128 protein-coding genes, 5 tRNA genes, 1 other RNA gene and 1 CRISPR repeat array (2 of these 135 cut by a window edge) are annotated in these 111,504 nt (G+C 45.9%); of the genes, 61 read left to right on the top strand and 73 right to left on the bottom strand.

The features are described 5' to 3' along the window. From E4V70_RS06620 to panD, 11 genes are all read right to left on the bottom strand, one after another. Positions 1-546 carry the 5' portion of a hypothetical protein gene (locus tag E4V70_RS06620; protein WP_122862350.1) on the bottom strand. 333 nt of this gene lie to the left of the window's left edge, so only the first 546 of its 879 coding nucleotides appear in the window; it begins with the start codon at positions 544-546; its stop codon lies off the left edge, out of view. A gap of 49 nt (positions 547-595) precedes the next feature. After that, positions 596-739, bottom strand: coding sequence for a hypothetical protein (locus E4V70_RS10760; RefSeq protein WP_163026445.1), 144 nt, complete (start codon positions 737-739; stop codon positions 596-598). 97 nt (positions 740-836) lie between these two features. Continuing rightward, a complete protein-coding gene (locus tag E4V70_RS06615; protein ID WP_122862349.1) occupies positions 837-1,076 on the bottom strand; it encodes a hypothetical protein in 240 nt (79 codons plus the stop codon). A 15-nt stretch (positions 1,077-1,091) separates the two neighbouring features. Then, positions 1,092-1,382, bottom strand: a complete 291-nt coding sequence (locus E4V70_RS06610) for a hypothetical protein (protein ID WP_122862348.1) — start codon at positions 1,380-1,382, stop codon at positions 1,092-1,094. Positions 1,383-1,557: 175 nt separating this feature from the next. Continuing rightward, positions 1,558-2,817, bottom strand: coding sequence for a hypothetical protein (locus tag E4V70_RS06605; RefSeq protein WP_122862347.1), 1,260 nt, complete (start codon positions 2,815-2,817; stop codon positions 1,558-1,560). Positions 2,818-2,975: 158 nt separating this feature from the next. Further along, complete coding sequence (locus tag E4V70_RS06600; RefSeq protein WP_122862346.1) at positions 2,976-4,226, bottom strand: hypothetical protein; 1,251 nt, start codon at positions 4,224-4,226, stop codon at positions 2,976-2,978. Positions 4,227-4,423: 197 nt separating this feature from the next. Further along, on the bottom strand, positions 4,424-5,263 hold the full coding sequence (locus E4V70_RS06595) for a polyprenyl synthetase family protein (protein ID WP_414973868.1): 840 nt from the start codon (positions 5,261-5,263) through the stop codon (positions 4,424-4,426). A 420-nt stretch (positions 5,264-5,683) separates the two neighbouring features. After that, positions 5,684-6,907 (bottom strand): DUF7488 domain-containing protein, encoded by a 1,224-nt coding sequence (locus E4V70_RS06590; protein WP_122862344.1) that lies wholly within the window; start codon positions 6,905-6,907, stop codon positions 5,684-5,686. Beyond that, entirely contained in the window at positions 6,904-7,221 is a 318-nt protein-coding gene (locus E4V70_RS06585; RefSeq protein ID WP_002947064.1) for a YbaB/EbfC family nucleoid-associated protein, read from the bottom strand. Before E4V70_RS06585 ends, E4V70_RS06590 begins: the two co-directional genes overlap by 4 nt. A 392-nt stretch (positions 7,222-7,613) precedes the next feature. Then, positions 7,614-8,390, bottom strand: coding sequence for an EFR1 family ferrodoxin (locus tag E4V70_RS06580; RefSeq protein ID WP_122863128.1), 777 nt, complete (start codon positions 8,388-8,390; stop codon positions 7,614-7,616). 244 nt (positions 8,391-8,634) lie between these two features. After that, positions 8,635-8,982: an aspartate 1-decarboxylase gene (gene panD, locus E4V70_RS06575; protein ID WP_122862343.1), complete on the bottom strand. Its 348-nt coding sequence runs from the start codon at positions 8,980-8,982 to the stop codon at positions 8,635-8,637. A gap of 19 nt (positions 8,983-9,001) precedes the next feature. On the opposite strand from panD, the gene E4V70_RS10755 reads away from it, so the two are divergent. Next, entirely contained in the window at positions 9,002-9,178 is a 177-nt protein-coding gene (locus tag E4V70_RS10755) for a hypothetical protein (RefSeq protein WP_163026444.1), read from the top strand. Between the two features lie 76 nt (positions 9,179-9,254). Here the strand turns inward: E4V70_RS10755 and E4V70_RS06570 are convergent, their stop codons facing one another. The 32 genes from E4V70_RS06570 to rpsJ all read right to left on the bottom strand — a co-directional run bounded on the left by E4V70_RS06570 (position 9,255) and on the right by rpsJ (position 26,078). Further along, positions 9,255-10,547 (bottom strand): UDP-N-acetylmuramoyl-L-alanyl-D-glutamate--2,6-diaminopimelate ligase, encoded by a 1,293-nt coding sequence (locus E4V70_RS06570; RefSeq protein ID WP_122862341.1) that lies wholly within the window; start codon positions 10,545-10,547, stop codon positions 9,255-9,257. Then, a complete protein-coding gene (locus E4V70_RS06565) occupies positions 10,531-11,076 on the bottom strand; it encodes a hypothetical protein (protein ID WP_002947079.1) in 546 nt (181 codons plus the stop codon). The genes E4V70_RS06570 and E4V70_RS06565 overlap by 17 nt, the downstream gene beginning before the upstream one ends. Continuing rightward, positions 11,069-11,338: a NifU family protein gene (locus tag E4V70_RS06560; RefSeq protein ID WP_002947081.1), complete on the bottom strand. Its 270-nt coding sequence runs from the start codon at positions 11,336-11,338 to the stop codon at positions 11,069-11,071. The genes E4V70_RS06565 and E4V70_RS06560 overlap by 8 nt, the downstream gene beginning before the upstream one ends. Positions 11,339-11,843: 505 nt before the next feature. Next, the gene (gene rplQ, locus E4V70_RS06555) at positions 11,844-12,200 is read right to left on the bottom strand and encodes a 50S ribosomal protein L17 (RefSeq protein ID WP_002943070.1); all 357 of its coding nucleotides are present in this window, start codon (positions 12,198-12,200) and stop codon (positions 11,844-11,846) included. A gap of 11 nt (positions 12,201-12,211) precedes the next feature. Next, positions 12,212-13,225: a DNA-directed RNA polymerase subunit alpha gene (locus tag E4V70_RS06550; RefSeq protein ID WP_122862340.1), complete on the bottom strand. Its 1,014-nt coding sequence runs from the start codon at positions 13,223-13,225 to the stop codon at positions 12,212-12,214. A gap of 14 nt (positions 13,226-13,239) precedes the next feature. Further along, entirely contained in the window at positions 13,240-13,866 is a 627-nt protein-coding gene (gene rpsD, locus E4V70_RS06545) for a 30S ribosomal protein S4 (RefSeq protein ID WP_002943554.1), read from the bottom strand. A gap of 22 nt (positions 13,867-13,888) precedes the next feature. Further along, the gene (rpsK, locus tag E4V70_RS06540; protein ID WP_002947090.1) at positions 13,889-14,281 is read right to left on the bottom strand and encodes a 30S ribosomal protein S11; all 393 of its coding nucleotides are present in this window, start codon (positions 14,279-14,281) and stop codon (positions 13,889-13,891) included. A gap of 9 nt (positions 14,282-14,290) precedes the next feature. Beyond that, positions 14,291-14,659, bottom strand: coding sequence for a 30S ribosomal protein S13 (gene rpsM / locus E4V70_RS06535; protein ID WP_122862339.1), 369 nt, complete (start codon positions 14,657-14,659; stop codon positions 14,291-14,293). Positions 14,660-14,662: 3 nt separating this feature from the next. Then, positions 14,663-14,776: a 50S ribosomal protein L36 gene (gene rpmJ, locus E4V70_RS06530; protein ID WP_002947091.1), complete on the bottom strand. Its 114-nt coding sequence runs from the start codon at positions 14,774-14,776 to the stop codon at positions 14,663-14,665. A gap of 156 nt (positions 14,777-14,932) precedes the next feature. Then, on the bottom strand, positions 14,933-15,151 hold the full coding sequence (gene infA, locus E4V70_RS06525; protein ID WP_002943098.1) for a translation initiation factor IF-1: 219 nt from the start codon (positions 15,149-15,151) through the stop codon (positions 14,933-14,935). A 125-nt stretch (positions 15,152-15,276) separates the two neighbouring features. After that, the gene (map, locus tag E4V70_RS06520; RefSeq protein ID WP_122862338.1) at positions 15,277-16,035 is read right to left on the bottom strand and encodes a type I methionyl aminopeptidase; all 759 of its coding nucleotides are present in this window, start codon (positions 16,033-16,035) and stop codon (positions 15,277-15,279) included. Further along, positions 16,035-17,297, bottom strand: a complete 1,263-nt coding sequence (secY, locus tag E4V70_RS06515; RefSeq protein ID WP_002953674.1) for a preprotein translocase subunit SecY — start codon at positions 17,295-17,297, stop codon at positions 16,035-16,037. The genes map and secY overlap by 1 nt, the downstream gene beginning before the upstream one ends. Further along, positions 17,297-17,698: a 50S ribosomal protein L15 gene (gene rplO, locus E4V70_RS06510; RefSeq protein ID WP_122862337.1), complete on the bottom strand. Its 402-nt coding sequence runs from the start codon at positions 17,696-17,698 to the stop codon at positions 17,297-17,299. Before rplO ends, secY begins: the two co-directional genes overlap by 1 nt. A gap of 9 nt (positions 17,699-17,707) precedes the next feature. Continuing rightward, complete coding sequence (gene rpsE / locus E4V70_RS06505) at positions 17,708-18,151, bottom strand: 30S ribosomal protein S5 (RefSeq protein ID WP_002943402.1); 444 nt, start codon at positions 18,149-18,151, stop codon at positions 17,708-17,710. Positions 18,152-18,162: 11 nt separating this feature from the next. Beyond that, on the bottom strand, positions 18,163-18,519 hold the full coding sequence (gene rplR / locus E4V70_RS06500; RefSeq protein WP_122862336.1) for a 50S ribosomal protein L18: 357 nt from the start codon (positions 18,517-18,519) through the stop codon (positions 18,163-18,165). A gap of 10 nt (positions 18,520-18,529) precedes the next feature. Then, entirely contained in the window at positions 18,530-19,066 is a 537-nt protein-coding gene (gene rplF / locus E4V70_RS06495) for a 50S ribosomal protein L6 (protein ID WP_122862335.1), read from the bottom strand. Positions 19,067-19,512: 446 nt separating this feature from the next. Continuing rightward, on the bottom strand, positions 19,513-19,908 hold the full coding sequence (gene rpsH, locus E4V70_RS06490; protein WP_002943159.1) for a 30S ribosomal protein S8: 396 nt from the start codon (positions 19,906-19,908) through the stop codon (positions 19,513-19,515). A gap of 9 nt (positions 19,909-19,917) precedes the next feature. Next, positions 19,918-20,103, bottom strand: coding sequence for a type Z 30S ribosomal protein S14 (locus E4V70_RS06485; protein ID WP_002941532.1), 186 nt, complete (start codon positions 20,101-20,103; stop codon positions 19,918-19,920). Position 20,104: 1 nt separating this feature from the next. Beyond that, positions 20,105-20,650 (bottom strand): 50S ribosomal protein L5, encoded by a 546-nt coding sequence (gene rplE / locus E4V70_RS06480; protein WP_002953670.1) that lies wholly within the window; start codon positions 20,648-20,650, stop codon positions 20,105-20,107. A 2-nt stretch (positions 20,651-20,652) separates the two neighbouring features. Next, positions 20,653-20,889, bottom strand: coding sequence for a 50S ribosomal protein L24 (gene rplX, locus E4V70_RS06475; protein ID WP_002943173.1), 237 nt, complete (start codon positions 20,887-20,889; stop codon positions 20,653-20,655). Further along, a complete protein-coding gene (gene rplN / locus E4V70_RS06470) occupies positions 20,889-21,257 on the bottom strand; it encodes a 50S ribosomal protein L14 (RefSeq protein ID WP_002947105.1) in 369 nt (122 codons plus the stop codon). The genes rplX and rplN overlap by 1 nt, the downstream gene beginning before the upstream one ends. Then, the gene (gene rpsQ, locus E4V70_RS06465; protein ID WP_009494830.1) at positions 21,257-21,508 is read right to left on the bottom strand and encodes a 30S ribosomal protein S17; all 252 of its coding nucleotides are present in this window, start codon (positions 21,506-21,508) and stop codon (positions 21,257-21,259) included. The genes rplN and rpsQ overlap by 1 nt, the downstream gene beginning before the upstream one ends. A 10-nt stretch (positions 21,509-21,518) precedes the next feature. Beyond that, positions 21,519-21,704, bottom strand: a complete 186-nt coding sequence (gene rpmC / locus E4V70_RS06460; protein ID WP_002953667.1) for a 50S ribosomal protein L29 — start codon at positions 21,702-21,704, stop codon at positions 21,519-21,521. After that, positions 21,691-22,116: a 50S ribosomal protein L16 gene (rplP, locus tag E4V70_RS06455; protein ID WP_002947109.1), complete on the bottom strand. Its 426-nt coding sequence runs from the start codon at positions 22,114-22,116 to the stop codon at positions 21,691-21,693. The genes rpmC and rplP overlap by 14 nt, the downstream gene beginning before the upstream one ends. Positions 22,117-22,118: 2 nt before the next feature. Then, complete coding sequence (gene rpsC / locus E4V70_RS06450) at positions 22,119-22,820, bottom strand: 30S ribosomal protein S3 (RefSeq protein WP_009494829.1); 702 nt, start codon at positions 22,818-22,820, stop codon at positions 22,119-22,121. A 1-nt stretch (position 22,821) separates the two neighbouring features. Continuing rightward, the gene (gene rplV, locus E4V70_RS06445; RefSeq protein WP_002947114.1) at positions 22,822-23,154 is read right to left on the bottom strand and encodes a 50S ribosomal protein L22; all 333 of its coding nucleotides are present in this window, start codon (positions 23,152-23,154) and stop codon (positions 22,822-22,824) included. A 9-nt stretch (positions 23,155-23,163) separates the two neighbouring features. Beyond that, a complete protein-coding gene (rpsS, locus tag E4V70_RS06440; protein WP_002947116.1) occupies positions 23,164-23,445 on the bottom strand; it encodes a 30S ribosomal protein S19 in 282 nt (93 codons plus the stop codon). Between the two features lie 2 nt (positions 23,446-23,447). Next, positions 23,448-24,278: a 50S ribosomal protein L2 gene (gene rplB / locus E4V70_RS06435; protein WP_122862334.1), complete on the bottom strand. Its 831-nt coding sequence runs from the start codon at positions 24,276-24,278 to the stop codon at positions 23,448-23,450. Between the two features lies 1 nt (position 24,279). Further along, entirely contained in the window at positions 24,280-24,561 is a 282-nt protein-coding gene (locus E4V70_RS06430) for a 50S ribosomal protein L23 (protein ID WP_122862333.1), read from the bottom strand. A gap of 1 nt (position 24,562) precedes the next feature. Continuing rightward, entirely contained in the window at positions 24,563-25,177 is a 615-nt protein-coding gene (gene rplD / locus E4V70_RS06425; RefSeq protein ID WP_122862332.1) for a 50S ribosomal protein L4, read from the bottom strand. Continuing rightward, entirely contained in the window at positions 25,174-25,752 is a 579-nt protein-coding gene (gene rplC, locus E4V70_RS06420) for a 50S ribosomal protein L3 (RefSeq protein ID WP_122862331.1), read from the bottom strand. The genes rplD and rplC overlap by 4 nt, the downstream gene beginning before the upstream one ends. A gap of 14 nt (positions 25,753-25,766) precedes the next feature. Continuing rightward, positions 25,767-26,078, bottom strand: coding sequence for a 30S ribosomal protein S10 (gene rpsJ, locus E4V70_RS06415; protein WP_002947121.1), 312 nt, complete (start codon positions 26,076-26,078; stop codon positions 25,767-25,769). A 393-nt stretch (positions 26,079-26,471) separates the two neighbouring features. Here rpsJ and E4V70_RS06410 point away from each other — a divergent pair, with 393 nt between their 5' ends. Genes E4V70_RS06410 through E4V70_RS06395 form a run of 4 tightly spaced genes read left to right on the top strand, consistent with a single transcriptional unit; the run spans position 26,472 to position 29,303 of the window. Beyond that, positions 26,472-27,566, top strand: coding sequence for an ATP-binding protein (locus tag E4V70_RS06410; protein ID WP_122862330.1), 1,095 nt, complete (start codon positions 26,472-26,474; stop codon positions 27,564-27,566). A gap of 9 nt (positions 27,567-27,575) precedes the next feature. Next, positions 27,576-28,457, top strand: a complete 882-nt coding sequence (locus tag E4V70_RS06405) for an S-adenosylmethionine tRNA ribosyltransferase (RefSeq protein ID WP_122862329.1) — start codon at positions 27,576-27,578, stop codon at positions 28,455-28,457. Between the two features lie 47 nt (positions 28,458-28,504). Then, entirely contained in the window at positions 28,505-28,690 is a 186-nt protein-coding gene (locus tag E4V70_RS06400; protein ID WP_122862328.1) for a hypothetical protein, read from the top strand. 43 nt (positions 28,691-28,733) lie between these two features. Further along, on the top strand, positions 28,734-29,303 hold the full coding sequence (locus tag E4V70_RS06395; RefSeq protein ID WP_122862327.1) for a ribonuclease HII: 570 nt from the start codon (positions 28,734-28,736) through the stop codon (positions 29,301-29,303). A gap of 126 nt (positions 29,304-29,429) precedes the next feature. Here the strand turns inward: E4V70_RS06395 and E4V70_RS06390 are convergent, their stop codons facing one another. The 3 genes from E4V70_RS06390 to dnaG all read right to left on the bottom strand — a co-directional run bounded on the left by E4V70_RS06390 (position 29,430) and on the right by dnaG (position 32,928). Beyond that, positions 29,430-29,987, bottom strand: coding sequence for a restriction endonuclease (locus tag E4V70_RS06390; protein WP_232037835.1), 558 nt, complete (start codon positions 29,985-29,987; stop codon positions 29,430-29,432). Between the two features lie 296 nt (positions 29,988-30,283). Further along, on the bottom strand, positions 30,284-31,270 hold the full coding sequence (locus tag E4V70_RS06385; protein ID WP_122862326.1) for an argininosuccinate synthase domain-containing protein: 987 nt from the start codon (positions 31,268-31,270) through the stop codon (positions 30,284-30,286). After that, positions 31,267-32,928, bottom strand: a complete 1,662-nt coding sequence (gene dnaG, locus E4V70_RS06380; RefSeq protein ID WP_122862325.1) for a DNA primase — start codon at positions 32,926-32,928, stop codon at positions 31,267-31,269. The genes E4V70_RS06385 and dnaG overlap by 4 nt, the downstream gene beginning before the upstream one ends. A gap of 63 nt (positions 32,929-32,991) precedes the next feature. Between dnaG and E4V70_RS06375 the strand changes: the two genes are divergently transcribed. The 7 genes from E4V70_RS06375 (at position 32,992) to E4V70_RS06345 (ending at position 39,490) form a co-directional block, all read left to right on the top strand. After that, on the top strand, positions 32,992-34,017 hold the full coding sequence (locus tag E4V70_RS06375) for a hypothetical protein (protein WP_232037834.1): 1,026 nt from the start codon (positions 32,992-32,994) through the stop codon (positions 34,015-34,017). Further along, entirely contained in the window at positions 33,995-34,432 is a 438-nt protein-coding gene (gene rnhA / locus E4V70_RS06370; RefSeq protein ID WP_122862323.1) for a ribonuclease HI, read from the top strand. The genes E4V70_RS06375 and rnhA overlap by 23 nt, the downstream gene beginning before the upstream one ends. Then, on the top strand, positions 34,432-35,100 hold the full coding sequence (gene rnc, locus E4V70_RS06365; RefSeq protein WP_002946070.1) for a ribonuclease III: 669 nt from the start codon (positions 34,432-34,434) through the stop codon (positions 35,098-35,100). The genes rnhA and rnc overlap by 1 nt, the downstream gene beginning before the upstream one ends. After that, complete coding sequence (aroC, locus tag E4V70_RS06360; protein WP_122862322.1) at positions 35,097-36,269, top strand: chorismate synthase; 1,173 nt, start codon at positions 35,097-35,099, stop codon at positions 36,267-36,269. The genes rnc and aroC overlap by 4 nt, the downstream gene beginning before the upstream one ends. A gap of 629 nt (positions 36,270-36,898) precedes the next feature. Beyond that, positions 36,899-37,453, top strand: a complete 555-nt coding sequence (locus tag E4V70_RS06355; protein WP_002944192.1) for a LemA family protein — start codon at positions 36,899-36,901, stop codon at positions 37,451-37,453. Between the two features lie 268 nt (positions 37,454-37,721). After that, the gene (locus E4V70_RS06350) at positions 37,722-38,588 is read left to right on the top strand and encodes a DUF3137 domain-containing protein (RefSeq protein WP_122862320.1); all 867 of its coding nucleotides are present in this window, start codon (positions 37,722-37,724) and stop codon (positions 38,586-38,588) included. Positions 38,589-38,698: 110 nt separating this feature from the next. Next, entirely contained in the window at positions 38,699-39,490 is a 792-nt protein-coding gene (locus E4V70_RS06345; protein WP_122862319.1) for a hypothetical protein, read from the top strand. Between the two features lie 234 nt (positions 39,491-39,724). Here the strand turns inward: E4V70_RS06345 and E4V70_RS06340 are convergent, their stop codons facing one another. Then, positions 39,725-40,324 (bottom strand): tetratricopeptide repeat protein, encoded by a 600-nt coding sequence (locus E4V70_RS06340; RefSeq protein WP_122862318.1) that lies wholly within the window; start codon positions 40,322-40,324, stop codon positions 39,725-39,727. Between the two features lies 1 nt (position 40,325). Continuing rightward, a complete protein-coding gene (locus E4V70_RS06335; protein WP_172603253.1) occupies positions 40,326-40,727 on the bottom strand; it encodes a hypothetical protein in 402 nt (133 codons plus the stop codon). Between the two features lie 62 nt (positions 40,728-40,789). Here E4V70_RS06335 and E4V70_RS11110 point away from each other — a divergent pair, with 62 nt between their 5' ends. Continuing rightward, positions 40,790-40,915 carry a hypothetical protein gene (locus tag E4V70_RS11110; RefSeq protein ID WP_269472421.1) on the top strand — a complete coding sequence of 42 codons (126 nt, stop codon included), beginning with the start codon at positions 40,790-40,792 and terminating at the stop codon, positions 40,913-40,915. 55 nt (positions 40,916-40,970) lie between these two features. Here the strand turns inward: E4V70_RS11110 and E4V70_RS06330 are convergent, their stop codons facing one another. The 5 genes from E4V70_RS06330 to E4V70_RS06310 all read right to left on the bottom strand — a co-directional run bounded on the left by E4V70_RS06330 (position 40,971) and on the right by E4V70_RS06310 (position 45,457). Beyond that, positions 40,971-41,912: a DUF4299 family protein gene (locus E4V70_RS06330; RefSeq protein WP_122862316.1), complete on the bottom strand. Its 942-nt coding sequence runs from the start codon at positions 41,910-41,912 to the stop codon at positions 40,971-40,973. 157 nt (positions 41,913-42,069) lie between these two features. After that, the gene (locus E4V70_RS06325) at positions 42,070-43,350 is read right to left on the bottom strand and encodes a hypothetical protein (protein WP_122862315.1); all 1,281 of its coding nucleotides are present in this window, start codon (positions 43,348-43,350) and stop codon (positions 42,070-42,072) included. 8 nt (positions 43,351-43,358) lie between these two features. Further along, positions 43,359-43,622, bottom strand: coding sequence for an HP0495 family protein (locus tag E4V70_RS06320; protein WP_122862314.1), 264 nt, complete (start codon positions 43,620-43,622; stop codon positions 43,359-43,361). Next, positions 43,597-44,070, bottom strand: coding sequence for a cyclic pyranopterin monophosphate synthase MoaC (moaC, locus tag E4V70_RS06315; protein WP_122863126.1), 474 nt, complete (start codon positions 44,068-44,070; stop codon positions 43,597-43,599). Before moaC ends, E4V70_RS06320 begins: the two co-directional genes overlap by 26 nt. A gap of 214 nt (positions 44,071-44,284) precedes the next feature. Beyond that, positions 44,285-45,457, bottom strand: a complete 1,173-nt coding sequence (locus E4V70_RS06310; RefSeq protein WP_122862313.1) for a MalY/PatB family protein — start codon at positions 45,455-45,457, stop codon at positions 44,285-44,287. Between the two features lie 146 nt (positions 45,458-45,603). On the opposite strand from E4V70_RS06310, the gene E4V70_RS06305 reads away from it, so the two are divergent. The 9 genes from E4V70_RS06305 to cas1 all read left to right on the top strand — a co-directional run bounded on the left by E4V70_RS06305 (position 45,604) and on the right by cas1 (position 53,830). After that, a complete protein-coding gene (locus E4V70_RS06305) occupies positions 45,604-46,281 on the top strand; it encodes a CRISPR-associated endoribonuclease Cas6 (protein ID WP_122862312.1) in 678 nt (225 codons plus the stop codon). 70 nt (positions 46,282-46,351) lie between these two features. After that, complete coding sequence (locus E4V70_RS06300) at positions 46,352-47,743, top strand: TM1802 family CRISPR-associated protein (RefSeq protein ID WP_122862311.1); 1,392 nt, start codon at positions 46,352-46,354, stop codon at positions 47,741-47,743. Positions 47,744-47,745: 2 nt separating this feature from the next. After that, entirely contained in the window at positions 47,746-48,162 is a 417-nt protein-coding gene (locus E4V70_RS06295) for a hypothetical protein (RefSeq protein ID WP_122862310.1), read from the top strand. After that, on the top strand, positions 48,155-49,030 hold the full coding sequence (gene cas7b, locus E4V70_RS06290) for a type I-B CRISPR-associated protein Cas7/Csh2 (protein ID WP_122862309.1): 876 nt from the start codon (positions 48,155-48,157) through the stop codon (positions 49,028-49,030). The genes E4V70_RS06295 and cas7b overlap by 8 nt, the downstream gene beginning before the upstream one ends. Continuing rightward, positions 49,030-49,770 (top strand): CRISPR-associated protein Cas5, encoded by a 741-nt coding sequence (gene cas5, locus E4V70_RS06285; RefSeq protein ID WP_122862308.1) that lies wholly within the window; start codon positions 49,030-49,032, stop codon positions 49,768-49,770. Before cas7b ends, cas5 begins: the two co-directional genes overlap by 1 nt. Beyond that, on the top strand, positions 49,734-51,980 hold the full coding sequence (gene cas3, locus E4V70_RS06280; RefSeq protein WP_172603252.1) for a CRISPR-associated helicase Cas3': 2,247 nt from the start codon (positions 49,734-49,736) through the stop codon (positions 51,978-51,980). Before cas5 ends, cas3 begins: the two co-directional genes overlap by 37 nt. Beyond that, on the top strand, positions 51,980-52,480 hold the full coding sequence (locus tag E4V70_RS06275; protein WP_122862307.1) for a Dna2/Cas4 domain-containing protein: 501 nt from the start codon (positions 51,980-51,982) through the stop codon (positions 52,478-52,480). Before cas3 ends, E4V70_RS06275 begins: the two co-directional genes overlap by 1 nt. A gap of 6 nt (positions 52,481-52,486) precedes the next feature. Continuing rightward, positions 52,487-52,765, top strand: coding sequence for a CRISPR-associated endonuclease Cas2 (gene cas2, locus E4V70_RS06270; RefSeq protein WP_122862306.1), 279 nt, complete (start codon positions 52,487-52,489; stop codon positions 52,763-52,765). A gap of 66 nt (positions 52,766-52,831) precedes the next feature. Then, on the top strand, positions 52,832-53,830 hold the full coding sequence (gene cas1, locus E4V70_RS06265) for a CRISPR-associated endonuclease Cas1 (RefSeq protein WP_122862305.1): 999 nt from the start codon (positions 52,832-52,834) through the stop codon (positions 53,828-53,830). 388 nt (positions 53,831-54,218) lie between these two features. After that, positions 54,219-54,835: a CRISPR direct-repeat array (repeat unit 30 nt; unit sequence GTTAAAATTTACTCCGTTGGAGTTTGAAAC). A gap of 172 nt (positions 54,836-55,007) precedes the next feature. On the opposite strand, the gene E4V70_RS06260 is transcribed toward cas1, so the two are convergent. The 3 genes from E4V70_RS06260 to typA all read right to left on the bottom strand — a co-directional run bounded on the left by E4V70_RS06260 (position 55,008) and on the right by typA (position 57,573). Next, positions 55,008-55,274 (bottom strand): heavy-metal-associated domain-containing protein, encoded by a 267-nt coding sequence (locus E4V70_RS06260; RefSeq protein ID WP_009494797.1) that lies wholly within the window; start codon positions 55,272-55,274, stop codon positions 55,008-55,010. Continuing rightward, positions 55,271-55,531, bottom strand: a complete 261-nt coding sequence (locus E4V70_RS06255) for a heavy-metal-associated domain-containing protein (protein WP_122862304.1) — start codon at positions 55,529-55,531, stop codon at positions 55,271-55,273. Before E4V70_RS06255 ends, E4V70_RS06260 begins: the two co-directional genes overlap by 4 nt. 233 nt (positions 55,532-55,764) lie before the next feature. Next, positions 55,765-57,573 (bottom strand): translational GTPase TypA, encoded by a 1,809-nt coding sequence (gene typA, locus E4V70_RS06250; protein WP_122862303.1) that lies wholly within the window; start codon positions 57,571-57,573, stop codon positions 55,765-55,767. A 118-nt stretch (positions 57,574-57,691) separates the two neighbouring features. Between typA and fliK the strand changes: the two genes are divergently transcribed. The 7 genes from fliK to E4V70_RS06215 all read left to right on the top strand — a co-directional run bounded on the left by fliK (position 57,692) and on the right by E4V70_RS06215 (position 64,381). Next, on the top strand, positions 57,692-59,080 hold the full coding sequence (fliK, locus tag E4V70_RS06245; RefSeq protein WP_122862302.1) for a flagellar hook-length control protein FliK: 1,389 nt from the start codon (positions 57,692-57,694) through the stop codon (positions 59,078-59,080). A 47-nt stretch (positions 59,081-59,127) separates the two neighbouring features. Further along, the gene (locus tag E4V70_RS06240) at positions 59,128-59,832 is read left to right on the top strand and encodes a flagellar basal body rod modification protein (RefSeq protein WP_122862301.1); all 705 of its coding nucleotides are present in this window, start codon (positions 59,128-59,130) and stop codon (positions 59,830-59,832) included. Positions 59,833-59,836: 4 nt separating this feature from the next. Then, complete coding sequence (locus tag E4V70_RS06235) at positions 59,837-61,468, top strand: flagellar hook protein FlgE (protein WP_122862300.1); 1,632 nt, start codon at positions 59,837-59,839, stop codon at positions 61,466-61,468. A 143-nt stretch (positions 61,469-61,611) separates the two neighbouring features. After that, positions 61,612-62,634, top strand: coding sequence for a ribonucleotide-diphosphate reductase subunit beta (locus E4V70_RS06230; protein WP_122862299.1), 1,023 nt, complete (start codon positions 61,612-61,614; stop codon positions 62,632-62,634). Then, positions 62,621-63,391, top strand: coding sequence for a carbon-nitrogen hydrolase family protein (locus E4V70_RS06225; RefSeq protein ID WP_122862298.1), 771 nt, complete (start codon positions 62,621-62,623; stop codon positions 63,389-63,391). Before E4V70_RS06230 ends, E4V70_RS06225 begins: the two co-directional genes overlap by 14 nt. Then, positions 63,388-64,020 (top strand): protein-L-isoaspartate(D-aspartate) O-methyltransferase, encoded by a 633-nt coding sequence (locus tag E4V70_RS06220; RefSeq protein WP_122862297.1) that lies wholly within the window; start codon positions 63,388-63,390, stop codon positions 64,018-64,020. The genes E4V70_RS06225 and E4V70_RS06220 overlap by 4 nt, the downstream gene beginning before the upstream one ends. A gap of 142 nt (positions 64,021-64,162) precedes the next feature. Next, complete coding sequence (locus tag E4V70_RS06215) at positions 64,163-64,381, top strand: hypothetical protein (protein ID WP_122862296.1); 219 nt, start codon at positions 64,163-64,165, stop codon at positions 64,379-64,381. Positions 64,382-64,645: 264 nt separating this feature from the next. On the opposite strand, the gene E4V70_RS06210 is transcribed toward E4V70_RS06215, so the two are convergent. From E4V70_RS06210 to E4V70_RS06200, 4 genes are all read right to left on the bottom strand, one after another. Next, on the bottom strand, positions 64,646-66,643 hold the full coding sequence (locus E4V70_RS06210) for a TonB-dependent receptor domain-containing protein (RefSeq protein WP_122862295.1): 1,998 nt from the start codon (positions 66,641-66,643) through the stop codon (positions 64,646-64,648). A 230-nt stretch (positions 66,644-66,873) separates the two neighbouring features. After that, on the bottom strand, positions 66,874-68,445 hold the full coding sequence (gene recJ / locus E4V70_RS06205) for a single-stranded-DNA-specific exonuclease RecJ (protein WP_122862294.1): 1,572 nt from the start codon (positions 68,443-68,445) through the stop codon (positions 66,874-66,876). After that, a complete protein-coding gene (locus E4V70_RS10750) occupies positions 68,435-68,587 on the bottom strand; it encodes a hypothetical protein (protein WP_163026443.1) in 153 nt (50 codons plus the stop codon). Before E4V70_RS10750 ends, recJ begins: the two co-directional genes overlap by 11 nt. Positions 68,588-68,823: 236 nt before the next feature. Next, positions 68,824-70,488 carry a CTP synthase gene (locus E4V70_RS06200; RefSeq protein ID WP_122862293.1) on the bottom strand — a complete coding sequence of 555 codons (1,665 nt, stop codon included), beginning with the start codon at positions 70,486-70,488 and terminating at the stop codon, positions 68,824-68,826. A gap of 132 nt (positions 70,489-70,620) precedes the next feature. Between E4V70_RS06200 and E4V70_RS06195 the strand changes: the two genes are divergently transcribed. The 5 genes from E4V70_RS06195 to E4V70_RS06180 all read left to right on the top strand — a co-directional run bounded on the left by E4V70_RS06195 (position 70,621) and on the right by E4V70_RS06180 (position 74,840). Beyond that, complete coding sequence (locus E4V70_RS06195; protein ID WP_122862292.1) at positions 70,621-70,836, top strand: DUF4492 domain-containing protein; 216 nt, start codon at positions 70,621-70,623, stop codon at positions 70,834-70,836. Between the two features lies 1 nt (position 70,837). Then, positions 70,838-72,367, top strand: a complete 1,530-nt coding sequence (locus E4V70_RS06190) for a cytochrome ubiquinol oxidase subunit I (protein ID WP_122862291.1) — start codon at positions 70,838-70,840, stop codon at positions 72,365-72,367. After that, positions 72,360-73,478, top strand: a complete 1,119-nt coding sequence (locus E4V70_RS06185) for a cytochrome d ubiquinol oxidase subunit II (protein ID WP_122862290.1) — start codon at positions 72,360-72,362, stop codon at positions 73,476-73,478. Before E4V70_RS06190 ends, E4V70_RS06185 begins: the two co-directional genes overlap by 8 nt. A gap of 8 nt (positions 73,479-73,486) precedes the next feature. After that, on the top strand, positions 73,487-73,615 hold the full coding sequence (locus E4V70_RS11105) for a hypothetical protein (RefSeq protein WP_002943393.1): 129 nt from the start codon (positions 73,487-73,489) through the stop codon (positions 73,613-73,615). A 79-nt stretch (positions 73,616-73,694) separates the two neighbouring features. Next, a complete protein-coding gene (locus tag E4V70_RS06180) occupies positions 73,695-74,840 on the top strand; it encodes an iron-containing alcohol dehydrogenase (protein ID WP_122862289.1) in 1,146 nt (381 codons plus the stop codon). Positions 74,841-75,117: 277 nt separating this feature from the next. On the opposite strand, the gene ilvD is transcribed toward E4V70_RS06180, so the two are convergent. Both ilvD and E4V70_RS06170 read right to left on the bottom strand, forming a co-directional pair. Next, on the bottom strand, positions 75,118-76,791 hold the full coding sequence (gene ilvD / locus E4V70_RS06175) for a dihydroxy-acid dehydratase (RefSeq protein WP_122862287.1): 1,674 nt from the start codon (positions 76,789-76,791) through the stop codon (positions 75,118-75,120). 233 nt (positions 76,792-77,024) lie between these two features. Further along, complete coding sequence (locus E4V70_RS06170; protein ID WP_122862286.1) at positions 77,025-77,843, bottom strand: CsgG/HfaB family protein; 819 nt, start codon at positions 77,841-77,843, stop codon at positions 77,025-77,027. A 113-nt stretch (positions 77,844-77,956) separates the two neighbouring features. Between E4V70_RS06170 and E4V70_RS06165 the strand changes: the two genes are divergently transcribed. The 5 genes from E4V70_RS06165 to E4V70_RS06145 all read left to right on the top strand — a co-directional run bounded on the left by E4V70_RS06165 (position 77,957) and on the right by E4V70_RS06145 (position 84,227). Next, positions 77,957-78,367: a hypothetical protein gene (locus E4V70_RS06165; protein WP_122862285.1), complete on the top strand. Its 411-nt coding sequence runs from the start codon at positions 77,957-77,959 to the stop codon at positions 78,365-78,367. An 84-nt stretch (positions 78,368-78,451) separates the two neighbouring features. Further along, the gene (locus tag E4V70_RS06160; RefSeq protein ID WP_122862284.1) at positions 78,452-79,792 is read left to right on the top strand and encodes a Na+/H+ antiporter family protein; all 1,341 of its coding nucleotides are present in this window, start codon (positions 78,452-78,454) and stop codon (positions 79,790-79,792) included. Positions 79,793-80,070: 278 nt separating this feature from the next. Next, a complete protein-coding gene (gene flgE, locus E4V70_RS06155) occupies positions 80,071-82,422 on the top strand; it encodes a flagellar hook protein FlgE (protein ID WP_122862283.1) in 2,352 nt (783 codons plus the stop codon). A gap of 88 nt (positions 82,423-82,510) precedes the next feature. Continuing rightward, complete coding sequence (thyX, locus tag E4V70_RS06150; RefSeq protein WP_122862282.1) at positions 82,511-83,131, top strand: FAD-dependent thymidylate synthase; 621 nt, start codon at positions 82,511-82,513, stop codon at positions 83,129-83,131. Positions 83,132-83,210: 79 nt separating this feature from the next. Next, on the top strand, positions 83,211-84,227 hold the full coding sequence (locus tag E4V70_RS06145; protein ID WP_122862281.1) for a DUF6892 domain-containing protein: 1,017 nt from the start codon (positions 83,211-83,213) through the stop codon (positions 84,225-84,227). Between the two features lie 58 nt (positions 84,228-84,285). Here E4V70_RS06145 and ruvC read toward each other — a convergent pair whose 3' ends face one another. Beyond that, a complete protein-coding gene (gene ruvC / locus E4V70_RS06140; protein ID WP_004321710.1) occupies positions 84,286-84,759 on the bottom strand; it encodes a crossover junction endodeoxyribonuclease RuvC in 474 nt (157 codons plus the stop codon). 113 nt (positions 84,760-84,872) lie between these two features. Between ruvC and dnaA the strand changes: the two genes are divergently transcribed. The 6 genes from dnaA to E4V70_RS06110 all read left to right on the top strand — a co-directional run bounded on the left by dnaA (position 84,873) and on the right by E4V70_RS06110 (position 93,051). Then, on the top strand, positions 84,873-86,183 hold the full coding sequence (dnaA, locus tag E4V70_RS06135) for a chromosomal replication initiator protein DnaA (RefSeq protein ID WP_122862280.1): 1,311 nt from the start codon (positions 84,873-84,875) through the stop codon (positions 86,181-86,183). 137 nt (positions 86,184-86,320) lie between these two features. Beyond that, on the top strand, positions 86,321-87,388 hold the full coding sequence (gene dnaN / locus E4V70_RS06130; protein ID WP_122862279.1) for a DNA polymerase III subunit beta: 1,068 nt from the start codon (positions 86,321-86,323) through the stop codon (positions 87,386-87,388). Positions 87,389-87,405: 17 nt separating this feature from the next. Further along, a complete protein-coding gene (gene gyrB, locus E4V70_RS06125) occupies positions 87,406-89,715 on the top strand; it encodes a DNA topoisomerase (ATP-hydrolyzing) subunit B (RefSeq protein WP_122862278.1) in 2,310 nt (769 codons plus the stop codon). 1 nt (position 89,716) lies between these two features. Continuing rightward, complete coding sequence (locus tag E4V70_RS06120; protein WP_122863661.1) at positions 89,717-91,108, top strand: EAL domain-containing protein; 1,392 nt, start codon at positions 89,717-89,719, stop codon at positions 91,106-91,108. A gap of 9 nt (positions 91,109-91,117) precedes the next feature. Then, positions 91,118-91,825 carry a preQ(1) synthase gene (queF, locus tag E4V70_RS06115; protein WP_122862276.1) on the top strand — a complete coding sequence of 236 codons (708 nt, stop codon included), beginning with the start codon at positions 91,118-91,120 and terminating at the stop codon, positions 91,823-91,825. Continuing rightward, on the top strand, positions 91,822-93,051 hold the full coding sequence (locus E4V70_RS06110; protein ID WP_122862275.1) for an HD domain-containing protein: 1,230 nt from the start codon (positions 91,822-91,824) through the stop codon (positions 93,049-93,051). The genes queF and E4V70_RS06110 overlap by 4 nt, the downstream gene beginning before the upstream one ends. A gap of 4 nt (positions 93,052-93,055) precedes the next feature. Here E4V70_RS06110 and ffs read toward each other — a convergent pair. After that, an RNA gene (gene ffs, locus E4V70_RS06105) (signal recognition particle sRNA small type) lies at positions 93,056-93,153 on the bottom strand. A 53-nt stretch (positions 93,154-93,206) separates the two neighbouring features. Here ffs and E4V70_RS06100 point away from each other — a divergent pair. Both E4V70_RS06100 and E4V70_RS06095 read left to right on the top strand, forming a co-directional pair. Further along, the gene (locus tag E4V70_RS06100; RefSeq protein ID WP_122863124.1) at positions 93,207-93,641 is read left to right on the top strand and encodes a hypothetical protein; all 435 of its coding nucleotides are present in this window, start codon (positions 93,207-93,209) and stop codon (positions 93,639-93,641) included. 10 nt (positions 93,642-93,651) lie between these two features. After that, positions 93,652-94,359 carry a DUF5625 family protein gene (locus tag E4V70_RS06095; protein WP_122862274.1) on the top strand — a complete coding sequence of 236 codons (708 nt, stop codon included), beginning with the start codon at positions 93,652-93,654 and terminating at the stop codon, positions 94,357-94,359. Positions 94,360-94,420: 61 nt separating this feature from the next. Here E4V70_RS06095 and E4V70_RS06090 read toward each other — a convergent pair whose 3' ends face one another. After that, entirely contained in the window at positions 94,421-95,107 is a 687-nt protein-coding gene (locus E4V70_RS06090; RefSeq protein ID WP_122862273.1) for an anaerobic ribonucleoside-triphosphate reductase activating protein, read from the bottom strand. Between the two features lie 17 nt (positions 95,108-95,124). Continuing rightward, on the bottom strand, positions 95,125-95,286 hold the full coding sequence (nrdD, locus tag E4V70_RS06085) for an anaerobic ribonucleoside-triphosphate reductase (protein ID WP_004321737.1): 162 nt from the start codon (positions 95,284-95,286) through the stop codon (positions 95,125-95,127). Between the two features lie 148 nt (positions 95,287-95,434). On the opposite strand from nrdD, the gene tpx reads away from it, so the two are divergent. Beyond that, positions 95,435-95,959, top strand: a complete 525-nt coding sequence (gene tpx / locus E4V70_RS06080; RefSeq protein WP_122862272.1) for a thiol peroxidase — start codon at positions 95,435-95,437, stop codon at positions 95,957-95,959. Between the two features lie 269 nt (positions 95,960-96,228). Here tpx and E4V70_RS06075 read toward each other — a convergent pair whose 3' ends face one another. Next, complete coding sequence (locus E4V70_RS06075; RefSeq protein ID WP_122862271.1) at positions 96,229-98,604, bottom strand: ribonucleoside-diphosphate reductase subunit alpha; 2,376 nt, start codon at positions 98,602-98,604, stop codon at positions 96,229-96,231. After that, the gene (purB, locus tag E4V70_RS06070) at positions 98,604-99,947 is read right to left on the bottom strand and encodes an adenylosuccinate lyase (protein ID WP_122862270.1); all 1,344 of its coding nucleotides are present in this window, start codon (positions 99,945-99,947) and stop codon (positions 98,604-98,606) included. Before purB ends, E4V70_RS06075 begins: the two co-directional genes overlap by 1 nt. Before the next feature lie 126 nt (positions 99,948-100,073). On the opposite strand from purB, the gene E4V70_RS06065 reads away from it, so the two are divergent. Together E4V70_RS06065 and E4V70_RS06060 are read left to right on the top strand one after the other, a co-directional pair. Then, complete coding sequence (locus E4V70_RS06065) at positions 100,074-100,982, top strand: pseudouridine synthase family protein (protein ID WP_122862269.1); 909 nt, start codon at positions 100,074-100,076, stop codon at positions 100,980-100,982. Positions 100,983-100,992: 10 nt separating this feature from the next. Further along, a complete protein-coding gene (locus E4V70_RS06060; RefSeq protein WP_122862268.1) occupies positions 100,993-101,586 on the top strand; it encodes a hypothetical protein in 594 nt (197 codons plus the stop codon). Between the two features lie 69 nt (positions 101,587-101,655). Here the strand turns inward: E4V70_RS06060 and E4V70_RS06055 are convergent, their stop codons facing one another. From E4V70_RS06055 to hisF, 4 genes are all read right to left on the bottom strand, one after another. Beyond that, positions 101,656-101,967, bottom strand: a complete 312-nt coding sequence (locus tag E4V70_RS06055) for a hypothetical protein (protein WP_232037832.1) — start codon at positions 101,965-101,967, stop codon at positions 101,656-101,658. 81 nt (positions 101,968-102,048) lie between these two features. Continuing rightward, entirely contained in the window at positions 102,049-103,140 is a 1,092-nt protein-coding gene (gene rlmN, locus E4V70_RS06045) for a dual-specificity RNA methyltransferase RlmN (protein WP_122862266.1), read from the bottom strand. Beyond that, positions 103,137-103,802: a purine-nucleoside phosphorylase gene (locus E4V70_RS06040; protein WP_122862265.1), complete on the bottom strand. Its 666-nt coding sequence runs from the start codon at positions 103,800-103,802 to the stop codon at positions 103,137-103,139. Before E4V70_RS06040 ends, rlmN begins: the two co-directional genes overlap by 4 nt. Before the next feature lie 37 nt (positions 103,803-103,839). Beyond that, a complete protein-coding gene (gene hisF / locus E4V70_RS06035) occupies positions 103,840-104,595 on the bottom strand; it encodes an imidazole glycerol phosphate synthase subunit HisF (protein ID WP_122862264.1) in 756 nt (251 codons plus the stop codon). Between the two features lie 103 nt (positions 104,596-104,698). Here hisF and rsmA point away from each other — a divergent pair, with 103 nt between their 5' ends. From rsmA to E4V70_RS06015, 4 genes are read left to right on the top strand one after another with little or no spacing between them, the layout of a single operon-like run. Then, positions 104,699-105,562 (top strand): 16S rRNA (adenine(1518)-N(6)/adenine(1519)-N(6))-dimethyltransferase RsmA, encoded by an 864-nt coding sequence (gene rsmA, locus E4V70_RS06030; RefSeq protein ID WP_122862263.1) that lies wholly within the window; start codon positions 104,699-104,701, stop codon positions 105,560-105,562. Then, on the top strand, positions 105,510-107,660 hold the full coding sequence (locus E4V70_RS06025) for a ribonuclease J (RefSeq protein WP_172603251.1): 2,151 nt from the start codon (positions 105,510-105,512) through the stop codon (positions 107,658-107,660). Before rsmA ends, E4V70_RS06025 begins: the two co-directional genes overlap by 53 nt. Before the next feature lie 9 nt (positions 107,661-107,669). Then, positions 107,670-108,629 (top strand): KpsF/GutQ family sugar-phosphate isomerase, encoded by a 960-nt coding sequence (locus E4V70_RS06020; protein ID WP_122862262.1) that lies wholly within the window; start codon positions 107,670-107,672, stop codon positions 108,627-108,629. Between the two features lies 1 nt (position 108,630). Then, a complete protein-coding gene (locus E4V70_RS06015; RefSeq protein ID WP_122862261.1) occupies positions 108,631-109,404 on the top strand; it encodes a pseudouridine synthase in 774 nt (257 codons plus the stop codon). A gap of 2 nt (positions 109,405-109,406) precedes the next feature. Here E4V70_RS06015 and E4V70_RS06010 read toward each other — a convergent pair. Next, positions 109,407-109,482 (bottom strand) — tRNA-Ala (locus tag E4V70_RS06010). Between the two features lie 118 nt (positions 109,483-109,600). Here E4V70_RS06010 and E4V70_RS06005 point away from each other — a divergent pair. The 7 genes from E4V70_RS06005 to E4V70_RS05980 form a co-directional block, all read left to right on the top strand. Further along, positions 109,601-109,675: transfer RNA gene (locus E4V70_RS06005), tRNA-Gly, on the top strand. Positions 109,676-109,700: 25 nt separating this feature from the next. Next, a tRNA-Leu gene (locus tag E4V70_RS06000) sits at positions 109,701-109,787 on the top strand. 10 nt (positions 109,788-109,797) lie between these two features. Continuing rightward, positions 109,798-109,871, top strand: a tRNA-Cys gene (locus E4V70_RS05995). A 19-nt stretch (positions 109,872-109,890) separates the two neighbouring features. Further along, the gene (locus tag E4V70_RS10745; RefSeq protein WP_163026442.1) at positions 109,891-110,046 is read left to right on the top strand and encodes a hypothetical protein; all 156 of its coding nucleotides are present in this window, start codon (positions 109,891-109,893) and stop codon (positions 110,044-110,046) included. Positions 110,047-110,076: 30 nt separating this feature from the next. Next, a tRNA-Ser gene (locus E4V70_RS05990) sits at positions 110,077-110,166 on the top strand. Positions 110,167-110,323: 157 nt separating this feature from the next. Further along, complete coding sequence (locus E4V70_RS05985; protein ID WP_122862260.1) at positions 110,324-111,055, top strand: phage integrase SAM-like domain-containing protein; 732 nt, start codon at positions 110,324-110,326, stop codon at positions 111,053-111,055. 386 nt (positions 111,056-111,441) lie between these two features. Next, positions 111,442-111,504, top strand: partial view of a hypothetical protein gene (locus tag E4V70_RS05980; RefSeq protein ID WP_122862259.1) — the 5' portion only. It continues 480 nt past the right edge of the window; the window shows 63 of its 543 coding nt (coding positions 1-63); it begins with the start codon at positions 111,442-111,444; its stop codon lies off the right edge, out of view.

Genomic DNA, 111,504 nt, shown 5'->3' with positions numbered 1-111,504 from the left:
TTTTAGCGCTTCGCCAAGGCCGAGCTCTAAAAGTTTATCGGAAATTTTAGCCTCGTCGCTTTGGACGCCTTCCTCAAAAATAGCGTTTAAAACCGCTTTTAGCGCTCTTTTCATCGCCGCTTTCATCTCGTCCTCGATTTCAAATTCGCATTTTTCCAGCTCTTGCCACGCGAGATTTTCCAGCTCGTTTTGCAGATACTTGTCTAGCCTAAACGCCGCCGCTACCTCATCGGCATTTGTAGCCGACGCGTCAAATTTAACCAAAAGATGCCGCTGCGTGAGCAAAAACCCTATGCTTTTTCGCCCGATCATCTGCGCATGCACGCCGATAAACGCGACCGGCTGGGCGCCGTAAAATTTAGGCGTTTTGCTATAGTCCACGCCCTTTTGCAGCCCTAGGCTTTTATCTAAAATTTGCTCTACCGCCTTTGCGAAAACCTCCTGCGCATCGTCCCAGACCGGGTGTTTAGCGCCCTTGCCGTTTAGAAATAAAACATTTTGCGTATTTTCGTCGAAAGAGAGTAAAATTTCGTCCAAACTTTTCACGTTTTCTCCTAAATTTTATTTAAAAACCATCCTCCGCCGCGCGTCAAATTTAAACGCCAAAGTCCGCTCGCATCCTATCTTTGCCCTTAGGCGTAAAATAGCAAACGACGTAGTAGAGCATTTGATCTTTACGGCCGTATTTGGTTTCGAGGCTTTCGGTAATGCTCGCAAACTCCTGCGGAGACTTGTCCAAAAAGGCGTTTTGCAGCTTCTCTGCGGCGATGTGTCGCGGGCTAAGGAGTAGATACGCCGCACCGCCCTCCTCGTTCTAGCTCGCCGCGCGTAAAATTTCATCGCCCGCGCAAATACCTCTTGCCGTCCCGCTCGCGCAGGCTCAAAAACGTCTCGTCGTCCTCGCTCGCAGCCTCGATAAAAACGTCGGTGCCCAGCAAATAGCAGACCCGCTCAAACTCGCTTTCGTACTCCAGGCCGTCAAATTTGGCCGCGAATGCGTGCACCCGCTCGTCCGCTTCGCAGCCGAACATCATTGCGTCGCTATCTGAAATTTTAACGATATAAGGCTCGTTCATGAGCTTCCTTTAAATTTAGCGCTCAAAGCCGTATTTATCGCCGTTTTTACGCGCCGCATCTTGAAGCATCGCCAGGTGCTTTATATCTTTTTTATTCTTCGGCGCGATCTTAGCAAAGTGCTCCGCCGCCCGCCGCCATAGACACAAGTCAGCGTATATTTGTGACAGCAACCTGTGTTTTTGCTCGCCGTCCTCCAGCGCGCTCGCCTCGTCTGCGAGCTCCCAAAGCGGCGCTACAAAACTTAGCCCATTGCAACTCGTCTTTGTCCGCACATAGCATTCGCTTAGCTTTTTGATATCTTGCATCTTGTTCCTTTTTGTATAAATTTGCTAGCGGCGGCGCTAAATTTGACGCCGTTTTGCGGTTATCGGCGCTAAATTTAGCGTAAATTTGACGGCGAAAAGCCGCAAATTTGAGCGGCGCGGCGCACAGAGTCAAAGGCGCGCATGGTCAAATTTGACCGCCCCAAGCTTAGTCCGCTTAGTCGCACTTGCCGTAAAACCACTCGAGCGTCTCGCTTAACTTAAACTCGTCGCCGTCTAAAAAGTACTGCTTGCTGCTTTTGATCGCGTTTTCGCCCGCGGCTACGTAGTCGCCGATGAATCCGCGATCCATGACGTCGCGCGCCAAGATGTCTGGCTCAAAGACGTTTACCGTCTTTTGCGTTTCGCGCCATTTGCCGCTCTCATCTGGCTCACGAAGCGCTGAGGATACGTTATTTCCCGCTTCGTCGTAGACGTAGACGTACTCGCGCCGTTCGCCGTCCGACGTCTCGCGATTTTTTATCAAGTTACCGCGCGCGTCGTAGCTAAGCTCGTTTTCAAACACTATCTCCCAGCGCTGCGACTCCCCCTGCCAAAACGACGATGCGGAGTATTTTTGCCGACCTTGCTCGGTCTCCTCGCGCACGTTTTTATAGCAACCGTTCCACTCGCTCTTTGCGGCGTCCCAGCGACATCTAAGATCGGTAAAACGCCTAAATTCGGGCTCTATTTTTTGCACCGTCCTCTCCTGCGGCTGCCACGCGTCCTTGCTCCACGTAAAATTTATCTCGGTGCGCGTTCCGTCTGCGGCCGTAAAGGCCGCGTGCTTTGTCTGCGGCACCCATTTGCCGCGCCATTTATAACCCTCGGAGCTCGCGTAAACGTCGCCGTTATAGCGGTATATAGATTTTTCGTACGGAGTCCATTTTTTAGCTTTGGCGCTCCACTCAAAGGTCGCTATAAGCGCGGTTTTGTGGTTTTCGTCATAAAGTCTTTTGGTTAGATAATTTGGCGTCCATTTGCCGTTTTTTAGGGTGAAATTTTGAGAGATTTCCGTCGCACCCGTTCGCTTTTCGACGGTTTTTTGACCTTGATTTAGCTTGCCGTTTTGACCGCGGGTATCAATAAAAACAAACGCGCCGTCCTTTGTCCTCTCTGTTTTTGAAAACCCTGCTTTGCGCCATTTGCCGGCTCTAAAGTCCCAATCATACTCGGTGCTGCCTATCTCGCGCTCGCCTCTTTCGTCAAATTTGACAATACTTTTCGTCCTGCGCCTGCCGTCGTCATTGATTTCGTCGTAGATTTTTTCTAGCACGCGAGTCTTCGCGTCGTAAATTTGACTCGATTCGTACTCGTAGCGCGGCACGGCGCCGTCCTGCGTTTTATAGCTCGTCTTTTTTAGGCAAATTTCGCCCGCCGCAGATAACGGCACCGTCCAAATCGTCGCAAAAATCGCTATCGTCCAAAAACGCCTCATAGCCGCTCCTTTTAAATTTGACTGCGACCGATGCGTCAAATTTGACGCGAAAGCAAAATTTGACGAGCTAAATTGACGCTCGGGCGCTCGTTAAATTTGACCAAATCCAAAGCGCCAAATTTACCGCAGTTGGGCCGCTCGCGGTCGCTAACAAAATATCATTTGACTCTTTTATACTTCCACGTCTGCTCTGAGGCGAGTTTAAATTTACCGTCCGCCGCGACGAACTGTTTAAAGCTCTTTACCGCGTATCTGCTAGGCATCTCAAAGGACATCAGCGAGCCGCCGTGTCCGACGTCGTCGGCTAATATGCGCGGATCAAAGGTCGTCTCCAGGCGCTTATTTTGCACCCATCTTTTGCCGTTTTCGTCGCTAACTAGCTCGTAGATATCCACGCTCACGTTATCGCCGCGCTCGTTGTATCCGTAGACGAACTTCTCACTGCCGTCCATCGTGTCGTATCGCTGCGTTAGCAGACGTTCGCCGCTCTTGTCATAGATGCTGCGGTTGGAGTACTCCTGCGTCCACTCTTTGCGCTCTTTATCCCACAAAAACGCCGCCGTCTCGAAGCCCGCGCCCTCTACGACCGAGACGCTTTTGCTGTTGTTTTCCCATGCGTTTTGCTCGGCGTTCCAGATGAGATTTATCGTCACGTCTTTGCCGCTAGAGGCGTCGTAGTCGTGCTTTGACATCTCGTCATAGCGCCACGCGCCGCCTTCAAATACGCTTCTTACCTGCTCGTATTTGCCCTTCACGTCGCCTGCAACCATGCCTCTTTCGCGGTTTTGCCATGCGCCGTTTTCGTAGTCCCAGCTCTCATAGCCGCGTGTCTGACCGTCCGCGCCGTAGAGTAGCTGCGTTTTTGATTTAGGCTGCCATCTTTTGCCGTCCCAGACGCTAAGCACGATGAGTTCGTTCTCGCCGTATGCGTTCTCGACGGTTTTGGTTAGCGCGGTTTTTCGCCATTTGCCTTTTACTAGCTCGTATCTGATCTCCTCGCTAGAGTTTTTTAGGTACTTTATGATGGTTTTGCTAGCATTTTCCGGCATACCGCGGATAAACGAGCTAGACTCCTGCGTGAGGACGCCTTTTTTATAATCGGCTTTGTATTCGGTCACTTTGATCCATTTTTTCGCGGTAAAATCATAGCTAAAGGCTTCATATTTCGTCATCTTGCCGTCTTTGTTATAGTAGCTGATCTCTTTGTGTTTGCCCTTTAGCCCGTCTGCGAGCTCGGAGCTGCTAACTAGCTCTAGGCGGCGAGCCTTGGCGTCGTAGCTTTGTTTGGTCTCGTAGCTAGAAGTCGGCTCCTCAAAAGTCTTTTGTGCGGTGCTAGCTAGCATGTAGTCGTACTCTTTGGCAAACGCTGCCGCACACAAAAGCGCAAGCGATAAGGCTAATTTTTTCATTATCTCTCCTTTTGATAAATTTAAAAGATTATAGCATAAAAAGGACGCCGAATTTTGCCGATTTTGCGGCGGGATCGGCACGGTTTGCGCGATAGTTTATTTATAACGCGAAGATAGCGTTTTGTAGTTAAATATAAATTTGCCGTCAAATTTAGCAACTTAAATTTGACCGTCATAAACGCAAATTTAAGCGGAATTTACCGCAAATGCTTGTCGATGAGACCCGTCACGATAGCGCGGATGCCCGCATGCACGCTGCCTAGCTCGCGCTCTATCTTTGCGATGAGTTCGTTTTTGGCCTGCACTGCGCCCTCTACGCCAAGAAGGTTGGTAAAGGAGTTTTTCGCGCCGTCGTTATGCGTCGGTTTGCCAGCCGTTTCGGCGCTTTGCGTCGCGTCGATGATGTCGTCTGCGATCTGAAACGCCAGCCCCAGATCAAGCCCGATGTCGTAGATACGCGCAGCCTCCGCCTCGTCTAGCCCCGCCACGACGCAGCCTGCTTGCAAGCTCGCCGCGATGAGGCGCGCGGTCTTGTGGATATGCAGAAATTTTAGCTCTTCAAGCCCTAGTTTTTGATTCTCGAAATAGCAATCCACCGCCTGCCCAAGCGCCATGCCGTAGATGCCCGCGTTGCGGCTTAGGATCTCGACGCATTTTATGCGCGCGTCCGCGTCCAGCGGAGCTTTTGCTATCTGATAAAAGGCGTGGGTGTTTAGCGCGTCGCCCGCTAAAATCGCCGTCACTTCGTCAAATTTGACGTGCAAGCTAGGCTGTCCGCGGCGCAGATCCGAGTCGTCCATCGCGGGCAAATCGTCGTGGATAAGCGAGTAGCTGTGCATCGTCTCAAAAGCTAGCGCGACGTGAAACGCCGCCTCTTTGCGCTCGGGACGCACCGCGGCTACGACACCTGCGACCAGCATCGCGCGAAAGTGCTTGCCGCCCGATTTTAGCGTGTATGAAAGCGCCTCGTCAAAGCACGGATGAAAGCTAGGGTTGCTTGGCAAATGTGCGCTCAAAAACGCCTTAAACTCGGCCAAAAGCGCGTCCTGATCGGCGGCGCTCGGCGCTGTTTGCCGTAAATTTGAGCCGGAAGTAAACGATGAGCTCTTGGCCGCGTTTAGCGAGATCAAATTTGCCAGGTTTTTCGGGCTTTGAGCCGGGTTTTCGGAGTTTACTTTAGATTTGGCCGCGTTTAAAATTTGAGGCTGATTTTGAGACGAGCTCGCACGCGAACTCTGCGCCGAATTTTGCACTTTGGATATCGCCCGCGACTCGCTCAAATTTAACCCTCTCGCCGTGTTTTGAACGCAAATTTGACCGTTACCCGTAGGTTTTAATTTCATCGCTAAATTTTTTTGATCTTGCATCTATTCTCCGTTTTATTTTGTCGGCTCCAAGCATAGGCTAAATTTGACGCTTCGTTTACCCGCCAAAAACGTCAAATTTACCGCCCGAACCTACCGCGCGTTGTAAAAAAAGTCAAAGCCGTTGCGTCTAAAGAGCAAATTTTGACCGCCGCCTTTAGCGAGCAGGCCCAGCGCTTCTTTACGGCTTGAGACCGTTTTTTGCCCAACTTGTATCAGCTTGTCGCCGACTCTGACGCCGAATTTCGCCGCGCCCGAGCTTGCGTCGACGCTTTTTACCGTTAGTTTCTCGTCAAATGTCATGCCGTAGAGCTTTTGCACGCTCGTGGCATCGCTGCTTTGCGGTATGGACTGAGGTTTTGCGTCGCTAGAGGCGGCCTTTTTATCCGTTTTCGTCGGCGCTTTTTGTTCTTTTTGGGCCGCGTCGTCCGAAACCGCCATGCCAAATCTCAAAACCTCGTCGCCGCGCTTGATCTCAAATTTGAGCCGCTCGCCCTTTTTAGCGAACAAAATCCTCTCGTTTAGCTCGCGCAAGCTCTCAAATTTCTCGCCGTTTACGCTCAAAATTTCGTCCCCTACCATCAGCGCCGCGCCGCGTCCGAGCGGATCGACGCTTTTTACGTAGAGTTTGCCGTCTCGCTCCTCAAAAACTGCGCCCACGTCGCCGTAGTACACGTCCTTATACGCCGCAAAGTGCCTTAGATATCGGCTAGGGACGAACTTATCCCCGCCCACGGCGATACCGCGCAGCTTGCAGCATGGATTTAGCACGGCGCCCGTGCCGTTTACGTCAAACGTGAGCACGTCCAGTTCGCCTAGCGCCTGCGCCTGCGCCTTTACGTGGCCATAGACGGTCGCGTTTAGATCGTGCGTGACGCTGACCCAGTCGCTTTTTTTCGCCGCGTTATCATCGGCCATCTTTATAGGCTCGAGTTTGGCGTCCGAAGCGACCAGATAGAGGCCCAGATACGGGTCAAATTTGACGTAGTTTTTCACGGGGATTTCGCCTTTAGGAACGGCTATTAAATTTGGCGTGATCGCGATTCCGCCGCTACCTGCGACGTTTACTATGGCGGGAAGATTTTTCTCAAAACAAGCGTTAAAATCATCCTGCGTCGGGCGCGGCGCGGCTCTAAGCGACGCGGCAAGAGCACAAATCATAAAAACCGCAAAAACCAGAGAGTAAATTTTGCGGGCTAAATTTGAGCTCAAATTTGCGCTTAAATTTACCACCGTATCGCCCCGCACGCCGCTAAAATTTAACCGTGCGAGCCCCAAAACCGCGTCCAAACGACGCGAGAAAGCTGCGCGTTTCATTGCCCTAGTCCCATGCCGGCAAACCCGCCCAGCATCCTTGACGCGGCGTTTTTGCGGTCGTCCTCGATCATCTTTAGCACGTCGTTTACGGCGCTGATGAGTAAAATCTGCAAGCTCTCCTTGTCCTCCAGCAAGCTGTCGTCGATGCTGATATCGAGCACCTCGCCCTTGCCGTTTGCCCTGACGCTAATGAGCCCGCCGCCGCTTTTTACGCTAAATTCGCGTTTTTGGCTCTCCTGCTCGATTTCTTGCGCCTTTTTTTGCGCCTCCTCGAGCATCTGTCCCATTTTTGAAAAATCGATCCCCTCAAACATAAACATCCTTTCAAATTTCGCGTTATTTTAGCCAATTTAAGCTAAATTTACTTTTTTAAGCTCTGCAATGCAAGTTTCGTTCCCGCCTTTAAAACTCGCGGCGGATACGAGCACGGATGAGTAAATTTAAGCCCGAAAAGCCGTCAAATTTGAGGATAAAGTTTTATTTTAAATAGCCTGCGCGCATTTTGATCTATTTTAGTTTAACACATACGTGCTTGCGGGGTTTTTGGCGCTGATTTTTGCAAATTTAAGAAATTTGCCCGAGATAATAGGCGAAGTAAAGCGGAACTGAAAGAGTATTTAAGGTAGTGCTAGCTAAATTTGAAGTCTTTTGACGAGTTAAAAAGCAATAAAATAAGCCAAATCAAGACCGCGCAAACGAACGCGCGTCAGATATCTTTGAGCTCCGCCGCGACCGATTTTTCCAGATTTTTCGCCTTGCCTAGGATCGTTATCGCCTTTTGCCTGCACTTGTTCACGCATCTGTAGCAAAGCGTGCAGCGCTCGCCAAATCTCGCCTTGCCGTGCGTGATTTTTATATTTTGCATCGGACAGGATCTCGCGCACTCGCCGCACCCGTTGCAGCGCGCCGGATCAAGGCTCGGTTTGCGCCTAGCGAACGGCGTTTTGTCCCAAATTTTCATCCATAACCGCTGTCCCAAAAGCCCCGCGATACGGCATAGCATGCCTAGCCCCTCTTGCGGCGGTTTACCCGCGGCAAATGCCTCCGAGGCGTGCTCTAGCTTGGCGTTTGCCTCTTTGATCAGGCGCTCGTTTTTCTGCGCCGAATAGCTAAAAATCGCCACGTCGAGGATAAACGCGGGCATTCTAATATGCGCGCCACCCGTTATCTTCGCGCCCGCCCACCTTAATATCCTAGCCGCGCAGCCCGCTCCGTCGCCGCTAAAAATCTCCATCGTAGCGATGATAAAGACGTTTTTGCCGCGGAAATTCGCGCTGTTTTCGCAAATAAACTCGCGCACGATCTGCGGCAGGTCGCTAAAGTAAACTGGATAGGCGAGGATGATGTCGTCGTGAGATTTTAACAGCTCAGCACAGGCCTCATCCTCGATCGAAACCGCAGGGATATCGCCGCCCAGACGCTCTATAAATCTCTTTACGCAATGCTTCGTGTTGCCAGTGGAGCTAAAATAAATCGCTATCATTTTGCGAATCCTTTTAAATTCAGGCGCAAAATTTTGTCCATTTTCGCCAAATTTTACCGCCCGCGGCAAATTTAACGCCAAACGGCGGCAAATTTAAATAAATTAATATTTGGCGCGTTCGCCTTCGTCCGTTTGCAAATGATCGTCGCGCCGCACTAGCCAAAATTTTACCGCAAATTTGACTCAGCGACATAAAACGTAAATTTAAACGCTCCGCCGCAAAAACGGCAAATTTGGGCGTAAATTATTTTACGATCTCGTTTTGCTCGTTTACCTGCACGATTTTTGGTTCGAAATCTCTTGCTTTTTTGGCGTTAAGAAGCGCGTAGGCCACTATAATGACGACGTCGCCGACGCAGACTTTGCGCGCGGCCGCGCCGTTTAGGCAGATCTCGCCCTTTTTGTCGCCGCGGATCACGTAGGTAGCGAAGCGCTCGCCGTTATTGACGTTTAGGATCTCGACTTTTTGGTACTCGCAAAGCCCCGCAGCCTCGATGAGCTCAGGTCCGATCGTGACCGAGCCCACGTAGTTTAGGTTGGCGTCCGTCACGCGCGCGCGGTGGATTTTGCTTGATAAAATTTCGATTTTCATCGGCAGTCCTTTGTGTTTTTTGGGAAAATTATACTATAAATTTAGCCGCAAAAAGCAACTCTATATAGCCGCGGCGATTCGTTCTTGCTTGCTTGCTGCGATAAAATTCGGAGTTAAATTTGTGATTAAATTTGATTTTAGAGGCATTTGCGCGAGCGATAAAAACTGCGATAAATTTGACGCCGCTCGGCAGTAAAATAGAAATTTAGACGCAAACAAAGGTAAATTTTACTCGAATTTACCCTTATTTCGTCGCCGTTTTGTCCGTAAATTTAGGCGCGTCCGTCCAAAAGTTCGCGCACGACCTCTTTGTCGCTAAACGGATATTTTACGCCCTTGATCTCCTGATAGGTTTCGTCGCCCTTGCCTAAAATCACCAAAATTTCATCCTGTGCGAGGCTTTCAAGCGCGTATTTTATCGCCTCTTTGCGGTTTGCGATGCATTTTACGCTCTCGTTCATCTCTAGGCTGCCGCAGATCTCATCGATGATGCTTTCTGGCTCTTCGCTTCGGGGATTGTCGCTGGTGACGACGAGTCTGTGCGCGTATTTTTGTGCTATTGCGCCCATTTTAGGGCGTTTGGTGCGATCCCTATCGCCTCCGGCGCCAAAAACCGCGACGATTTTACGATGGCGCAATGCATTTAGCACCTTTTCGATGCCGTCTGGAGTGTGTGCGAAATCCACAATCACGAGCGGTTCGCGACTCACGACCTCCATGCGCCCCTCGACGCCGTCAAATTCCGCCGCGGCGCGCGCGATCTGCTCTAGCGGTCTATCCGTCAGCGTCGCGACGCAAGAGACGGCTGCTATGAGGTTGTAGAGGTTAAATTCGCCGTGCAAATTTGAGCTTAGCGCCATTTGGCCGCGCGGGGTTTTTAGCGTCCCGCGTATGCCGCCTTCTAGCGAATACTCGACAGGCGCAAAGTCCGCGTCAGCGTGAAGAGCATATGTTAGGGCATTTGCTGGGTTAAATTTGATCCCGCCGCGGTCGTCTATGTTTATGAGCTTTGGCGCGTCGTCTGCGAAAAACTCGCTCTTTACGCGTGCGTACTCTTCAAACGTGCCGTGGTAATCGAGGTGGTCCTGGGTCAAATTCGTAAAAATTTTCATCGCAAAGGATAGGCTCTCGATGCGTTTTTGAGCGATGGCGTGCGAGCTAGCCTCCATCACGAAGTACTCGCAGCCGCGTTCGCTAGCGGCCTTTAGGTAGTTAAGCGTGCGTAAAATTTCGCTCGTCGTTAGCGCCTTGTCGTCGATGCGTTCATTGTTTATAAAAGCGCCGCGAGTACCGCACAGGCCGCATTTGTAGCCTAAATTTAACAGCGTAGCGCAGATAACCGCCGCGGTCGTGGTCTTGCCGTTCGTACCCGTAATGCCGATGATCTTGATGTTCGCGTCGATGCCCAGCAACCGCTTACACTCGGCCAAATTTATGATTTTTGCGCCCTTTGCCAGGGCATCGGCTTCAAATTTGGCGTTCGTCGCCGTTTTTACGAAATAGCAACCCGCTTCGCATTCGTTCGAGTTGTCGGTGACAAAGTCCTCTTTAACGTAAATTTTCACTTTCGGCCTTTTCGTTGATTTCGCGAGCCAGCGCGCTTAGCCGTTCGTCGCCGGCAAACATCACGGCCGCGGTCTCGATGTAGTTTAGCCCCATTTCGATGAAGTCGTTTTTGATAAGATTTTGCAAAAACTCGAGAAAATCGTCGCGGTTGTCGATCATCACGCGCGTGGAAAACATGATGTCCTCAAAGGTGCTTTTAAACCCGCCGCGCCTAACCGCATCCATAAAATCGGCGTAGCTGATGGCGTTTTGCTCCTCAAGGCTCTCATCGTCGCTAAATTTTGCCTCAAGCGCGCCCAAAATTTCCTCTAGCTCGTCCGGACTCATGCCGAGCTTATCTTTTAGCTTAAATATCTCAAAAAGCGTCATCGCCTCGTCGCGGCGAGTCTTGGCAAGCGAGCAAAGCATGATGAGAAAAAGCAGCTTTTTGTCCGGTTTTTTGTCGTAGGCGAGTGAAAAATAGCTCGCGGCGGCGTTAAATTCGCCCTTATTAAATGCTTTTAGGCCCATCTTTTTATAATCAATCAAATTTAACTTCCTCGCCGATAGGGATGTTTACGACCTCTAGCTCGGGGTGGATATCCATGCGGAGCTGGCGCTCGATGCCGTATTTTAGCGTGGTCGAGCTAGCTGCGCAACCGTGGCAGTGGCCGGTTAGACGGACGTAAATTTTGCCATTTTTGATGCCTAATAGCTCCATGCCTCCGCCGTCGTTTTCAAGCATAGGCAAAACCTTTTGCAGGCTGGCTTTTACGGGCTTTAAAAGCTCTTCATCGGTAAATGGGATCATTTTTAACCTTTTAAATTTTTGAGATATTATAGCAGATAAAATTTTAAATACGCTATGAGTTTGGCGTTTTGGCCGCTATTTTTGACTTGGATAAATTTGGAGTTTTAAGCGATTCTACATGCAAATGGGTCAAATTTAAAAGATGCTAGCAGCAGTTGAGAGCGAAAACGGCGATAAAAAAAGGATACAGCGCGCAATATAAAGCTCAAAATAGTTAGGCGCGGTTTTTGTATATTCTCAAATTACTTTCAGATGCTACAAATTCGGCATATTGTGCTTGCCATGCGATCAAAATCTTTTAGAAGGCAAATTTATGCGTAGAATTGCATAAAATTTAGAATAAAAGTCGCTACAAATTTTAGCATCTTCCACCCGTATTCAAAATTGCAAACAATGCAGCAGGCGAGCAAATAAATTTAATTGAGATAAAAAGCTAGAGTGGATTTTGAGATAATTGAAGGCAGATAAATTTAAAAAGAAAAAGAGAGCCGAAGCTCTCTAAAAATTATTCTTTGATTAGCTCTATATAAGCCATCTCGGCAGCATCGCCTCGGCGAACGCGAGTCTTAACGATGCGCGTATATCCGCCGTTCTTGCCTACGAATTTTGGAGCAAGTTCAGTTACTAGCTTGTTCGTAGTTTCTTTATCCTGCAAGCTAGCAAAAACCGCTCTGTGAGCGTTGCTGTCGCCTTTTCTCGCTCTAGTGATTAGCTTTTCGATATAGCTTCTTAACTCTTTTGCCTTAGGCAAGGTCGTCTCTATCTTTTCGCTTTTGATGATAGCGATAGCTAAGTTTTTAAGTAGAGCCGAGCGGTGAGCCGACGTCCTACCTAGTTTTCTGTATCCGTGACCGTGTCTCATTTATGTTCCTTTTACTCTTTTGCACTCATTTGTGATTTTAGATCGGCGATTTTTTTCTTGAGTTGCTCTTTGCCGCCGCCTAGGTCGCCGCCGACCGGATATCCGATCTCTTGCATAACGGCTTTAATCTCTTCGAGAGATTTTTTACCTAAATTTTTAAGCTCTTTTAGCTCGTTTTCATCCATCAAAGCAAGCTCGCCGATAAATCTAATCTCGGCTTTATCAAGGCAGTTAAAGCTTCTGGCGCTCAAATTTAACTCTTCTACGCTTTGAAGTAGTTTCGCATGCTCGCTGCCAGAAGTTTGAGAGTTTAGACCTGCCGAAACGTCGATATTTAAAACGCCTTTAAACACCGACATCTGTTGATACATCGCCTCGATCGCATGTTTAAACGCTTCGATCGCGCCCACTTGTCCGTCCGTCGTAACCGTGAAAATAATCTTCTCATAGTCGGGATTGTCCTCGACTAGAACGTTTACTAGCTCGTAAACGGCTTTTTTAACAGGCGTAAAGAACGCGTCAAGGGCTATGTAACCCTCTTCGGTATTATCTCTTATCTCTTCGCTTGGGACGTATCCGATACCTTTTTGGATGATTACGGAAAATTTAAGCTCCGCGTCCTCGTTTATGGTCGCAAGATAGGCGTCCGGATTTACGATATCTACGACATCGCTTTTTAGATCGCCGGCTTTTATCTCTTTTGGACCTTTAAACGAATACTCGACCACCTCGCGCTCAGACTCGTTTTTTAGCTTAAAGCGGATGTTTTTTAAATTTATAATAAACTGCGCTACGTCCTCGAGCATGCCTCTCATCGAATCAAATTCGTGAGATACGCCCTCTATCTTGACGCCCGTAGCTGCAAATCCAACCGTACTGCTATATAAAAGTCGTCTTAGCGGATGAGCCAAAGTGACCGCATAGCCCGTCTCAAACGGATACGCGGTTATTCTGGCGACATTCTCGCTTATACTCTCTACTGAAATTTCGGTAGGCATATAAGCTGATGTGGTAATTTTTCTCATCGTTATACCCCTTATTATTTCGAATAAAGCTCTACTATGAATCTTTCCTCGACAGGAATGACGACTTCTTCCCTTTCCGGAGTTCTTGTGAAAATTCCGAATTTTTTATCTTTTTCGACGTCGACCCAAGCTACGATGCCAGTTTGCGCCGTAAGATCGATCGCGCGAACGATTTGCGGATTGTTTTTAGATTTTTCGATAACCTCTACTTTAGCGCCCGCTTGGACTCTATAAGAAGGAATATCTACTCTCTTACCGTTTACTAAAATATGTCCGTGAGTAACTAGCTGACGAGCAAAGCGGCGAGTCGTAGCAAAGCCCATTCTGTAAACTACGTTATCTAATCTTTGCTCTAAAAGCTGTACCAAAAGCGCACCGGTATTTCCCTCGCGGCGAGCGGCCTCTTGGAATAAGCGGCGGAATTGCTTCTCGCTAATGCCGTACATAAATTTAGCTTTTTGTTTTTCGCGAAGCTGCAAGCCGTATTCGCTTATCTTGCTTCTTCTTTGTCCGTGTTGTCCCGGAGCGTAAGGTCTTTTATCAAGCGCGCTCTTACCTGCCAAGCGACGCTCGCCCTTTAGCGCCAAACTAACGCCGAGTCTTCTTTCTAATTTTTCAACGGGTCCTCTATATCTAGCCATAATAATTCTCCTAAATTTCTAATTATACGCGGCGGCGTTTCGGCGGTCTGCAACCATTATGCGGAAGCGGGGTTATATCTTTTAAAAATGTTACTTTTATGCCCTCTACCGCGCCTACGCTCTTGACTGCGGTCTCTCTACCGCTGCCAGGACCTTGTACTTTGATGCCTACTTCTTTTATACCGTGCTCTTTTGCTTTTGTTAGAGCGTCTTCTACAGCTTGTTGGGCCGCATAAGGAGTTGATTTTTTACTTCCTTTAAAACCTAGTCCGCCAGCACTGCTCCAAGCGATAGCATTTCCCATCTCATCGGTAACCGTTACCATAGTGTTGTTAAAAGTCGCGCTTATATAAACGATACCTTTAGCAATACTTTTTCTTACAATTTTCTTTTTAACTACTTTTCTTTTTGCCATCGCTTATCCTTATTTAGTCGCAGCGCCGACTGTTTTGCGCTTGCCTTTTCTAGTTCTAGCGTTTGTTTTAGTCTTTTGACCGCGCACCGGAAGACCTTTTCTGTGTCTTAGACCGCGGTAGCTTCCTAAGTCCATAAGAGCCTTGATGTCCATAGCGACGCTTTTTCTAAGGTCGCCTTCCACTATGTGATGCTCTTGGATCTCTTTGCGGATAGCCGCAGCTTCGTCTTCGGTTAGATCGTTTACTCTTTTATCATAAGAAATTTTGGTAGCGTCTAAAATTTGACGAGATTTGTAAAGACCGATACCGTAAATATAGGTCAAACCGTATTCGATTCTCTTTTTCTTTGGTAAATCCACACCTGCGATACGTGCCATGCTTTATCCTTGTCTTTGTTTATGTTTTGGATTTTCGCAGATTATGCGAACTACGCCTTGGCGCTTGACAATTTTGCACTTGTCACACATCTTCTTTACAGAAGGACGAACTTTCATTCTAGTCTCCTAAAAATTTATTCCACTTTTAGGCTGCATCAGGTTTAACGAAATTTTAAACCAACTATTTTCAAAACAAGTGGTGGGCTTTGAAAACAATTCTTCATACAGCAATTTGTCGCAAAGGGCTGAGTATATCTAAATTTAGCTTTTAATTTACTTATGGCGGTAAATTATCCTACCCTTATCCAGACTGTAAGGCGTTAACTCCACCTTTACGCGGTCTCCAGGCATTATCTTAATATAATGCATCCTCATCTTGCCCGCAATGTGACATAAAATCACGTGTTTGTTGTCGAGCTCAACTTTAAACGTCGCGTTTGGCAGCGCCTCGATGACGTTGCCGTCGATCTCTATGACGTCGTCTTTAGCCACTTAACTCCTTTTTGTTAAATTTGCTTTCGCCGTTTGACGGAAGTTTGAAATTAAAATTTTAACTCACCACAAATTAAAATTTTAAAATTTACAAGTCGCACAAACAACTTGTAAATTTTAAAATTTTACGCTAGGCTTAAAATCTCCGCACGTCCGTTCACAACTGCCATGCAGTGCTCGTAGTGGCTGGTTCTTAGTCCGTCTTTGCTGGTTACTTTCCATTTGTCGGGACCGATCACCGGAGTGCCGTCTTTTTGACAAATCATCGGCTCCACGCAAAATACCATTCCGTTTTTAATTTTTGGTCCAGATTTTGGACTGCCGCCTTCTAAATAATTTAAAATTTGCGGATCTTCGTGCGGGCGCCTACCGATGCCGTGACCGCAAAATCCAGTTAATGGAACGAATCCGCGAGCTCTTATAAATTTCTCGATTTCAAAACTAAGCTCTTTAAAGTGCATTCCTGCTTTTACGGTGTCTATCGCAAAATATAACGCGTCTTTGGCGCAAGCGATCAGTTTTTCGTCCTCACGCGAAATTTGACCAACACCCCAAGTCCTAGCCGAGTCGCCAAAATATCCGCTCAAATTTGAGCCGATATCGACGCTTACAATGTCGCCTTCTTGCAGTTTGTATTCGTTTGGGATGCCGTGGATGACTACTTCGTTTACGCTGATGCAAGCGGCGTTTGGAAAGCCGTAAAGCCCCTTAAACGCTGGCTTTGCACCTGCAGACCTTATCATATCCTCGCAAATTTTATCTATTTCGAGCAGTGAAATACCAGGCTTGATCACGCTTTCTACGTAGTCGAGGGTTTGAGCGACGATTTTATTCGCCGCTCGCATTTTCTCTATGTCGTTTGGCTGCATAATGGTTATAGCCATTACAAGCCTACCGCGCTTAGAGTTTGATATTTGTTCATATAAATTTGAGCTTCTATCCTTCGCATCGTATCAAGCGCAACAGAAACTACGATCAGCACCGACGTACCGCCGAAATAAAACGGAACGCCCATAATTTTAACGAGTACCCAAGGAAGCGTCGAGATAAGTCCGAGGTAAATCGCGCCGCTAAATGTTAGCCTAGATGCTACCTCGTTTAGATAGCCTGCCGTACCCTCGCCCGGTCTAATGCCCGGGATAAATCCGCCCTGTCTTTTTAAATTTTCGCTGATATCTTTTGCGTTAAACGCGATCGAAGCGTAAAAATATGCAAAAAATACGACCAGCAAGAACGTTAAAAAGTTGAAAAAATAGCTATTTGGATTTAAAAAATCGTGAATAGCTTGGATGTAAGGATTTGTGCTGGCCTGCAAAATGGTGCTTGGGAACATCAAAATCGCACTGGCGAAAATCGGAGGAATAACGCCGCTTAAATTTACCTTGATAGGTATATAGTTCATGATGCGTTTATTTTGATTTTCCATCACTACCTTACGCGAATAGCTCACCGGCACGCGTCTCTCGCCCATTTCGACGTAGATAACTATGCCTACCGTGACCAAGATAACAAGCAAAATTACGATAACTACAAGGAAGTTCATCTCGCCCGTATTTACCAAATTTACCGTTCCGCCGATAGCTGAAGGTATGCCGCTAACGATACCCGCGAAGATAATAAGACTGATACCGTTGCCGATACCGCGCTGAGTGATCTGCTCGCCTATCCACATCAAAAGCATAGTTCCAGTTAACATCGAAGCTGCCGCAATCGCGATAAATAAATTCATATCTATCATTATCGCGTCCTCTCCGCCTCTACCGTGAAGGCTCTGAAGCCCCATACTAACGCCGACTGCTTGAACAAGCGTGATACCGATAGTGGCATAGCGGATGATCTGCATATATTTTTGCATGCCGTCGCGGTCTTTTTTCATCTTGCCCAAATTCGGGAAAGTAGCCGCTAAAAGCTCCATAATAATCGATGCCGTGATGTATGGCATAATGCCTAGAGAGATGATACTAAGGCGCTCTGCAGCCTTACCACTGAACATATTAAATAGTCCCAGCGCATTTGCTGAATTCGAATCGAAAAACTCTTTAATAACATTGACGTTTACGCCAGGAACCGGCACATATGCCAGTATCCTGTAAGCAAATAGAAATGCCAACGTGATTAAAATCTTGTTGGTCAATGTCTTATTCATTACGCACGTCCGCTAACGGTTACGTTCTCGTCTTTGATTTTCGAAGCCAAATCTTTCGCGCTCACTCCGATCAATTTGATTTTCTTGACGCTGCTTGAAATTTTGTGTACGGTGGCGATAGTAGCGATAGTGATCTCGCTTAGCTCTTTTACCGCAACGATTTTTTCTACGTTGATTACGTAAGGTTTCTCAAATTTAGAAGTGAAGCCTACCTTTGGAAGGCGTCTTTGAAGCGGTTGCTGACCGCCCTCGAAGCCTCTTTTCTCGTTGTAGCCTTTTCTAGCTCTTTGACCTTTGTGTCCTTTGCCCGCGGTTTTACCTTGACCGCTACCTTGACCGCGACCTAGTCTTTTGGTTTGCCTAGTCGAGCCCTCGGCAGGTTTTAAATTTTCTAGTCCCATATCTTCTCCTTAGCCTTTAAGCATGCTTAGCGCTTTTAAAGTAGCGCGAACGACGTTTGCCGAGTTGTTTGAGCCAAGCGATTTTGTTAGGATATCCTTGATGCCCGCAAGCTCTAGAATAGGACGAGCGCTACCGCCCGCGATCACGCCAGTACCTTCGCTAGCAGGGCGAAGCAAAACGCGGCTAGCGTTAAATTTAACCTCTACGTCGTGAGGTATAGTCGAGCCTTTTCTTTTTACCTCGATGATGTTTTTAAACGCGTCGTCTACGGCTTTTCTCATAGCGTCCGGTACCTCTTTTGCTTTACCGAAGCCAAAGCCCACTAGGCCATTTCTGTTTCCTACTACGACAAGAGCCGTAAATCTAAATCTACGACCGCCTTTTACGACCTTTGTAACGCGGCCGATATCAACCATTACTTCTTCGAATTCTTCTCTGTTATATTTTTCCATAGCGATTTTCCTTATAGTTTGATACCGTTTTCACGTAATGCGTCTGCAAAAGCCGCTACAACTCCGTGATACAAATAGCCGTTTCTGTCGAATAATGCCGTTTTAACTTTTTTAGCTTTTAGAGTTTTTGCAAATTCTTTAGCCAAAGTTACGGCGCCTTCTTTGTTTGCTTTTACGCCTAGTTTTCTGCCGTCTGCCGCCGCTAGAGTTACGGCTGCTACGTCGTCGATAGCTTGGACGTAAAGAGTTCTGTTTGATTTGAAGATAGAAATTCTAGGCAATACCGCAGTGCCGGAAATTTTGGCTCTGATTCTTCTTTTTCTCTTGATTCTAAGAGCGAGTTTTCTTTTTAATACATTTGCTGTCATTATCTATCCCTTACTTCTTAGATGTCTTACCGGCTTTGCGGATGATGCGCTCTTCTACGTATTTAACGCCTTTGCCCTTATATGGTTCAGGCGGTCTGTACGCTCTGACTTGAGCTGCAATCTGGCCTACCACTTGCTTATCGTCGCCTTTGATAGTTATGATGTTTTTCTCTACGCTGATTTCAACGCCTTTTGGCACTTCGTGATTTATCGGATGAGAAAATCCTAAAGTAAGCTCAAGTACTTGGCCTTTAGCTGCGGCTTTGTAACCGACGCCGTTGATCTCAAGCTGGCGAACAAAACCTTTTGTAATGCCGATGACGATATTGTTTGCAAGTGCTCTATAAGTGCCCCAGTAGGCTCTATCTTGTCTCTCGTCGCTCTTTGGAGAAAATACTATGTGAGCATCTTCGATTTTGACGTCTACGTGCCCCTTTGTGTCAAGCTCTTTTAAATGAGCGCCTTTTTTAAATTTAAGGACGTTGCCTTCTACGCTGACCTCTACTCCGCTTGGAATAGCTATCGGCTGTTTTCCTATACGTGACATTTTTTTCCTTTTTACTTGTCTAGGGTATGTCTACTTTTACGAATGGATACCGCAATACCATAAAAATAGAAATGAATCGAAGCGATAAAAACCGCTTCAAACACTTTAATTTTCTCGTCAAATTTGACTAGCCTTTTTTGGATTTATTTCCTAAAATTTGGCGTCAAATTTGACATCGTCGTTTTTAAATTTAGCTTTGGCAAATTTGGGTAAATTTGCATGTCGAGCTAAATTTGGGAAGTTTTTTAAATTTGAGCTTCCGTTTTTAAATTTTATAAATTTGACGGCGGAAGTCTTTCCTAAATTTTATAAATTAAGAAAACCTACCGAGTCAAAATTTATTTCAAAGATGCAAAAATGATGCCTCGCTGTCAATCCAGTAAGCCTATCGTTTCAAGCTTCTTTTTAAGGTAATCTAAAACGCTACCCCGTAGCGTTTTAGACAATTACCATACAGAGCAGAGGATTTCGCCGCCTACGCCAGCTTTGTGAGCGTCTTCATTGCTTAAAACGCCTTTGCTGGTGCTAACGATGATCGTTCCGTAGCCGTTTTTAAATCTCTTGATCTCGTCTTTTCCTTTATAAACGCGGCGACCCGGGCTTGATACGCGCTTAAGCTCGTTAATCACGCTTCTGCCGTGCTCGTCGTATTTTAAAACTACGTTTATAAATTTCTTTTTATCTTCTTCTACGACGTTGTAGCTCTCGATATAGCCTTTAGCCGCAAGGATAGATAAAGTAGCCTCTACGACGTTTGAATGAAGAAGCTTTGTAGTTTCAAGTCTTCTCATTGCGGCGTTTCTAATGCGAGTTAGTCCGTCTGAAATTAAGTCGTTTAACATTTCTCTTCCTTACCAGCTTGCTTTTTTTAGACCCGGGATTAGTCCCTCGTTAGCCATTTTTCTTAGGCATACGCGGCAAATTCCAAAATCTTTATAAACCGAATGCGGACGTCCGCAAATTTGGCATCTCGTATAGCCGCGAACCGCAAATTTAGGCTTTCTAGCAGCCTTTGCTATCATTGATTTTTTCGCCATATTACTTTCCTTTCGCAAACGGCAAACCAAATAGCTCAAGCAATTTGAATGCCTCTTTGTCGCTGTTTGTCGTCGTGACTATAACTATATTCATACCGTGAGTGCGTAAAATCTTATCATACTCAACCTCTGGAAACATTAGCTGCTCGTCAAGGCCGAAGTTGTAGTTTCCGCGCCCGTCAAAGCCGTCTTTTGGAAGGCCTCTAAAGTCCTTAACTCTCGGTAGCGCGATAGAGATTAGTTTGTCTAAAAACGCAAACATATTCTCTTTTCTAAGCGTTACTTTTACGCCGACGGGGAATCCCTCGCGCACTTTAAAGCCCGCGACCGATTTTTTAGCATCGGTAACTACGGCTTTTTGTCCTGCGATTAGCGAAATAGTATCGGCGATATTTTGAAGTTGCTTTTGATCTTTAGCCGATTCGCCAGCGCCTACGCTTATCACGATCTTTTCGATCGCAGGGATTAGCATAGGATTTTTGATGTCGAATTCTTTAGCCAAAGCAGGCTTTACGACCTCGTTATATTTAGCTTTTAATCTATTCATTTTCAGCCCTCAACTTTTGCAACGTTTGAGATATCAATAGGCATCTCTTTATTGATAAAGCCGCCGTTTGGGGTCTTTTCGCTAGGTTTTATAGCTTTTTTTGCTACCTTGCAACCCTCGACGATGACTTGTCCTTTTTTGGCTAGGACGGATAAAATTTTACCTGTTTTACCTTTGTCGTCGCCTGCGATGATCTTAACGGTATCGCCTTTTTTTACTTTAAATTTAACGTTAGCCATTATAACACCTCCGGAGCAAGCGAAACGATTTTCATAAAGTTAGCGTATCTAACCTCACGGCCGACCGGTCCAAAGATACGAGTACCGATAGGCTCGCGTTTGTTATCTAGGATGACGGCTGCGTTTTCGTCGAAGCGGATTAGCGAGCCGTTATCTCTTTGAACCTCTTTTTTGGTTCTAACGACGACTGCTTTTACCACTTGACCCTTTTTGATCTTACCGTTTGGAAGTGCCTTTTTGACTGAGCAGATGATAACGTCGCCAAGCGTCGCGTATCTTCTCTTGCTGCCGCCCAAAACCTTAATACACATTAGCTCTTTCGCGCCGCTATTGTCAGCGACTGTAAGCCTCGTAAAAGATTGTATCATTACTCAACCCCCGTCGCTAAAATAGTCTTTAAGCGGAAAGATTTTCTCGCGCTTAGCGGTCTGCATTCGATAGCTACGACCGTATCACCCGCTTTTGTCTCGTTCTTTTCGTCGTGAATCATATATTTTTTAAAGCGTTTTACGAATTTGTGGTATCTTGGGTGCATAACGCGTCTCTCAACCAAAATCGTAGCCGTCTTATCGCCGGCCTTTTGTAAAACGACACCTTGAATTTCTCTTTTTAATGCCATTTCTCACCCCTTACTTTGAAGCGCTAATTGCAGTGTTGATTTGCGCTATTTCCTTGCGGACGGCGCTAATCTCGTTAGGGTTGCTTAGCTGCATAGTTTTTAGCTTTTGTCTTAAAGTAAATAAAAGCACCTTTTTCTCTTTCAATAACGCGTTAAGTTCTGCAACGCTTTTGTCTTTAATATCAGTATATTTCATTTTCACTCTCTCGCGTTACGATTTTAGTCTTAAACGGAAGTTTGTGGATGGCTAGAGTTAGAGCTTCACGCGCTAATTCCTCATCTACGCCCGCCATTTCGACTATTATACGACCTGGTTTTATATTCATAACCCACTCTTCGACTCCAGCTTTACCTTTACCCATACGAGTTTGTAGAGGTTTTTTGGTTAGCGGTTTATCTGGGAAAACTCTGATCCAAGTTTTAGCCTGGCGTTTTACGTGGCGGGTTAGAGCCACACGAGCCGCTTCGATCTGGCGCGAATTTACGCGGCCCGCTTCTACGGCTTTTATTCCGATCTCGCCCATAGCAAGATCAGCGCCGCGAGTAGCTTTACCGCGGTTTCTGCCTTTCATCTGTTTGCGAAATTTAGTTCGTTTTGGCATCAACATGATTATTTACCTCTTCTTGCTCTGCGCGGTTTTTTATCGGCTTTTTCTTCTTCGTTCTTTTCAGGTTGAACGCCTTTTTGAAGAACCTCGCCTTTAAATATCCACACTTTTATACCTATGTTTCCATAAGTCGTATGCGCTTCAGCAACGCCGTAATCGATCTTAGCCCTTAGAGTGTGAAGCGGAACGCGACCCTCCAAGTACCACTCGGTTCTAGCTATCTCAGCACCGCCAAGACGTCCTGCAACTGAAATTTTGATACCTTTAGCGCCTGATTTTTGAGCGCCTTGGATAACTTTTTTCATCGCGCGTCTAAATGCAACGCGTTTTTCAAGCTGCATTGCTACGTTTTCCGCAGCTAGCTGAGCCGAAGCTTGAGCTTTTCTTTCTTCTTTGATATTTACGTTTACTTCTTTGTTGATCAGCTTTTGGATATCCTCTTTAAGCTTCTCTACGTCAGAGCCCTTTTTGCCGATGATAATACCAGGGCGAGCTGCTACGACGGTTACGCGAATTTTCTTAGCGGTTCTCTCGATCAAAATTTGAGAAACGCCCGCGTAGTAAAGTTTCTTTTTCAAGAAAGCGCGAATTTTGTAGTCTTCGCCGATATTTTCAGCCAAAGTTCCTTTAGCAGGAAACCATCTTGACTCCCAGTTGCGGTTTATTCCTAGTCTTAGACCTATCGGATTTACTTTCTGACCCATATTACGCTTCCTTCTTTTCAGGTTTAGATACTTCTACTAAGATATGAGAAGTCGGTTTGCGGATTCTGCTTGCGCTTCCTCTCGCTCGCGGTCTAAATCTTTTTAATACTGGGCCCGCATCCACGCGGCAGCTTGTTACGATAACCTCTTCAGGCTCGAATCCGCCGTTAGCTACAGCAGAGCTGATAGCCGTAGCGATAAATTTGGCGCCGCGGTTTGGCATAAAGCTAAGGCTAGCTAGCGCAAATTCTGCGTTCATACCTTGTACTTCTCTTGCGATTAGTCTGGCTTTAGTCGGAGATAGTCTTACGAATTTAATAATTGATTTGCTCATTTTATCCCCTTACTTACCGATTTTCTTTTGCACTGAGCCTTTGTGACCCTTGAATGTGCGCGTAGGAGCAAATTCGCCTAGTTTATATCCGATGTGGTTTTCCGTAACGTATACTGGAATGAAGCTCTTGCCGTTATGAACGTTAAACGTTAGGCCTATCATTTCAGGCACTATCGTGCTGCGTCTAGACCACGTTTTTATCGGCTTGTTGTCGTTGGCTTTTTTAGCGGCAACGACTTTTTTCATTACATGCTCATCGACAAAAGGTCCTTTTTTGAGTGATCTTGCCATCTCTATTTACCTTTCCTTCTTGAAATTATAAGCTTATCGCTAGCCTTCTTGCGGCGAGTCTTAGCACCTTTGGTCGGTTTACCCCATGGAGTAACAGGATGACGGCCTGAGTTTTTCTTGCCTTCACCGCCGCCGTGCGGGTGATCTACCGGGTTCATCGCAGAACCGCGAGTTTGAGGACGGATACCTCTGTGGCGATTACGTCCGGCTTTACCGATAGTTACGTTCGCCCAATCTTCGTTACCTACTACGCCGATACTAGCCATGCACTCTGCAAGTACTTGTCTCATCTCGCCGCTTGGCAAGCGAAGCATTACGTATTTTTCCTCTTTACCCATTAGCTGAGCATAACCGCCGGCTGAACGAGCCATCTGAGCGCCTTTGCCCGGTTTTAGCTCCACGTTGTGTACGATAGTACCGACCGGGATGTTTCTTAGTTTCATCGCGTTGCCTGGTTTTATGTCTAGTCCCGCCTCGGCTGCTGCTACGACGTCGCCGACGTTTAGTCCGTTTGGTCTGATGATATAGCGTTTCTCGCCGTCTTTATAAGCGATAAGCGCGATGCGGCAGTTTCTGTTCGGATCGTACTCGATAGCTTCGACCTTACCTTCGATACCGAATTTGCGGCGTTTAAAGTCGATGATTCTATAAAGTTTCTTCGCTCCGCCTTCTTTATGTCTAGAAGTTATTCTTCCGTTATTATTTCTACCGCCGCTTACGGGGATCTTTACAAGCAAGCTTCTCACGCTAGGTTTAGCGGTAATATCCTCGCTCGATAAGCCCGTCATAAATCTGCGGCTAGGTGTATAAGGTTTATAGGTTCTTATCGCCATCTTACGCCTCCGTGTTTTCTAGGCTTGAGCCTTCAGGCAACTTAACGTAAAATTTCTTTATCTCGTTGCGTTGTCCTTCTCTTCCTTTGAAACGCTTAACTTTTCCGTCGATTCTAAGCGAATTTACGCGAAGCGGCGTTACTCCAAAATACTCTTTCAAAATTTCTTTCAGCCTGTTTTTAGTCATCTTAGGCGAAGTTTGTATGACGACCACGCCTTGCTCTTGAAGACCGAGAGTTTTTTCCGTATATAAAATCGTTTTGATATCAGTTATATCTGCCATTTCAGCCCTCTTTTATTATAGATTCAAGTGCGGCCTTCTCGATAACGACGGCACCGTAAGTCGCCACTAAGTAAGCGTTTATCTCGCTCACATCGATTAGATAGCAGTTTGATAAATTTCTAAACGCCAATAGCGTGTTGTCGTCAAGCAGATCTTTTACGACCAAAGCGTCTCTCAAATTTAACGCGCTGATTACTTTAGCAGCGTCTTTAGTCTTACCGCTTGCGATCTCTATGCTATCTACCGCGAAAATTTTACCCGCGTTAGCTTTTTCGTTTAGCGCGAACTCAAGCGCCAATCTTTTTTGCTTTTTATTGACCTTTTGGAAATAGTTTCGCTCGTTGCTCGGACCAAACGCCACTGCTCCGCCTACCCAGACGTTAGTTCTGGTTGAGCCCGCTCTAGCGCCGCCGCGACCTTTTTGTCTCCACGGTTTTTTACCGCCGCCGCTTACGAAAGCTCTGGTTTTGGTGTGAGCCGAATTTGAACGCATACCGGACAAATAAGACTTAACGTAAAGATATAGGTTGTGCGGGTTAATCTCAGCGTAATTAGCCGGTAGATCAAGCTCGCTAGCTTTTTCAAATTTTTCGTTTAATACGCAAACTTTACTCATTTTACTATCCTTATTCTGCCCATTGCGCCGTTATAGCCAGCGACGCTGCCTTTTAAAACCAAAATTCCGTTTTCGGCGTCAAAGCTTACGATCTCGTTTTTAACGGTAACTTTTTCGTTTCCGGTATGTCCAGCCATCTTCATACCAGGCTGAACGCGTCCCGGCCACTCGCGGTTACCGATAGAGCCGTGTCTTTTGTGGAAGCGAGAACCGTGGCTTTTTGGACCGCCCGCAAACCCGTGTCTTTTCACGACGCCTTGATAGCCTTTACCTTTTGAGCTGAAACTAACTTTTAAAATTTTAGCCGAGCTAAGCGGACTAAAATCAAGATCGCCCGCCTCTTTATTGGCGACTTGTAGGGTTGCGAATTTATTAAATTCCGCCGTTAGGCTATATTTTTTTTGCTGACCCTCTATGGCTTTATTTTTTGCTTTACCTTTAGCATAAGCTACTATAGCGCAGCCGCATTCGCTCACTTCGCAAACTTTAGCGTTTACGACCTTTAGAAGCGTAACGGGGATGCTTGGGTTGTTTACCGTTCTGCTCATGCCTATTTTTTCTACGATATATTCCATCTTTCACCTCGCCTTTATTTGCCCATCGCGCGGACTTCGACGTTAACCTCAGGGGCTAAGTCAAGCTTTGTTAGCGAGTCGACGGTATCGGGCGTAGCCGCTACGATATCTAGCATTCTAGCGTGAATTCTCATTTCAAACTGCTCGCGTGAGTCTTTGTTGATGTGTGGTGATTTTAAGACCGTGTAGCGTTTGATCTTCGTAGGCATCGGCACCGGACCTCTGACGTCGGCGCCCGTTCGTTTGACAGCTTCTACTATGGCTGCAACTGTGCGGTCGAGAACTCTATGGTCATAAGCTTTAAGCTTAAGCCTGATTCTTTCCATTTTCTTTCCTTTGAATAGAACTTGTCGCAAACATACGACACTTCTTACTTATGTAAGAGACTCGGATTTTATCCAAATGGCTTTTTAAAGTCAATATTTTGAGCGAATTTAGTAAAATTTAATAGATTTATTTCCTTTTTATAAGGAAGCTTTTATAAATTTGACTAAAAATTTAAAGCGAAATATTTAAATTTGATTTGGGATAAATTTGAGCGGGTTTATTCGGGCGCAAATTTGGTTCGAATAAAATTTGCCCGCATTTTTATCATTCAAATTTAACGCATTTTCTTTTAAATTTGAGTAATTTTTGATCGTTTTTTGACGTAAAATTTTAATTATCTTCCTCTTTATAAGGAAACTTCGATATAATTCTCCAAATTTTAAAGGCTAAAAATGCAAACCATAAACGCGCTCTACCAAAGCCCGCCGAAAAATGTCAAATTTATAAATAGAAAATTTGAGATCACCGCCCCCAAAACGCTGATAAAAGGCGGCATAGGAAGCGGCAAAACCTCGCTGATAGCGGGCTTTTTATCAGCATTTGAGAGCAAAGAGTTTTTGTACGTAAATTTAGGCGACCTTCGCATAGACGCGGATGATATTTTGTCAAATTTGCCCGAGTTTTTACGCCAAAATCCGCAGATAAAAATTCTAGCGATCGATGATTTCGAGCAGAGATTTCAGGATAAATTTGAGCCGATTTTAGAGCTAAATTTGCAAAATTTTATTGTTGCTTCTGGGTTTAAAGACGCGAATTTAAACGGCTTTAGCGAGCTAAATTTGGATTTTTTAGACTACGAGGAGTTTATCGCTTTTTTTTCGAAAAAGATCGATCCAGAGACGCTTTTTAGCCACTTTTTACTTCACGGCAGGAGTCCCGCGTCGGCCTTTGGCGACGCCGAAAACGTCGCGGCAAATCTACAAACCGCGCTAAAATCATCGCTCTCCGCCACGCAGCTGACCGTACTAAAAGAGTGCGCGAAAGTTCAGTCGCAAAACGTGAGCGTTTTTGAGATTTTTAGCACGCTAAAATCCACCCGCAAAATCTCAAAAGATAGCGTTTACGGCGCGCTAAGCGAGCTAGAAAACATGAGCGCGGTTAGCCTAGTGGAAAAATTTAACGAGCCAAACGCCGCAAAAAGGCTTTATTTTAGCGACTTTGCGTTTAAAAGCGCGCTAAGCTTAAAAAAGGACTTCGCTAAAAATTTTAACAACACTGTTTTTTGCGAGCTAACCAAATTTAACGAGCAGATTTTTTATACCAAAGATCTTGACTTTTTCCTGCCAAAAAGGAAACTTGCTATCATTTGCTCGCCGTTTAGCGATGCAGATTTGGTCTTTTTAAAATTTAAAAAACTGCACGCAAATTTAAAAAATTTAGGTATAAATAGGCTACAAGCAATCAGCGTGGCGAACTCCGGCGAGACGAGCATAGAGGGCATAAAATGCGAAGTCGCGCCGTTTTCGCGCTGGGCGCTGGGCATATAAGGAGCGGTTATGAGAGCGGTTGCGGCGCTATTTTTAGCCTGCGTTTTGGCGCTAGGCTACGAGATCAGACACGAAAACGAGGGCAAAATTTATAAATTTGCAGGCGAGGCGGACGGGAGTAAATTTGAGCTCTACATCAGCGAGCTTGAAGCCGAGTTTGAAAATTTTAGCAATAAGGGCGTCGTTTTGCCGCCTAAATTTCAAGGGCACGCCTTTTTCGAGGGCGCCAGATACGACTTCAGTAAAGGCGGCATCGAGAGATCGGGCGCCGCTATAACGGCCGTAAGCGCAGTCACCGAATGGCTGAATCTAAGCGTAAAAGCGGATGACGGCGAACTAACGGGCAAGCTAGCGATCAGAGGCAAGGCGCGAAAAGCCGTGCTAAAACAGGTCGCGAGCTATGATTTTGCCGCGCTCGGGCTGCAAGAGATCGGCCGAGACGGGGCGCGATTTGAGGCCGTCGCGAGCGACTTTTATGCGCCTAAATTTGCGCAAAATAACAAAAAATCTCTCGCCGCAAAACTTGAAAATTTTAAAACGACATGGCTCAAAGATCCATCAAAAAACGCCGCAAACGCGCTAAATAACCTCGAGTATCAAAACGGCAAAATAAGAAGCGTCTGCGAACTCGGCGCGAGCGGGAAAATCTGCAAAACCGTCTGGCTAAAAAACCTAAAAAAGATAAATTTGAGCGACGTTTTTAAGGATTTAAACGACGCAAATTTGACCGCGATTTTCGCAAAAGAAAAGATAGCTCCGAGCGAAAATTTTACGCTCTCGCCAAGCGGGATTACGTTTTTTGACAGTACGACCGGCGGCAAAAACAGCGAAATTTCGCTACCGCTTGAGTCCATCAAAGAACATTTAAAACAAAATTTCGGGCTGTTTTAGGCAAATTACCGCTATAAAAAGGGAACTTTAAAAATGGAAGGCAAAATTTGATACGAAACAAGCTAAAATTTGACAAAACAAAGACGCAAGCGAAAAACAAATTTTCAAATACCGTAGAGATAAAAAATCAAAAATCAAATCAAACCGAGGCAGAATTTGACGACTTAAAATTTGCAAATTTTACGCTCGGCAGGATGGAACTTTCAAGCACAAAAATCTCACTACGCCGATAAATTTTGTACTTGAAAAAGTAAAATTTAATAAGAAAGCACACCGATGAAAAACAAATCTAACGCCCAAACCTGCGGTATCGACGAGGCGGGGCGCGGCGCGCTGGCTGGGCCTTTGGCGGTAGCAGCATGCGTGCTAAAGTGCGAGATAGCGGGACTAAACGACTCAAAAAAGCTGACCGCAAAGCGGCGCGAGGAGCTATTTAAAGAGATCGCGGGAAACTCGGAATTTCTCATCGCGTATTTTTCAAACGAGCAGATCGACGAGCTGGGGCTTAGCGAGTGCCTTAGGCGTGCACTGCGGCTGTTTAAGGCGCATTTTGCGGACTGCGAGCTGCTCTACGACGGCAACGCAAACTACGGCACGGGCGTAAAAACCATGATCGGAGCCGACGGCAAAGTGGCACAAGTAAGCGCTGCAAGCATCCTAGCCAAGGTAAGCCGCGACGCGCTGATGCGGGCGTGGGACGGCGTTTACGAGGGATACGGCTTTGCTGCGCACAAAGGCTACGGTACGAAGGCGTATCTGGACGCGGTAGTAAAGCTAGGCGACTCGCCGCTGCAAAGGCGTAGCTTTCGCGTGAAAAGCTTTGAGCGCGGACTATTTGACAAATGATTTTTTGATATAAAACGAGTTTTTAATTTTTAGGCGATAAGCAGTTTGTTCTAACCCGCAAGAAATTGCAATTTACAATCATCTATCATGCATTCTATTTAAACTTTTTAATCAAATTTGAGTAAATCAGCTACTCGCAAGCAGTTTTTCTGGCTTGCGATTTTTAAAGAATTTTACGACGTCAAACGCGATCTTGGCAGCCAAAAGCACCAAAAAAACGTGTCTAAAGGCATAAAATTTGCCTAGATATTTATACTTTTTCATGAGTTTTAGCGTGAGCGATTTTATCGCTTCTATCGGCCTTTTGATTGCTTCGCCGATCATTTTGTCTTTTATCTCATGCACGACGAGAGCGGTGATGGTTTTTATGTACTTTTTCGTTTTGGGCGCGGGTAAATTTTGCGTCTTGGTTTCGCCGTAAACGTCGCCGATCCAGGCTTCAAAATTTTGTCTAGCGTTTTTGTTTTTTAGGAGTTTTTCGCCAGCTTTGCTTATCTCGTAGATCCCGCGCGAAGTCTTTAAAATGATCCTTTTTTCTTGCAGTAAAGCTTGAATTTTAGGGCTATTTGCTATGACGCTTAAAAGCGCGTCCGTTTTGCTTTGACTCGCACCAGTTTTGCGCGATAAAAACTCCGCTATCTCCTTACGGCTCGCCTTTTTTCTCTCGTTTAAAAACTGCGCCAATAAAAATAATCCTTGATAATCCATCGCAAAACTCTCATTATTATATTAAAATGAGAATTATACTTAAAATATATCAAAATAAAATAAAAGCCAAAATCATTTTGATTTTACTGCGTCGTAAGGTGAACTAAATTTACCGAGTTAAAATAAAGGGTTTGTGTCGCAAATTTGAAATTTATCCGTGCGTGGACTCTAAAATTTGCGGTAAATTTAATAAAAGACGGCAAAACTTAAGCGCTTCGAGCCGTTTAAATTTGCCTTTTTCCGAAAATCAGGCAAATTTAAAGCTCCTAAATTTAACTAACGAAAAACTCCTGCGCAGGCTCTTTGCTCTCAAAAGGTTTCACGCAAATCTCGCGCTCGCCGATCCTAGCTCGCACAGCCGTATCTTTATCGGCTCTAGTGTAGGCAAGCGCCAGCCGCACGGCAAACTCGAGATCGGCTTCGTTAAATTTAGCATCCACGAAACTCACCGCACCCACGATATCGCCGTCAAATTTGATCTGCGTAAATTTCGGATTATTTAGAGCTAGCAGCTTGGCGTTATCGTTTTCGTCGCGGCCGATGACCATTTTGGTGCCGTTTGTTAGGCGCAGATGCCGCCCGATACGTAGCAGCTGCATATCCGCGCTCGTCATATCCGGGTCAAATTTGATGAAATCTTTGATTTTATTCGCAAAGCTCTCGATCGTGAGCAAGCACCCGCCGCCGGGCGTCTCATACTCGCTAAAGCCGAATTCCTTCGCAAGCGCGAACTGTCTTTTGCGGTCGCGTCCGCTGATGGCGAGCAGTTTGCTGCGATCGACCCAGCCTTCGCGCTCCGGTTTTGTGGGCTTCATCAGCTGCGCAGACATCGGACGCAGGATGAGGTCGTCCTCGTCGCCTGCGGCGTTTTTGACCCGCGCCATCGCGTCGCGCCTCTGGCTCATCGGACGTTGGCCGATCACCTCGCCCGTCGCGATAAAGCTAGCACCCTCCGAGCGCATCATCGCAAGCGCCGTTTTAAACATATATCCGTGACAGTCGATGCAGGGGTTAAAGTGCTTGCCGTAGCCGTGTTTAGGCGTAAAAAGCACATCGCGCAGGTATTCGTTTCTGATATCGATTATTTTAAGCTCGGCTCCAGCTTCGTTCGCGCGGCGACGTAAAATTTCTGCCTTTTTCTCGTCGCCGCTAAAGCCGATATCGATGTGCACCGCCGTAACGTCGATGCCTTGGTTTGTCAGCAGCTTGATGGCGATCATGCTGTCCAGCCCGCCGCTAAATAAAACTAATGCTTTCATTTTTTATTGATTTCCTTTAAAATTTTATCGATTTTTTTTAGTATGAGCGCCTTTTCCTCCAGAGGAATTTTCGCCGCCGAGTACTTTTTGTACATATTTTTATAAAATCTCGTTTTAAAAACATTCACGGCTTCAAAAATTTTCTCCTCGTCGGTAAAGGCGTCATAGTTTTCAAACATCAGCTCGCGCACGGCGGGATCGTCTGCATCGACCCCCTGCGCTACGGCTTCGAAAATATCCCTGTGGCGGACGAAATACTCAGGCTTTAAATTTTCCAAAACGGTGCTTTTTAGACTCTCGTTTTCGATCATAGTTTTTAAAATTTGAAGCTCGAGCTGATCCTTTTGTCCGCGCTGATTTTTGCCGAAATTTTGCATTTCGTAGGCTTGCATGCGCTCCTGAGCGGCTTGCGTATTTGCGCCCCTAGTTAGCCAAAACGACCCCTCGGCTATCTTTAAAATTTTAGCCACGAGCGGCGCGTAGGAGTTTGCGACGACGGGTTTTAGACTCGCGGTAAAGGCCTGGATCGCTTCTAGCGCTTTTTGCTTTTGTACGGGACGCGAGAGGTCAAAGCCGCTAGCTAGATGCCTGATGTAAAATTCGCCTATCTCCGTGCCGCTTTCAAAAATTTGACGCAGATACTCTATCTTACCCGCGACTACCATATCTGCGGGATCGGCGCCGCCTTCTATGATGACGACGCTGCCGTCGATTTCGTTCTGCGCGAGCAGCAGGGCGGACTTAGTCGCGGCGTTTATGCCCGCGTCGTCGCCGTCAAAACACAAGACGACGCTAATCTCGCCGCGTTTTAAAAGCGGCAGGTGCTTGGTCGTAAGAGCGGTTCCAAGCACGGCTACGGCGTTGCTAAAGCCCGCCTTATGCAGCATGATGACGTCCATGTAGCCTTCGGTGATTATGATTTGATTTTTGGTGAAAATTTCGCGCTTTGCCAGGTGGTAGCCGTAAAAAAGCGTGGACTTGTCAAAAACCGCGGACTGGGGCGAATTTACGTATTTAGCGGGGTTGCCGCTGATCGTACGTCCGCCAAAACCCACGAGCCGTCCAGCGTGCGTGTAGATAGGAAAGGTGATGCGGTTTATGAAGCTAGCGTAGATGCCGTTTTCGTTTTGCTTTACGATGCCGACTTCTAGGGCTTCTTTGGGCTCGATTTGATCGTTTTGCAGTAGCCTTATCGTCTGCGCGCTCTCAGGCGCGAAACCTAGTTCAAATTTATCTATCAGCTCGTCGGTTATACCGCGCGAGTAGAGATACTCCACGGCTGCGGGCGTTTTATAAAGCAGCGAGCGGTAAAAAGCGTTTGCGTTTTCTAGGATGTGCTTGTTTTCCTTCGCCGGTTCGCCGCCGCGCACGTAGTTTAGCGTGAAATTTTGCAGTCCGGCGATCTTTTCGACGGCTTCTGGGTAGCTTAGCTTTTCGTAGTCCATCACGAATTTGATCGCGTCGCCGCCGGCCTTGCACGAAAAGCAGTGAAATATCCCGCGCGACGGGCTCACGCTCATGCTCGGGTTTTTATCGTCGTGAAACGGGCAGACGCACACGAAGTTCGCTCCGCTTTTTTTCAGCGGTAGATAGTGCCCGACTATATCGACGATATCGGTTTGCGCTTTTAGTCTTTCTATTGATTTTGGATCGATCATAAGCGAGATTATACAATCGTTTTGCTATAATCGGCGTTAAATTTGACTTTAGAAAGCGGCATTTTGGATATATTTTTTATCGAATTTAGAGACCCGATTTTCGGCCTCGTGGTGTTGGTCGCCGCGGTGCTCGTGATCGCCGTTTTTAGCTACGCGTGGGGCGTTTTTAAGAGCAAGGACGAAAAGGCGGAGATCGCGGGATTTTTGAAAAAATTCGGCAAATCTCAAGGCCTGAGCGACGAAAACAAGCAGCTTTTGATAAACTCGGGCGCGGATACGGCTACGATGTGCTTTTTGGCGGGGACGTTTTCAAAAAGCGGGTATTTTGAAAAGGCTATCAACGTCTATGCCGTAGCTTTAGAGCGGGCCAAAAACCGAGCGGCAAAGGAGCAAATTTTTACCGATCTGGGTCAGACTTATTTTAAGGCGGGCTTTTTAGAGCGCGCAAAAAGCGTCTTTTTAGAGGCGCTAAAAATCTCTCCGCGAAATCAAATCGCGTTAAAATCGCTAACGATAATTTTCGAAAAACTAAAAGACTACGAGGGCGCGCTGCAGGCCTTGGACGCGCTGCAGGAGCTCGGCAGCGACGTGAGAGCGCAGACGGCCTACATAAAGGCGCTGCAAATTTTAGCGGATAAAAGCAGGGACGAAGCAGGCAAAATCGGCGAAATTTTAGCCCTAAAGGACGAATTTGCGCTCGTGCGGCGTATGGCGATGGAGAGGTTAAATTTAAGCGGTTCGGGGCTTAAGGATTTTAGCGATTTCCCGCCGTTAGGGGACGTTTTGGATTTAGTTTACTATCAAAACACGCCCGTAAATTTAGCCGACCCCGAGTATAAGAGCCTGTTTTTCATCAAAGGCATGAGCGACGAGGACGGCACGCCGCTCGGTTTTGAGCTAGAGGTTTTAAAGAAACTAAAAGCGGCAAACTACGACAAGGCCGCGCTTAGCTTTAACTACGTTTGCAAGAGCTGTAAAAACGCCTTTCCGATGCATTTTTACCGCTGTCCGATGTGTAGCGAGCTAGGCAGCGTGCAAATTCTGCCTCACATCACGGAAAAATCTGATGAAAACAGTATGCCTTTTTAGCGACGGCTCGTGTCTGGATAACCCGGGCCCCGGCGGCTGGGCGTACATCCTAGAGTACGGCGAGCACAAAAAAACGGCAAGCGGCGGGCAGGCGCACACGACGAATAATCAAATGGAACTACGCGCCGCGATCGAAGGGCTAAAAGCGCTAAAGCAGCCGTGTCGCGTGAAGCTCTACACCGATAGCTCATACGTCGCAAACGCCGTAAATGCGTGGCTAGAGGGCTGGGTCAAAAAAAACTTTAAAAACGTAAAAAATGTCCCGCTGTGGCAGGAGTATCTAGTCGCAAGCGAGCCGCACGAGGTCGAGGCGATCTGGGTCAAAGGCCACGCCGGGCACCAGCAAAACGAGCTTTGCGACGAGATGGCACGCGAGAAAGCCGTCAAGATAAAAAATAGCTTAAAAGGCGAATAATGCGAAATTTGGAAGAGAAATTAGGATATAAATTCAAAGACGAAAAGCTGCTAAAAACCGCGCTCACGCACAAAAGCGTAAAAGGCGGCGCAAACAACGAAAGGCTCGAGTTTTTGGGCGATGCGGTGATGGATCTGGTGATCGGAGATTATCTTTTTCACAAATTTTCGCGCCTAAGCGAGGGTGATCTAAGCAAACTAAGAGCCGCGCTCGTAAATGAAAAAAGCTTCGCCGAGCTGGCTAAATATCTAAATTTGGGTCAACTCATCAACATCTCGCCGGCTGAAGAGCACAACGGCGGACGGCTAAAAGCTTCGATACTCTCGGACGCCTTTGAGGCGCTGATGGGCGCGATCTACCTAGAAAGCGGCTTTGACGCCGTGCGCGCGGCTAGCCTAAAAGCCTTTGAGAGATGCTACCCGGATATAAATTTCGACCGCATGGTCAAGGACTACAAAACCGCACTGCAAGAGCTCACCCAAGCGCGCTTCGCCGAGATACCAAAATACGTGCTGGTGGGCTCAAAAGGCCCCGATCACAAGAAGGAATTTGAGATCGCGCTGATGCTAAACGAGCGAGAGATCTCGCGAGCCGCGGGCAAGAGCAAAAAAGAAGCCGAGCAAAAAGCCGCCAAAACCGCGCTTGAGATTTTAGGAGAGGGTAAGTGAACACCTTCGGACGCAAACTAACGCTAACGACGTTCGGCGAGAGCCACGCAGCGGCTATCGGCGGCGTGCTAGACGGCTTTCCTGCGGGCGTGCGTATCGATTTAAATTTTATCCAAAGCGAGCTTGACAAACGAAAACCGGGCGGCTCGAAATTTGCCACGGCTAGGAGCGAAGGCGACCGCGTGGAGATTTTAAGCGGCGTATTTGATGGGCTAAGCTCGGGCACTCCGATCGGTTTTATCATCCGAAACGAAAACCAAAAATCGGGCGATTACGAAAATTTACGCGAGCTCTTTCGTCCAGGTCACGCCGACTACGCCTACTACCGAAAATTCGGCATCCGCGACCACAGAGGCGGCGGACGCAGCTCGGCTAGAGAGACGGCCGTGCGCGTGGCGGGCGGCGCGCTAGCTCAAATTTTACTGAGCGAGTTTGGCATCAGCGTGCAAAGCGGCGTGGCTAGCGTGGGCGAAATTTCGTGCGGCGAGCGGTTAGACTTTGGTCTCGCGGCGCGCTCGGAAATATTTTCGCTGGGTAACGAAGAGGCGATGAAAGAGGAAATCCTAAAAGCCAAGCATGAGCACGACAGCGTCGGAGCTAGCGTCGTCACGGTTATCCGCGGCGCGCCGGCCGGGCTTGGCGAGGGGCTATACTATAAATTTGACGCGGCAATCACAGCTGCGATGATGGGCATAAACGGCGTCAAAGCCGTAGAGATCGGCGAAGGCGTGAATGCGAGCAAGATGCGCGGCAGCCAAAATAATGACTCGATGGGTGCGACGTATGCGGGCGGGCGAGTAAATTTAAACGGCGGCAAATTTAACGAATGCAAAAACGAGACGGACGGCGAGGCTTGCCGCAGCTCAAATTCGGACAAGAAATTCGGCTTTGCCTCAAATCACGCGGGCGGAACGCTGGGCGGCATGACGAGCGGACAAGAGGTCGTGATAAAGACGCATTTTAAGCCGACTCCGTCGATATTTTTATCTCAGGCGACGCAAAACGTGCGCGGAGAGGATACCCTCTGCGAGCTGCGCGGACGACACGATCCTTGCATCGGCGTGCGCGGCAGCGTCGTAGCTACTGCGATGGCTAGACTAGTAACAGCCGATATGCTGCTTTTAAATTTGAGCGCAAATCTTGCGAATTTAAAGAAAATTTACGGCTAACTCCAAGATGAACTGCGCCCCAAATAAAGCTGAGCAAAACGGACGCTGCGCGCGTAAAATTTGCGATGATTTTTGCGCGCGACAAATACGTTTGGCTAATTTATATTTATGATATAAACGGCGCAACAGTCACACTTAATATAAAAAATATCTCACACGGCGGCTTAGAAAATTTGCTCGCAGGTGCCGTAAAATATCTAAAATTTATGCAAGAAATCATAGAAAATAGAGCGCGACAAGGAGCTATGAGCGCGTAAATTTAGACTCTTTAACCCTAACGGCAAGAAAAATATATCCTCAAAAATAGCTCCCTGAGCAGCTCGCCCCAAACAAACTACGAAGTGCGAAAATCTAAGCCTTAGCACGATATTTATGCGGACTAGTCAGTCTATAGCGTTTACGATGAGTTTTGTAGCTTTCTTAAAACATCTCGCGCGAAATAGGCTAAATTTGCTTCATTTTTATGCTTAAATTTAAAGGCTTTTGAATCAAAATAAACAATTGATTTTACCGCGGCGCCAAACAACCAAAACACCAACAATAGCGGCAGCCCAAAAGCCGAAAATCAAGCCCAAATTTACGAATTTTAGCCCCGTTTGGCTATAATCACACCCAAAAAAGGAGCAAAAATGTACATCGTCCTAGGCATCATCGCCGTTCTCGCGCTCATCGTCATCTCGGTCTACAACTCGCTAGTGGGCAAGCGCAACCAAGTCTCAAACATCAGATCTGGCGTCGATACGCAGCTAAAAAGGCGCTTTGACCTCATCCCAAACCTCGTCGCCACCGTCAAGCAGTACATCACGCACGAGCGCGAGCTGTTAGAAAACATCTCCGCGCTTAGAAGCGGCATCCAAAAGGCCGCGGGGGACGAGCAGAGATTTGCGCTAAACGGCGAGCTGTCAAACCTTATCTCAAAGCTCAACGTCGTCGTCGAGAACTACCCAGAGCTTAAAGCCAACGAAAACGTCATGCACTTGCAAAAGACGCTAAACGAGATCGAGGAGCAGATCTCCGCCGCGCGCCGCGCCTACAACGCCGCCGTGACCGACTATAACAACGCCGTGGAGATGTTTCCTTCAAATATCGTCGCTAGCTGGGCGAGGTTTCATAAGGCGGCGTTTTTCGAGGTGCCTAAGGGTCAAGACGATCCGCACGACGTGCACGAGCTTTTTAACCGCTAAATTTGCGCTCGCTTCGTCAAATTTGAAGTTAAATTTGAGCGCTTTAACTGCGCTCCAAAAACACAAGCGGACTTTGTCGGCTCGTTAAATTTAAAAGTAAAAGCGGCGCGGGCGGTAAATTTAGGCGGCAAATTTGATCCGAATTTGAAGCGTCGTCGCCCGCAAACGGCGAGCTAAAATTTAAACGGTTTAAAACGCAAATTTAAAGACGAAAGCTCGTAAAATAGCCAAATTTGCAAAAGGCGTTAGATTAAAAACAGGAGCGAAAATGGACGATCTGGTCTTGCTAGAGCTTGAGCGGCAAAAAGTTTTACGCTCGCTTTTTAGACTAAAGCTCACCTGCTTTTTTGTCGCTACGGCGGTGGCTTGGCTGCTATATCTAGCCGCGCAAAACGCCGCTCTTAGCGCGGGTGCGTTTGTGGTCTGCGGGACTGCGATGTACTATTTTTTCAAGAGTATTTTTACCGATAGTTTTACCTTTAAATTTAAGCGAAAAGTCGTGAGAAGTATCGTGGAGGAGTGCGGTCTCGCGTATTATCCGGGCGAATACGTAGAGAGCGATTATCTTTATATGATTTATGATTTTGACATCGACAAATACTCGGGCAACGACCTGATTTTCGGGCAGATAGAGGGCGTGCGGGTCAAATTTAGCGACGTAGAGGCGATAAGTATCAAAGAGGATCTACGCGGAAACAAGACGCATAGAGTGCTTTTTGCGGGGATTTTGTTCGTCGCCGATTTTCCTAAACGCTTAAAGGGCGTCACGCAAATTTGTAGCGGGATGGATGATTTTAGGGACTACGGCGGCAAGCGCGCGAGGATGGACGACGCGGAGTTTGAGCGGCTATTTCGCGTCTATACGACCGATCAGATCGAGGCTAGATACGCGCTCACGCCTAGCCTGATGGAAAATCTAAAGCTGCTAAAAACGAGATTTCACCGCCCTATAAACATCGTGCTGACCGGGGATAAGATCTGCATGGCGATCCGCACGGGACGCGATAATTTCGAGCCCGATCTGCGCCGTCCGCTCGTGGGCAAGGGGGCGAATAGATTTTACAAAGACGAGATCGGCGGCTTTTTGCGTATCGTCGAGGAGCTACGGCTAAACCGTAAAATTTGGCTGGATTAGGGACTTTGGCGTCAAATTTGACGGGCGGCATAACCCGCACACTAAAAACCCAAACAAGCGGGCGAGTCGGAAATCATCGAGTATGGCGGTAAAACGAAAAAGGAGAGTTGGTGAAGGGCGTAGCTATAAACGAAACGACGACAGTCGGCGACGACGGGAAATACTATAAATTTAGCTTTGAGGACGTGCGCTTGGGGCGACCTAGCGGCGGCGAGCGAGTGGCGTTTCGGCCCGATGGGGCGTTTGCGCGGGACGTTTTTGTAGTCGTAGACGAGGGTGAAAAGCGCGCGGTAAAGGATACCAGAAGCGAGGAGACGAAGGCTGCGCTAAAAGAGAGCGCGGCGTTTGACCGAGCTAGGACGCTAGGCATCGCATCCGGTATCGTGCCGGCCGCGATCAAGATCTATGCGTACTTTATCGCAAGTTACTCGGGGCTAGCGCTACAGATCGCGGACAATCTCGCCGTCATAGCGGCCGCGCTGCTAACCTATGCGGCGCTAGGCGGAGTCGCCAGGCTCGCTCACAGCGATGATCTGCACGTAAACTACGGCAAGGCGATGATCGTGATGTTCGTCGCTCACGTCACGGCGACGCTGGCATCGTATATGGCGGACGCGGCTCATCCGCTAGCTAAGCTAGTGGCCGTCATCGCGCTACTACTGCTGGGCTACGTCGCGTTCGTGTGGGGGAAGGTCTTTTTCGAGCTAGCAAGGCTAACTAGAAACGGACTTTTTCGCGTCTACGTTTGCACGTTTTTTGCGGGAGAGTTGCTGTGGGCGAGCGGTGTTTTGGCGGTATTTGGTTTCTTTTTGCTCGTGGCTTCGTTTTTCATCTATATCGCGGCTTGGGTGAAAACTGATAAGGTCGGAGAGGCAAAGGACGCGGGGCTTTTTATGTATTAAATTTAACTCGGCTCGGGGTTTAAATTTGCCCAAATTTGAGTTATTTTGCGAGGCGAAAGCTAAACGGATAAACCGACCGATATCCGGCGGTTTACCGAAAACTAAAATTTAAACCGAGCGAGCTTGGGAGCTAGCCCAAGCTGCCTCCGCCAACCAGTACCCGAGTCACCGCCGCCAAGACCGATAAGCTCGCACGGTCGGTATCGCCAAAACTCGAGAACTTGTCGCAGTCTGCTACTGCAATCTCTCTAGCGCTCTTTTGGCGTATTCGTTACCGCCCGCCGCTCCGCGTTTATAGAACTCTATGGCTTTATCCATGTCCCTTGCGACGCCGTAGCTGTTCTCGTAGCATATAGCTAGATCGGTTAGAGCGTGAGGGTCGTCGTCAGCAACGGCTTTTTGGATGTAGACGAGCGCTTTTTTATAGTCTTTTTTAAAATGTATCCCGTTTAGATACATATTTCCCAGCATTGCGTCCGCGCCAGTGTCGCCTAGTTTGCTTGCCTTTTCAAAGGTCTGCGCGGCTAGCTTATAATCCGTCATGCGGTAGTAGATCCGCGCCATATTAGAGTGGGCGAGCGAATCATTTAGCCCCATGGCTTTTTTATACCATTTTACGCCTTCGCCGATATTAGACATCCTTACCTCGTATAGGTAGCCAACAAGCGCGACCGCTCTGGCGTCGCCGCCATCGGCTCTGGGTTTGATAAAGGCCAGTGCTTCTTTATATTTTCCGCTATCGTCTAGCGCTATAAATTTATCGTAATCCTCGTTGGACAATCCAAACGCCGCAGTGATCGCAAATGCGCATAATGTTATTACCGTCTTTTTCATCTTAGTTCTCCAGTACTAGCAGGTCTTTAAATTTATGCTTGACGCTCCTTATCGCGTCGCCGTCCTCGGTGTAGTCCGTGATATAGCCGTCCTTATCGGTGGTAAAGTATACGAAACCGTAGGTGCTATAGTTGACGCCTGTTACGCTACAACCCCAGAAGTTGCACGATCTATTAACCGATAGCACTTCGCGAGGCTCGTATTGCATATAAAATTTGTTTGAAAGCATACCTATCTCGATATGCGACCAGCCGCCGGAGTACTTTTCCATATCTAGGATATGGCGGCCTTTTAGCTGGGATAGCTCTTTGTTTTCTAAGAATATATTAGAGGGGCCGATGCCGTACGTAGTACATCCGTCCAGCAGGAAGGCGCATAAAATAGGCAGGAAAGTTTTTCGCATTTTTGATCTCCTTTGTTTTTTTGCGCCTGATTTCATCTAAAGGTGCGGAGCAAGTCAATATTTTGGGGTCAGGGTTAAATTTGCGGCTTTTTGAAGCTTTAAATTTGACGCCGAATTTGATCTATGTTGCGTCAAATTTGGCACTGTTTTGGGGTAATGCGGCGGTCAAATTCGGTCATGAATTTTAACTACGCCGCTAAATTTAGCGTGAGGAGGGCAAATCTCCGCCGCTAGCTAAACAGCCTAGTCCGCCAGCCCATCTTCGCCGCATTTTGCGATGAGCGCGTCAAATTCCGCTTTGCTAAACGCGCTTACGACGATATTTTTAGCGTCGATAAATTCGTATTTATCTTTTGGCAAATTTTGGATGAAATTTTCATATTTTAGCGTCGCTAGGATCTCGTATTTCTCGTCGTCGTCGCCCTCTCCGCCAAATATCGCGACCGACCACCGCGCGACTTTCTCATCGCCTAGCATTTGTAAATTTTTATACTCCACGCTAGGCTCATACGGCAGCGCGGTAACGACGCCTTGCGACAGGACGTACCGTCCGATAATCTCGCCGTTATCGTTCCTGCGGTAAAACATCTGATTTGCAAAATACGCATCCAGGTTTTGGATATCGGTTACGAATTTACTAAATTCGCCCACGGGATCCTTCGCGCCTAGGATGCGAGCTATGATCTTTTGATCGAACGACACTTCGTTTCGCGTGCCGTAAATCGTGCTGATTTGCGCCTCTTTTTGCAAATTTTGCTCTATCGCCCCTAGTCCCGCGCTTATATCGGGTTCATAGTCAAAACCCTCGATATTTTGCGCGCTAAATTTCTCGCCGTCCTCGCTCACGATTTCGCCGTCCATTTTTATGGCTAGGTTTTTTAGGTACTCTAGAGCGATTTTCCAGTCCGTGCGGGTGCTTGGCGTGCCGATGCGGACATTATACGCGCCATCCTCGTATCCGATCTCAAAGCCGCGCCCGCTAAGTCCGTCCGTGCCGGCAACGAGGCAGTCAAGCTCGTCGAGCTTTGCGCCGTAAAAGCTATCTGCGTCAAACTCCTCGTCATCCTCGTCGGCGTTAAACTGCGATAAATTCGGCACCAGTCGCAGCGCCTCCTCCACGCTCATCACGGGCGCAAGGCCGATTAGAAACTTCTTTTTATTTTTTACGAAAAACGTGATGCTCATTTTTGATCCTTTGGGGTTAAATTTGACTTTCGCGGCGTCTTGACGGAGGCAAATTCGAGCGCAAATTTACCGCGTCAAATTTGCCTCCGTTTAGAGCGGGTGATTAAAAGGCGATTAAACCCGGGCGCAAATTTAACCAAATGCGCCAAAGTCGGGCTCACTCGTCCTTTTTCTCGTCCTCTTTTTTGCCGATTTTTTCTTTAGCGTTTTTTATGAGATTTTCGGCGGCTTTGTAGAGCTTCTCGCCTAGTTCTTTTGATTTTGCTTTGAGGTTTTCGCCGATCTCGCTTGCATTTATCGCGCTTAGCTTCTCCTCGGTTCGTTTTTCAAAGTCGCTGATGTCTTTTTTGAGCGCTTCGAGGCGTTCTTTGGCGTTAAAATTTTCTTTAAATTTATCGCCGGCTTGACCGACTTCACGCTTTAGCTCCTCAAATTTTGCTCCCGCAAGGCTCGCGAATTTATCGATATTTTCGTTAAATTTTAGCTCCTCTAGCTGAAGCTCGATCTGACGGGAAACGTCGTTTTGTAGCCGCTTAAATTTGGCGAAGTAGCTATCTATGGACTCGTCTAGGATTTCGTTTATCACCGCAGCAGACGGCTCATCCGAGCGCGCCATATCGCGCAGCATCGCCACAAACCTCTCCTCGAGCCTTATAAATTCTTTAGCTTCGCCTAGCAGCGTCTGGCCGTCCGGGGCAAATTTGATCTCCTCGATAAACTTCTCCGTCCTTTTGCTAAGCGCCTCTTTTACGCCGCCGATCGCGCCTGCGATTAGCTCTTTAGCAAAGGCCTGATCGACGTCGGCTATCTCGCTTGCCGCCTCGCAGACCGTCCTTGCGATCTCTAGGATGCGCTCTTTGCTCGCTTCGCCCTCGTTTATCGCGCTAAGCACGACGTTTTTGGCGATTTGCTCGACCGTGTCTTTTACGTCGTCGCCCTTTTCGATCGCGGTTAGAAACGCCGCTTCGGTAGTTTCTTTGAGGATGCCCAGTATTTGCAGCTCGCAGAGCATCTTTTCGTCTATCGCGGTTAAAATTTCGTCTTTATCCGCCAGGTCGCTATTTTTGATGAAATTTTCCATATTTTCAAGCAGTGCGCGAACGTCGTTTTTGATCTCGTCTTTTTGCGCGTAAATTTGCCGCTCGATCTGCTCTTTTTCGTAGATTAGGCGGTGGATGTACTGCTCTTTTGCTTCGCTGAGCGCGTCGCCCGCGCTTTGGATGAGGTTGGCGACGTTTTGGCGGTTTAGCAGATCCTCGCTCTTTAGCGCCTCGCAAATTTGCTCAAATTCCTTAGCTAGAGCCGCATTTGTGTCGCCGCCTTTTGCGCCTTTGACGCTTTTTCTAAACTCGCTTAGTGCAAATTCCCTGATCAAAACGGAAATTTGCGGATCGCTTTTGTTCTCTTTTATGGTTTGGATGAAGACTAAATTTTGCATGAAAGTCCTTATAGTACGTATTTGCAAACGCGTCTTAGCGCGGAAAATATCTCTAATCGCTCCTCGTTAGAATTAACCAAAACGCTTAGATTGTAGCTTTTGTATTTGCCCTCTTTGCTCGATTTTGAGGGCGTTATCTTGTGCTGCCTCTCGCCTACGACGCTCTGCGCGATAGCTTGGGCATCGCCGCTTTCTTCGATGATGATTTTATATTCCCAGAAATTTGGGTACGAGATTTGGGGTTCTTTATTTAGATCGCACGTAGTCGCCACTTTTGCCTCCGCTTTTACTTTCTAGTTTTATGTCCGTTATTTGCATAGTTTTATCTATCGCTTTTATCATGTCGTAGATCGTTAGAAGTCCGACGCTAACGCCCGTTAGCGCCTCCATCTCGACGCCGGTTTTACCGTCTATCTTGACGCTAACGGTTAGCTTATAAGCGCAGATATCAGCTAACTCTTCGATGTCGCAGTTTATGCCGCTAATTAGCAGCGGGTGGCACATCGGGATGAGTTCGCTCGTTTTTTTCGCGCCCATTATCGCGCCTACGACGGCGGTTTGCAGGACGGGGCCTTTTTTGCCGGTGTTGTTTTTGATCGCGTCAAAGGCTTCGCGCGACATTTTTATGATGCCGCTTGCTACGGCTATGCGCGTAGTTACGTCCTTGTCGCTTACGTCGACCATTTTGGGACGGTCGTTTTCGTCTATGTGAGTTAGCATTTTCGTCCTTTTGCCTAAAACGCTAAATTTAATTAAATTTGAGCTAGGCGGAGTAAATTTATGAGAAAGATTATAACTAAAAAAGCTTAATGAATAAGACAAAAACGCCTCGGCAGGGGGAGCCGAGACGCCGTTACAAAAAGGAGGTTTTCTTGTCGGACGCGCAAATCATACCAAAAAGGTCTAAATTTTATCCCAATTTTTCGTAAATATATTATTCCCTGCTTTTCGTGTAGGCCAGAGCGCCTGATTTTAGGCGTTTTAGCCCCTCTAGCACGCGCGATCTTTGCGTGGCGATATTGAGGCGCAAGAAGCATTTTTCCTCGCCTCTATACGCGTTGCCGTCGTTTAGCCAAAGACCCGCTTTTTGGCGTAAGAATTTATGAAAATCGCTCGCATCGTCGCAAATTTCGCGGCAGTCAAGCCAGAGTAGATACGTGGCGTCCTGCTCCACGAGCCTGATCTGCGGCAGTTCGTTTTGCAAAAACTCGCTCACGATTTTGCGGTTTTGCTCTACGTATTCGCGCATCTGCTCGAGCCACGCTTCGCCTCGCTCAAACGCCGCGATCGCCGCGATACAAGAAAACGCATTGCCCTCGCCGACCTCGTCGTCGTTGATGGCTTTTGCCATTTTGGCGCGCAGTTTGGGATTTGGCACTACGGCGGCGGAGCTTTGCAAGCCGGCGATGTTAAAGGCTTTGGTCGGCGAAACGCAGGTGATCGAGATGTTTTTGCAAGTCTCGCTCGCGCGGATAAACGGTACGTAGCTTTTGCCGGGGCTCGTGATGTCGCAGTGGATCTCGTCTGAGATCACCAAAACGCCGTGTTTAGCGCATAGTTCGCCGATTTTGGCTAGCTTCTCGGCGCTCCAAATTTTGCCGACGGGATTGTGCGGGTTGCAAAGGATAAACATCGTCGTTAGCGGGTCGGCGAGCTTTTCTTCGAGATCGGCAAAGTCGATATCGTAGCCGCGTCCGTCGTAGGCTAGCTCGTTTGCGAGCGCGATCCTGCCGTTGTTTTCGATACTGCGGTAAAAGACGTGATAGACGGGGCTTTGGACTACGATTTTATCGCCCACGCTCGTAAATTTGCGCACGGCGGAGCTGATGATCGGGATCACTCCCGTGCAAAAAATCAGCCAGCTCGGGTCAAATTTGACGTCGTGGCGCCTGCTCCACCACGAGCAGATGGCCTCGCTCCACTCCTGCGGCACGTACGAGTAGCCAAAAACTCCGTTGTCTAGGCGCTTTTGTAGCGCTTCTAAAATTTCTGGCGCAACCTTAAAATCCATATCCGCCACCCACATCGGTAGTTCGTCGCCGTTTGTTCTCCATTTTGACGAATACGTCCCGCCTCGCTCCACCGGCGCGTCAAAATCGTATTTCATTTGCTCTCCTTGCGTGATTTTTTCGGATATTTTAGCGAATTTGACGGGTAAAATTTAAAATTTCGCCGCATTTTTTGCACAAAACCGATTTTTAATGCGAGATTTTTTATAATTACGTCTAAATTTTACTAAATTTAAGGACGAAAATGCTCACGATAAGCTCACGTTTGCCGAGCGCAAATTTAAAAATTTCAAAGGCGTTGCCTCAGCTCATCCAGGGCTACATCTACCGCTATCTGCCAAGTGTCGAGCACGAGGGATATAGGCATGAGCCCAGCGGCAAAATTTTTAAACGAACGAATTTTGATTTTCGCTTAAAGGGCGCAAATTTGCGGATTAGATTTACCTCTTATGAACCGGAATTTGAAAAAACAATCGCGCTTGCCGTGCTAAAAGACGGGTTAAGCTTAGGCGAGTTTTGCTTGTGCGATACGACTGTGGCGGTTAGCGAACACAGGACCGCGCAAAGCGAAGCGGTACTGCAAGGCTGCGTAGCATGCGCGGTAGGCGGGCTTTTGGGGCATAAAATTTATCTGCAGCCGCAAGATTCCAGACATCTTGAGATGATGAAAACAAACGCCTTGCAAAGATTTGAAACGCTTACCGGGCGCAGATATGACGGCGAATTCGAGCTAAATTTGCTCTGGCAAAATTTGCAAAATCCATTTAATTTTTATTACGGCAATAACCGCTCGCCGGTTCAGGCTTGGCAAGCAAAATGGAAAATTTATGCGCAGCCTGGGCTGATAAACTTAATCCTTGATGCGGGCATCGGAAGCGGATGTATGAACTGCGGAGCGGGGTTTTTAGAAATAGTAGAATAAAAAATAAATTTTATGAATCTTTAAGGCATATTGTACTAGCATTAATAAAAATTTTTAAGGTCAATTTAAAATGGGGCTTGCTCATAAGTTGCATGTGATCGGAAATTTGGTAAGCGATGACGACACTATCGCTATGATAAAAAATTCAAATTTTAAAGATAGCGAACATATTGTTTTAACCATCGATTTTAAAGTAGAAAATTTAAAACTTGTCGATAAGCCAAAAATATCCAAAGCCTCGCTAGATAACATAAAGACGCTTTTTACTAAAAAGATAGGCGGCACGAGCAACTCATACTATCTATATCCAAATTTTGAGTATCAAGGCGAAAAAGACCTATACAAGAAATTTAAAGCTATCTCCCACACGCTGCAAAATTCGGCTATGATCTACGCAAACGACGACAATAAGCGTGTTGCCACCTTGGTATTTGAGTACATTAAAAACTATGAAAACGACGAGCTTGAGCTAAAGAATTTTAAGCAGGATGATTATTTTTTAGTTTTACTTATAAACGGCAAGAGTTTTTTTGAGCTTATGCCTGAAATTTTGCAAAACTATCTTGATGAATTTGTTCGCCCTCACATTAAAAATAGTAAAAACGAGCCGTTACTAAAAGAGCTGGCAGATGTCGTCACAAAAGAGAAAATAGCTTGCGGATACAATCCTGATATTAAATTTTTCACCATGGATAATTATGATGATAGTTACGGCATACAGCAGATAAACAAACTACCTATGTCGCTAGAAAGCGCAAAGACGATAAAAAAGGGTTGGATGTTTGCGATAAATAACTTAAAATTTTACTACAAAGGCCTAGAATACATAATCATCCCTTCTATGGCAAATTTCGATGCTGAAATTTTCAAAGGATTAATAAGCTTTCTTAAAAATGCAAAAAACATACAAGAAGAATCCGAAAGAGAAGAGAGCTTTATGAGAAGATTGCGAAAGCAAATCGAAAATTACGACCAAATAAGTAGCTTTACGCTTGATATTTTATTTGCCGAGGTTGATCAGACAAATTTATCCGTTAAGATATTTTCTACGCTTGAAGACGTTTTGCCAAGCAGGATAGCAAAGGTCGTAAAACTAATGCAAGAGCGTCATATTACCGACTCTTCAAAGCAAATTCAAGATACAGATGATGATATCAAATTTACCTATCTCAAAGATTATTTTGGCGTTCTTGAAAAATATGCCGTTGCCACAAGAGTCAAAGGACTTGATAATAAAATCATACAGGAGAAAATTTTTTTAGCAAAGTTGCTGCTCGGATACGCAAAGATAAAATATATCGAGCTTTTGAAACGATTTGAACATTTTAGGGAATTTGATGCCCAAAATAAGAAAAAGATAAAAGACGGCGTCAAAAACTGGATAGCCTTTCCTGAAAATATCGTCGAAAATGAAAATAAAATTTTAGAGTTTTTACAAGTGATAAACGCGATAAGGATGTGATTATGAAGCTTTTTTCCGATTATTTTGAGGGGCTGTTAGAAAAACAGTCCGATTATTTTAAAGATGATCTAATCAAGGGTGCTTATTTGATAGGCGCTTATTCTAAGAGTATTATAAATAGTTCTTTTACATCAGAAGTTTCTAAAGAAAATAAGACATTTGAAAAGTGGCTTTCAAATCAAAAAATAATAGCGCCGAATTTAAAGAAAATTTTTAATAAAGCAAATGAATTTGAAAGAAAACTAAAGCTAGGCAGCGTGACAAATAGCGATCTGTCGCAGCTGATAACTACGCATTTTTGCAATGAAAAAAGCAAGAGTGTTTCTCGCTATGAAATTTCATTTGCATTTATACGAGGTATGAACGACTACGTTAAATTTAAAAAAGATAATCAACAATTAGGAGAAAATAATGAGTGAGATAGCAAAACATAGCGAAATTTTGTTTTTATGGGACGCAAAGATGACAAATCCCAACGGAGATATGTTAAACGACAATGCGCCAAGATACGATGAGAGCGACAGAAAGGCTATCGTGAGCGACGTAAGAGTAAAGCGAACCATCAGGGATGATCTGCAATACAGAAAGTCTCAAACAATCTTTGTAAATAACGCCGAACAGGTACAGTCGGCAGAAACTAGATTTGCCGAAGTAAAGAAAATTTTAGGCGAATCAGACGATAAAAAGGCATTTTTAAGCTGCATAGACAATAGACTTTTTGGAGGCGTGGCGCCAAAAAGCAATATCCAAATCATAGGCGCAGTGCAATTTTCTTGGGCTAAATCGCTAAACGAGACAGAGACTATAATGTCTCAAGGAACCGGTGCGTTTGGCAAAGACGGCAGCGGCAATAAAACATTTAGAACCGACAACTACATACCGTATGGCTTATTTGCCATGTATGGCACTATAAATTCACTAAATGCCGCCAAATCAAACGCTAGCGAAGAAGATGTCGCACAGATGCTTGACTCGATGTGGCAAGGCACAAAACTACTAAATACAAGAAGTAAGGTCGGTCAAAAGCCAAGAATACTTATTAGAGTAATCTATAAAGACGCTTATATGATAGGCTTACTTGACGAGCTTGTAAAGCTAGACAATAAAGATTCCGATCAGATCAGAAGCATTGACGAGTGCGAGTTAAATTTTACAGCCCTTACTAGATCGCTAAAAAATATGAGCCAAAAGATAGAAAAGGTTGTGATCTTTTACGATGATTCCCTTAGGGAGTATGTGGATCAGTTTAAAGAGCCGGGGCTAGAAATAGACGCAAGAGAGCTATAATGTTTGCATTTAAAATTTGGGGTAAATTTGCTTGCTTTAGAGATCCGCTTTCCATAAGTCAGAACATCACTTTGCCGCTACCGCCAAAAACTACCGTAGGCGGTATGTTAGCGGCGCTACTTGGCGCGGATGACTATTTAGGCGACGATGATTTTATGGATTTTGGATATAGCGTCGTTTTGGACGGCGCCATTTCAAAGAAAACCTTTTCGCAAAACTACATAAACGACTACACCAAAAAAACAAAAGCTCATCTAAATAGCCTTAAAAATTTAGATATGCAAAAGATTTCAAACGGTTTAAGAGATAGATCCGCACCACAAAAACCTATAAACAGAGAACTATTAATCGATCCAAAATATACGATCTTTATCGATAAATTTAAATTTGAAAACGAAGCGATAGATAGTCTAAAAAATAGAATTTCCAAATTTCCTTTTTATCTTGGCAATAGCGAATTTGCCGGTAATTTTGAGTTTATAGAGATAGTAAATTTTACAAACAAAAATTTTGATGAGGTAAGTATTGACTCGTTTGTGCCGCAAAGCAAGGCGCATAATATATGCTTTGACGAAAATATTTTATACTCGCCAATCTGCTTTACCGGAAGCCTAGATAACGATAGATCTCCAAAAACGCATATAAATTTGATAGTTTCAAACGATCAAATAAGGGCAAAAAATATAGAGGCTTGCGAGGTGATTTGTGCTCAAAAAACTTATCGCTGCATATTTGTATGATGCAAATTTCAGATGTTTTTAACTCCCACCCGCAAAAATCATACAACTCGCACATTGAAAATATAGCCAACAGCTTTGATGACGATGAGCACAAGGAAGCAGCATCTTTTCACGATCTAGCCAAAATTTCACAAAAATTTCAAGACTATATAAATTTAGACGCTAAAAATTTTAACTCGGCAGATGAATTTGAAAAAGCACGGCAAAAGCTAAAAACTACGCACACGCTAGAAAGCGCTTTTGTATACTTTTTTACTAGAACCGACAAAGATATAAATTTCTTGGCAAATTTCTTTGCCATCTTAAAGCACCACTCTGATTTGCCGGATATAGACTACTTTCTCTCAAATACAGGATCAACAAAAGCAAAAGTAACAGACAGGCTCAAAAAGATAGATGAGATAGCTCAAAGAGCAAATTTGGATATCGATATAGATCTCTACGACTTTGTGGATTATTTTTTTGACTTAGAAAATGAACTATCAAAATATTACGGCTTGGAGAGCTTTTTTATTTTTAAAAAAAGATACTCAAGACTCATTTTGGCTGATAAATTTGAAGCCATTTTTTCAGAAAGCTATCAAAATTTAGCCGTTTTAAATGCCAAAAAGATAGATCTTTACATAAACCAAATAAAGAGCATAATAGCCGCCAAAAAGCAAGATGATTATAAAAATAAAGCAAGAGAGATTATATTTAAAAATTTTAACTCTAATAAAGACAAGAAAACATTTCTCATAAAGGCGCCAACGGGTATCGGCAAAACATTTTTGGCATTAAATTTAGCCCTAGAAATAGCTAGAGACGGCAACAAAAGGCGCATCATAACGGCTATACCTTTTACGTCTATCATAGATCAAACGCACACCGAGTATCAAAAAATAATAGCAGATCAAGACGTTTTAAAGTATCACCATTTAACAAGCTATAAAAGCCAAAACGACGATGAACAAGAGCAGTTTATGCAAAAGGTATTCTTATCCGACGTCTGGCATGAAAATTTTATAGTTACGACTTTTAACCAGCTATTTTTTACTTTTTTCTCAAACCACAATAAAGACAATCTCAAGCTTGAAACCCTTCGGGATAGCGTCGTTATAATAGACGAGATACAAAATATTCCGCGAGTGCTGCTAAAATCCATCGCAGCTGCTTTTAACGAATTTTCAAAAAGATACGATATCCATTTTATAATCATGTCGGCAACTATGCCCCATATCGCAGCTGAGCTAGAGAGCTTTACCGAGCTTTCGGAGCCTATTTTATATAAACGTAAAAAAGATAGATATGAGATCGTCTATAAGCCGGATATAAAAGGGCTTGATGATTTGGTAAATGAAATTTTAAAACATCAAGACGAGAGCGCGCTTTGCGTCGTAAATACAATTTCAAAAGCCAAAAAATTATACGAAGCCCTAAAAAATAGCGGCAAAAGAAGCGTCTATCTTTTGACGACGCATCAGATTCCGCTTCACAGAGTACAAATAATAGACGAGATAAAAGAAAAACTTGAAGGCGGCGAGAAAATCACTCTAGTCGCCACCCAGCTCATCGAGGCCGGGGTTGATCTTAGTTTTGACGTGGGATTTCGCGAATTTGCACCCATTGGCGCCATCATCCAGGCCGCCGGTAGAGTAAATCGCAACGCTACATCTAGCAAGCCGGCAAAGGTCGTGGTTTTTGACTATTTAGACGGCAAACCATTTCCGTATCACGATATAGACCTGCAAGAAGATAAAGTAAAAGAAATTTTAGCTCGCTCCATAAAAGAGAGCGAAATTTATCAAATTTTAGAGAGCTATTTTCAGAGCACCAAAGACGAAACGACAAGCGTAGACTTATTAAGCCTTGCTAAAGAGTTAAAATTTCAAACGCTATTTGATAAATTTAATGCCAGCTTCATGCCAAAACAAGACTACAAAGTGTCGCTCTTTATAGAGCAGTATGATGGTCATTTTAATGATTTTTTAGAAAAACGAGAGGCGCTTTTGACCTCAGGCAAAGATAAATTTGTCATCTTGGCAAATATCAAAGAGCTTGAAAAAGAGCTAGCGCTATATACCATTGCGGTTGGCAAAAATATGCTTGAAAATATAAAGCCATACACCAGAGAGTTTTTTGGCAGATATGTTTTAGCGCCTAGCGATTTTTATAATAAATTTGACGGATTCTTGCCTGAGTTAACGGCAGCAGACGAGGTATTCGACTAATGTTTTGCAAAGACCAAATCACCGGCACGCTTGTGAATTATTACGTCACCTGTAAGCGTGAGGCGTGGCTTTATGCGCACCATATCCACGCCGGTCAGGATGATGAAAACGTGCTGATGGGTAAGGCGCTGGCGGAGATCAAAGAGAGCGATTTGCAGGACTTTGCATTTTCAAATTTGAAATTCGACAAACTTTCCAAGCAGCGCGGACATTATCTCATCACCGAATACAAAAAGAGCCTAAAAAACGAGCTTGCAGGCAAGATGCAGCTACTTTTTTACGTCTATCTTTTAAAAACGGGCTTAAATTTAAAAGAGGTAAAAGGCAAACTAATCAGCGGTAAAAAGGTGATTTTAGTGGAGGATAGCAGCGAAAATTTCGCTCTAATCGAGCAAATTTTAAGCGAGATAACGGCGCTTGCGAACCTAGAGCGGCCGCCGAAATTTACGCAGGGCAAATTTTGCACAAACTGCGCTTATAGCGGATATTGCGTGAGTTAGATAAAAATGTACGCCATTTTATTTTACGACATCGCCGGCGCCGAGCAAAAAGAGAAAAACAACGCAAACCGCATCAGAAAGGCGGTTGAAAAGTTTTTGCCTCGCGTGCAGTTTTCCGTTTTTGAGGGCGAGATTCGCGAGAGCGATTTTAAAAAACTAACTTCGGTTTTGCAAAAAGAGTGCATTACGCAGCTCGATTCTATCGTGATTTACACGTTTAATTCGCTGAAATATTCCAAGCGTATCGTAATCGGGCAGGATAAAAGCGGCGCGCTGTTTAGTTAAATTTGCTCGCATAAATTTGCCGAGTTTGGCGGAGTTTAAAATCCCAGCTAAATTTAAGGAAAAAAGATGCAAAAAAGCGACAGGACGCATTTTATTTTGAGCGCAGGCAGGCTTCGTAGGCAAGATAACAATATCTATTTTGATAAATTTGACGATGAGGGCGCGGTCGCTGCCAGTAAAATTTTGCCGATAAACGCGATCGATGAAATTTACGTGCTGGCAAAAGTGCAGATCGATACCTATACTATGGCGTTTCTGGCGGATAACAACGTCCTTTTGCACGTTTTTAGCCCGTATCAGAGCTTTCGCGGTAATTTTTATCCAAACACCTCAAACTCGGTCAATAAAAGCGGCTTTGTGCTGTTAAATCAGGTTCGCGCCTTTGACGATCCCATTAAGCGCGCCTACATCGCCCGCGAGATCACTCGCGCGCACATCCTAAACGACGCGGCAAACTGCAAAAGACACGGCGTGAAATTTGACGTCTCGCCCCACATAGAGGCGCTAAATGCCGCCGCGGACGTACCTGCGATAATGGCGGCGGAAGGGGCGTTTCAAAAGCTCTACTACGAAAAATGGAATGAGATAATCGCGGATCAAAAAAGCTTTAAATTTACCGTCCGCTCCAAGCGCCCGCCCGCCGATAAAATCAACAGCTTCATAAGCTACGTAAATACGCGCATTTATAACATCTGCCTGAGCGAAATTTACAAAACCGAGCTTGATCCGCGCATCGGCTTTTTACACGAGCCAAACTACCGCGCGCTTAGCCTACACCTCGATCTTGCCGAGATTTTTAAGCCGATTTTGGGCGATACGCTGATTTTTAGCATGCTAAATAAAAAGGAGATTACCGCAAAGGACTTTCAAACGGACGCCGGTCGGATAAAATTTAGCAACGACGCAGTGCAAAAGATAGAGCTAAAAATGATCGCGAGGCTTGGTGAAACGATCTGCCTAAACGGGCAAAACCTCATGTGGCGGCAGGTGATCCGCCGCGAGGCTAATCAGATCAAGAAATGTATCTGCGAAGATGCGCCTTATGAGGGATTTAGGTGGGGGTAAATTTGATATTTTGTTGGTAGGGGCGTCATTTTAAAGTCAAATTTGACTTTTGCACCCTTGCTACGGTGTTTGTTTTACGTTAAAATGGCGTTTGCGATTTTGCTTTGGATGTTTGTGGTAAAATACAAAATGCGCCCAACTTATAAAATTTGCTTTTGTCGTTGCGGGCGGATTGGGGTTGTTGAGTTACCTTATCGCAGCGGGCCATTTGATTTCTATGCGTCATTTTTAAAATCTAAATCATCTCGATGAAGCTTTTTCTAAGATTTTATAAATAACGAAATTTAGGGTATTTCGTATCGATACTATTTTGCTTTTTATGCAAATTTAAGGCGTAAAAATATAGACTTTGAGTTTTAATAGCCCTAAAAATGTATATTTTGGTGCTGTTAAAATTTACTCCGTTGGAGTTTGAAACATTAAATGTTTCACGTGAAACGCAGTCTGCCACATGTTAAAATTTACTCCGTTGGAGTTTGAAACAACTTAATTGCGCTTGATTTAGATTAATGTTATTGTTAAAATTTACTCCGTTGGAGTTTGAAACGATTAATGTTCTTTAAGCAAAATGTAAGCATATTGTTAAAATTTACTCCGTTGGAGTTTGAAACCTTATAAAACTCGCAGCGCGACAATAACTTTTTTTGTTAAAATTTACTCCGTTGGAGTTTGAAACTAATGATAACGCTTATCAATAAATTTTGTTGCTCTGGTTAAAATTTACTCCGTTGGAGTTTGAAACAATATAAAAAACTCGTTTATAACGTGCGATTTTGAGTTAAAATTTACTCCGTTGGAGTTTGAAACTTTGCTTCCGCCGAGCAGCGGCATAGTAAGCCCCAAGTTAAAATTTACTCCGTTGGAGTTTGAAACCTTACTAGCTCTGATTTACTTAACATTGTTTTATCGTTAAAATTTACTCCGTTGGAGTTTGAAACAATTTTCCTGCTTTTTAGCGCTCGCGTCACTATTTGTGTTAAAATTTACTCCGTTGGAGTTTGAAACTAATTTTCGAGAAAATTGCTTGAGTGAATTAAATGCTAAAATTTACCCCATTGAAGCGATGCAATGTTTTAAAGAGGGTATCGTATAAAATTCGCAGATAAATTTTACGTTTTCAAAAAGCCGTATCCGAGATCAAAATCGTAAATTTAGCCTCAGATACGACCGATGAATGCTATTTAGCGGATTTTAAAATCGCCTGATAGCCTTGTTTTTTGAGCGCCTCTACGACCGTATTTTCCGCAAAATCGTCCTGGACGACGATGTCGGCCGTTTTAGCCTCCAAATTTACCTCGAATTTCTTCACGCCGTTAAGCGTATTTAGCGTCTGCGTGATGACCTCGTAGCAGCTCACGCAGGCCATATTGGGGATCTCGTAAACCAAAGTCTTGTCCGCAAATGCCGCCGCGCAAAGCGCCAGCGCTAGAGCTAGCTTTTTCATTCTTTGATACCGACTTTGTATTTTTTGGCTTGGATTGCGTGCACGATGTCCATGACGTTCACGCCGCTATCTGCGGTGATGTTTACGTCTTTGCTTTTTAGATCAAAGCTCACTCCGGTGACGCCCTTGACGCCCTTTGCGGCATCTTCGATTTTCTTAGCGCAGCCGCCGCAGTTCATATTCGGCACGTTTAGTTCGTAGGTTTGCTCCGCAAAAACAGCGCCGCAAATCGCCGCCAAAAGTAAAATTTTCTTCATCATCGCTCCTTGAAAATAATATTTGATGTGAAATTGTATCACTATATTTCTTATATATTTATTATTTTTATTTATATTAAAATGTAATATAATTTACTTTTTTCTTATATTTAAAACTAAAATTTGACGTCAAATTTGAGCGGATTTAAAGCGGGCGTAAAATATTGCAGGAAAATTAAGAGGGGAATTTTAGCCCGCAAAAAGCATAAATTTGCAGGCTAAATTTATAAAATTTATTCTTTTGTTTTTGCCATTCTGCGGCGCATAGTCGGATCTAGATAGCGTTTGCGCACGCGTATGTTTGAAGGCGTGACTTCGACTAGCTCGTCCTCCTCGATCCACTCCAGAGCGCGCTCTAGACTGAGCTTTCTAGGCGGTACGAGCTTGATAGCGTCGTCAGAGCCGCTAGCGCGTACGTTGGTTAGGTTTTTGCCTTTGATCGGGTTTACGTCCAGATCGTTTGGACGGCTGTGCTCGCCGATGATCATGCCTACGTAGGTCTTGGTTTGCGGATCGACAAAAAGGATGCCGCGATCTTGCAAGTTCCAGAGGCTATACGCTAGCGTCACGCCGTTTTCCATCGACACTAGAGCACCGTTGCTTCGGTGCTCGACGCTACCGATGAGCGGGCGAAACTCGAGGAAGCTGTGGTTCATGATACCCTCGCCTTTCGTATCGGTCAAAAACTGGCTTCTAAAGCCGATGAGACCGCGCGCAGGGATCTCAAACTCGATCCTCGTCTGCCCGTCGCCGGTCGGGTGCATCGAGACCATCTCGGCCTTTCTGCGTCCGAGCTTTTCGATCACGGTGCCGCTAAACTCGTCAGGTACGTCGCACACTAGCAGCTCAAACGGCTCGCAGCGCACGCCCTCGATCTCTTTGATGATGACTTCCGGACGTCCGAGGCAAAACTCAAAGCCCTCGCGGCGCATGTTTTCGGCCAAAATCGTGATTTGCAGCTCGCCGCGCCCGCTAACCTTAAATTTACCCTCGCCGATGTTTTCGTAGCGCATCGCGATATTGGTTTTCATCTCGCTAGCTAGGCGTTCGTCGAGTTTGTTTGAGGTTACGTGCTTGCCCTCGGTACCGGCTAGCGGGCTATCATTTACGCTAAACACGACGCTAAGCGTAGGCTCCTCGATTTTTAGCGGATCAAGCGGCATCGGAGAGTTTGGATCCACGACGCTATCGCCCACGTCCAGCGCCTCAAAGCCTGCTATCGCCACGATATCGCCCACTTGCGCCTCGTCTATATCGCGGCGCTCAAGACCCAAAAAGCCGATGAGTTTTGAAATCCTACCCGTCGTTTTCGTGCCGTCGGCTTTAGCGAGCATAACGTTTTGGTTTTTAGAAATTTTACCGTTAAAGATACGCGCGATGCCGATTTTACCGACGTAGTTGTCGTAATCAAGCGTGAAAACTTGAAGCTGCAAAGGGTTGTTTATATCGCCGCTAGGAGCCGGAACGTGAGACAAAATCGTCTCGAAAAGCGGCTGCATATTTACGTTTTCGTCGGCCAAATTTAGCTTCGCATAGCCGTTTCTAGCCGCCGCGTAAACGACAGGAAACTCTAGCTGCTCGTCGTTTGCCTCAAGCGCCACGAAAAGATCGAAAATCTCGTTTATCACGCGGTCTGGATCGGCTGCGGGTTTGTCGATTTTATTTACGACGACGATCGGGCGAAGGCCGAGCGAGAGAGCCTTTTTTACGACGAATTTAGTCTGCGGCATTACGCCTTCTTGCGCGTCTACGAGCAGCAAAACGCCGTCGACCATCTTTAGCACGCGCTCTACCTCGCCGCCAAAATCGGCGTGGCCCGGGGTGTCGATGATGTTGATTTTGGTGTCTTTGTAGCGGATCGCGGTGTTTTTCGAGAGGATCGTGATGCCGCGCTCGCGCTCGATGTCGTTGCTATCCATCACGCGTTCGCCGACGGCTTGGTGCTCGTTAAAAGTACCCGATTGTTTCAAAAGCTCGTCAACCATCGTAGTTTTGCCGTGATCGACGTGAGCGATGACGGCGATGTTTCGTATCTTTTCCAAAATTTTTCTCCGTTATTAAAATAGGGCTGATTTTAGCCAAATTTTCCTTATAAAAATAATAAAGCTATTTTGGAACGTTTCTTGCATGGCTCATGAAAGTTAAATTTAAAGGGTTTTTATGCAGACTACTCAAAACGATATTTTATCATTTGACGCGAGCATCAAAGGCGGCGTGAAAAAACAGAGCAAAAATGCGCAAAAAGGCGGCAAAGAGGACGGCGAGTTTCTCTCTATGGTGCTAGATGCGGCCGCTAAAAAGGGCGAAAATTTAAGCGAAGAAGATCTAAAAGAGATGGCAAAAGCGGTAAATTTATCCACCCAAACGGCTCAAAATCAGCAAACTAAAGCGCCCATCCAAAGCACGGACGTAAAAGAAATTTTAGGCGAGGAAGCGGCGGAAAATTTGTTTGAAAATGCGACCTTTATGCAGCTTTTGCAAATTTTAGAGATGCTTAGCGGCGGCGAGAAAATCAGCAAATTTCCAAATTTCGAAAATCGCCTAGCCAAAGCGCTATCAAACGAAACGACTCTAAACGAGCTAAGGGGAGCTAAAAATCTAAACGAGCTAATAGAGATTGCAAATAAGCTAAATTTGGGTCTGGAAAATATCGAAGTGACGCAGGTTCAGGCCGACGAGCTAGGCGAGAAATTTCCGAGTTTGGCGAAAAAAGATTTCTTTGAACCCGTAACTCCTAAGAAAAATTTTGCATTTAGCGAGCTAAAAAACAAGGTCGAAGAGGCCATAAACGCAAACGAGCCAGAGCCAAAAGATACGCTAAATAAGCTACTGCAAGAAGTTTCTAAACCAAAAACCCAGAGCAATGAAACAACGACCGTAAACAAAGTAGAAGAGGTAAGCGAAGAAAATATAAGCGCGCTAAACGCCAAGAACGTAAAAGAAAAGCCGGAGAACAATAGTGCGGCGGATGAAATTTTAAAAGCCGATAAAAAAGAAGAAAAACGGGTAAATTTGCAGTCTCTTTTGTATCCGGAAAGAGAGCAAGATCAAGGCGAGCAGACCGAACAAAATAGCAATCAAAATAGCGATAGCGAACTAAACGCGATGGTAAAAGACGTGATCTCAAACGCAAAGGCTCAAACTAGAAATTTCCAAGCCGTGCGCGAGACGTTTGACAACTTTAGCTCAAATTTGAAAGAACAAGTCGCGGCCTACAAATCGCCTTTCATGCGCTTTAACATCACGCTAAATCCGCTAAATTTAGGCGAAGTCGAGATCACGATGGTAAATCGCGGCAACAATCTGCACATAAATTTCAACTCAAACACGCAGACGATGAACCTCTTTTTACAAAATCAGGCCGAGTTTAAAAACAGCCTCGTAAATATGGGCTTTACCGAGCTTGAGATGAACTTTAGCGATCAAAATCAGCCTAAAAAAGAGCAAGGGCAAAAAGGCTACAAAGGCTCCAAATTTAGCTCCGACGATACCGAGCAAGGCGAACGGACTGCACCTCGTTTAGAGCTCGTCATTCCCCGATACGTGTAAATTTGGAATCAAATTTGCTTGAGATATAAAAATTTAAAGGATAAAAGATGGCAAACGGACTAGAAACCAATAACTTCACGGTAAACAACCAAGCCGCCAAAAAATCGGCGGACGCCCTACAAAAGGCCGCAGGCACCAATCCAAACGCCCAGCTAGACAAGGACGCTTTTATGAAACTTCTTTTGACCGAACTTCAGTATCAAGACCCGACAAGTCCGATGGATACGGAAAAAATGCTAACTCAAACCAGCCAGCTAGCCTCGCTCGAGATGCAGGAAAATACAAACAAAATGATGCAAAAGCTAGCCGACCAGCTAAAAAATAGCACCAATATGTACGCCGTCGGAGTGCTCGGCAAGATGGCTAAAATCGGCGATAGCGGTATCGTAAAAGAAGAAGGCTCGGGCGTCAAATTTGCGGGATTTTTAGAAAGCGCGGCAAAAGGCGGTACGATAAACATAAGAGACAACAACGGCAAACTCGTAAGAACGCTGGAGTTTGGCGAAGCAAAAGCTGGCGCAAATACATTCGAGTGGGACGGCAAGGATAGCGCAGGCAACGACGCAAAAGCAGGCACCTACTCAGTAGAGATAAACTACGTAGATCTCGCAGGTAAAGCTAGAAGCGGCGGCGTAGGCAACTACCTAGTAGAGGGCGTCAAATTTATCGACGGCGTCGCGCAAGTAAAGGTCGGCGGACAATACGTCAGCATCGACAAAGTAAAAGAATTTACCGAGCCGAAAAAAGGATAAGTCAATGGTAAGAAGCCTATATAACGGCGTTAGCGGCGTCAGAACGCAGGGGTTTGGTATGGACGTTTGGGCAAATAACGTCTCTAACATAAACAACGTAGGCTTCACCGCTTCGATACCCGAATTTAAAAGCATCTTTTATCAAACCTCCATCGCCGCGGGCAATAACCCGACGCAGGACCAAGTCGGCCTTGGCGCTACGGGCATGACGACGGCGCTTAGCTTTTATAAGCAAGGCCCGTTTATGAAAACCGATAACGACCTAGATATGGCGATCGGCGGCAAAGGATTTTTTGGCGTGACAAACGGCTCGGGCACCTACTATACGCGCGCCGGTAGCTTTGGCGTAGATAAAGACAGATATCTCGTAACAAATCAGGGCAACTACGTCCTAGGTACGCAAAACGCGCTAACCCAGGTCGCTCCTAGTCCGGGCGCGATAGAGGCTTTTGGTAGAGTAAACAGCACGGCTGCAGTCACGCAGGCCTACACGCCAAGCATTGATACGACAGATCTTGACCTTGGCGACATCGGCTCTCAGGGCAAGATTCGCCTACCGGAGTTTTTGTATCTACCGACCAAACCGACCTCAAAGCTAACTTTTAAAGGCAATCTCGACTCATCTTTTAAAACTGAGCCTATCACATTGCCAGTCGATGCGGCAACCTACAATAGCAACATAGATAACGCCTCTAGAACCATAAATTTACGAGGACAAGTCACGGCTGATACTACGATAACTCGCCCAAGAAAAGGCGATCTAATCACCGTAACGGCAACCGACGCAAACGGCAAAACGGCTGAATTTAGCGCTCCGATCGACGAAAACGGCAACTGGAGCATAAGTCAAAAATTCGAAAATGATTTCGACCTAGCCGCGGCGCCGAATTTGACGGCTAAGATAAACACGACCAAAGAAGCGGCGAATCAAGAAAAATACAAAACCGAACTTTTAAGCGCCGACGGCACGAAAAATACTCTAGAACTAACGCTAACAAAACGCGTCCCTCAGGGTGCCAACGGTACGGTTTGGGATGCGGTGGTAACAGTAAAAGACGCGAGCGGCGCAGTAGTCTCAAACTCTAACGGCGAGTTAAATTTCGACCACGAGGGCAGACTGGTTAGCACGACTCTAGCTTCGGTAGACAGTAACGGCTCACAAATCAAGCTAGACTTCGGTACTCCAGCGGCTGCGGGTCAAATTTACTCGGGCGTCACCAGCACCGCGCAAGCAAAAAGCATCTCGATCGCTCAAGACGGCGTGCCAGAGGGTATTTTAAAGGATTATCACACTAATAATTCTGGCAATATATTGGCGCAGTTTACAAACGGTCAAGTCCGCTCCGTCGGCAAAGTCGCGCTCTATCACTTCCAAAACGAGCAAGGCCTTGCAAAAATGGGCGATAATATCTATTCGCAAAGCGCAAACTCCGGCGCGGCCTTTTTCTACAAAGACGCGGGCGGCAAAAGCATCTACGGCGCCCAAATCGCCAGTCGTGCGCTCGAGCAGTCAAACGTCGATCTAGCGCAGGCCCTAACGGAGATCATCGTCACGCAAAAAGCCTACGACGCTAATGCCAAGAGCATAACGACTAGCAACGAAATGCTCCAGCGCGCAATCGAGCTAAAGCGCTAAATTTAACCCGCGAATTTGACGCGGGTTAAATTTAGTCTTAACCGTAAAAGCCAAATTTAACGCGATCAAATAGCTTGCTTCAAGATATCTAAATAAATTTTTAGCTAAAATCAGCCCCAAATTTTACAAAACAAAGAAAAGACATGAACCGAAAAAGAATCTACAATCCAAGCTCAAACGAAAATTTGACTGACCGCCGCGTATTTAACGGCAATCCGCACGGCATTTTAAATTTCACCAAGGCAAAATACCAGTGGGCGCTCAAGCTCTGGGACCTGATGGAGGCCAACACGTGGTTTCCAAAAGAGGTCGACACGTCGGGCGACGTACGCGACTACGCCTACAACCTCACGCAGGCCGAAAAGCGCATGTACGATCTAGTTTGGAGTCAGCTCATCTCGATGGATAGCTTCCAGACAAACAACCTGGCCGACAACATCAACCCGTACATCACCGCGCCCGAGATCAACGCCTGCCTAGCGCGCCAAGCATACGAGGAGGCCAACCACTCCAAGTCCTACGCCGTCATGGTCGAGGCCATCTGCGACAACACCGACCTGATCTACGAGATGGAGAAGCACGACGAGGTTTTGCGCGAGAAAAACGACTACATCTCAAGCGTTTACGAGGAGCTTGCGGGCGAAGTCACGGACGAAAAGCTGCTACTTGCCATGGTGGCGAATCAAATTTTAGAAGGTATTTATTTTTATAGCGGTTTTACGGCGATCTATGCGCTGGCGCGTGCCGGCAAGATGCTAGGCAGCGCGCAGATGATCCGCTTTATCCAGCGCGACGAGATCACGCATCTACTGCTATTTCAAAACATGATAAACAGCGTCCGCGCCGAGCGTCCCGATCTTTTTACGCCTGAGACGGAAGCTAAAATTTACGATATGTTCGAGCGCGCGGGCGAGCTTGAGATCAAATGGGGCAAATACATTACGCAAAACCAGATCATGGGCTTTACCGACGACATCATCGAGCAATACATCCGCTACCTCATCGACCAGCGCCTAGTCGCCATCGGGCTAAAGCGCCGCTACAACGTCGCTCACCCGATCAAATGGGTCGATGATTTTGCTAAATTTAACGACCAAAAGAGTAACTTTTTCGAGGCGAAAGTAACAAACTACAGCAAAGGAAGCATCAGTTTTGACGACTTTTAGTCCAAATTTATGCCCTATCATCCTAACTGCGCCGACTTGCCGGCAAAGACAGGACGAGCTGCTAGAAAAAATCGCCGCCGCGCCCGAAAATTCGGTCATCCTAGCTAGCGAGCTGTGCGTGAGCGGATATGACTTCGACGGATTTTTTAGCGGAGCAAACCGAGCAATGCTGGGCGGCTCGATCGGTAGCTTTGACGCTATACTTTTTGAAGCGCTACAAGAAGCGCTAAGTCCCGATAAATTCCTCGGACTAACGCACCTAACGAGCCTAAACCGCGCCAAAGGACTCGCGCAAATTTCAATCACGCAGGCGCAAAAAAACGAAATTTACAACGAATTTATCCTGTTAAACAGCCAAAACGTCTTTTATGCGCAAAATAAATCAAAGCTTTTTCGCCCAAATTTAGAGCACGAAATTTTTGCCGCAGGAGACGACGGGACGATAAAGCCGTTTGATTTTAAAGGGCTAAAAATCGGCGTTTTAATTTGTTTTGAGCTTAGATTTTCAGAGCTTTGGGCACAGCTAAAAGGCTGCGATATCATCCTGGTACCCGCGATGTGGGGCAAGGCGCGCGAGGATGCATATCTTACGCTTTGCAAGGCTCTAGCGATTGCCAATAGCTGCTACGTCGCGGCCGCAAGCTCGCTTGATTTGGAGTTTTCAGGCATATTTTTACCGAGCGGCGAATTTGCAAAAGAGGCCCAATTCGACTCAAATTTGATCCTTGAAACCAAACGAAATTTGGGACTTTTATGACCGCTCTTGAAAAATCAAAATGCACAAACATGGCCGACGAGATCGGCGATATACTCACTCTGACGCCCTCGCTTTACAAGGCGCTTTGCGACACTCCGCGCGAGATCTTTGCGCCCGTCACGCGCCACGCGTACAGCCTAGACGCTCAGCCTATCGGCGGAAATCAATGGATCAGCTCGCCTCTAACGGTAGCCAAAATGACGCTGGCGCTTGAGGCCGAAGATATCGACAACGCCCTAGAGATCGGCTGCGGCAGCGGTTATCAGGCGGCGATTTTATCGCATTTAGCGCACAGAGTTTTTAGCGTCGAGCGCATCGAAAAGCTCGCAAGCGAAGCCAAAAAACGCTTTGAGGTACTTAAAATCCACAACGTCCACGTGCGCTTTGACGACGGAAACGTCGGCTGGAAAAGCTACGCGCCCTACGACAGGATTTTGCTCTCGGCCGCGGCGCAGCAGGTGCCGCAGACGCTTTTTAACCAGCTAAAAAACGGCGGCATTTTAGTAGCTCCTATCAAAAAAGACGGCAAACAGTTTATCGTCAAATTTACAAAAGACGCTCGCGGCGAGATAACGCAAAAAGCGCTTGACGAGTGCTTATTCGTACCGCTTTTGGGCGGGATAGAGTAGCGAAGGTCGTCAAATTTGACGCCGTTATTTTATGAACTCCGCTTTAAATTTGACTATGCAAACCCGCTCGCCGCGAAATTTTGCCATACGTTAAACCTAAAACTGTATAATCATCGCACAAATTCTTAACAAAGGAGCTAAAATGGCAACAGATCGCGAGTTGGTTAATTTCTCAGAGGAACACGAGCTAAACACGGTGCTAGCAAGACACGGCAAGGCTCAAAGCATCGCAAACCGCGAGGTGCTTTGCGAGCTCGGTAAAGAGTGCAAGGAAAAACTAGGCAAAAGAGTGCTAGCGCAAGATGAATTTGACGAGTTTTTAAAACCCGTTTTAAATCGCTTGGAGAATAAAAGAGCTTAAATTTCGGGGGATTTCCCCGAAATTTCTATTCAAATTTCCCGCCTTTTAAATACTTATACTATTTTCTCGTTTTCAAATTTACATTCTCAAAATTTAACTTCAAATTTGATTGCCAAGCGGCAAAAAACGCACGCAAATTTATAAATCCAAAAACCGGCAAGAGCCATAAAACCTGGTGCGTCAAATTTGACGTCAGCATAAATTCGGAGCGGCTTAAAACAAAGCACAAAGCCAAAACCGCGCCGAATTTAACCGAGCTACGCCCTAAAAATGCACCTTAAATTTCGCCCAAAAACTTCTGCCCGGCTCATAAAGCCTAGTGCCGTTCGGGATAGTTTCGTAGCCTGCGATACCGCCGCCGTAGCCGCCTTTTGAGTTATGATAGGCGTATTTGGCGTCGTTTAGGTTTTCGGCCGCTAGTAAGAATTGATAATTTTTATATTTATAGCCCGTGCTTAGTCCTAGCGTCCAGAAGCTATCGCTCTTACCCAGGTCCATGCCGCCCACGTCGCCGTAGCCCTTTTGCGCGCGGTTTTGCGACGCGTTAGCGTAGAAGTCGGCTTTGACGAACCAGTCGGGCTTTTCTAGGCCGGCGCTTAGTTTAAACGTTAGAGGAGAAACCTTAGGTAGCGCGTCGCCGTCTTTTAGGCCACCCGCGTTTTTAGTCACCTTGCCGTAGACGTAGGATACTCCCGCCCCCAGCCTAAACATATCGTCTAGCAGCGTAGTGCCCTCGATCTCGCCGCCGTATAGCAGGGCGTCGGTATTAAAGGCGTCTGAGGACATACCCATCGTATTATACTTTAGCATAATATAATCATCCATCTTTGAGACGAAGAAATTTGCGTTTAGTTCGTAGTTTTTATCTTTTAGCACTGCACCAAAATCCAGCTGCGTGTTTCTTTCTTTATGTAGCGCTAAGTTCGCATCCTTGTTCGTTTCCCAGTGATCGGGCATCCTTTGGGCGTGCCCTAGCCCAGCATAAAGCGTTAAATTTTGCAGATATTTTTCGTATCTAAAAAAGCCTGAGAATAAATTTTCTTTTCTGCTCTTATGCGTTTTTAACAGTTTTCTCTCGCCCGCGTCCAGCCTAAGTCCGCCAAAAAGACCGTAGTCGTTTTCAAGGACGTATTCGTTTTGGGTGTATATCGTTTTATACGTTACCTTGCGCTCTTTTACGTGCGGCTTTGATAGGGCGGCGTCCATTTGGGCTTTAGATACGCCGGCTCCGCCCGTTCCAGCGCCTCTCCACTTAAATACATCCTCAGAGTACCCAGCACCAAGATAGCTGGTTAGATTATCGAAATTTAACTCGCCTTCTAGCTTAAAGCCGTACATATCGCGTATCGGGTGACTGATGCTATATCCCTTGCCGGGCCCCGTACCCGGCACCACCGGACGCATGGTGAAGTTGTCCATTATGTGATCGATTTGATGATAATACGAGCTTAGCCTGATCTTGTGCTCGCCGACGTCTTGTTCAAATTTGAGCCCGAAAGATTTACGGTCAAACTGTATGCCGTCCCTCATCCTATCGGCATACGCCGCTTCGCCCTCCCCCAGATCCGCGCTTAACTGCAAGGCGGTAGTTTCCGTGGGCGTTAGCGTACCCACGAGCGAGACGCTGTTGCGTTTATAGTGCGTATGCATTTTCTGCCCGCCGCCGCTTTTATAATCGCCGCTCTCGTAGTGTCCGCCGGAAACCTCTATGCTGCCTAGCTCGTTACCGGCTGCTACGTCCGCGGTAGTTTCAAACCGCTTAAAACTACCGCCCAGCACGCTTACGTTTCCTCCGAAGCTCGGTTTTGACAGCCTTGCTATCTCTCTATCGAAAAATATACCGCCGCTAATGAGTGCGCCGTATCTGACGTCTTGCGGGCCTTTTACGATGCGAACCGAGCTGTAGTTTTGCGCCGAGATGTAGGTGATGGGCGTATCCATACGCATGCCGCAGCCGCCGTTTAGCGTGCTGCCGTCGATCAGCACCGGCAGCCTAGCCGCCGTCTGTGAACGATAATAAACCTCGCTGCCGCCTCCGCCCTTGCGCTCCATCGTAAAGCCGTTCAAATTTGAAAGAGATTTGGCGATATCGCTGTTTTCTAGTATCGCGCCCTTGCCGACTATTTGCGCGTTGGTCGGCTCGTCGAGGGCTGATTTTTGCATTTTTGACGAGACGGTAACGGGACTCAGGCTTACCGCTTCCTCGGCGCTAAGCATCAAATTTGACGCCATGGCCAGTGCCAAAACGTAAGAAATTTTCATTTTCGCTCCTATAAAATTAATATTTAATATTGAAATTGAAGCAAAAATAAACTTAAATAAAGAACGAATATTTATGTAATGTTAATTATTTTGTATGAAATTTGGCTCAAACTGTGCTATTTAGGCAGTTTGCGTTAAGCGTGTAGAAAAGTAACTTTAACGGATTAGAATTATAAATTTAGGTAATCTCGGTTTCATCAAATTTGAGCTCAACAAAACCGAGATTAAATTTACAAAATCTCTTTTACCAGTAGTTGCGGCGTGACGAGTCCGCGAAAAGAGTTTTTCGATACCGAAAAAACGAGGTCTATGCTCTCGCCTGCATGCGGCTCGCGAGTGAAGTTAAAAAACAGCGCCTCGAGGCACTTGCCGTCTTTTTGTAGGATTAGTTTTAGGTGATTTTGTTCTCTGCCGATTAGTTTTTTGTTTTTGACGACGGCGGATTTGATTTCAAAGAGCGGGCGCGGATTTTTCTGTCCGTAGGGCTCAAAATGCTCCAAAATTTCAAGCAACTCAAAGTCCACTTCGCCGGCTTCTATCTCGCCTAACGGCTCGTCAAACGCGCTAAATTCGTGCAAATCCATCAGCATACACGAGCTATTTATCGCGGTTTTAAACGCTTCTAAATTTGCCGGATCTATCACGATGCCGGCCGCCCCTTTGTGTCCGCCGTAGCCCGCAAGCAGCTCTTCGTGGCTAGCGATGAGCGAGAGGATGTCTAGCTTACCCACGCTTCTAGCGCTGCCTTTGGCGCGGTTTTCGTCGATGCTAAAGACGATGGCGGGCTTTTTAAACTGCTTAGCCAGGCGCGAAGCGACGATACCGATGACGCCCTCGTGCCAGCCCCTGCCCCACGTTACGATGATGTGCTCGTCCTCGCGCACGTCCTTTAGCGAGCACTCAAAAAGCGTGCGCTCCTCCTCCTTGCGCGAGTTGTTAAAGCTCACGATGGTGTCGAGGCACTCGCAGGCGCGGTCTAAGCTTTTGGCGCGTAAGAACTCAAAAGATACGCTCGCATCGTCCATACGGCCCGAGGAGTTGATGAGCGGCGCGATGAGAAAGCTAATATCGTCGCACTCAAATTTATCCTTGCCATAAAGCTGTTTTATCGCCGTAAATGCGGGCCTGCGCGAGCTGTTTAGGCGGTTTACGCCAAGCTTAACCAGGATGCGGTTTAGATCGCGAAGCTCCATCATATCGGCTATTATCGCGATAGCGAGGAGGTCGAGAAATTTACCCATATCGTAGTTGATGCGGCACACGTCTTTTAGTGCGCCCACTAGATACCACGCGACCTGAGCGCCACAAATTTCGACGTTTGGAAAAGGGCAATCCTTTTGCTTTGGGTTGATGATCGCATAGGCCTCAGGCAAGACGTCGGGCGGCATATGATGGTCGGTGATGATGAGATCTATGCCTTTTTGCTTGCAAATTTGAGCCGCGTCGTTTGCCGAGATGCCGTTGTCTACGGTCACGATGAGCCCTGCATCCGCGATCTCTTCGACGATCTGCGGATTTAACCCATATCCGTCGCTAAAGCGATTTGGAATACGCACGAAATACTCGCTAACGCCCAAATCATCGAAAAACTCGGCCATTATGACGCTGGCGATCACGCCGTCCACGTCGTAGTCGCCGACGATGACGATCTTTTCGTTTTGCTCGATCGCGCGTTTTATGCGCTCGGCACCTTTAAATACATCCTTTAACGCATCAGGCGTAGGAATTTCTGAAAGTTTTTTGTGAATGTCCTTTTCAAATCTTTGGTTCAGTAATTCCTTTATCTTTTCCTTATTTAACATCGTTTTGACGGGCTTTTGCGTAAGCCTCGCCGTCAAATTTCGCCGCCTTGCCACCGTTTTTGCCTAAATTTTCGATCGCCTCGGGGGTCAAATTTACCCCTGTCGCGCCGCAAAAAAGGCTAAATTTTGGTTCAAATTTCATCTTTTTCCTTCTTTTTTATTTTCTAATGCGCAAATTATATCTTTTTGAAATTTAATTTCTGATAATTGTAAATAAAGCGGCTATTTTACGGCTTAGGTGCGGGTTTAAAAGCTTTGCAAATTTGATACTCTTTACAAATTTAACGTTTTTAAAAAGGTGAATGCGAGCGTAAATTTTAAATTTAACGGAAGTAAAAATTATGAAAGAAATTTAGAGCCGAGCGGCTCTAAATTTGATTATTTCGATTTTTCTAGGCTAGCCTTGATAAAGCCCAAAACTACGGGATTTGGATTCGTCAGACGGCTGGTAAATTCCGGATGAAACTGCACGCCGACAAACCACGGATGCGAGTTTTTAGCGCCCGTCGCAGGCGAGCTAAGCTCGACGGCCTCGATCAGCCCGTCGCTCTCGCCGCTAACTATCAGGCCGTTTGCTTCAAATTCGGCTCTATATTTCGGATTTGCCTCGTAGCGGTGGCGGTGGCGTTCTTTGACGCATTTGGCGCCGCCGTAAATTTGACTCAGCAACGAGCCAGGCTTCACATCGCAAGTATACGCGCCAAGCCTCATAGTGCCGCCGACCGGACTTTGGTGAGTGCGGATCTGCGTTTGGCCGTGCGCGTCGATGAAACTATCGATGAGATAGATGATAGGATTTACGCACTCGGGCTTAAATTCGACCGAATTTGCGTCCTCGAGCTTTAGTACGTTGCGGGCAAACTCGATGAGCGATAGCTGCATGCCTAGGCAGATACCAAGATACGGCACGCCGTTTTCGCGGGCGTATTTGATCGCTTCGATCTTGCCGCTCACGCCGCGCTCACCAAATCCTCCCGCAACTAGCACGCCGCCTACGTCTTTTAGTAGCTCCTCGACGTTTGAAGGCTCGATTTTCTCGCTATCTATCCACTTTAAATTTACCCTCGCGTCAAGGCTCGCACCCGCGTGGATAATGCTTTCAGTTAGGCTCTTGTAGCTCTCTTTTAGATCGACGTATTTGCCCACAAATGCTATCGTGGTTTCTTTCGTTGGAGCGATGATGCGCTTAACTAGGCTGTCCCAGTTGCGCATATCAAGCTTTAGTTCGCCCAAATTTAAAATTTCGGCGATCGGGGTTAAGACGTCTTGATTATAAAACGCGAGCGGCACCTGATAGATGCTAGCCGAGTCGATACTCTCGATGACGCAGTTGCGCTCTACGCCGCAGCTGGCGGCTATTTTATCCTTTAGCTCGCGGTTTAGCGGCTGCTCGGCGCGGCAGATGATCATATCGGGGCTGATACCGATACGGCGTAGCTCGCCGACACTGTGCTGAGTAGGCTTGGTCTTTAGCTCGCCAGCGACTTTTATAAACGGCACGAGCGTTAGGTGGATATTCATCGCGCGTTTGCGGCCAACCTCGACGCGAAGGGCGCGGATAGCCTCCAAAAACGGCAAGCCCTCGATATCGCCTACCGTGCCGCCGATCTCAACGATCAGTATGTCGCGACCTTCTCCCGCCTTTTTGATACGATCAACGATCTCGCCCACGATGTGCGGGATGACTTGGATCGTTTTGCCCAGATAGTCGCCTCTGCGCTCTTTTTCGATAACGGAGCTATAGACGCGGCCGGTCGTGAAGTTGTTATCTTGGCTTAGGCTCTCGTCTAAAAATCTCTCGTAGTGCCCCAGATCCAGATCCGTCTCCGCGCCGTCGTCGGTAACGAAAACCTCGCCGTGCTCGAGCGGACTCATGGTGCCGGGATCTACGTTGATGTACGGGTCAGCCTTTAGCATGCTCACCTTTAAGCCCGTGCTTTTAAGAAGCGTGGCGATAGAAGCCGCCGCGATGCCCTTACCTAGCGAGCTTAGCACGCCGCCGGTTATAAAAATATACTTTGTTTCGTTTGGATTTTTTTGCATATCGCGCCTTTTAAATTTTTAGCGAGATTATACCTTATTTAAAATTTATAAACGCTTGTGGGCATAAATAATTTTATAAAATCAAAACTTTAAAATGATATTTTAAGTTAAATTTCTGTAGTATGTTAAGTTATGATTAAAAAATATATTAGAAATATCTCGTCTTTGTATATAGACGGCTTTAGGAACATGAAGCTCGGAAAGAGCCTGTGGTTCGTGATAGCTATCAAGCTGCTTATAATGTTCGGAATTTTAAAAGTATTTATCTTTGATGAAAGTTTAAATTCAAAATTTGAGAGCGACGAGGCCAAAGCGGACTTCGTCATCTCAAATTTGACAAAGGAATAAAATGTCTGAAATCGCTTCGGTCGATTGGTCTAGGGCGCAGTTTGCGCTCACCGCCATATACCACTTTTTGTTTGTTCCGCTCACGTTGGGACTTAGCTTTATCATCGCCATTATGGAGAGTATCTACGTCAAAACCGGTAACGAGCAGTGGCTAAAAATCACCAAATTTTGGCTAAAACTCTTCGGTATAAACTTTGCTATCGGCGTGGCTACCGGTATCATAATGGAATTTGAGTTCGGCACCAACTGGGCGAACTACAGCTGGTTTGTCGGCGACATCTTCGGTGCGCCGCTAGCTATCGAGGGCTTGCTTGCGTTCTTTATGGAGGCGACATTCTTTGCCGTTATGTTTTTTGGCTGGGATAAGGTTAGCAAGAAATTTCACCTCATCTCGACCTGGCTCGTGGCTATCGGTTCAAATTTGAGCGCGCTTTGGATCCTCATCGCAAACGGCTGGATGCAGTATCCGGTGGGTATGAAATTTAACCCCGCAACCGCAAGAATGGAAATGGAAAATTTCTTCGAGGTCGCTCTTAGCCCGGTAGGTATCATCAAATTTTTACACACCGTAACTAGCGGCTACGTTGCTAGTGCGCTTTTCGTGATAGGAATTTCAGCGTGGTTTATCCTAAAAGGACGCCACCTAATCATGGCTAAAAAATCTATCATCGTAGCGGCAAGCTTCGGTCTCGTTACGTCGCTATTTTTGATGTTTAGCGGCGACGAGAGCGCATATCAGGTCGCACGCACCCAGCCTATGAAACTAGCCGCGATGGAAGGCCTTTATAAAGGCGAAACAAACGCCGGCCTAGTCGCTATGGGCGTACTAGATCCGTCTAAAAAACCTGGCGATGACAAAGATCCGTTTTTATTAGAGATAAAATTTCCTTACGCGCTCGGAGTTATGGCTACTAGAGGGTTTAACAACTTTACTCCCGGTATAGACGATCTAGTGTATGGCAATGAAACTCACGACATAGAGGGCGTTGCGAGCAAGATGGCCAAAGGCTCGTTAGCCGTTAGCGCGCTAACAACCTATAATGCCGCTAAAAAATCAGGCGATAAAGCCGCGATGGAGCAAGCCGAGCAAACTCTAGCTCAAAATATGAAATTTCTAGGCTACGGCTATCTTGAAAAGCCTGCCGACGCCGTGCCGCCCGTTGGCCTAACGTTTTATAGCTTCCACGTGATGGTTGCGCTTGGCACTTACTTTTTAGCGCTATTTTTCGTCGTACTTTATCTTTGCATGGCGAACAATATCGAAAATTTCAAAAAGTTGCTTTGGATCTGCGTATTTACGATACCGCTTGGTTACGTAGCTATCGAGGCGGGCTGGATAGTAGCCGAAGTAGGGCGCCAGCCGTGGGTCGTGCAAGACCTCATGACGGTGGGCGTGGGAGCGACGAATTTATCGAGCACAAACGTCAAAATTTCGTTTATATTATTTGCGGTTCTTTTCACGGCTCTGCTCATAGCCGAGATAAAAATCATGCTAAAACAGATAAAAATAGGATTTGAAAACCATGCTTAGTTTAGAATTTTTACAAATTTACTGGTGGTGCGTAGTTAGCTTGCTAGGCGGTTTGCTAGTGTTTATGATGTTCGTTCAGGGCGGACAGACGCTACTTTTCGGACTTTGCAAAAACGAGCTTCAAAAAGATATGGTGATAAATTCTATCGGGCGCAAATGGGAGCTTACTTTTACCACGCTCGTAATGTTCGGCGGTGCGTGCTTTGCGGCATTTCCGCTGTTTTACGCAACAAGCTTCGGCGGCGCGTACTGGGTGTGGCTGGCGATTTTGTTTTGCTTTATCCTCCAAGCCGTGAGCTACGAATACCGCAAAAAACCGGACAACTTCCTGGGTCAAAAAACCTATGAAATTTTCCTTTTCATCAACGGCTCTTTAGGCGTTATACTGATCGGTATGGCGGTTAGCACATTTTTTTCGGGTAGCGACTTTTTACTAAACGAGCACAACTTCGTACAGTGGCAGACGCCGTTTCGCGGACTTGAAGCGCTGGGCAACATCATGCTCTATCCGCTAGGCATCGCGGTATTTTTTCTCTCTCGCGTAGGCGGGGCGCTCTATCTCATCAACAACATCGACGATGAGGAGATAAGAGCCAACGCCAGAAAAGCGGCGCTAAAAAATACGATTTTGTTTTTGCCGTTCTTTTTGATATTCATCGCTTGGGTGTTTACCAAAGCCGGTTTTGCATACGACGAGAGCGGCGTAGTGAGCCTCGTTGGCTTTAAATACGTTCTAAATTTACTCCAGATGCCGCTTGTAGCTGCAATGATAGTTATAGGCGCCGGACTCGTGCTTTTCGGTATATTTAAGGGTGTGTTTACGACAAGCATCTACGGCGTAGTGCCTTACGGTGTTGGCGTAGTGCTAACCGTTACCGGGCTATTTTTGGTGGCCGGACTTGCCGATACGGCGTTTTATCCGTCATTTTCAAATTTACAAAGCTCGCTCACGATCAAAAACGCAAGCTCTAGTCACTACACGCTAAACGTCATGGCCTACGTGAGCCTACTAGTGCCGTTTGTTTTGGGCTATATTTTCGTCGTTTGGCGCGCAATGGATAGCAAAAAGATCACGGCCGACGAGATCAAGCACGATCATCACGCATATTAAGGATAAAAATGATAGAAGCGATAGTTTTTCTTTTTCTTTGGGTTTTGGCGCTTTTTGGCGGATACAAATTCGTCCATTTTAACATCAAACACGTCGAGAAAAACGACGACAAATACTTTGGAAATTTGCGCGAATAAGCGCTGATCCGCAAATCTCGTTCTACTTAAATTTTAGCTTTTATCGCTATAATGAGGCTAAAATTTTAAGGAGAACGAGATGTTTGACTTCACTTTTCACAACCCCACTAAAATAGAATTCGGCAGAGGCAAAGAGCGAAATATCGGGCTTTATATGCGCGAATTTAACGCTAAAAGAACCCTACTGATCTACGGCAGCGAACGCATCAAAAAAGACGGACTCTTCGATACGGTCGCAACGAGCCTAAAAGAAAACGGCATAGAGTTTATAGAGCTTGGCGGCGTGGTTAGCAACCCAGTGCTAAGCAAAGTCTACGAAGGCATCGAGCTAGCTAGGAAATTTAACGCCGACAGCGTGCTGAGCGTAGGCGGGGGCTCCTGTCTAGATAGCGCCAAAGCCATCGCCGCGGGCGCGCTATATGAGGGCGACGTGTGGGACTTTTTCACGGGCAAGGACCCGAGTCGCGCACTAAAAATCTTTGACATCATAACTCTTGCGGCGACGGGCAGCGAGATGAACTCGGGCGCAGTCGTGACAAACGAAGCCACAAAACAAAAATTCGCCATCCACGGAGACGTCCTCTATCCGCTAGTCTCGGTCGTAAACCCGCAGCTACAAGCCAGCGTGAGCCGCGAGTATCTAGTCTACTCCGCCGCCGATATCATCGCGCACAGCATAGAGGGATATTTCACCGCTAGCGTTCAACCTGACATCATCAATCTCTACATCGAAGCCAACATCAAAACCGTGATGAAAACGACTAAAATTTTACTCGCAGATCCCGACAACTACGATACCAGAGCCGAGTTTGCCTGGGCGGCGACGATGGCGCTAAACGGCCTAACCTACGTCGGTACGCACGGCTACTCCTACCCGAACCACATGCTAGAACACGCCATGAGCGCGGTCGTAAACTGCGCGCACGGAGCGGGCCTAGCGGTCATAATGCCTGCGTGGATGAAGTGGTATAAGAGCCGAAATTTGGGCGCATTCGAGCGTTTTGCGCGCGAGATTTTCGGCGTAAATTCAGCCGATGAGGGCATCGCCGCCTTTAAAGCGTGGCTTAGTAAAATCGGCGCTCCAGTTAGCCTAAAGGTCGTCGGCATAGAGGACGAAACGCTAGAGGAAGTCGTAAATTTAGCCCACGACTACGCGGTAAACTGGCGCAAAGATAAGCTCTATACGAAAGAAAATATCAAAGCGATTTTTGAGCTGGCGAAGTAAATTTGAGTAAATATATTTGATCAAATTTACCGATTATAGCTTTTGTAAAATATCTGCAAATTTGCAATTTGATTTTTACTACGCTATCGCTCGGCGCGTAAAAAGATAAGCGGAGGTAACGAAAAAATAGTGTGCTAGCAACGGCCTGCAAACACTCGCTATCCTAATATTGCGGCGTAAATTTGAGGCTCTTAACGATAAAAATCGCGCGAGAATTTAGCAAAACCGCCGCAAATTTGATCAAATTTACGGCGGCATATTTAAAATTTAAGGCGCATTACGCCTCCAAAATCGCTCCGTTGCTTGCATTTGTTACCAGCTTGCGATACATTCGCAACCAGCGATACGGCAGCGGTTTTTCAAGCGGCTTAAATTTAGCCCTGCGCTCGGCGATCTCGGCTGCGCTTAGACGTACGTTGATCGCGTATGTATCTACGTCGATGTCGATGATGTCGCCGTCCTCTAGCAGTCCGATCATGCCGCCCTCGGCAGCTTCGGGGCTCACGTGCCCGACGCTTAGCCCTCTCGTCGCACCGCTAAAACGTCCGTCCGTGATGAGCGCTACGTCTGCGCCGAGACCTCGCCCCATGATGAGCGACGTCGGGCTTAGCATTTCCTGCATGCCAGGACCTCCGCGCGGCCCTTCATAGCGGATGACGACCACGTCGCCTTTGTTTACCTTGCCGCTTGAGATGCCTTCTATCGCTTCATCTTGGCTGTTAAAGCACACGGCCTTGCCGCTAAATTTGCGTTCGCCGATGATGCCCGCGGTCTTGATGACGCAGCCCTGTTCCGCTAAATTTCCAAACAAAATCGCCAGTCCGCCAACCTGCGAATAGGCGTTTTCGACCTTGTGGATGACCGATTCGTCTTTTATGGCGCTAGCTCCGACGCGCTCGCCCAGGCTTTCGCCGCTTACCGTTAGCGCGTCTAAACCCAGTAGTCCGTTATCGCGGCGCGAAATTTCATTTATCACGGCGCTTAGTCCACCCGCGCGGTCGATGTCCTCCATGTGGATATTTGGCAGGCTAGGGCTGATTTTGGCGATGTGAGCGATCTTTCGGCTGATCTCGTTGAGTCCAGCGATCTGTAAATTTACCCCCGCTTCGCGCGCGATAGCCAGGATGTGCAGCACGGTGTTGCTGCTGCCGCCCATCGCCATATCGACTACCAGGGCGTTTTGGATCGATTTTTCGTTCACGATGTTGCGGATTTTGTATTTTTCATCGAGCGCTATCTCGCAGATACGGCGCCCCGCCTGCCTGATGAGCTCCTCGCGCTCGGGAGTTAGCGCAGGCACCGTGCCGTTGCCTTTTAGCGCGATACCCATCGCTTCGCACAGCGTATTCATCGAGTTTGCCGTAAACATCCCCGAGCAGCTGCCCCCGCTCGGACAGGCGGCGCACTCGATCTCTTTTAGCTCCTCGGCGCTGATCTCTTTGGTTTCAAATTTACCCACCGCCTCAAACGCAGTCGCAAGGTCGATAGGCTCGCCTTTTTTTGTGTAGCCCTTTTTCATCGGGCCGCCGCTAACAAAAACCGTCGGCACGTTCACACGAAGCGCGCCCATCACCATGCCGGGCACGATTTTATCGCAGTTTGGCATGCACACGAGGGCGTCTAAGGCGTGCGCGTTCATCACCGTTTCTATGGAGTTTGCGATCAGCTCGCGGCTAGGCAGGCTGTAAAGCATCCCACTATGTCCCATCGCGATGCCGTCGTCCACGCCGATACAGTTAAACTCAAACGGCACGCAGCCGTTTTTGCGGATCTCGTCTTTTAAAATTTCGGAGTATTTGTTGAGAAAAAAATGCCCCGGGATGATCTCGATGAAGCTGTTTGCTACGCCGATGAAGGGCTTTTCAAAATCCTCGTCTTTTAGCCCGGTCGCTCTTAGCAAGCTTCTGTGCGGCGCACGCGTATAGCCTTTTTTGATGATGTCGCTTCTCAATTTTGATCCTTTTAGTGGAATTTAGTCGATTTTATCAATTATTTAATTACATAAGTATAAAAATTTGAAAGGGCGTACACGGCATGGCAATCATGCTGCAAGATCTAAAATTTATGTTTTATCATGAGAAAATTTGAACCCGAAAGCTCAAATTTAAGTGCGAAGCGGAGCTTGCCTCACGCTTATAAAATGGCTAGAGCGATTTTAGTCGCTCTAGCCTAGCGAAGATAAAATCAATCCGCTACTTTCATCGTGCCGCCTGCACCAAGACCGCCTTTTACGGTTTGCATTTTGTAGTTTCTGATGGCATCTATTAGGTTATTCATCGAGTCGGTGAAGGCTGCTACTATGACTTTGCCCTCAGGCGTGTTGGCGTAGGCCCCAAGTCCTCCGCCTACCTTACTACCAAATAAGCCTCCAAGTCCTGCAAAGTCCGTGTTTCTAGCGCTTCCCTCGGCTGCCGCTAACTGTACGCCGGAGCGGTTTTCGATGAGAGTTAGCATCGTACTGGCATCACTCGTGCTAAATCCCCCGGCTACCGCGCCGGCTACGCCGCCAAAAAATGCACCGACTACGCCACCGATACCGCTAGTATCGCTTGCGCTAAAAGTTATCGAAGGCGTTAAAGTGTAGTCTGCGGCAACCATCTGACCTTTTTTAAAATTTGAAGTCTTTCTAAGTTCGCCCGACTGCATCAAGGCGCGCTCTTCCATCATTTGGTTAAATGCCTTACCGCGCTCGACGACGACAAAGCAGTTTGATTGTTGCGCTAAAAGCCTAAGAACCGGAACGGTGGAAGGAAGCCTATAATCTCTTGTAAGTACGGTATACCAGTCAGAATCTCTATCTTCGTAAATCACCATGGTGCCTAAAGATTGAGAACATTTTTGAAGTTGAGCGTTTGCGTTTTGAGAATTTGAACCGCCTGCAGAGCCCGTAGCAGTCGTTTTGGCGCTGCTTGAGCCCATATTCATCGATGACATACAACCCGTCAAAAGAAAAGGCAAAGCCAAAGCCGCAATCTTCGACGCGCCAAAAAGCGATTTTATCATTACTTACTCCTTGAAAAAATTTCGAGAGATTGTATTATATTTGCGCTAAAAATTTACTTTACTTTAAATTTTATATTATAAAATGATTAAAAATTAACTAGAAAGGATTTTTCATGAAGAAGTTTGCTTTAATAGGTCTTATCGTTGCTCTTTTTATAAACTTTGCAGACGCTTACGACAGATATTCAAACGAATCTTTAATTATCGTACCAAACGGAAAAGCTTATAATAAAAAACGCTGCAAAGATGGATATTGCAACGATATGCTTTCAAATTCCGACGTTATTTTGATGCTAGACGACCGTTACGACGATAGATACAGAAGAAACTATAAAAGAAAAGATTACCGCAGGGAACTCACCGATCAATACATGAGACAAAACGGTATCGGCAGACATGACGGATACGATCCTAGAGATAGTGGTTATAATAGAGGTTATAATGACGGATACGATGACGGATATAACGACCGAGACGACGAATACTATAATAACAAGCCGAGACTAGGCATCCGCATTAGATAAATTTGACGCTAGTTCGCCGCCAGTCGTCAAATTTGACCGGCGGCGAAATTTGATTTACGAATTTGATTTACAAAAAGGAAAATAATGCTAACCAATCCCGTCGTGATCAGCATCATCGTGATGACCGCGCTTTGTTTGCTGCGATTTAACATCCTGCTTTCCATCCTCGTCTCCGCCCTAGTCGCGGGACTCATCTATCACGGCGGATTTGCCGGCGTAGGGGCCTTTTTCGACGCGCTAACGGCCACCACCTCTACGCTGATAACGGGCATGAAGGGCAACCTAGAAACCTCGCTCAGCTATATCCTGCTCGGCGCGCTCGCAGCTGCGATAGCCAACACGAACCTAACGGCGATCCTCATAAACGCCGTTAGCAAGGCTCTAGCCAAAACCAGCACCTATTTTGCTCTGATAATCGCTTCTATCGCGTGCTTTTCGCAAAATTTGATCCCGGTTCACATTGCTTTTATACCGATTCTCATTCCGCCGCTTTTGCCGCTGATGAACCGCCTAGGCATCGACCGCCGAGCCGTCGCGTGCGCTCTTACTTTCGGACTAAAGGCGCCATACGTTAGCCTTAGCGTGGGCTTTGGACTTATCTTTCACGGCATCATCAAAAAAGAGCTCGCAAACAACGGCGTAGAAGTGCAGATGAGCGAGATCTCAAGCGTGATGTGGATCGGCGGCCTCTCTATGCTAGTGGGCTTGCTTTTAGCCGTTTTCGTCTTTTACCGCAAAAGACGCGACTACGCGCACACTAAATTTGAAACGAGCGAGGAGCAAGAGGCTCAGATGGCCGCAAGCCTAAAAATGACGAAAAAAGAGTGGGCGGTGCTAGGCGGCGCGGTTGCGGCGTTTGGAGTGCAAATTTATACCGAGAGTATGCCGCTTGGAGCGCTTTTAGGGCTGCTAGTTATGGTGGTTTTCGGCGGTATCGAATACCGTAAAATCGACAAAATCATGGACAGCGGCCTAGCGATGATGGGCTTTATCGCATTTATCATGCTCGTTGCCGCGGGCTTTGGCTCGGTTTTACGCGAGAGCGGCGGTATCGAGCAACTGGTGAGCTTTGCTAGCGCAGTCGCCGGCGGCAAAATGGGCGGCGCGATCTTGATGCTAGCTATCGGCTTGCTCGTTACTATGGGCATCGGCACAAGCTTTGGCACGATACCGATCATCGCGGCGATCTACGTGCCGTTTTCGCTATCGCTGGGTTTTTCTCCGGCGGCGATCATCTTGCTAGTGGGTATCGCGGCGGCTCTAGGCGATGCGGGCAGTCCCGCTAGCGACAGTACGCTAGGGCCTACGAGCGGCCTAAATGCCGACGGACAGCACAATCATATTTACGATACGTGCGTGCCGACTTTCATCTTCTTTAATATACCGCTGTTAATCGGCGGCGTTATCGGAGCGATGATTCTCTGATCTAGTCTCGTCTTTTGAGTGCTTTTTGCGGAGTTTGCTAAAATTTTGCTCGGCAGACTACATGTCTAGCCTATGCAAAATTTTAGCCGCACAGCCCCAAAAATCATCTCAAAATACTTCGCCTTGACTTTTTACATTCAAATTTGAAGTCAAATTTATAAATTTGAATCATAAACTCTTTTTCGTCGCTACCTTCACAAATACTAAATCAAATTTAAAATTTGGAACATCTTTTGCTTAAGTGATCTCAAAATTTACTTTTCAAAAAGGATAAAGCTATGATGAGATCACTTTGGGCAGGCGTTACCGGACTGCAAGCCCACCAGATCGCTATGGACGTCGAGGGCAACAACATCGCCAACGTCAACACAGTCGGATTTAAATACAGCCGAGCGAATTTCGACGACATTATATATCAAAATTCGCGTATCGCTACCGGCCCGCAAAATCGCCACGGCGGCGTAAATAGCATGCAAGTCGGTCTTGGCACGCAGATAAACTCGACGACTAAAATTTTCAAGCAAGGCTCTTTGCAAACTACCGATAAACAAACCGACATCGCGCTTCAAGGCGACGGATTTTTCATGGTTAGCCCGGACGGCGGCAAGACTACCTACTACACCAGAAACGGCGACTTTTCAAGAGATAGCGTAGGAAATTTCGTCGATAACGGCGGCAACATCGTGCAAGGATGGATGAGAGACGAAGAAACCGGGGAAATCGATCCGACTAGACCTATCAGCGATATAAATATCCCTGCAGGCCTAACCGTTCCGGCTCGCGCCACGACAAATATCACACTAAAAGGAAATTTAGATAGCGGTAACGACGTTGGCGCTAAAAAAATCCCTATCTACCAACTCGATCAATACCACAACTGGGCCGATACGGGCAAAGACGGCATAAAAGTTGACGCAGAAAAGCACGAGGAAAACAACGTCGGAGAAAATAGATTTTACGTGAACAAAAACGGCGAACAAAAGATGACGGAGCGCGGCGCAGATCTTGGAGTATTATTTAACAACAATGGCGACGCATATAACCTCCGCACCGGTCAAGGTATCTGGGCCAGCTATGCAGATGCTAAAACCAAGGCTCTAAACGTAGGCGCTCAGCCGGACGGAAGATTTGGCGGGACAAAGCAGCTTGATATCACGCTAAACGGCGAAAAGATAGTCGCAAGCGTAACTAGCGTCAGCGAACTAGCATCGGCTATAAACGAAAAATACACTAAAACAGGCGTAGAAGCAAGCGTTATCAACGGTAATCAGCTCGTATTAACGAATAGAAATAATTTAGGAACGACCGTTAATACTAAAAATATAAAGATGACTGTAAACGGCGCAAATAACATAGGAAACGACTTCGTAACGACTAATATCATCACGGCGTATCAATATACCTATAACAAAACTCAAGTCAATGCCACTCATACTTATAATGACTCTATGGCTAGAGAGGTAACGACTACCGAAGACCTTCGCGAAGCTATGCAAAGAGACGCGAGACTCTGGACGAACTACACCGGAACAGTCGTAGGAAATGCCGGAACGCCTCCTAACATAACTCCTAATCAAGGAACTTTTACGGGTGCTTTAAACGATAACAAAAACGACGGCGTAGAGGTAACAGTAAACGAGCACGGACAGTTTCAGATCAAAAATCCATCCGGCGACGCATTTAACTCTGACGACGGCGACGATACAGACGATACTACCGGCAATGCAGGCACAGCCAACACAAACACCGACGTTAACGACCACAATATGAATTTAACCATCACTGGTCTTAGCAACGCTGCAAACAACATAACCGAAAACGTCAAATTTACGGCATCTATGGCGCCGCTTTCAGGCTCTATAAGCCCGGGCAACGCCGCAAGGGTAACAGATAGCCTAAACATGGCCGCCCACAGCTCTAGCACCGATCTTTTCGATAGCTTGGGCACGAAACACAACATCAAAATGGACTTCGTAAAACGCGGCTACACGCCAAACGGCGGAACCGAGTGGACGATGGTTATCCAAGTAGCCGAACCAAACCGCATAAATCAAAACGGCGAGCCTGCAAACGTGATAACGGGCTACGTGAGATTTAACCCGGACGGCTCGCTAGCGACATATAGCCCGGCTAGCATAACCTTCGGCGCGCAAAACGGCTCGGCCGACGGCCAACATATCGAGCTAAAGCTAGGAACTACGGCTCAGATGGACGGTCTAGCCAGCACCGATAACGACTCAAGCACTGCCGACATAAGCCAAGACGGCTACGCTAGCGGCGAGCTAAACGGCATCAGGATAGATCAAAGCGGAACCCTAGTCGGCTCGTTTACGAACGGCCGAAGCCTAGGACTAGCGCAAGTGGGCGTGGCTAAATTTGCCAACAACGAGGGATTGGCTAGCGAGGGCGGAAATTTATTCTCCCGCACGGCAAACTCCGGCGATCCGATCATCGGCGCGGCTCAGACGGCTGGACGCGGCAAGATCTCAGCCTCGAGCCTCGAGATGAGTAACGTCGATCTATCTCGCTCGCTAACTCAGCTCATCGTCGTACAGCGCGGCTTCCAAGCCAACTCAAAGACTATCACGACTAGCGACGAAATGCTAAACACGCTGCTTCAATTAAAATAATTTATTTCTTCGGGCTTTAGTTTCGTCTAAAGCCCTTTTTATTGATTTTTAGCTAAATTTAGGTCTAAATTTAACCAAAAGAGACAAAATGCAAGTAACGCTTCTAAACTACACCCCGCTAAACATCTGCTCGCACGCTATCCGCACATGCTGGCAAAGCTTCGAAAAGGGCGATAACGGCGGCGAAAAAGACATCGAGCTCATCGAGCGCGTCGGCAATAAATTTAAACACGCCAGCACGCTAGAGCACCTCTACTATAACTTCTACATCCAAGGCATCTCGCGCGCCTTGCTGCAAGAGCTGGCCCGTCACCGCGTAGCAAGCCTCAGCGTCAAATCAACGCGATACACGCTAAAAGAGCTAAAAAAAGAGCTCAAATTTGAGCTTGGCGACTTTGAGCGAGCGCAGAAATTTCTCGTGCTAACGGGCGACGAAACGGTCGATAACGCAAGCATCAAAGCGCTAGAAAACCTGCGCGAAATCCTTGCAAACACCACAAAAAGCCTCGACATCGTCAAATACTGCCTACCCGAGTGCTACAAAACCGAGCTCACGTGGAGCGTAAACGCGCGCAGTTTACAAAATTTCCTCTCGCTTCGCAGCTCAAAATCGGCGCTTTGGGAAATCAGAAACCTATCGCTAAAGCTTTACGAATCGCTGCCGCAGGAGCATAAATTTATCTTTGAAAATCACGTAAATCAGGAATAATAGAGCGCTTTGTGCCGCCTGCAAGCTACAAACAAATGTCGTGTGTAAATTTTATTTGAGGCAAAATTAGGAGCGATAAATGGGACTGTTTGACATTTTTAAAAAGCAAAAATTTGACATTGACGTGCGCCCAGACGGCGTTTTTATAAACGGCGTAAACTGCGGGTTTGATCTAGTTAAATTTAATGAAGCCCTAGGCCAGCCGCGCGTGATCGATGACGGTGAGGGCAAAAGCCGCTATTTTTGGGATGAGGCGGGGATTTTCGCCTTCGTGCGCGCAGGCGAGCTCGCAGAACCGAAGCTTACCGAGATGATTTTGATGCTTGAGGTCGCAAAAGGCGTGCAACACGAGGTTCCACGTAAACTCTACGGCGGCACGTTCACGCTTGAGGGCAGACCGCCGCTTGAGGTCGTGCCGGAGCAGGAGCTGCGCGGCGCATATATATTTTGGGAGCTTAGCCTAGGCAAGTTCGAAGTCTCGCTAGCTCTAGCCGAGGCCGTGCAGGAGCGCATAGTCGCGATGGACTTCGCCGAGCGCTTCGCTAAGCGCGATACCGACGAGATCGCAGACATCGTGCGAGCTGCGAAAATGCCGATAGGGCGCGTCTGCATCAATCAAAAAGAGAAAAAGGTAAAGCACAAGCCGAGCGATAAATTTAAGCTTCCGCGCGCGGCGGGCGAGACGCTAGCGTTTAAAAATTTAAATTTCAAAATCGCCGTGATGAAAGAGCTGATGTATGAAAAATCCCTGTTACAGCCCAAATTTGACGTGTCTGAGTACTGCGAGGAGCGCGGTATCGATCCGTACGCGGACTTCGGCGCCCTGCCGCAAGCCAAAAAGTGGTTTAAGGACTATCCGGTCCCCGCAAATTTGGCGGAGCAGGTGAGCGAACTCTACCTTGACGGCGGAAACGAAATTTACCTGCAAATCGCGCCTGATTGGGACGGCGAGGACGAGCTTTTCGACATTAAAAATATTGACGCCGCCGAGCTTGCGCCATTTATTAATCTTAAAAAAATCGAAACGACCGGCATCGGCATATCTAAAAAGGCGCGAAAAGCATTAGCAGATGCGGGGATTACGGTAGTTGACTAAGCGCGAAAATAAAATTTAAGCCATTAAATTTTGCGCTAAAACATGACAAAATTTGAGCTTATTTTAAGCGCAAATTATTCGCATGCGTTAGCGCGATAGCGATGGCATCGGTGATGTCAAGCGGCTTGATCTCCTTCGTGATACCCAGAATTTTCTTAACCATAAAGGCCACCTGCTCTTTATCGGCCTTGGCTTTGCCGGTGACGGTTTTTTTGACCTGAAGCGGCGTATACTCTGCAAAATCACCGTGAAGCTGCAAAATTTTAAGACTCAGCGCCCCTCGAAACTGCGCAAGCTTCAAAACCGTTTTTGGATTATAAGCGAAAAATATGTCCTCGATCGCCACTTCGTCAAATTTATGATTTTTAAAAATCAGGTCAAGTCCCTCGCAAAGTTCGGTGATTTGATACTGCAAAGAATTCGGTTTTATTTTGATTAATCCCGCCTCGATCAAAACAGTTTTCACGGGCGTCTTCTCGACGATCGCATAGCCGCAATTTCGCGATCCCGGATCGATTCCTAAAATTTTCATCTCGTCCTTTTCAATAGTTTTTCACGCTTTTTTCACATCGTGAAAAACGAATTTCAACGCCATTTTAACAAATTTAAGATAAAATCTAGCGAATCAATCTTAAAGGCAAAAATTTGGTCGCAAACGAGGTTTTGGAGCTACTTTCCAAAGAAATTTTACCGTCGGAATTTGAATGCTACATCAAGCAGCTTAAATTTAACGAAAAAAGCTCAAATTCGACAAACATCGTATTTAATGCGCCAAACGAGATTATCGCTAAATTTATCCAGACCAAATACGCCGCTAAAATCGCTCATCTTTTCGAAGTAAAAACCGGGCAAAAACCGGTCGTCGAAGTCCAAGCTCCGACCAAAACCGCAAGCAAACCGGCCAAAAAGGTGGACGTCAAAGAGATAAAAGCACAAAGCAGTCTGCTAAATCCAAGCTACACTTTTGAAAATTTCGTCGTCGGCGACTCGAATCAATTCGCATTTTTAAGCGCGAAAGCCGTATCCGAGCAACTGGGTAAAATTTACAATCCCCTTTTCATCTACGGCCCGACGGGACTTGGTAAAACTCACCTTTTACAATCGGTCGGAAATTTTTGCTTAAACGGCGGCAAAATGGTTATTTGCGTCACGAGCGAGCAGTTTATCACGGATTTTACTTATAACCTCAACAACCACTCGATGGAGCGATTTCGCGAAAAGTACCGAAACTGTGATGTTTTACTCATCGACGACGTGCAGTTTTTAGGTAAAACGGATAAAATCCAAGAGGAGTTTTTCCATACGTTTAACGAGCTTCACGCTAAAAACGGACAGATAGTGATGACCTCGGACCGCCAACCAAAGCTGCTAAAAGGCTTTGAAGATAGACTAAGAACGCGTTTTGAGTGGGGTATCATCGCCGATATCACGCCGCCAGAGCTCGATACCAAAATCGCAATCATCAAGAAAAAGTGCGAATTTGATAAAATTTATCTTGGTACCGACGTCATAAACTATATCGCTACAAACATGGGCGACAACATCCGAGAAATCGAAAGCGCGATAATAAATTTAAACGCTTACGCAAGGCTGATGAGGCAGGAGATCACGCTAGAATTTGCTAAAAACATCCTGCGCGATCAGATAAAAGAGAAACGCGAAAATATAAACCTAGAAAATATAGTTGAAATCGTAAGCAAAGAGCTAAACGTAAAACCAAGCGAGATGAAAAGCAAATCGCGCTCGAAAAATATCGTCGAGGCTAGACGTATCGTGATATATCTTGCTAAAAATTTGACGCCAAATTCGATGCCGCAAATCGCGCAGTTTTTCAACATGAAAGATCACTCGGCCGTAAGCCACAGTATAAAAAAAATAAACGAACTAATAGAAACTAATGAATATTTTAAAGTTCGCGTCGAAGAACTAAAGAATAAAATTTTAACCAAAGAGTAAAAACGTGAATAAAAGTGAAAAAATAAACCGTTTTTTTAACGACGAAAATGTCCTATTTAAAGCAAATAAGAGCTGTTTTAAACTTTTCACGCCACCTACTAATGCTACTAAAAGAAATTTAAAAACAAAGGAAAAAAATGAAAGTCGCAATTAACAAAAATGCTTTAGAAAGCATCGTAACAAATACCAATCCTTACTTAGAAAAAAAGGATCTAAGCGCTATAACCTCGCATATATTTATCGGAGCTAAAGACGGTATCCTAAATATCAAAGCAACCGACCACGAGATCGGCCTAGCCTATAAACTCTCAAACATCAAAATCATGGACGAAGGAAACGCTACCGCAAACGGTAAAAAGCTGCTTGATATTATAAGAAGCCTAAAAGACGAGGAAGTAACGCTAGAGACACTAAATAACTATCTCTACATAAAACAAAAAAACTCAAAATATAAACTTCCGATGTATAAATTTGAGGATTTTCCAAATTTTCCAACGATAGAAAATAAAAATAAATTTGAAATCGACGCAGTAATGCTTGGAAGAAGTTTAAAAAAAATTTTCCCAAGCATAGATAATAACAACCCTAAATTTGAGCTAAACGGCGCATTTATAGATATCAAACAAAATTACATAAATATCGTCGGTACCGACACGAAAAGGCTTAGCGTATTTAGATTTGAAACGCCAACTCAGAGCGAATTTTCGCTAATAATCCCAAAAAAAGCCATCAGCGAGATACAAAAACTATTTTTTGATAAGATCGAAATTTACTACGACGATACGACTCTGATCGCTCAAAGCGCAAATTTCGAGTTTTTTACAAAGCTGATAAACGGCAGATTCCCAGACTATAACAGAGTAATACCGCAAGAGATAAAAAGAAGACTAAGACTAAGCAGGGATAAGATGATAGAGGGCATCAAAACCGTCTCAATCATCTCCGAGAGCACGAAAATCGTATTTGCTCCTCAAACCATAAGCTTTGAAAGTATCGTCGAAGATAACTCGGAAGCTAAAACAACGATAGAATTTGCAACCGGACTAGAAGAAGAGATCTACGTCGGCGTGAAAAATAGATACTTGCTTGATTTCTTACAAAGCATCGAAGAGGAACATTTCGAATTTGGATTTAATGACTCGAATTTAGCCTTTACGGTGAGCTCAAACGAGCTAAAAACGGTAATCATGCCGATAAATTTATAAAAATAAAAAGGTAAATAATGCAGCAAAATTACGGCGCGGAAAATATTAAAGTTTTAAAAGGGCTCGAAGCGGTTAGAAAACGCCCCGGCATGTATATCGGAGACACTAACATAAGCGGCCTACATCACATGATCTACGAGGTCGTAGATAACTCCATAGACGAGGCGATGGCGGGCTACTGCGATACGATCGATATCGAGCTAACCCGTGAAGGCTCGGCGATCATCAGCGATAACGGACGCGGTATACCCGTCGATATGCACCCTACCGAGAAAATTTCAGCCGCAACGGTCGTTTTAACCGTACTTCATGCAGGCGGTAAATTTGATAAAGATACTTATAAGGTTTCAGGAGGTCTGCACGGCGTCGGCGTTAGCGTCGTAAATGCCCTTTCTAAAAAACTGGTCGTAAATATCAAACGCGACGGTAAACTACACAGACAAGAATTTTCAAAAGGTATACCGCAAAGCGACCTTGAGATCATAAAAACTACGAATAGAACTGGAACTCAGGTAGAGTTTTGGCCGGATGACAGCATTTTTGAAGTTACGGAATTTGACGATGAAATTTTAACCAAACGCTTTAGAGAGCTAGCCTATCTAAATCCGAAAATCACGATAAATTTTAAAGATCAAAGAAATTGTAGAAACGAAAGTTTTCACTACGAGGGCGGACTTGAGAGCTTTGTAACCGATTTAAATAAAAACGAAGCCGTAAGCAAAGCCGTATCGTTTAGCGGCGGCGAAGAGGACGTTTTAGTCGATTTTGCGCTGATGTACAACGATACTTATAGCGAAAATTTATTAAGCTTCGTAAATAACATCAAGACCCCTGACGGCGGTACGCACGAGGCAGGATTTCGCGCGGGTTTAACTCGCGTGATAACAAACTATATCGCAGCAAACGCCGCAGCACGCGAAAAAGACACGAAAATCACGGGCGAAGATATCCGAGAAGGCCTTATTGCAGTTATTAGCGTTAAAGTACCCGAACCGCAGTTTGAAGGCCAAACGAAAGGAAAACTAGGCTCAAGCTACGTAAAACCGATCGTTCAAAAGATGGTTTTTGAGGTACTTAGCAAGTATTTTGAAGAAAATCCGATAGAAGCTCGCGCGATAATGGAAAAAGCGCTGATGGCGGCGCGCGGACGCGAAGCTGCTAAAAAAGCTCGCGATCTAACTCGTAAAAAAGAGGGTCTAAGCATAGGAACTCTGCCCGGTAAACTAGCCGACTGTCAGAGTAAAGATCCTACTATCAGCGAGCTTTATCTAGTGGAGGGCGACTCCGCGGGCGGCTCTGCTAAACAAGGACGCGATAGAGTGTTTCAGGCTATTTTGCCGTTAAAAGGTAAAATTTTAAACGTCGAAAAATCGCGCTTAGATAAAATTTTAAAATCAGACGAAATAAAAAATATGATAACCGCGCTAGGTTGCGGTATCGGCGACGAATTTGACGCCGAAAGGCTTCGCTATCACAAGATCATAATCATGACCGATGCCGACGTCGACGGTAGCCATATTCAGACGCTACTTTTAACGTTTTTCTTCAGATTTTTGCATAAAGTCGTGGAAAACGGTCACATCTATCTAGCTCAGCCACCGCTTTACCGCTATAAAAAGGGTAAAAAAGAAATTTATCTAAAAGACGAAAGAGCGCTGAATGAATTTCTAATCGAAACTGGCATCGAAGGGGTCGAGTTTGAAGGTATAGGAAATGCTGATCTTATAGACTTTTTAAAGATAGTCGCGGCTTACAGAAGCGTATTAAAAGAGCTTGAAAAACGCTTTAGCGTGATCTCTGCGGTTAGATATATGATCGAAAATCCAGATATAGTTTCAAAAAGCTACGGCGAAATTTATGAAATTTTGAAAAATTATTTAGAAGCGCAGGGACACAATATCCTAAACTCATACGTCAGCGAAGAAGAAGCTAGAATTTACGTACAAACTGAAAGCGGTTTGGAAGAGCTTTTAGTAAATGAAAATTTATTTACAAATCCGCTTTACGAAGAGGCGCTTTATATCAGCCAAAAGATAAAAGAGCGCGGCATAGAGCTAAAAGGCGACGTGATAGACGTGCTAGACGAGATAGAGAAAAATGCCAAAAAAGGCGCCTACATACAGCGCTATAAAGGCCTTGGCGAGATGAACCCCGAGCAGCTGTGGGAAACGACGATGAACCCTGAAAACCGCCGTTTGCTAAAAATAAATATAAACGATGCCGTAAGTGCCTCGGATACGTTTAATCTCTTCATGGGCGACGAGGTCGAACCGCGAAGAAACTATATACAAGAGCACGCAAAAGACGTGAAACATTTGGACGTGTAAAATGCTAAAATCAGAACTAAAAGAACGATCAAATAGGTTTAAAACCGCGCTCGAGGTGTCCTCGATTTTTATCTTAACCATTATCATTTTGGTGTATATTTTCGTTAAAAAAGACGATATAGATTTTGGTACCGACGATATTATTTTGATTGCGATTTTGGTTTTGTGTCAGGTTTATTTTACGGCTTATAAAATTTACCAAAGCTTTAAAACAAGCGTGCTTGATCAAGTTACGAAAGCCTATAATAGAGATGAAATTTTAAGACTTCTATCAAAGCAAGCTTTCAAATTTAAAGGCAAAAGCGGCGGCAATATGCTAATACTAAAGATCGAGAATTTAAACGATCTAAACGAGCGTTATAGCTTTGTTAGCACCGATATTTTGCTAAAACGACTAGTCGAGCGGCTGGAGAAATTTCTAAACGAAAAAGTGTCTAAAAACACTCTCATCGGTAGATATTCAAATGAGTATTTTCTAATATTTTGCGAGAGTAAAAGTACCGAGCTCATCCACCTTTTAAACGTTTTTGAAAAGAGCATTTTAAGCGACGGAATCTATAATATCGAGCTAAAGATCAAATTTGACGCTATCGACATAAATCACTCCGCAAGCCTCAAAAACTCGGTCTCATATCTCATCCAAAAGCTAAACGAGAGCGATAACGAGGATAAAGTAGATATTACCGACGATCTTGAAAAAGACGTCTGTAACTGCATCGATATGCAAAGATTTATCTTCCAAACTCAGCTCGTAAAAAGCCTTCGCTTCGGGCAAAATTTAAAAAATATCATCGTAAAAGTCTATACCGATAAACAAGGGCTCGTCTCAAAAGCAAAGGTGCAAAATATCGCGAATAAAAACGGCTATGAGGTGCTTTTTGACATAAACGTTATCAAAAAGCTATCCGAGCTTAAATTTAAAGACGAAGATCCGATCGTGATTGAAATTTCGTCGGTTTCGATTAGAAATTTAAAATTTACGAATTTTATAAAAGAGTTCGTGCAGCTAGGTAAAATCGATCCAAATCGCGTTATTTTCGAGTTTAGCGAGAAGCTAGTTTATGATGAGATAAATAGATTTAGAGAAATTTTGACGGAGTATAAAAACCTTGGTTTTCGCTTTGCGCTTAATAAATTCGGCGGTAACAACGCGGGCTTTGAATATTTTAAATATTTGCCGATAGATTTTGTTATTTACGACATCGAATTTAACAAAAATATCAAAAACGACAAATTTAAAACGCTGTTTGAAAATCTAAATTTGACCGCAAAAAGAGTAGGCGTAAAATCTATCGTGAGATTTGTGGAGGACGACGAGTTTTACAACATCGCGGAGCGTTATCAGACCGACTTCGCGCAGGGCTTTTTCATAGAGAAGCCAAAAGAAATTTAAAGGAAAAAAATGCAAGAAAATGAGGTCGTAGAGCCAAAATACGGCGAGAAAATAATAAACGAATTTGACGTAGAAAAAGACCTGGAAATCTGGGAAAACAAGCACGAGCGCGACTATAAGATCAAGATCACGCTGCCGGAGTTTTGTTGCTTATGCCCGCGCTCTGGGTATCCAGACTTTGCGACGATATATCTTGAGTACGTGCCTGCTAAATTCGTCGTCGAGCTAAAGGCGATCAAACTCTACGTCAATAGCTTCATGACGCGAAACATCAGCCATGAAGATAGCATAAATGAAATTTACGAAGTTTTAGAGCGAAAACTGGCGCCAAAATGGATGAAGATCACAGGCGACTTTAACCCGCGAGGCAACGTCCATACGGTGATCGAAATTTGCTCGGACGAGATAATCAAAAAAACGCAAGAACAAAGCTTTGAATCGTCTAAATTTGAGAAATTTACGCGAGATAGCGATCGAAGTTTCGATAGAGGCGGTTACGGCGGACGCGAGTCTAAATTTAGCAAAGACGGCTCTCGCGGTAAGAGTTTCGGAGCCGATAGAAGAGATACAAAAACCGGCGATAGAAAACCTCGTGCGAGTAAAGATAAATTTGACGATAAACCGCGAAGAACGGGCAGTAAAGAAGGCTTTAAAAAGCCTGAATTTGCCGGCGAAAAGCGCGCTCGCGTCGTGAAAAAATCATCGGAAGATAAATGATAAGCGCGCAGCTGATCGAGCACATCTTTAAAGCCGCGTCCATCTCGCGCTGGAACGACTATCCGAAGATGACGAATTTAGTCGAGCTTGATAAGCAAGCGCATAAATTTATCATCGCGTATTTTATCGCAAAACTCGAGCATAATGCCGATATGAACTACATCATCGAGGCTGGTATTTTCGAGTTTCTCGCGCGAGTAGTCGTCACGGATATACGCCCGGACGTGTTTCATCAGATGCAAAAAACCAAAAACGAGCAGATAAATGCCTGGGTATTAACGATCCTAGAAGGGCTCGTAAAAGACGTCGAGGGCGGTAAGTTTTTAGATCGTATGCGCCGATATCTCACGCACAAGGACAAGGCTCACGCCAAAGAGCGCCTGATCCTAAAGGCCGCTAGCTATCTCGCGACGCGCTGGGAGTTTTCTATCGTTTATCAAACGAGCAAATTTTTAAGCGACATAGACGAGCTAAAAGCGCGCGTAGAGGAGGAACTGGAGGATTACTATGAGCTAATAGGCGTGCGTAAAATCGTCATGAATCAAAAGCTAGCCAAGCTAGTCGATCTAGCCGGCAGACTTCGCTTTCAAAAGCGCTGGGCGCAGACGCCTCGCATCCCTGAAACGGCAGTGCTTGGTCACATGCTAGTCGTGGCCATTTTGAGTTATTTTTACTCTCTTGAGGTTAAGGCCTGCAAATCAAGGCTAGAAAATAACTTCTTTTGCGCGCTCTTTCACGATCTGCCAGAGTCGCTAACGCGCGATATCATTAGCCCCGTAAAATACGGTATCGAAGGGCTAAACGAGATAATCAGCGAATACGAAATGCACCTGATAGACGAGAAAATTTTGCCTTTCGTACCTGAAAATTTTAGAGACGAGTTTAGCTATATCCTGGGCATCCGTATGGAAGGCGGCAAATTTATCAAAAATGAGTTTGAAAACAGGATCTGCGAGAAAAAGCCTCTACATCACGAGGGTACGATGGAGAACGTAAACGAGGATAAATTTAACGCCATCGACGGTAAAGCGCTTAAATTTTGCGATAAACTCGCGGCGTTTTTCGAGGCGGGGATATCGATCAGCTACGGCGTAAAGTCAAACGAACTAACCGAAGGCTTTAATAATATGGATAAATTTTTTCAGAAAAATCAGAGCTTGGACGGAGTGAATTTTTTAAAAGTTTGCGATGATTTTAAGGAGCATTTTTCGCTTTTGCAGGTTTAAAAACCCTCTCTCAGATGACTGCGGCACACGCCTAGCCTAAGTGCTCTGCTGTGTTCCCACCCTGAAGCGGTGCCTAGAAAAGACATTGCACAGGTCTAAGAAAGGGCAAGAGCGATTTTACTCAAATTTTACTTAAATATATTTTAGGCGGCAACATGGGATTTGATATAAAATGTAAATTTTTGTCGTTGTTTAGGGAGTTTTTGGTCTATCACCACCGCTCGCTGGAGTTTCGTGCGAAGGTCTTTGCGGCTATCATCTCGGCCAAACTCAATCCCGAAGAGGACGATTTTGAAAATTTATACGATATCTCGAGCGAAATTTACGGCGGCGACGAGAACCGCAAACGCGTACTTATAGAAACCACCAAAGAATACGTCTCCCGTATCAAACGCAAAGACCCTATGACGCTTGATAGCTTGCTCTTGGCGATCGACCAGGCCATCAGAGCGAACAAAAACTACGCGCTAAAGATCGACTTCGAGCACCTGCGCAGGCTCATAGACGCCGACGAATACGAAGGCCTCGTGCAGCAACGCGTGTATGATTTCTTGCTATATGAGGTAAAAACCTACGCGCCAAACAGATAAAACGTTAAATTTGAAGGTCAAATTTTGCCTATTTTTGCTGCTTTTTTGCGGTGTTTTTTATACGGCTTTTTATTATGGATTTGATTTTTTTGCCGAAGATGTGCTTGATGACGGCATTTATAAAGAGGTCGATATGTCGGAGGCCGGCAGCGCGACCGATATAAATTTTACCGTCAAAAAGGCCGGTATCTACGAGATAAGTTTCATCTACGCGCAAGATCCGCAAAAGCAAAAAGAGGAAGAAAAGCTCAGCGAGGAGGTCTTCCCGGGATACGGCAGCGACGAGTTTACGAAGTGGTTTTGCCGGAAAACTACAGCTGCTAAGCTAGCCGGCTACTACGGTTATACGACGCAAGGCGTCCCTGAACCCATGGGCACGAGCGAAGAGGAAAAAGCGGCCTGCACGGGCGAAAAAATATTACTAAAAGTTATGCTCAAATCTCTACAAAACCGCAAAATAAACTACGTAAAAGGCGGCGAGGTGAACGATCTAAAACAAAATTTAAGCGCCCTAACCGAGACCTTTGATCTGTCAAAATACGGCGCGACTTCATGGTACAGCGCTCCAAACGGAGGCTTTGCTCACGATAAAGTTTTGCTCCGAGCAGAGCTCGAAAAAGGCGAATACAGCGTAAAAGTGCAGGCTGTAAGCGACGCGCCTGAGCTAAAAAAGATCGTGACGTTTATTAAAATTAGCAAATATCACAACTGGAAGTGATGATTTGCGAGATTTTGCACGCCAAATTTGCCCTTTTGAGTATCAAATTTGACTAAATTTACTAAAAATTTCTAAGTCCTATTTCTAAATTTGAACGGATCGAATTTAGATCAAATTTAGCCTTCGCCTGCGTCAAATTTCCGAAATTTTCGCCAGTGTCGAGGAAATTTTGTAGATAATAAACACCTCTGTATCCGTGCTCGTACAAAATCTCGCTCATAGCAGAGATATCGGCCTCGTCTAGCAAGTCTGCATGCACCGTCGTTCTAACCTCAAATTTAAAGCCGGTTTGCAACAAAAACTCAAGCGTTTGCAAGAAATTTATATACAAATTCGAGCCTGCGACCTTGAGAAATTTCTCTTTCGTCGCTTTAAAATCAAGCGCGATGTAGTCGATCAAATTTAGCGAGATAGCCTGCTGAATAATGGTCAAATTTGAGCCGTTGGTATCGACCTTGAGCGAAAAGTCGCGCGACTTTACTTCGCGAGCTAGCGGTAAAAACGCTGGGCTAAGCGTGCATTCGCCGCCGCTAAAAACCACGCCGCTAAGCTTGCCTTTGCGCTTGTCTAAAAATTTGATAAACTCGGCGCAGCTGATCTGTCCGGCGCCCGTGACGATAGGGACATTGTAACAGTAGGCGCAGCGCATGTTGCAGCCCGCAAACCACGCTATACAGGCTGTTTTGTCTGGGTAGTCGAGGGTCGTAAATGGGGTGAGCGAGTAAAGCGGAAAATCAGCGTCTTTCACGTTTTACTCGCAGGTGTTTAGCGGGATTTTGGCTCGCAAAATTTTACGCGCTCTTTGTGCTCGCCTTTTTTGCCGAGGTTAAAGCTCTCTACAGGGCGGTGGTAGCCCATCACGCGGGTGTAAACGACGCATTTCGTGCGCTTTGCCTCAAGCGAAGCTAGGATTTCTTTGTCGCTCATTTGTCACTCCTTGATAATTGATGTCAAATAGTATAGCACTTTGTAGATAACTAGCGTCTTAAATTCCGCTGCATGCTTTTGTTTTTCAGCCGTTGTTAAAAGTATGGTAATATCCGAGTTACGATTAAATTTAAAACAAAGGAAAAACATGACGAAAGTCAAATTTCACGGCGCGGATATCGCGCTAAAAGGCGAAGAGGTATTCGTGGGCTCATATGCGCCCGAAGTAGCACTTGTCGGACAAGATCTAGGCGAGTTTAAGGTCGGCGGCAACAACGGCATCGAGATATTAGTCGCCGTTCCGTCGCTAGATACGGGCGTTTGCGCGACGGAAACGCGTAAATTTAACGAAAAAATGGCAGCCAAAGCGGCGATCAAGCTAAGCGTGATCTCGATGGATCTGCCGTTTGCGATGGGTAGATTTTGCTCCACGGAGGGTATCAAAAATTTAAAAGTCGGCAGCGATTTTAGAGCTAAAGAGTTCGGCGAAAAATACGGCGTAATCATCGGCGAAGGGCCGCTTGCTGGGCTTTTAGCCAGAGCCGTTTTCGTCATCAAAGACGGCGTTATCATCCACAAACAAATCGTCCCTGAGATCACGGACGAGCCAAACTACGACGCGGTGTTTGACGCGATAAAATCAAGCGGAGGTTGCGGCTGCGGGTGCATGTAAGCCGCTACATTTAAAGGCCGCGAGAGCGGTCTTTTCTGCATAAATTATTAATTTTTTACGCTTAAATTTACTTCTCATCTTTTAATATAGCGATAGTTTTTGTCTCAAATTTTAACTCATATCCATAAATTAAAATCGTCTTTGCTTGTGCTTGTGATTTAGCAGCGCAAAAGTTAGGTAAATTTAAATGCAGTAAAAGCGAGTCGTGCTTAAATTTGCCAAAAATCCAAGCAAATTTAAGCACTCGCCAGTAAAATTTGGTCTAAATTTTACTGACAACCCTCGCACTCGATCGAGCGATCGGCTACGTTGTTTAGTTTTTCGCTATCAGGGCTTTCGGAGCGTAGATAGTAGGTCGATTTTAGTCCCAGCTCCCACGCGAGCGTGTAAATTTCGCTCAGATATCCGCCGCTGGCTTTGTCTAGGCTCATGAAAATATTTAGACTCTGGCCTTGGTCGATCCACTTTTGGCGGATGGCGCCGGCACGCACGAGCACGCGCTGATCTAGCTCGTAGGCAGGCGTGTAGAACTGCCACGTCTCAGGGCTGAGATTTGGCACTACGTTTGGTATCATGCCGCTTAGGTTGTGCTCGAACCACTTGCGCTTATACACGGGCTCGATCGTCTGCGTGGTGCCCACGAGTATGCTGATGCTCGACGTCGGCGCGATCGCCATCAGATAGCCGTTTCGCATACCGTCTTTTTTGACCTTTTCACGCAGTTTACTCCAGTCGCAGGCGTTCTCGTCAAATAGCCCGCCTCTGTCGTTTAGAAGCGCTTTGGCGTTTGCGTTTGCCGTGTCGATAGGCATCACTCCCCTGCTCCACTTTGAGCCTTCAAAAAGCGGATACACGCCCTTTTCTACCGCCAAATTTGAGCTGGCGTAGATGGCGTTATAGCTGATATTTTCCATCACGCTATCGATCAGCGCAAGGTGCTCGTAGCTGCCCCATTTCACGCCGCGTTCGGCTAGCATCTGCGCCTCGCCCATGACGCCAAGGCCGATCGAGCGGGAGGCTAGGTTGGTGTGTTTTACCTTTTTGTGCGGGTAGAAATTTAGATCGATGACGTTATCTAGCATGCGTACGGCGATCGGCACGACGCGCTCGATGTCCTCTTTTTTGTTGATTTTGCTTAAATTTATGCTCGCGAGGTTGCACACGGCGGTTTTGCCCTCGACGCTTTCTTTTTCGACGATAAAAATTTGCTCGCCGCCGATACTATCTAGCGCGCTTAGTTTTTTGGCTTTTTTGGTTATGCCGCTATCAACGGTGACGTCTTCTTCCTCGTCAAATAGCCGCTCGGAGCCGTTATCAAACGTGATCTTGATCTTGTAGTAGTTTGGTTGCGTATTTTGGAAAATTTCGGTGCATAAATTTGAGCTTCTGATGATGCCGTCGTGGTCGTTCGGATTGGCTTTGTTTGCGTTATCTTTAAAGCACAAAAACGGCATGCCCGATTCAAAATAGCTAGTTAAAATTTTCTTCCACAGTTCCTTTGCCATGACGACGTTTTTTTGGATCTTTTCGTCGTTTTCGTATGCTAGGTAGCGAGCCTCGAACTCATCGCCGTATAGATCGCACAGATCGGCGACCTCTGCTGGGTCAAATAAGCTCCAGCGCGCATTTTCTTTGACGCGTTTCATGAAAAGGTCGTTTATCCAAAGCGCAGGGAACAGCTCATGCGCTCTGCGGCGCTCTTCGCCCGAGTTTTTGCGCAGATCCAGGAAGTCACTAACGTCCATGTGCCACGGCTCGACATAGACGGCTATCGCGCCCTTTCTCGTGCCTAACTGATCGACGGCGACGGCGATGTCGTTCGTGACTTTTAGAAACGGAATTATACCGCCGGCCGCGTTTTTATGTCCGTCGATGCTGCCTCCCATAGCGCGCACCTTGCACCAGTCCCAGCCGATACCGCCGCCAAATTTGCTAAGAAGAGCCATCTCTTTGTAGCTATCGAAAATCCCCTCGATATTATCGGGCGTACTTCCCACGTAGCAAGAGCTTAGCTGATGGCGCGTCGTGCGGGCGTTTGAGAGTGTCGGAGTGGCGAGCATGACTTCAAATTTAGATATGAGGTCGTAAAATTTCTTCGCCCAGCCTTGGCAGTCTAGCTCGTTTTGCGCTAGGAACATCGCGATCGCCATAAACATCTGCTGCGGTAGCTCTATCGGCGCTCCGCTGCGGTCTTTGATCAGGTAGCGGTCGTATAGCGTCTTGATGCCTAGATATGCAAACTGCAAGTCGCGCTCGGTCCTGATGTAGTCGTTTAGGTCGTCCAGGTCGTATTTTTCTTTTAGCCCCGGGATGACGCGACCCGCTTTTTCGCCCTTTTGCAGATAGTCGCGTAGGTGGTTGTAGCCGCTAAAGCCCGTGACCTTGTGATAAAGGTCGTATAAAAACAGCCTCGCCGCGACGAAGGTCCAGTTCGGTCGGTCGATGTCGATCTTTTCGACGGCCGTTTTGATGAGGGTTTGCTGGATCTCCTCGGTCGTTATCATATCGCGAAATTGAATTTTCGCGTCCACCTCAAGCTCGCTTAGGCTCACGTTTGCTAGCCCAGCGACCGCCTCGCTCGTGTATTTTTTGATCTTGCTTACGTCAAGCTCTTCCGTGCGTCCGTTTCGTTTTAGTACTTTCATTAAATTTCATCCTGCTTTCCGAATACTCTTTTAAAAATCCCGTCCACGTGCCTAGCGTAATAAGCATAATCAAAGCACTCTTTTATCTCGGCCTCGCCTAGGCTTGCGCGTAGCTCCTCGTCGGCGAGCAAATTTTGCAAAAATAGGCTCTCGCCGTTTTCGTTTATCGCTTTTTTGCCCTCTTGTAAATCCGCCCAGACCTTCATCGCGTTGCGCTGTACGATCTTATACGCGTCCTCGCGAGAGATCCCGCGCTGAGGAAGCTGTAAAAGCACGCGCTGAGAAAAGACGAGCCCGCCGGTCAAATTTAGATTTTTCATCATATTTTCCGGATAAACTACCAAATTTGCGATCAAATTCGTAATGCGCGCGAGCATAAAATCAGCCGTAATGAAGGCGTCCGGTAGGATAAATCGCTCGACCGAACTGTGGCTGATATCGCGTTCGTGCCAGAGCGCGACGTTTTCGAGTGCAGGCGTCACGTATGAGCGCAGCATTCTGCAAAGGCCGGTGATGTTTTCGCTAAGCACGGGATTGCGCTTGTGCGGCATCGCGCTAGAGCCCTTTTGACCGGGGCTAAAGTATTCCTCGGCCTCGTAAACTTCCGTCCTTTGGAAGTGTCGCACGGCGACGGCGATCTTTTCGCAAGTAGCGGCTAGGACGGCGATCGCGCTGATGACGTGGGCGTAGCGATCGCGCTGGATGACCTGATTTGACGCGGGGGCTGGCTTTAGGCCTAGCTGCTCGCAGGTTAGCTCCTCAAATTCAAGCGGTGCGTGAGCGAAATTTCCCATCGCGCCGCTTAGTTTGCCGTAGGCGGCGACCTCTTTGGCGTCTTGCAGCAGCTTTAGTGCGCGCGCCACCTCGTCATACCAGACCGCAAGTACGAGTCCGAAGGTGATCGGCTCGCCGTGAATGCCGTGGCTGCGGCCGACCATCATCGTGTTTTTATGCTCCTGCGCTCTGGTTTTGATCGCGCTCATGAGGCCTTTTACGTCCTCGATAATGAGTTCCATGCTGCTTTTGATCTGAAGCGCGACGGCGGTATCGATGCAATCTGAGCTAGTCATGCCGTAGTGCACGAAGCGGCTCTCATCGCCCAGACTCTCGCTCACGCTCGTTAGAAATGCGATCACGTCGTGCTTGGTCGTCTTTTCGATCTCGTCGATGCGCGCTACGTCAAATTTTGCGTTTTTGCAAATTTTCTCGCAGTCCGCATCGCTGATAAAACCCAGCTTATTCCACGCTTTGACCGCAGCCTTTTCGACCTCTAGCCACGCGCCGTATTTTGCCTGCATATCCCATTTTTGCGCCATTTGTTCGCGCGAATATCTCTCTACCATCTCTTTAGCCTTTTTTATGCGAATTTTTGTATAATTTTTTAAGGAAAGATTATATAAAAACTGGGCTGAAATCGCGGTTAGTATCCGCTAAATTTGCCCTTAAATTTTAGATTTAAAGAGTGAAAATTGCCTTATATTCATAAATTTATCGCGCATGCCCAAGGGCAAAAAGCATATGAAATTTTACTGCAAAACGGCTATAAAATGCGTGAAGCCCAGCGCCTAATCGACAAAGGTAGGCTTTTCTGCGACGGCGTAGTCGTCAGCGAGAAAAATACCTTGCTAAGCGGCGAAATTTGCCTGATAGAGTACGAGACGAATCCGCGCGGGCTAAAGCCAATTTTTGAGTGTGAGAAATTTGCGGTTTTTGATAAACCTAGCGGCGTGCTCAGTCACCCAAACGGCAGGCACTGCGAGTACTCGTTAAATGACGAAATTTGGGCGCTATATGGCCGTGAGGCCTCGGTCGCACATCGTCTAGACTGCGAAACGAGCGGACTCATCGTCGTGGGCAAAGATAAAAATGCGGTCGTAAATTTGAAAAAACTTTTTGAAAATCGGCAGGTTTATAAGAGCTACGTCGCGCTCGCACACGGAAAGATAAGCGAAAATTTGCGTATCGAGGCAAATATGGATCTAGCAAACGACTACGACGACGTAAAAATGCGAATGCGAATTTGCGAGGACGGTAAAAGCGCTGTGACGGAGATTTCGCCGATAGAGTATTTTGCTGATATTGATGCGACTCTGGTGCGAGCCGTACCTCTCACGGGCAGACAACATCAAATTCGTTTGCATTTGTTCCACGTGGAACATAAGATTTTAGGCGAACCGCTCTATGGTCTCTCGCGACCACAAATCGAAAAAATTTTAGATAAAGAGATGAGCGAAAGCGAGCGAATTTTGATAACAGGCGCGCCGAGGTTACTGCTGCATTCGGATGAAATTTGCTTTAAATTTGACGGCGTAGAGTACAAAATAAAATCCAAATTTGACGCTAGAAACGAGTTTTATAACCTCGTAAAGTCAAAGTAAAAGATAAGCAATGAAGTTAGATATCAAGCAGTTAAAATCAGAATTTGAAAGCGGACTAAATACGCAAAATTGGTTTAAAAGCGTTGGCAAGCACTCGTTAGACGCCGATAAAATTTTCGCTCCGTTTAGCGTTAAATTTGTAAAATTTGAGCAGCTACCAAAGCTGTTAAAATCAAACGAATGGAACAATATCGACCTTGATATATTTGCCGAAATTTGTCGTTTTAGCGATCAAATTTTACGGCAATACTCGCTGATGGATGAGCTCGCAGGCGCGGCTAGGGAGATTTTATCGGTTAAAAAAGATCATTTGATCCAAGATATCCGGGCGTGCGGCTTGCCGGCTGAAACTTATGATTATTCGGTGTTTCCGATTGTTCTGCGTGCGTTTCAAGAGTACGGCATACGTAAAATTTGCCCGAATTTCCGCATTGATTTCAATACAAATTTGCTAAAAATATTAATTTTAGGCTATCTTCCTTGCGGCTGGAAGCATAATGTACCAAAGCTCCGGGAGGCTTATAACCCAATTACATTTGTGGGCGATAGCGTAAGGTGGCAGAATAAATTTAGCTACGGTGACGGAGTGTTGTATGTTTATTAAAAAATAAAATTTAACCACAATTAATAAAATCTAGGGTTTTACTTTTAGCGCTATTGTGTTATAAATTTTCTACTGATTTGCCTTATAGTTTGAAAAATAATCTCCGAATTTTTCTTCTACTTTTTTGAAATTTTTTATCTTATACGCATCTTTTTTGTCGCGATGATAGAGCATCAGATAGGTCGTAAAGTGTAAAATATCCAAAATTTCGGCACGCAAATTTTTATCTTTTATCTCGGTTTCTAGGCAAATTTTTAGGATTTTCTTAAAAACTTTCTTATCGAAATAGCAAAAATCATAGAGCAAAACGAAAAACGAGTCGTCGTTATTTCTGTCTATTTGCTCTCTTAAAAATGCTATATCATCGGTTTCGTTCGTCATAAAAAGCTGTCTTTATGATCAGTCCGAGCCCTATAAAAACCACAACGCAGACAAAAACTATCTGGGATATATCAAGTAGCGTCATTTTGCCGTCTTGGCTATCGTTTTGCCGCTTGTTTGATTGTCGCGCTCTTTTAGCTGACCGCACGCCGCGCTGATGTCAAGGCCCTTGCTTTGCCTGATGGTGCAGGTCACGCCGTGATCGCGTAGGTACGTCTGAAATGCCTCCATATCGGCCGTGTTCGGGCGTCCGTATTCGCTGCCTTCGTGCGGATTAAAGTAGATCAAATTTACCTTCGCCTTGATGCCGTGCAGCAGCGAAATGAGCTTTTTAGCGTCTTTTATACCGTCATTCATGTCTTTTATGACGAGATATTCAAACATCACTCGCTTGCGCATATCTATCGGAAAGCCCCTCACAGCCTCCATAACGGACTCGATTTTGTAGGCGTTATTTATCGGCATCAGTTTGCTGCGAAGCTCGTTAGTAACGGCGTGCAAAGATATCGCTAACAGCACGCCCAGATCCATCTCACCGAGCTTTTTTATCTGGCTACCTAATCCGCTCGTACTAACTGTTTGGCGGCGCGGCGCGATAGCTAAGCCGTCGTTTTCTTTTAAAATTTTTATAGCCTTACTAACGTTTTCTAGGTTATCTAGCGGCTCGCCCATACCCATATATACGACGTTTACGCGGCGTTCGTATGGGATTTTATTTTCTCTTTTTATCCACAAAATTTGCCCCACTATTTCACCCGGCGTTAGGTTTCTAGTTAGTCCGCTCTTGCCCGTTAGGCAAAACGAACAGCCCATACGGCAGCCTACCTGCGAACTAACGCAGATCGTATAACGAGCGTGACGCGCTATCTCGCCGTTTTCATCGCTGAGCTCCTCTTTCATCGGCAGTAGTACGCTTTCTATCCGTAGTCCGTCTTTGAGCTCGAAAAGATATTTGATCGAGCCGTCGTTGCTCTGCTCAAATTTAACGCATTTTAGCGGATCAAGGTAAAACTCCTGCGCCAAATTTGAGCGCAGATCTTTTGGCAAATTTAGCATCTCGTCAAAACTCATCGCGTTTTTTTTGTATAGCCACTCGAAAATTTGCTTCGCGCGAAATGGCGGCGAGAGCTGTTCTTTTAGCTCGTCTAATGTAAAATCAAGCAAATTTTTCAAATGATTTCCTTTTGTTTTAGGTATTTTTCGAGCTCTTTTTTGGCCTGCTCGTGGTTTTTTATAAAATCGGCATGTGCGTTTTTATCGCAAAAATTCGTCGCTACGAATATGCCGTAAGCGGGGATTTGAAATTTTTGCGCGACTTTAAGAACGGCAAAAAATTCCATATTTTCTAAAAGATATCCGCGATCGAAAAGCTTATGAGCCAAATTTTGGTCGATCGTGATAAAATTTGAAGAATTTACCTTGCATGTTCCACGTGGAACAACAGAAGCGATTTCGGCCTCTATCGGCGAATAGCTCTTGTTTTCTAGGCTTGAAATTTCGATGTTTGCCGCGGCCGAGCTCTCGTAAATTTCAAAAACTTCACCTTCATTGTAGAGGCCTGCCGAGCCTATAAAAATAATCTCACTCGGTAGTGCGTTTAAAATTTTATCCGGATTTTGTGAAGATTTCGCGCTTTGCAAAATAGGCGAATCAATCAAATTTAGCCTCTCGTCAAGCTGCCCATTAGCCGTCAAAATTTGCTCATATCTACCGCAACCATCAATCATAGCTCGCTTTTGCAAAAGCGCCGTCAAATTTATGCTCATATCCACGAGCCCTACGCCCATTGGTAGCGCAAATGGAAAAATCTCGTTTCGTCCCGCTGAAATAATCACGCCCTGCCCTTTTGCGCGCTAAATTTGAGTTCGAATTTCACAGCCTAACCTCGATACCTTGCTCTCGCAAATACGTCTTAAGTGCCTTGATTTCAATCTCTCTAAAGTGAAAAATGGAGGCCGCCAAGCACGCGTCCGCACCCGCTAAAAATGCGTCCTTAAAGTGCTCCATTTTGCCCGCGCCGCCGCTTGCGATGACGGGGATGTCAAGCTCGCTAAAAATTCGCGTCAAATTTAACTCAAATCCGTTTTTAACGCCGTCGCAATCCATCGACGTGAGTAAAATTTCGCCTGCACCGCGCTCCTGCGCCTCTTTCGCCCAAGCAAGCGCATCTTTGCCGGTATCTAGCCTGCCGCCGTTTATAAACACGCTATAGCCCTCGCCCGTCCTCTTCGCGTCGATTGCGACTACGACACACTGCGAGCCGAATTTGTTCGCCGCTTCGTCTATCAAATTCGGATTTTTGATCGCGGCCGAGTTTAGGCTTATTTTGTCGCAGCCGACGTTTAGTAGGCGCGAGATATCGTCAATCGTGCGTATGCCGCCGCCCACGGTTAGCGGGATAAAAAGCTCGCGCGCGACACGCTCTACGACATCCACGATCGTATCGCACTTAAGGTGCGACGCCGTGATATCGAGGAAGCACAGCTCGTCCGCACCCTCCTCGTTGTAGCGTTTGGCTATCTTGACCGGATCGCCCGCATCCACGAGACCTACGAAATTTACGCCCTTTACCACCCGTCCGTCTTTGACGTCTAGGCATGGGATTATGCGTTTTGCAAAATGATTCATCGCTCTTCTTTAGCTAAAATTTGGCTTTATATTAGCTAAATTTGACTTATCTAATCATTACATAAGATATTTTTGGGTAAAATCGGCGAAATTTAGGAAAAAAATGGAAAATATTAAAGCAAAAAAATGCTTCGGGCAAAATTTTTTACACGACGAAGCGACGCTAAACAAAATCATCCAAGCGATTCCCAAAGATACGCAAAATATCGTTGAAATTGGGCCTGGCTTAGGTGATTTGACATTTAGAATTTTGCGGATTTGCGACGTAACTAGCTATGAGATAGATACCGAGCTTTTTGCGCTGCTACAGAAAAAATTCGCAAACGAAATTCAAAACGGACGATTGAAACTTTTTTGCAAAGACGCGCTGGATCAATGGAGCGAAGACGGCCTAAGCGATGAGCCGTATTTTTTAGCGGCAAACCTGCCCTACTACGTCGCTACGAAGATGATCTTAAATGCGATCGAAGACGAGAAATGTCGCGGCCTGGTCGTGATGATACAAAAGGAAGTCGCGCTCAAATTTAGCGCAAAAAGCGGCGATAGAGATTTTAGCTCTTTGGCGATTTTAGCCTCGCTTCAAGGCGGCTGTGAGCTGCTTTTTGACGTGGATGCGAGCTGCTTTAACCCGCCGCCGAAGGTGACTTCTTCGGTTATAAAACTGCAAAAAAGTAAAAATTTAATAGGCGAAACCGGAGTATTTGAGAGTAAATTTGAATACGAAAAATTTAAAACTTACCTCAAAATCGCCTTTAGCGCGCCTAGAAAAACGCTAATGAAAAATTTGAGTTCAAGCTATAAAAAGCCTGAAATAGAGCGAATTTTTAGTCTGCTAAATTTGAGCGCAAATATCCGTCCGCACGAACTAAATGTCGATCTTTATCTAGAAGTATTTAAAAATTTAAAGGAAGATAATGAACGACAAGAACGAAGAAAAAGCGGTGGTTTCTCAGGGCAAGAGCAATAAAAAACGCAGATTTCGCCCGAGAAATAAAAATAAACAAGAAAATTTAGATCAACACGCGCAAAACGGTGAGCAAAAATCTAGCCAAAGCGTGATAGATAATTTCTTTTTAGAGCCTTTTGACGGCGGCGAACAGCATGCCAAAAACGGCGAACATACTAACGCTAACAAACAAAACGGCAAAAAAAATCGCAGTAAAAACGGCAAACAAAACTCCCAAAACGGCGTGCAAGGCGAAAATAAAAACGCTAACAAGCAAGCCGCTAACGCTGAAAATCAAACAGCAGAAGCTAAGCCTAAAAAACAGAGAAAACCTAAGAAAAATTTACCCGCCAAGCTAAACGGAAACGAGCAGTGGCAGCAAGATATAGCTAGCGCGATGGAGGCGAACAAAGCCGTCCATGAACTACGCCTCGAGCCGATGAAATACCTAAATTCGACCGATCACAGGATCCGCGTCACGCCTCTTGGCGGGCTGGGCGAGATCGGCGGAAATATGACGGTATTTGAGACCGACACGAGCGCGATCATCGTGGATATTGGTATGAGCTTTCCTAGCGAGAGCATGCACGGCGTGGATATCCTGATCCCCGACTTTGACTACGTACGCAAGATAAAAGATAAGATAAAAGGCGTCGTCATCACTCACGCACACGAGGATCACATCGGCGCGGTGCCCTACTTTTATAAAGAGTTTAAATTTCCGATTTACGCCACGCCTTTGCCGCTCGGTATGATAAATAACAAATTTGAAGAGCACGGGCTAAAGCAGGAGCGTTCGCTTTTCCGCTCGGTCGAAAAGCGCAAGCCGTATCTGATAGGGGATTTTGAGGTCGAGTGGATACATATCACCCACTCTATCATCGACGCTAGCGCGCTAGCCATCACGACAAAGGCAGGCACTATCATCCACACTGGCGACTTTAAGATCGACCATACGCCGATCGACGGCTACCCGACAGACCTTGGCAGGCTCGCATACTACGGCGAGCGCGGCGTACTGTGCCTGATGAGCGACAGCACAAACAGCTACCGCGAGGGATTTACAAAAAGCGAAAGCAGCGTAGGCAAGACCTTTGACGCGATTTTCTCAAAAGCTAAAGGCCGCGTGATAATGAGCACGTTTAGCTCCAACATCCACCGTGTCTATCAGGCGATCGACTGGGGACTAAAATACAACCGCAAGGTATGCGTCATCGGCCGCAGCATGGAGCGCAACCTCTACACGGCGATGGAGCTTGGCTATATCAAGCTTGATAAGAAAATTTTCATCGACACTAACGAAGTCGGCAAATTTAAAGATAACGAAGTGCTGATCGTCACCACCGGCTCTCAGGGCGAGACGATGAGCGCGCTATACCGCATGGCTACCGATGAGCACAAATACATCAAAATAAAGCCGACCGATCAGATCATCATCAGCTCAAAGGCGATACCTGGTAACGAAGGCAGCGTCTCTACGGTGCTAAATTTCCTCATCAAATCAGGCGCTAGCGTCGCGTATCAGGACTTTAGCGAGATACACGTGAGCGGTCACGCAGCACAAGAGGAACAAAAGCTGATGCTACGCCTAATAAAGCCTAAATTTTTCCTTCCCGTCCACGGCGAGTACAACCACATCGCAAAGCATAAAGAAACGGCCGTAGCCTGCGGCGTGGATGAGCGAAATATCTACCTGATGAGCGACGGCGATCAGATAGAAATTTGCCAAAAATACATGAAGCGCGCCAAGACGGTAAAAACGGGCAAGGTATTTATCGATAACCAAATCAACAAGCAAATTTCAGACGACGTCGTGATCGATAGGCAAAATTTGGCAGAAGCGGGCGTTGTGATGATCATCGCGCAAATTTCCCGCCACGGCGCTAAGCTTATAAACAAACCTCGCGTCATCAGCTACGGACTCGTGGGCGATAAGCAAGACGGCGAGTTTAGAAAAGAGATGGAGGGCGTGCTGGAGCAGTATCTAGGCAACGTCAAAGAGGAGCTTTTAAAAGACGGTAGGATGCTCGAGGGGCAGGTGCGCCAGGTCATCCGTAAACATATCTTTAGAAAAGTCAAAAAATACCCGACCATCGTGCCGATCATATACCTGATGTAAGGGCGCAAAATGAGCGATACAATCAAAATAGCCGCTAACGTGCTAAAAACGGAAGCTAACGAGCTAACGAGAAATGCCGAGATTTTAGATGTCGAATTTGAAAAAGCGGTTGAGGTCTTATACAAAACCAAAGGCAAAGTCGTGGTCACTGGCGTGGGCAAGAGCGGGCACGTGGGCGCAAAGATCGCCGCCACGCTTGCTAGCACGGGCACGCCTAGCTTTTTCATGCATCCGACCGAGGCAATGCACGGCGATCTGGGCATGATCGGCAAGGACGATACGCTGCTAGCTATCAGCTTTAGCGGCGAGAGCGAGGAGCTAACCAAAATCCTGCCTCACGTGCAGCGTTTTGGCGTACCGATAGTTGCGATGGCGAGGGATAAATTTAGCACGCTCGGTAAATTTAGCAACGCGTTTGTGAAACTTGACGTTAGCAAGGAGGCCTGCCCGCTGGACGCCGCACCGACTAGTTCGACTACGCTAACGTTAGCCTTAGGCGATGCATTAGCCGTTTGTCTGATGCAAAAGCGCGGATTTAAAAAAGAGGATTTTGCAAATTTTCATCCTGGCGGAAGCCTCGGCAAGAGGCTATTTTTAAAGGTAAAGGACGTGATGAGAAGCGAAAATTTACCGATAGTGCGCTGGAATGCGAGCCTAAAACAGGCTATCGATACGATGACGCACGGCAAACTCGGCACCGTCCTTATCGTAGATAAAGACGGCGTTTTGGACGCTATTTTGAGCGACGGAGACCTTAGGCGGGCACTGATGAGAGAGGATTTTGATCTAAACGATGCCGCGATCAAATACGCGACGTTAAAACCAAAAGAGCTAAACGATAAAGAGATGTTAGCGATCGATGCATTAGCGCTCATCGAGCGGTACAAGATCCAACTCCTAGCCGTCGTGGAAAACGGCGTGCCTGTGGGCGTTCTGCACATCCACGACCTTGCAAATTTAGGATTATAAAATGCAAAAAAACAGACTAAATAAATTTATATCGCATAACACGAGTTATTCGCGTAGAGAGGCCGACGAGCTCATAAAGCAGGGCAAAGTTAGCGTAAACGGCCGCGTAGTTAGCGAGCTAGCTACTAGCGTTAGCGATGAAGACAAAGTAAAGATAAACGGCCGAATAGTGAGGCTAAAAAAAGAATTTACCGTGATCGTTTATCACAAACAAAAAGGCGAGCTGGTTAGTAAAAAAGACGACCGCGGACGTAAAACGATCTATGATAGTTTGGACCGACAGTTTGCTAAATTTGTTAGTATCGGGCGACTTGACTACGCTAGCGAGGGGTTACTTTTACTAACGGACGCCCCGGCGATCGCGACTGCGCTGATGAACAGCGACGTAGAGCGCGAATACTATCTAAAGGTAAAAGGCGAGATAACGCCTGAGGTTATAACGGCGATGAATGATGGCTTTTTTGCCGCGGACGCTACCAAGGGCGCGCATGCTAAAACCGCGATAAAATCGATGGAATTTAAGCCGTTTTTGGACTATAAAATTTTTGGCTCGAGCGGCGGCTTTACGAAGCTAAAAGTCGTGATAAACGAGGGACAAAACCGTGAACTACGCCGCTTTTTCGGCTATTTCGACCTTGAGGTAATGGATCTAAAACGCGTTAGTTTCGGTTGCGTAGATCTTGGTATGCTAAAGCCCGGTAAATGGCGATATTTTGAAAACGGCGAATACGAAGCGCTCAGGGATTTTTTAAAGGTTAATAATATTAGATATTAGTATGGTGGAGTTAAGCGGGATCGAACCGCCGACCTCTTGAATGCCATTCAAGCGCTCTCCCAGCTGAGCTATAACCCCAATTATTGAAAAGATTTTGGAATTATATCATTTTTATCTTACGAAATTTTGAAATTTGATGAAATAAAATAAAATTTTAAGCAAAAATCAGCTAGAATCTCATTTCTCAAACAAAAATGCGGGAATAGCTCAGGGGTAGAGCACAACCTTGCCAAGGTTGGGGTCGCGAGTTCGAATCTCGTTTCCCGCTCCATCGGTTTTAAATTTAGGGAATTTTTGCCCGGGTGGCGGAATGGTAGACGCAAGGGACTTAAAATCCCTCGGTATTTTTTACCGTACCGGTTCAAGTCCGGTTTCGGGCACCATTGACTTTTAGGCGACATAGCCAAGTGGTAAGGCATGAGCCTGCAAAGCTTTGATCCCCGGTTCGAATCCGGGTGTCGCCTCCAAAAATTATAAGGAGAGAAAATGCGTTATTTACTAGTGCTATTATCTGCTGCTTTGTTTATGGTTGGCTGTTCAAATACTTGGCACGGAGTCAAAGAAGACACGGGCAATGCTGTTGAATGGTCAAAGGAAAAAGTCAATAAAGGCGCTTCCTACATTAAGGAAAAAACCGAATAAATTTGGCTATAATTAGCCGAAATACTTTTACGGGAGATGGCTGAGCGGTCGAAAGCGGCGGTCTTGAAAACCGTTGAGGTGTGAAAGCCTCCTGGGGTTCGAATCCCTATCTCCCGGCCACTACCACTATTAAAATATATCTTTAAATACCTGTACTTCAGCATTTTTAAGCAGCTTATATCATCATATTTTCGTCTCAAATTTCGGACGATTTTATTTTGTTACACCAAATTTGGGTTTCTGTTTCATCGTTTGCTTATTAGATTAGGAGTCTGCAATGACTTCTAAGTTAATAACCAAGATCAAAAATAGACCAAGTTACTACTATTTTGATAAAGCATTAAAAGACGATAAGACTATCACTGTCAAGTATTGTTTGTTTACAGACAATGAGTTTGAAGCCAAAGCCATCGCTTTAAAAATAAAAAATGAAGCCGATAATAGACGCGATCCTGCTCAAACCAAGAATTTTATAGATTTACCGTTAAGATACAAGATACGCAACATTCAGAAAAATATTAAAAATAAATCGCATCGACTATCAACGACCGAATATAAAGAAATATTTGAAAAAGTTATATCGGGTATTTATGGGATTGTCGAAGCCGACAATGATATGTTGGTCGATAGAAAAGAATGTCAAGAAAACGATAGGCCAAAGAAAACACAAAAATCAATAAAATTTACGGATATAGCATCCAGATACGCTCAAAACGAAAGCAAGAAGTCAAATAGCAAAAACAGCGGATACTATCAAAGAGTAGCTAGGACGCTTAACGTTTATTTTAGGCGTAAGACATTGGGTCAAATTTCCTACCAAGACTGCGAGGATTTTCAATTACATCTCTTAAATAATAAAAAGCTTAACAAAAAGACCATCAATAGCTACACGTGCTACGCAAGTAGAATGTTTGACTATACTATCAAAATAGGCCTTATATCTCAAAACCCGCTTAAGCTTTTAAGCTCGTTTAAAATTTTCCAAAGATCAAAAATCGCCGAAGGATAATTTTAGCATGGAGGAACTCGTTAAAATTTTTAAGACGGATAAAAAAGAGCTTAAAGATTATATGGCGTTTGCCTTGCACACTGGACTTGGGCTTAGCTAAATTTGGAGCTTAAATGAAATTAGCGTAAGCGAGCGAGACGGCATTAAATTTATCAAAGTTCAAACCACCAAGCAAAAAGGCGGAGACGTTAAATTTAGAGAGCTGTCGATACATAAAATATATATCGCCTAAGCGATATGAAGTGGCTAACGAAAATAAAAAGAGGCAAAATGGGTTGCAATTATCTTGGAAAAAGGCTTAACAAACATATTCATTCCGTTTCACCTGACTTCAACGTAAGCTTTCATAGACTAAGGGCAAATTTCGCATCCTCTATCAAAAATTATTGCTTAGAAAACGGCTTTGCGGACGCTACCTCTGTTTTGCGCGGTTAAGCAATGAAGCAAAT

It is taken from the genome of Campylobacter showae (assembly GCF_900699785.1).
GTDB classification, from domain to species: domain Bacteria; phylum Campylobacterota; class Campylobacteria; order Campylobacterales; family Campylobacteraceae; genus Campylobacter_A; species Campylobacter_A showae_D.
This window is presented reverse-complemented; position numbering and strand designations above follow the sequence as displayed.

Excerpts from the sequence above, each read along its gene's own strand:
- E4V70_RS06615 (WP_122862349.1), bottom strand. The coding sequence starts at position 1,076 with ATGAACGAGCCTTATATCGTTAAAATTTCAGATAGCGACGCAATGATG.
- E4V70_RS06610 (WP_122862348.1), bottom strand. The coding sequence starts at position 1,382 with ATGCAAGATATCAAAAAGCTAAGCGAATGCTATGTGCGGACAAAGACG.
- E4V70_RS06605 (WP_122862347.1), bottom strand. The coding sequence starts at position 2,817 with ATGAGGCGTTTTTGGACGATAGCGATTTTTGCGACGATTTGGACGGTG.
- E4V70_RS06600 (WP_122862346.1), bottom strand. The coding sequence starts at position 4,226 with ATGAAAAAATTAGCCTTATCGCTTGCGCTTTTGTGTGCGGCAGCGTTT.
- E4V70_RS06590 (WP_122862344.1), bottom strand. The coding sequence starts at position 6,907 with ATGAAACGCGCAGCTTTCTCGCGTCGTTTGGACGCGGTTTTGGGGCTC.
- E4V70_RS06585 (WP_002947064.1), bottom strand. The coding sequence starts at position 7,221 with ATGTTTGAGGGGATCGATTTTTCAAAAATGGGACAGATGCTCGAGGAG.
- E4V70_RS06580 (WP_122863128.1), bottom strand. The coding sequence starts at position 8,390 with ATGATAGCGATTTATTTTAGCTCCACTGGCAACACGAAGCATTGCGTA.
- panD (WP_122862343.1), bottom strand. The coding sequence starts at position 8,982 with ATGAAAATCGAAATTTTATCAAGCAAAATCCACCGCGCGCGCGTGACG.
- E4V70_RS06560 (WP_002947081.1), bottom strand. The coding sequence starts at position 11,338 with ATGATCCCATTTACCGATGAAGAGCTTTTAAAGCCCGTAAAAGCCAGC.
- rplQ (WP_002943070.1), bottom strand. The coding sequence starts at position 12,200 with ATGAGACACGGTCACGGATACAGAAAACTAGGTAGGACGTCGGCTCAC.
- E4V70_RS06550 (WP_122862340.1), bottom strand. The coding sequence starts at position 13,225 with ATGAGAAAAATTACCACATCAGCTTATATGCCTACCGAAATTTCAGTA.
- rpsD (WP_002943554.1), bottom strand. The coding sequence starts at position 13,866 with ATGGCTAGATATAGAGGACCCGTTGAAAAATTAGAAAGAAGACTCGGC.
- rpsK (WP_002947090.1), bottom strand. The coding sequence starts at position 14,281 with ATGGCAAAAAGAAAAGTAGTTAAAAAGAAAATTGTAAGAAAAAGTATT.
- rpsM (WP_122862339.1), bottom strand. The coding sequence starts at position 14,659 with ATGGCACGTATCGCAGGTGTGGATTTACCAAAGAAAAAGAGAATCGAA.
- rpmJ (WP_002947091.1), bottom strand. The coding sequence starts at position 14,776 with ATGAAAGTTCGTCCTTCTGTAAAGAAGATGTGTGACAAGTGCAAAATT.
- map (WP_122862338.1), bottom strand. The coding sequence starts at position 16,035 with ATGGCTATAACCATTATGCAGCCAAACGACATAGAGAAAATGCGAGCG.
- secY (WP_002953674.1), bottom strand. The coding sequence starts at position 17,297 with ATGAATAAGACATTGACCAACAAGATTTTAATCACGTTGGCATTTCTA.
- rplO (WP_122862337.1), bottom strand. The coding sequence starts at position 17,698 with ATGGGACTAGAAAATTTAAAACCTGCCGAGGGCTCGACTAGGCAAACC.
- rpsE (WP_002943402.1), bottom strand. The coding sequence starts at position 18,151 with ATGGAAAAATATAACAGAGAAGAATTCGAAGAAGTAATGGTTGATATC.
- rplR (WP_122862336.1), bottom strand. The coding sequence starts at position 18,519 with ATGACAGCAAATGTATTAAAAAGAAAACTCGCTCTTAGAATCAAGAGA.
- rplF (WP_122862335.1), bottom strand. The coding sequence starts at position 19,066 with ATGTCACGTATAGGAAAACAGCCGATAGCTATTCCAAGCGGAGTAGAG.
- rpsH (WP_002943159.1), bottom strand. The coding sequence starts at position 19,908 with ATGTTAAACGACTTAATTTCAGACGGACTAACTCGCATTAGAAACGCC.
- E4V70_RS06485 (WP_002941532.1), bottom strand. The coding sequence starts at position 20,103 with ATGGCGAAAAAATCAATGATAGCAAAGGCTGCTAGAAAGCCTAAATTT.
- rplE (WP_002953670.1), bottom strand. The coding sequence starts at position 20,650 with ATGAATAGATTAAAAGCTAAATATAACGAGGTCGTAAAGCCTGCTTTG.
- rplX (WP_002943173.1), bottom strand. The coding sequence starts at position 20,889 with ATGGCTAACGTTAAATTTAAAGTAAAAAAAGGCGATACCGTTAAGATC.
- rplN (WP_002947105.1), bottom strand. The coding sequence starts at position 21,257 with ATGATACAATCTTTTACGAGGCTTACAGTCGCTGACAATAGCGGCGCG.
- rpsQ (WP_009494830.1), bottom strand. The coding sequence starts at position 21,508 with ATGGCATTAAAAAGAGAAATTCAAGGTGTCGTTTTACAAAAGGCCGGC.
- rpmC (WP_002953667.1), bottom strand. The coding sequence starts at position 21,704 with ATGAAATATACTGATATTAAAGACAAAAGCGTTGCAGAACTTAACGCG.
- rplP (WP_002947109.1), bottom strand. The coding sequence starts at position 22,116 with ATGTTGATGCCAAAACGAACTAAATTTCGCAAACAGATGAAAGGCAGA.
- rpsC (WP_009494829.1), bottom strand. The coding sequence starts at position 22,820 with ATGGGTCAGAAAGTAAATCCGATAGGTCTAAGACTAGGAATAAACCGC.
- rplV (WP_002947114.1), bottom strand. The coding sequence starts at position 23,154 with ATGAGCAAATCAATTATTAAATTCGTAAGACTATCTCCGACTAAAGCC.
- rpsS (WP_002947116.1), bottom strand. The coding sequence starts at position 23,445 with ATGGCAAGATCACTCAAAAAAGGACCTTTTGTCGATGAGCATGTAATG.
- rplB (WP_122862334.1), bottom strand. The coding sequence starts at position 24,278 with ATGGCGATAAGAACCTATAAACCTTATACACCTAGCCGCAGATTTATG.
- E4V70_RS06430 (WP_122862333.1), bottom strand. The coding sequence starts at position 24,561 with ATGGCAGATATAACTGATATCAAAACGATTTTATATACGGAAAAAACT.
- rplD (WP_122862332.1), bottom strand. The coding sequence starts at position 25,177 with ATGAGTAAAGTTTGCGTATTAAACGAAAAATTTGAAAAAGCTAGCGAG.
- rplC (WP_122862331.1), bottom strand. The coding sequence starts at position 25,752 with ATGGAATATATCGTAGAAAAAATAGGCATGAGCAGAACGGTAAACAAC.
- rpsJ (WP_002947121.1), bottom strand. The coding sequence starts at position 26,078 with ATGGAAAGAATCAGGCTTAAGCTTAAAGCTTATGACCATAGAGTTCTC.
- E4V70_RS06410 (WP_122862330.1), top strand. The coding sequence starts at position 26,472 with ATGCAAACCATAAACGCGCTCTACCAAAGCCCGCCGAAAAATGTCAAA.
- E4V70_RS06405 (WP_122862329.1), top strand. The coding sequence starts at position 27,576 with ATGAGAGCGGTTGCGGCGCTATTTTTAGCCTGCGTTTTGGCGCTAGGC.
- E4V70_RS06395 (WP_122862327.1), top strand. The coding sequence starts at position 28,734 with ATGAAAAACAAATCTAACGCCCAAACCTGCGGTATCGACGAGGCGGGG.
- E4V70_RS06385 (WP_122862326.1), bottom strand. The coding sequence starts at position 31,270 with ATGAAAGCATTAGTTTTATTTAGCGGCGGGCTGGACAGCATGATCGCC.
- dnaG (WP_122862325.1), bottom strand. The coding sequence starts at position 32,928 with ATGATCGATCCAAAATCAATAGAAAGACTAAAAGCGCAAACCGATATC.
- rnhA (WP_122862323.1), top strand. The coding sequence starts at position 33,995 with ATGAAAACAGTATGCCTTTTTAGCGACGGCTCGTGTCTGGATAACCCG.
- rnc (WP_002946070.1), top strand. The coding sequence starts at position 34,432 with ATGCGAAATTTGGAAGAGAAATTAGGATATAAATTCAAAGACGAAAAG.
- E4V70_RS06355 (WP_002944192.1), top strand. The coding sequence starts at position 36,899 with ATGTACATCGTCCTAGGCATCATCGCCGTTCTCGCGCTCATCGTCATC.
- E4V70_RS06350 (WP_122862320.1), top strand. The coding sequence starts at position 37,722 with ATGGACGATCTGGTCTTGCTAGAGCTTGAGCGGCAAAAAGTTTTACGC.
- E4V70_RS06340 (WP_122862318.1), bottom strand. The coding sequence starts at position 40,324 with ATGAAAAAGACGGTAATAACATTATGCGCATTTGCGATCACTGCGGCG.
- E4V70_RS06335 (WP_172603253.1), bottom strand. The coding sequence starts at position 40,727 with ATGCGAAAAACTTTCCTGCCTATTTTATGCGCCTTCCTGCTGGACGGA.
- E4V70_RS06330 (WP_122862316.1), bottom strand. The coding sequence starts at position 41,912 with ATGAGCATCACGTTTTTCGTAAAAAATAAAAAGAAGTTTCTAATCGGC.
- E4V70_RS06325 (WP_122862315.1), bottom strand. The coding sequence starts at position 43,350 with ATGCAAAATTTAGTCTTCATCCAAACCATAAAAGAGAACAAAAGCGAT.
- moaC (WP_122863126.1), bottom strand. The coding sequence starts at position 44,070 with ATGCTAACTCACATAGACGAAAACGACCGTCCCAAAATGGTCGACGTA.
- E4V70_RS06310 (WP_122862313.1), bottom strand. The coding sequence starts at position 45,457 with ATGAAATACGATTTTGACGCGCCGGTGGAGCGAGGCGGGACGTATTCG.
- E4V70_RS06305 (WP_122862312.1), top strand. The coding sequence starts at position 45,604 with ATGCTCACGATAAGCTCACGTTTGCCGAGCGCAAATTTAAAAATTTCA.
- E4V70_RS06300 (WP_122862311.1), top strand. The coding sequence starts at position 46,352 with ATGGGGCTTGCTCATAAGTTGCATGTGATCGGAAATTTGGTAAGCGAT.
- E4V70_RS06295 (WP_122862310.1), top strand. The coding sequence starts at position 47,746 with ATGAAGCTTTTTTCCGATTATTTTGAGGGGCTGTTAGAAAAACAGTCC.
- cas7b (WP_122862309.1), top strand. The coding sequence starts at position 48,155 with ATGAGTGAGATAGCAAAACATAGCGAAATTTTGTTTTTATGGGACGCA.
- cas5 (WP_122862308.1), top strand. The coding sequence starts at position 49,030 with ATGTTTGCATTTAAAATTTGGGGTAAATTTGCTTGCTTTAGAGATCCG.
- E4V70_RS06275 (WP_122862307.1), top strand. The coding sequence starts at position 51,980 with ATGTTTTGCAAAGACCAAATCACCGGCACGCTTGTGAATTATTACGTC.
- cas2 (WP_122862306.1), top strand. The coding sequence starts at position 52,487 with ATGTACGCCATTTTATTTTACGACATCGCCGGCGCCGAGCAAAAAGAG.
- cas1 (WP_122862305.1), top strand. The coding sequence starts at position 52,832 with ATGCAAAAAAGCGACAGGACGCATTTTATTTTGAGCGCAGGCAGGCTT.
- E4V70_RS06260 (WP_009494797.1), bottom strand. The coding sequence starts at position 55,274 with ATGAAAAAGCTAGCTCTAGCGCTGGCGCTTTGCGCGGCGGCATTTGCG.
- E4V70_RS06255 (WP_122862304.1), bottom strand. The coding sequence starts at position 55,531 with ATGAAGAAAATTTTACTTTTGGCGGCGATTTGCGGCGCTGTTTTTGCG.
- fliK (WP_122862302.1), top strand. The coding sequence starts at position 57,692 with ATGCAGACTACTCAAAACGATATTTTATCATTTGACGCGAGCATCAAA.
- E4V70_RS06240 (WP_122862301.1), top strand. The coding sequence starts at position 59,128 with ATGGCAAACGGACTAGAAACCAATAACTTCACGGTAAACAACCAAGCC.
- E4V70_RS06235 (WP_122862300.1), top strand. The coding sequence starts at position 59,837 with ATGGTAAGAAGCCTATATAACGGCGTTAGCGGCGTCAGAACGCAGGGG.
- E4V70_RS06230 (WP_122862299.1), top strand. The coding sequence starts at position 61,612 with ATGAACCGAAAAAGAATCTACAATCCAAGCTCAAACGAAAATTTGACT.
- E4V70_RS06220 (WP_122862297.1), top strand. The coding sequence starts at position 63,388 with ATGACCGCTCTTGAAAAATCAAAATGCACAAACATGGCCGACGAGATC.
- E4V70_RS06215 (WP_122862296.1), top strand. The coding sequence starts at position 64,163 with ATGGCAACAGATCGCGAGTTGGTTAATTTCTCAGAGGAACACGAGCTA.
- E4V70_RS06210 (WP_122862295.1), bottom strand. The coding sequence starts at position 66,643 with ATGAAAATTTCTTACGTTTTGGCACTGGCCATGGCGTCAAATTTGATG.
- recJ (WP_122862294.1), bottom strand. The coding sequence starts at position 68,445 with ATGTTAAATAAGGAAAAGATAAAGGAATTACTGAACCAAAGATTTGAA.
- E4V70_RS10750 (WP_163026443.1), bottom strand. The coding sequence starts at position 68,587 with ATGAAATTTGAACCAAAATTTAGCCTTTTTTGCGGCGCGACAGGGGTA.
- E4V70_RS06200 (WP_122862293.1), bottom strand. The coding sequence starts at position 70,488 with ATGCAAAAAAATCCAAACGAAACAAAGTATATTTTTATAACCGGCGGC.
- E4V70_RS06195 (WP_122862292.1), top strand. The coding sequence starts at position 70,621 with ATGATTAAAAAATATATTAGAAATATCTCGTCTTTGTATATAGACGGC.
- E4V70_RS06190 (WP_122862291.1), top strand. The coding sequence starts at position 70,838 with ATGTCTGAAATCGCTTCGGTCGATTGGTCTAGGGCGCAGTTTGCGCTC.
- E4V70_RS06185 (WP_122862290.1), top strand. The coding sequence starts at position 72,360 with ATGCTTAGTTTAGAATTTTTACAAATTTACTGGTGGTGCGTAGTTAGC.
- E4V70_RS11105 (WP_002943393.1), top strand. The coding sequence starts at position 73,487 with ATGATAGAAGCGATAGTTTTTCTTTTTCTTTGGGTTTTGGCGCTTTTT.
- E4V70_RS06180 (WP_122862289.1), top strand. The coding sequence starts at position 73,695 with ATGTTTGACTTCACTTTTCACAACCCCACTAAAATAGAATTCGGCAGA.
- E4V70_RS06170 (WP_122862286.1), bottom strand. The coding sequence starts at position 77,843 with ATGATAAAATCGCTTTTTGGCGCGTCGAAGATTGCGGCTTTGGCTTTG.
- E4V70_RS06165 (WP_122862285.1), top strand. The coding sequence starts at position 77,957 with ATGAAGAAGTTTGCTTTAATAGGTCTTATCGTTGCTCTTTTTATAAAC.
- E4V70_RS06160 (WP_122862284.1), top strand. The coding sequence starts at position 78,452 with ATGCTAACCAATCCCGTCGTGATCAGCATCATCGTGATGACCGCGCTT.
- flgE (WP_122862283.1), top strand. The coding sequence starts at position 80,071 with ATGATGAGATCACTTTGGGCAGGCGTTACCGGACTGCAAGCCCACCAG.
- thyX (WP_122862282.1), top strand. The coding sequence starts at position 82,511 with ATGCAAGTAACGCTTCTAAACTACACCCCGCTAAACATCTGCTCGCAC.
- E4V70_RS06145 (WP_122862281.1), top strand. The coding sequence starts at position 83,211 with ATGGGACTGTTTGACATTTTTAAAAAGCAAAAATTTGACATTGACGTG.
- ruvC (WP_004321710.1), bottom strand. The coding sequence starts at position 84,759 with ATGAAAATTTTAGGAATCGATCCGGGATCGCGAAATTGCGGCTATGCG.
- dnaN (WP_122862279.1), top strand. The coding sequence starts at position 86,321 with ATGAAAGTCGCAATTAACAAAAATGCTTTAGAAAGCATCGTAACAAAT.
- gyrB (WP_122862278.1), top strand. The coding sequence starts at position 87,406 with ATGCAGCAAAATTACGGCGCGGAAAATATTAAAGTTTTAAAAGGGCTC.
- E4V70_RS06120 (WP_122863661.1), top strand. The coding sequence starts at position 89,717 with ATGCTAAAATCAGAACTAAAAGAACGATCAAATAGGTTTAAAACCGCG.
- queF (WP_122862276.1), top strand. The coding sequence starts at position 91,118 with ATGCAAGAAAATGAGGTCGTAGAGCCAAAATACGGCGAGAAAATAATA.
- E4V70_RS06110 (WP_122862275.1), top strand. The coding sequence starts at position 91,822 with ATGATAAGCGCGCAGCTGATCGAGCACATCTTTAAAGCCGCGTCCATC.
- E4V70_RS06100 (WP_122863124.1), top strand. The coding sequence starts at position 93,207 with ATGGGATTTGATATAAAATGTAAATTTTTGTCGTTGTTTAGGGAGTTT.
- nrdD (WP_004321737.1), bottom strand. The coding sequence starts at position 95,286 with ATGAGCGACAAAGAAATCCTAGCTTCGCTTGAGGCAAAGCGCACGAAA.
- tpx (WP_122862272.1), top strand. The coding sequence starts at position 95,435 with ATGACGAAAGTCAAATTTCACGGCGCGGATATCGCGCTAAAAGGCGAA.
- E4V70_RS06075 (WP_122862271.1), bottom strand. The coding sequence starts at position 98,604 with ATGAAAGTACTAAAACGAAACGGACGCACGGAAGAGCTTGACGTAAGC.
- purB (WP_122862270.1), bottom strand. The coding sequence starts at position 99,947 with ATGGTAGAGAGATATTCGCGCGAACAAATGGCGCAAAAATGGGATATG.
- E4V70_RS06060 (WP_122862268.1), top strand. The coding sequence starts at position 100,993 with ATGAAGTTAGATATCAAGCAGTTAAAATCAGAATTTGAAAGCGGACTA.
- E4V70_RS06055 (WP_232037832.1), bottom strand. The coding sequence starts at position 101,967 with ATGACGAACGAAACCGATGATATAGCATTTTTAAGAGAGCAAATAGAC.
- hisF (WP_122862264.1), bottom strand. The coding sequence starts at position 104,595 with ATGAATCATTTTGCAAAACGCATAATCCCATGCCTAGACGTCAAAGAC.
- rsmA (WP_122862263.1), top strand. The coding sequence starts at position 104,699 with ATGGAAAATATTAAAGCAAAAAAATGCTTCGGGCAAAATTTTTTACAC.
- E4V70_RS06025 (WP_172603251.1), top strand. The coding sequence starts at position 105,510 with ATGAACGACAAGAACGAAGAAAAAGCGGTGGTTTCTCAGGGCAAGAGC.
- E4V70_RS06020 (WP_122862262.1), top strand. The coding sequence starts at position 107,670 with ATGAGCGATACAATCAAAATAGCCGCTAACGTGCTAAAAACGGAAGCT.
- E4V70_RS06015 (WP_122862261.1), top strand. The coding sequence starts at position 108,631 with ATGCAAAAAAACAGACTAAATAAATTTATATCGCATAACACGAGTTAT.
- E4V70_RS10745 (WP_163026442.1), top strand. The coding sequence starts at position 109,891 with ATGCGTTATTTACTAGTGCTATTATCTGCTGCTTTGTTTATGGTTGGC.
- E4V70_RS05985 (WP_122862260.1), top strand. The coding sequence starts at position 110,324 with ATGACTTCTAAGTTAATAACCAAGATCAAAAATAGACCAAGTTACTAC.